This is a genomic window from Halorussus salinisoli, from assembly GCA_005239435.1.
In the GTDB taxonomy this organism is placed as follows: domain Archaea; phylum Halobacteriota; class Halobacteria; order Halobacteriales; family Haladaptataceae; genus Halorussus; species Halorussus salinisoli.
On record ML241305.1, the window covers coordinates 1 to 110,427 of the forward strand.

The 110,427-nt window shown below is 65.2% G+C and carries 120 protein-coding genes and 3 tRNA genes (1 of these 123 only partly in view); 62 read left to right on the top strand and 61 right to left on the bottom strand.

Going from position 1 to position 110,427, the window contains the following annotated elements; translation table 11 throughout:
- Positions 1-233 (top strand): AMP-binding enzyme (locus tag E2484_RS00005; RefSeq protein ID WP_449272296.1); only part of this gene is annotated, 233 nt, incomplete at its 5' end.
- A 117-nt stretch (positions 234-350) separates the two neighbouring features.
- On the opposite strand, the gene E2484_RS00010 is transcribed toward E2484_RS00005, so the two are convergent.
- Positions 351-650 carry a hypothetical protein gene (locus E2484_RS00010; protein WP_137283188.1) on the bottom strand — a complete coding sequence of 100 codons (300 nt, stop codon included), beginning with the start codon at positions 648-650 and terminating at the stop codon, positions 351-353.
- A 295-nt stretch (positions 651-945) separates the two neighbouring features.
- Here E2484_RS00010 and E2484_RS00015 point away from each other — a divergent pair, with 295 nt between their 5' ends.
- The 8 genes from E2484_RS00015 to E2484_RS00050 all read left to right on the top strand — a co-directional run bounded on the left by E2484_RS00015 (position 946) and on the right by E2484_RS00050 (position 9,377).
- A complete protein-coding gene (locus tag E2484_RS00015; protein WP_137283189.1) occupies positions 946-2,565 on the top strand; it encodes a long-chain-fatty-acid--CoA ligase in 1,620 nt (539 codons plus the stop codon).
- Between the two features lie 318 nt (positions 2,566-2,883).
- Positions 2,884-4,206, top strand: coding sequence for a substrate-binding protein (locus tag E2484_RS00020; RefSeq protein WP_321111124.1), 1,323 nt, complete (start codon positions 2,884-2,886; stop codon positions 4,204-4,206).
- 125 nt (positions 4,207-4,331) lie between these two features.
- Positions 4,332-5,285: a branched-chain amino acid ABC transporter permease gene (locus E2484_RS00025; RefSeq protein ID WP_321111126.1), complete on the top strand. Its 954-nt coding sequence runs from the start codon at positions 4,332-4,334 to the stop codon at positions 5,283-5,285.
- Positions 5,282-6,466: a branched-chain amino acid ABC transporter permease gene (locus E2484_RS00030; RefSeq protein ID WP_137283190.1), complete on the top strand. Its 1,185-nt coding sequence runs from the start codon at positions 5,282-5,284 to the stop codon at positions 6,464-6,466. Before E2484_RS00025 ends, E2484_RS00030 begins: the two co-directional genes overlap by 4 nt.
- Positions 6,466-7,224 carry an ABC transporter ATP-binding protein gene (locus tag E2484_RS00035; RefSeq protein WP_137283191.1) on the top strand — a complete coding sequence of 253 codons (759 nt, stop codon included), beginning with the start codon at positions 6,466-6,468 and terminating at the stop codon, positions 7,222-7,224. The genes E2484_RS00030 and E2484_RS00035 overlap by 1 nt, the downstream gene beginning before the upstream one ends.
- Positions 7,225-7,261: 37 nt before the next feature.
- Entirely contained in the window at positions 7,262-8,014 is a 753-nt protein-coding gene (locus E2484_RS00040) for an ABC transporter ATP-binding protein (RefSeq protein WP_137284020.1), read from the top strand.
- On the top strand, positions 7,980-8,702 hold the full coding sequence (locus E2484_RS00045) for a thioredoxin (RefSeq protein WP_137283192.1): 723 nt from the start codon (positions 7,980-7,982) through the stop codon (positions 8,700-8,702). The genes E2484_RS00040 and E2484_RS00045 overlap by 35 nt, the downstream gene beginning before the upstream one ends.
- 144 nt (positions 8,703-8,846) lie before the next feature.
- Positions 8,847-9,377 (top strand): SRPBCC family protein, encoded by a 531-nt coding sequence (locus E2484_RS00050; RefSeq protein ID WP_137283193.1) that lies wholly within the window; start codon positions 8,847-8,849, stop codon positions 9,375-9,377.
- Between the two features lie 67 nt (positions 9,378-9,444).
- On the opposite strand, the gene E2484_RS00055 is transcribed toward E2484_RS00050, so the two are convergent.
- Positions 9,445-10,005 carry a plastocyanin/azurin family copper-binding protein gene (locus tag E2484_RS00055; RefSeq protein WP_137283194.1) on the bottom strand — a complete coding sequence of 187 codons (561 nt, stop codon included), beginning with the start codon at positions 10,003-10,005 and terminating at the stop codon, positions 9,445-9,447.
- Between the two features lie 283 nt (positions 10,006-10,288).
- Entirely contained in the window at positions 10,289-11,329 is a 1,041-nt protein-coding gene (locus E2484_RS00060) for a M42 family metallopeptidase (protein WP_137283195.1), read from the bottom strand.
- Between the two features lie 458 nt (positions 11,330-11,787).
- Between E2484_RS00060 and E2484_RS00065 the strand changes: the two genes are divergently transcribed.
- Positions 11,788-12,783 carry a glycosyltransferase family 2 protein gene (locus E2484_RS00065; protein WP_137283196.1) on the top strand — a complete coding sequence of 332 codons (996 nt, stop codon included), beginning with the start codon at positions 11,788-11,790 and terminating at the stop codon, positions 12,781-12,783.
- Between the two features lie 23 nt (positions 12,784-12,806).
- On the opposite strand, the gene E2484_RS00070 is transcribed toward E2484_RS00065, so the two are convergent.
- Both E2484_RS00070 and E2484_RS00075 read right to left on the bottom strand, forming a co-directional pair.
- Positions 12,807-13,901, bottom strand: a complete 1,095-nt coding sequence (locus E2484_RS00070; RefSeq protein ID WP_137283197.1) for a DUF354 domain-containing protein — start codon at positions 13,899-13,901, stop codon at positions 12,807-12,809.
- Between the two features lie 210 nt (positions 13,902-14,111).
- The gene (locus E2484_RS00075) at positions 14,112-15,611 is read right to left on the bottom strand and encodes a hypothetical protein (protein ID WP_137283198.1); all 1,500 of its coding nucleotides are present in this window, start codon (positions 15,609-15,611) and stop codon (positions 14,112-14,114) included.
- A gap of 416 nt (positions 15,612-16,027) precedes the next feature.
- Here E2484_RS00075 and E2484_RS00080 point away from each other — a divergent pair, with 416 nt between their 5' ends.
- A complete protein-coding gene (locus tag E2484_RS00080) occupies positions 16,028-16,291 on the top strand; it encodes an MTH865 family protein (RefSeq protein WP_137283199.1) in 264 nt (87 codons plus the stop codon).
- Here the strand turns inward: E2484_RS00080 and E2484_RS00085 are convergent, their stop codons facing one another.
- Positions 16,292-16,510, bottom strand: coding sequence for a hypothetical protein (locus tag E2484_RS00085; RefSeq protein WP_137283200.1), 219 nt, complete (start codon positions 16,508-16,510; stop codon positions 16,292-16,294).
- A gap of 186 nt (positions 16,511-16,696) precedes the next feature.
- On the opposite strand from E2484_RS00085, the gene E2484_RS00090 reads away from it, so the two are divergent.
- The 5 genes from E2484_RS00090 (at position 16,697) to ctaD (ending at position 21,706) form a co-directional block, all read left to right on the top strand.
- Positions 16,697-18,076 carry a hypothetical protein gene (locus tag E2484_RS00090; RefSeq protein WP_137283201.1) on the top strand — a complete coding sequence of 460 codons (1,380 nt, stop codon included), beginning with the start codon at positions 16,697-16,699 and terminating at the stop codon, positions 18,074-18,076.
- Positions 18,077-18,080: 4 nt separating this feature from the next.
- A complete protein-coding gene (locus tag E2484_RS00095; RefSeq protein WP_137283202.1) occupies positions 18,081-18,392 on the top strand; it encodes a C2H2-type zinc finger protein in 312 nt (103 codons plus the stop codon).
- 373 nt (positions 18,393-18,765) lie between these two features.
- Positions 18,766-19,125: a DUF7541 family protein gene (locus E2484_RS00100; protein WP_137283203.1), complete on the top strand. Its 360-nt coding sequence runs from the start codon at positions 18,766-18,768 to the stop codon at positions 19,123-19,125.
- Positions 19,126-19,545: 420 nt separating this feature from the next.
- The gene (locus E2484_RS00105) at positions 19,546-19,773 is read left to right on the top strand and encodes a DUF6684 family protein (protein ID WP_137283204.1); all 228 of its coding nucleotides are present in this window, start codon (positions 19,546-19,548) and stop codon (positions 19,771-19,773) included.
- 211 nt (positions 19,774-19,984) lie between these two features.
- Positions 19,985-21,706: a cytochrome c oxidase subunit I gene (gene ctaD, locus E2484_RS00110; protein ID WP_137284021.1), complete on the top strand. Its 1,722-nt coding sequence runs from the start codon at positions 19,985-19,987 to the stop codon at positions 21,704-21,706.
- Positions 21,707-21,753: 47 nt separating this feature from the next.
- Here the strand turns inward: ctaD and E2484_RS00115 are convergent, their stop codons facing one another.
- Positions 21,754-22,650 (bottom strand): SDR family oxidoreductase, encoded by an 897-nt coding sequence (locus E2484_RS00115; protein ID WP_137283205.1) that lies wholly within the window; start codon positions 22,648-22,650, stop codon positions 21,754-21,756.
- A 105-nt stretch (positions 22,651-22,755) separates the two neighbouring features.
- On the opposite strand from E2484_RS00115, the gene E2484_RS00120 reads away from it, so the two are divergent.
- Positions 22,756-23,067: a DUF7520 family protein gene (locus E2484_RS00120; protein WP_321111150.1), complete on the top strand. Its 312-nt coding sequence runs from the start codon at positions 22,756-22,758 to the stop codon at positions 23,065-23,067.
- A gap of 306 nt (positions 23,068-23,373) precedes the next feature.
- A complete protein-coding gene (locus E2484_RS00125) occupies positions 23,374-23,772 on the top strand; it encodes a universal stress protein (RefSeq protein WP_137283206.1) in 399 nt (132 codons plus the stop codon).
- Between the two features lie 178 nt (positions 23,773-23,950).
- On the opposite strand, the gene E2484_RS00130 is transcribed toward E2484_RS00125, so the two are convergent.
- The gene (locus E2484_RS00130) at positions 23,951-24,298 is read right to left on the bottom strand and encodes a hypothetical protein (RefSeq protein ID WP_137283207.1); all 348 of its coding nucleotides are present in this window, start codon (positions 24,296-24,298) and stop codon (positions 23,951-23,953) included.
- A gap of 36 nt (positions 24,299-24,334) precedes the next feature.
- Complete coding sequence (locus tag E2484_RS00135) at positions 24,335-24,556, bottom strand: hypothetical protein (RefSeq protein ID WP_137283208.1); 222 nt, start codon at positions 24,554-24,556, stop codon at positions 24,335-24,337.
- A gap of 113 nt (positions 24,557-24,669) precedes the next feature.
- On the opposite strand from E2484_RS00135, the gene E2484_RS00140 reads away from it, so the two are divergent.
- The gene (locus E2484_RS00140) at positions 24,670-25,110 is read left to right on the top strand and encodes an SHOCT domain-containing protein (protein ID WP_137283209.1); all 441 of its coding nucleotides are present in this window, start codon (positions 24,670-24,672) and stop codon (positions 25,108-25,110) included.
- Between the two features lie 95 nt (positions 25,111-25,205).
- On the top strand, positions 25,206-25,580 hold the full coding sequence (locus tag E2484_RS00145) for a hypothetical protein (protein ID WP_137283210.1): 375 nt from the start codon (positions 25,206-25,208) through the stop codon (positions 25,578-25,580).
- 52 nt (positions 25,581-25,632) lie between these two features.
- On the opposite strand, the gene E2484_RS00150 is transcribed toward E2484_RS00145, so the two are convergent.
- Positions 25,633-26,808 (bottom strand): NAD(P)/FAD-dependent oxidoreductase, encoded by a 1,176-nt coding sequence (locus E2484_RS00150; protein ID WP_137283211.1) that lies wholly within the window; start codon positions 26,806-26,808, stop codon positions 25,633-25,635.
- Positions 26,809-26,847: 39 nt separating this feature from the next.
- Entirely contained in the window at positions 26,848-27,828 is a 981-nt protein-coding gene (gene mvaD, locus E2484_RS00155; protein ID WP_137283212.1) for a phosphomevalonate decarboxylase MvaD, read from the bottom strand.
- 595 nt (positions 27,829-28,423) lie between these two features.
- Here mvaD and nth point away from each other — a divergent pair.
- Entirely contained in the window at positions 28,424-29,113 is a 690-nt protein-coding gene (gene nth, locus E2484_RS00160; RefSeq protein ID WP_137283213.1) for an endonuclease III, read from the top strand.
- A gap of 40 nt (positions 29,114-29,153) precedes the next feature.
- Here the strand turns inward: nth and E2484_RS00165 are convergent, their stop codons facing one another.
- Positions 29,154-29,642, bottom strand: coding sequence for a DUF7321 family protein (locus E2484_RS00165; RefSeq protein ID WP_137283214.1), 489 nt, complete (start codon positions 29,640-29,642; stop codon positions 29,154-29,156).
- Positions 29,643-29,756: 114 nt separating this feature from the next.
- Between E2484_RS00165 and E2484_RS00170 the strand changes: the two genes are divergently transcribed.
- The 8 genes from E2484_RS00170 to E2484_RS00205 all read left to right on the top strand — a co-directional run bounded on the left by E2484_RS00170 (position 29,757) and on the right by E2484_RS00205 (position 34,826).
- Positions 29,757-30,674, top strand: coding sequence for a DUF7319 domain-containing protein (locus E2484_RS00170; RefSeq protein ID WP_321111161.1), 918 nt, complete (start codon positions 29,757-29,759; stop codon positions 30,672-30,674).
- A gap of 85 nt (positions 30,675-30,759) precedes the next feature.
- Positions 30,760-31,416, top strand: coding sequence for a plastocyanin/azurin family copper-binding protein (locus E2484_RS00175; RefSeq protein ID WP_137283215.1), 657 nt, complete (start codon positions 30,760-30,762; stop codon positions 31,414-31,416).
- A gap of 2 nt (positions 31,417-31,418) precedes the next feature.
- The gene (locus E2484_RS00180; RefSeq protein ID WP_137283216.1) at positions 31,419-31,805 is read left to right on the top strand and encodes a DUF7318 family protein; all 387 of its coding nucleotides are present in this window, start codon (positions 31,419-31,421) and stop codon (positions 31,803-31,805) included.
- A 2-nt stretch (positions 31,806-31,807) separates the two neighbouring features.
- The gene (locus tag E2484_RS00185; RefSeq protein ID WP_137283217.1) at positions 31,808-32,659 is read left to right on the top strand and encodes a ubiquinol-cytochrome c reductase iron-sulfur subunit; all 852 of its coding nucleotides are present in this window, start codon (positions 31,808-31,810) and stop codon (positions 32,657-32,659) included.
- Position 32,660: 1 nt separating this feature from the next.
- Positions 32,661-33,464 (top strand): cytochrome b, encoded by an 804-nt coding sequence (locus tag E2484_RS00190; protein WP_137283218.1) that lies wholly within the window; start codon positions 32,661-32,663, stop codon positions 33,462-33,464.
- 2 nt (positions 33,465-33,466) lie between these two features.
- The gene (locus tag E2484_RS00195; protein ID WP_137283219.1) at positions 33,467-34,246 is read left to right on the top strand and encodes a cytochrome b family protein; all 780 of its coding nucleotides are present in this window, start codon (positions 33,467-33,469) and stop codon (positions 34,244-34,246) included.
- 18 nt (positions 34,247-34,264) lie between these two features.
- Complete coding sequence (locus tag E2484_RS00200; protein ID WP_137283220.1) at positions 34,265-34,579, top strand: DUF7315 family membrane protein; 315 nt, start codon at positions 34,265-34,267, stop codon at positions 34,577-34,579.
- Entirely contained in the window at positions 34,572-34,826 is a 255-nt protein-coding gene (locus E2484_RS00205) for a DUF7314 family protein (RefSeq protein ID WP_137283221.1), read from the top strand. The genes E2484_RS00200 and E2484_RS00205 overlap by 8 nt, the downstream gene beginning before the upstream one ends.
- Before the next feature lie 25 nt (positions 34,827-34,851).
- Here the strand turns inward: E2484_RS00205 and E2484_RS00210 are convergent, their stop codons facing one another.
- From E2484_RS00210 to E2484_RS00225, 4 genes are all read right to left on the bottom strand, one after another.
- Positions 34,852-35,172: a hypothetical protein gene (locus E2484_RS00210; RefSeq protein WP_137283222.1), complete on the bottom strand. Its 321-nt coding sequence runs from the start codon at positions 35,170-35,172 to the stop codon at positions 34,852-34,854.
- A gap of 171 nt (positions 35,173-35,343) precedes the next feature.
- Positions 35,344-35,784 (bottom strand): DUF7313 family protein, encoded by a 441-nt coding sequence (locus E2484_RS00215; protein ID WP_137283223.1) that lies wholly within the window; start codon positions 35,782-35,784, stop codon positions 35,344-35,346.
- Positions 35,785-35,887: 103 nt separating this feature from the next.
- Complete coding sequence (locus tag E2484_RS00220) at positions 35,888-36,715, bottom strand: NAD(+)/NADH kinase (protein ID WP_137283224.1); 828 nt, start codon at positions 36,713-36,715, stop codon at positions 35,888-35,890.
- Positions 36,716-37,378: 663 nt separating this feature from the next.
- Positions 37,379-38,689 carry a M28 family peptidase gene (locus E2484_RS00225; protein WP_137283225.1) on the bottom strand — a complete coding sequence of 437 codons (1,311 nt, stop codon included), beginning with the start codon at positions 38,687-38,689 and terminating at the stop codon, positions 37,379-37,381.
- Between the two features lie 200 nt (positions 38,690-38,889).
- Here E2484_RS00225 and pdhA point away from each other — a divergent pair, with 200 nt between their 5' ends.
- The 4 genes from pdhA (at position 38,890) to E2484_RS00245 (ending at position 43,054) form a co-directional block, all read left to right on the top strand.
- Entirely contained in the window at positions 38,890-39,969 is a 1,080-nt protein-coding gene (pdhA, locus tag E2484_RS00230; protein ID WP_394347893.1) for a pyruvate dehydrogenase (acetyl-transferring) E1 component subunit alpha, read from the top strand.
- Between the two features lie 85 nt (positions 39,970-40,054).
- Complete coding sequence (locus E2484_RS00235) at positions 40,055-40,906, top strand: cytochrome c oxidase subunit 3 (RefSeq protein ID WP_137283227.1); 852 nt, start codon at positions 40,055-40,057, stop codon at positions 40,904-40,906.
- 122 nt (positions 40,907-41,028) lie between these two features.
- The gene (locus E2484_RS00240; RefSeq protein ID WP_137283228.1) at positions 41,029-42,408 is read left to right on the top strand and encodes a S8 family serine peptidase; all 1,380 of its coding nucleotides are present in this window, start codon (positions 41,029-41,031) and stop codon (positions 42,406-42,408) included.
- Between the two features lie 34 nt (positions 42,409-42,442).
- Positions 42,443-43,054, top strand: a complete 612-nt coding sequence (locus E2484_RS00245; protein ID WP_137283229.1) for an ArsR/SmtB family transcription factor — start codon at positions 42,443-42,445, stop codon at positions 43,052-43,054.
- Between the two features lie 9 nt (positions 43,055-43,063).
- Here the strand turns inward: E2484_RS00245 and E2484_RS00250 are convergent, their stop codons facing one another.
- Complete coding sequence (locus E2484_RS00250; protein ID WP_137283230.1) at positions 43,064-44,857, bottom strand: BGTF surface domain-containing protein; 1,794 nt, start codon at positions 44,855-44,857, stop codon at positions 43,064-43,066.
- Positions 44,858-45,065: 208 nt separating this feature from the next.
- Positions 45,066-45,779, bottom strand: coding sequence for a cytochrome c oxidase subunit II (gene coxB / locus E2484_RS00255; protein WP_137283231.1), 714 nt, complete (start codon positions 45,777-45,779; stop codon positions 45,066-45,068).
- A gap of 169 nt (positions 45,780-45,948) precedes the next feature.
- Here coxB and cyoE point away from each other — a divergent pair, with 169 nt between their 5' ends.
- The 3 genes from cyoE (at position 45,949) to E2484_RS00270 (ending at position 48,809) form a co-directional block, all read left to right on the top strand.
- Positions 45,949-47,322: a heme o synthase gene (gene cyoE / locus E2484_RS00260; RefSeq protein ID WP_137284023.1), complete on the top strand. Its 1,374-nt coding sequence runs from the start codon at positions 45,949-45,951 to the stop codon at positions 47,320-47,322.
- Positions 47,323-47,342: 20 nt separating this feature from the next.
- Positions 47,343-48,053, top strand: coding sequence for a DUF7546 family protein (locus tag E2484_RS00265; protein ID WP_137283232.1), 711 nt, complete (start codon positions 47,343-47,345; stop codon positions 48,051-48,053).
- 261 nt (positions 48,054-48,314) lie between these two features.
- The gene (locus E2484_RS00270; RefSeq protein ID WP_321111183.1) at positions 48,315-48,809 is read left to right on the top strand and encodes an SHOCT domain-containing protein; all 495 of its coding nucleotides are present in this window, start codon (positions 48,315-48,317) and stop codon (positions 48,807-48,809) included.
- A 62-nt stretch (positions 48,810-48,871) separates the two neighbouring features.
- Here the strand turns inward: E2484_RS00270 and E2484_RS00275 are convergent, their stop codons facing one another.
- Positions 48,872-49,162 carry a hypothetical protein gene (locus E2484_RS00275; protein WP_137283234.1) on the bottom strand — a complete coding sequence of 97 codons (291 nt, stop codon included), beginning with the start codon at positions 49,160-49,162 and terminating at the stop codon, positions 48,872-48,874.
- Positions 49,163-49,246: 84 nt separating this feature from the next.
- On the opposite strand from E2484_RS00275, the gene E2484_RS00280 reads away from it, so the two are divergent.
- From E2484_RS00280 to E2484_RS00295, 4 genes are all read left to right on the top strand, one after another.
- Positions 49,247-50,203, top strand: a complete 957-nt coding sequence (locus tag E2484_RS00280; RefSeq protein ID WP_137283235.1) for an ABC transporter ATP-binding protein — start codon at positions 49,247-49,249, stop codon at positions 50,201-50,203.
- Positions 50,200-51,000, top strand: a complete 801-nt coding sequence (locus E2484_RS00285) for an ABC transporter permease (RefSeq protein WP_137283236.1) — start codon at positions 50,200-50,202, stop codon at positions 50,998-51,000. The genes E2484_RS00280 and E2484_RS00285 overlap by 4 nt, the downstream gene beginning before the upstream one ends.
- A gap of 256 nt (positions 51,001-51,256) precedes the next feature.
- Positions 51,257-51,877 carry a DUF420 domain-containing protein gene (locus tag E2484_RS00290; protein WP_137283237.1) on the top strand — a complete coding sequence of 207 codons (621 nt, stop codon included), beginning with the start codon at positions 51,257-51,259 and terminating at the stop codon, positions 51,875-51,877.
- A complete protein-coding gene (locus E2484_RS00295; protein WP_137283238.1) occupies positions 51,874-52,749 on the top strand; it encodes a fructosamine kinase family protein in 876 nt (291 codons plus the stop codon). The genes E2484_RS00290 and E2484_RS00295 overlap by 4 nt, the downstream gene beginning before the upstream one ends.
- Before the next feature lie 55 nt (positions 52,750-52,804).
- On the opposite strand, the gene E2484_RS00300 is transcribed toward E2484_RS00295, so the two are convergent.
- On the bottom strand, positions 52,805-53,368 hold the full coding sequence (locus tag E2484_RS00300; RefSeq protein ID WP_137283239.1) for a RodZ family helix-turn-helix domain-containing protein: 564 nt from the start codon (positions 53,366-53,368) through the stop codon (positions 52,805-52,807).
- 662 nt (positions 53,369-54,030) lie between these two features.
- Between E2484_RS00300 and E2484_RS00305 the strand changes: the two genes are divergently transcribed.
- Both E2484_RS00305 and meaB read left to right on the top strand, forming a co-directional pair.
- On the top strand, positions 54,031-54,447 hold the full coding sequence (locus E2484_RS00305; RefSeq protein ID WP_137283240.1) for a cobalamin B12-binding domain-containing protein: 417 nt from the start codon (positions 54,031-54,033) through the stop codon (positions 54,445-54,447).
- Positions 54,444-55,520 (top strand): methylmalonyl Co-A mutase-associated GTPase MeaB, encoded by a 1,077-nt coding sequence (gene meaB / locus E2484_RS00310; protein WP_137283241.1) that lies wholly within the window; start codon positions 54,444-54,446, stop codon positions 55,518-55,520. The genes E2484_RS00305 and meaB overlap by 4 nt, the downstream gene beginning before the upstream one ends.
- A 90-nt stretch (positions 55,521-55,610) precedes the next feature.
- Here meaB and rpsB read toward each other — a convergent pair whose 3' ends face one another.
- The 15 genes from rpsB to lrpA1 all read right to left on the bottom strand — a co-directional run bounded on the left by rpsB (position 55,611) and on the right by lrpA1 (position 62,878).
- Positions 55,611-56,405, bottom strand: coding sequence for a 30S ribosomal protein S2 (rpsB, locus tag E2484_RS00315; protein WP_137283242.1), 795 nt, complete (start codon positions 56,403-56,405; stop codon positions 55,611-55,613).
- A complete protein-coding gene (gene eno / locus E2484_RS00320) occupies positions 56,402-57,613 on the bottom strand; it encodes a phosphopyruvate hydratase (protein WP_137283243.1) in 1,212 nt (403 codons plus the stop codon). Before eno ends, rpsB begins: the two co-directional genes overlap by 4 nt.
- On the bottom strand, positions 57,610-57,789 hold the full coding sequence (locus tag E2484_RS00325; RefSeq protein WP_135826734.1) for a DNA-directed RNA polymerase subunit K: 180 nt from the start codon (positions 57,787-57,789) through the stop codon (positions 57,610-57,612). Before E2484_RS00325 ends, eno begins: the two co-directional genes overlap by 4 nt.
- A complete protein-coding gene (locus tag E2484_RS00330) occupies positions 57,789-57,989 on the bottom strand; it encodes a DNA-directed RNA polymerase subunit N (RefSeq protein ID WP_137283244.1) in 201 nt (66 codons plus the stop codon). The genes E2484_RS00325 and E2484_RS00330 overlap by 1 nt, the downstream gene beginning before the upstream one ends.
- Before the next feature lie 47 nt (positions 57,990-58,036).
- Positions 58,037-58,435 carry a 30S ribosomal protein S9 gene (locus tag E2484_RS00335; protein ID WP_137283245.1) on the bottom strand — a complete coding sequence of 133 codons (399 nt, stop codon included), beginning with the start codon at positions 58,433-58,435 and terminating at the stop codon, positions 58,037-58,039.
- Entirely contained in the window at positions 58,429-58,866 is a 438-nt protein-coding gene (locus E2484_RS00340; protein WP_137283246.1) for a 50S ribosomal protein L13, read from the bottom strand. The genes E2484_RS00335 and E2484_RS00340 overlap by 7 nt, the downstream gene beginning before the upstream one ends.
- Positions 58,863-59,216 (bottom strand): 50S ribosomal protein L18e, encoded by a 354-nt coding sequence (locus E2484_RS00345; protein ID WP_137283247.1) that lies wholly within the window; start codon positions 59,214-59,216, stop codon positions 58,863-58,865. The genes E2484_RS00340 and E2484_RS00345 overlap by 4 nt, the downstream gene beginning before the upstream one ends.
- Positions 59,217-59,249: 33 nt before the next feature.
- Positions 59,250-59,334, bottom strand: a tRNA-Leu gene (locus E2484_RS00350).
- A 152-nt stretch (positions 59,335-59,486) separates the two neighbouring features.
- Positions 59,487-60,233, bottom strand: coding sequence for a DNA-directed RNA polymerase subunit D (locus E2484_RS00355; RefSeq protein WP_137283248.1), 747 nt, complete (start codon positions 60,231-60,233; stop codon positions 59,487-59,489).
- A 3-nt stretch (positions 60,234-60,236) separates the two neighbouring features.
- The gene (locus E2484_RS00360) at positions 60,237-60,629 is read right to left on the bottom strand and encodes a 30S ribosomal protein S11 (RefSeq protein WP_135826728.1); all 393 of its coding nucleotides are present in this window, start codon (positions 60,627-60,629) and stop codon (positions 60,237-60,239) included.
- Positions 60,626-61,150 carry a 30S ribosomal protein S4 gene (locus tag E2484_RS00365; RefSeq protein ID WP_137283249.1) on the bottom strand — a complete coding sequence of 175 codons (525 nt, stop codon included), beginning with the start codon at positions 61,148-61,150 and terminating at the stop codon, positions 60,626-60,628. Before E2484_RS00365 ends, E2484_RS00360 begins: the two co-directional genes overlap by 4 nt.
- The gene (locus E2484_RS00370) at positions 61,150-61,665 is read right to left on the bottom strand and encodes a 30S ribosomal protein S13 (RefSeq protein ID WP_137283250.1); all 516 of its coding nucleotides are present in this window, start codon (positions 61,663-61,665) and stop codon (positions 61,150-61,152) included. The genes E2484_RS00365 and E2484_RS00370 overlap by 1 nt, the downstream gene beginning before the upstream one ends.
- 18 nt (positions 61,666-61,683) lie before the next feature.
- A tRNA-Ser gene (locus E2484_RS00375) sits at positions 61,684-61,768 on the bottom strand.
- Between the two features lie 178 nt (positions 61,769-61,946).
- Positions 61,947-62,255 (bottom strand): hypothetical protein, encoded by a 309-nt coding sequence (locus E2484_RS00380; RefSeq protein ID WP_137283251.1) that lies wholly within the window; start codon positions 62,253-62,255, stop codon positions 61,947-61,949.
- A 194-nt stretch (positions 62,256-62,449) separates the two neighbouring features.
- Positions 62,450-62,878 (bottom strand): HTH-type transcriptional regulator LrpA1, encoded by a 429-nt coding sequence (lrpA1, locus tag E2484_RS00385; protein ID WP_137283252.1) that lies wholly within the window; start codon positions 62,876-62,878, stop codon positions 62,450-62,452.
- A 210-nt stretch (positions 62,879-63,088) separates the two neighbouring features.
- Between lrpA1 and E2484_RS00390 the strand changes: the two genes are divergently transcribed.
- A complete protein-coding gene (locus tag E2484_RS00390; protein ID WP_137283253.1) occupies positions 63,089-63,328 on the top strand; it encodes a hypothetical protein in 240 nt (79 codons plus the stop codon).
- 56 nt (positions 63,329-63,384) lie between these two features.
- Here the strand turns inward: E2484_RS00390 and E2484_RS00395 are convergent, their stop codons facing one another.
- Positions 63,385-64,320: a thiamine pyrophosphate-dependent enzyme gene (locus tag E2484_RS00395; protein ID WP_137283254.1), complete on the bottom strand. Its 936-nt coding sequence runs from the start codon at positions 64,318-64,320 to the stop codon at positions 63,385-63,387.
- Positions 64,321-64,322: 2 nt separating this feature from the next.
- Positions 64,323-66,221, bottom strand: a complete 1,899-nt coding sequence (locus tag E2484_RS00400) for a 2-oxoacid:acceptor oxidoreductase subunit alpha (protein WP_137283255.1) — start codon at positions 66,219-66,221, stop codon at positions 64,323-64,325.
- A 173-nt stretch (positions 66,222-66,394) separates the two neighbouring features.
- Between E2484_RS00400 and E2484_RS00405 the strand changes: the two genes are divergently transcribed.
- Positions 66,395-67,189: a hypothetical protein gene (locus E2484_RS00405; RefSeq protein WP_137283256.1), complete on the top strand. Its 795-nt coding sequence runs from the start codon at positions 66,395-66,397 to the stop codon at positions 67,187-67,189.
- Positions 67,190-67,352: 163 nt separating this feature from the next.
- Here E2484_RS00405 and E2484_RS00410 read toward each other — a convergent pair whose 3' ends face one another.
- On the bottom strand, positions 67,353-67,565 hold the full coding sequence (locus E2484_RS00410; RefSeq protein ID WP_137283257.1) for a hypothetical protein: 213 nt from the start codon (positions 67,563-67,565) through the stop codon (positions 67,353-67,355).
- A gap of 3 nt (positions 67,566-67,568) precedes the next feature.
- A complete protein-coding gene (locus E2484_RS00415; protein WP_137283258.1) occupies positions 67,569-68,603 on the bottom strand; it encodes an Mrp/NBP35 family ATP-binding protein in 1,035 nt (344 codons plus the stop codon).
- Positions 68,604-68,756: 153 nt separating this feature from the next.
- Here E2484_RS00415 and E2484_RS00420 point away from each other — a divergent pair, with 153 nt between their 5' ends.
- Entirely contained in the window at positions 68,757-69,005 is a 249-nt protein-coding gene (locus E2484_RS00420; RefSeq protein ID WP_137283259.1) for a TRAM domain-containing protein, read from the top strand.
- A gap of 76 nt (positions 69,006-69,081) precedes the next feature.
- Positions 69,082-70,071, top strand: coding sequence for a GTP 3',8-cyclase MoaA (moaA, locus tag E2484_RS00425; protein WP_137283260.1), 990 nt, complete (start codon positions 69,082-69,084; stop codon positions 70,069-70,071).
- A 301-nt stretch (positions 70,072-70,372) separates the two neighbouring features.
- On the opposite strand, the gene E2484_RS00430 is transcribed toward moaA, so the two are convergent.
- Positions 70,373-71,530 (bottom strand): pyridoxal phosphate-dependent aminotransferase, encoded by a 1,158-nt coding sequence (locus tag E2484_RS00430; protein ID WP_137283261.1) that lies wholly within the window; start codon positions 71,528-71,530, stop codon positions 70,373-70,375.
- 203 nt (positions 71,531-71,733) lie between these two features.
- Here E2484_RS00430 and E2484_RS00435 point away from each other — a divergent pair, with 203 nt between their 5' ends.
- The 6 genes from E2484_RS00435 to E2484_RS00460 all read left to right on the top strand — a co-directional run bounded on the left by E2484_RS00435 (position 71,734) and on the right by E2484_RS00460 (position 76,855).
- A complete protein-coding gene (locus tag E2484_RS00435) occupies positions 71,734-72,990 on the top strand; it encodes a substrate-binding domain-containing protein (RefSeq protein ID WP_321111222.1) in 1,257 nt (418 codons plus the stop codon).
- 36 nt (positions 72,991-73,026) lie between these two features.
- Positions 73,027-73,953 (top strand): carbohydrate ABC transporter permease, encoded by a 927-nt coding sequence (locus E2484_RS00440; protein ID WP_137283263.1) that lies wholly within the window; start codon positions 73,027-73,029, stop codon positions 73,951-73,953.
- On the top strand, positions 73,950-74,870 hold the full coding sequence (locus tag E2484_RS00445) for a carbohydrate ABC transporter permease (RefSeq protein WP_137283264.1): 921 nt from the start codon (positions 73,950-73,952) through the stop codon (positions 74,868-74,870). The genes E2484_RS00440 and E2484_RS00445 overlap by 4 nt, the downstream gene beginning before the upstream one ends.
- A gap of 33 nt (positions 74,871-74,903) precedes the next feature.
- Positions 74,904-76,031 (top strand): ABC transporter ATP-binding protein, encoded by a 1,128-nt coding sequence (locus tag E2484_RS00450; protein WP_137283265.1) that lies wholly within the window; start codon positions 74,904-74,906, stop codon positions 76,029-76,031.
- A complete protein-coding gene (locus E2484_RS00455; RefSeq protein WP_137283266.1) occupies positions 76,028-76,219 on the top strand; it encodes a hypothetical protein in 192 nt (63 codons plus the stop codon). Before E2484_RS00450 ends, E2484_RS00455 begins: the two co-directional genes overlap by 4 nt.
- 96 nt (positions 76,220-76,315) lie before the next feature.
- A complete protein-coding gene (locus tag E2484_RS00460; RefSeq protein WP_137283267.1) occupies positions 76,316-76,855 on the top strand; it encodes an SRPBCC family protein in 540 nt (179 codons plus the stop codon).
- Here E2484_RS00460 and E2484_RS00465 read toward each other — a convergent pair.
- Entirely contained in the window at positions 76,826-78,067 is a 1,242-nt protein-coding gene (locus E2484_RS00465; RefSeq protein WP_137283268.1) for a tripartite tricarboxylate transporter permease, read from the bottom strand. The genes E2484_RS00460 and E2484_RS00465 overlap by 30 nt on opposite strands.
- 210 nt (positions 78,068-78,277) lie before the next feature.
- Between E2484_RS00465 and E2484_RS00470 the strand changes: the two genes are divergently transcribed.
- On the top strand, positions 78,278-78,955 hold the full coding sequence (locus E2484_RS00470; RefSeq protein ID WP_170977191.1) for a PepSY domain-containing protein: 678 nt from the start codon (positions 78,278-78,280) through the stop codon (positions 78,953-78,955).
- A gap of 169 nt (positions 78,956-79,124) precedes the next feature.
- Here the strand turns inward: E2484_RS00470 and rpl12p are convergent, their stop codons facing one another.
- Genes rpl12p through E2484_RS00485 form a run of 3 tightly spaced genes read right to left on the bottom strand, consistent with a single transcriptional unit; the run spans position 79,125 to position 81,177 of the window.
- Positions 79,125-79,469, bottom strand: coding sequence for a 50S ribosomal protein P1 (gene rpl12p, locus E2484_RS00475; RefSeq protein ID WP_137283270.1), 345 nt, complete (start codon positions 79,467-79,469; stop codon positions 79,125-79,127).
- Positions 79,470-79,493: 24 nt separating this feature from the next.
- Positions 79,494-80,537 carry a 50S ribosomal protein L10 gene (locus E2484_RS00480; protein ID WP_137283271.1) on the bottom strand — a complete coding sequence of 348 codons (1,044 nt, stop codon included), beginning with the start codon at positions 80,535-80,537 and terminating at the stop codon, positions 79,494-79,496.
- 1 nt (position 80,538) lies between these two features.
- Positions 80,539-81,177 carry a 50S ribosomal protein L1 gene (locus E2484_RS00485; RefSeq protein WP_137283272.1) on the bottom strand — a complete coding sequence of 213 codons (639 nt, stop codon included), beginning with the start codon at positions 81,175-81,177 and terminating at the stop codon, positions 80,539-80,541.
- A gap of 251 nt (positions 81,178-81,428) precedes the next feature.
- Between E2484_RS00485 and E2484_RS00490 the strand changes: the two genes are divergently transcribed.
- Positions 81,429-82,160, top strand: a complete 732-nt coding sequence (locus tag E2484_RS00490) for a hypothetical protein (RefSeq protein WP_137283273.1) — start codon at positions 81,429-81,431, stop codon at positions 82,158-82,160.
- A gap of 69 nt (positions 82,161-82,229) precedes the next feature.
- Positions 82,230-86,210: a PAS domain S-box protein gene (locus tag E2484_RS00495; RefSeq protein WP_137283274.1), complete on the top strand. Its 3,981-nt coding sequence runs from the start codon at positions 82,230-82,232 to the stop codon at positions 86,208-86,210.
- A gap of 12 nt (positions 86,211-86,222) precedes the next feature.
- On the opposite strand, the gene E2484_RS00500 is transcribed toward E2484_RS00495, so the two are convergent.
- Positions 86,223-87,314: a pyridoxal-phosphate-dependent aminotransferase family protein gene (locus E2484_RS00500; protein ID WP_137283275.1), complete on the bottom strand. Its 1,092-nt coding sequence runs from the start codon at positions 87,312-87,314 to the stop codon at positions 86,223-86,225.
- A 394-nt stretch (positions 87,315-87,708) separates the two neighbouring features.
- Here E2484_RS00500 and E2484_RS00505 point away from each other — a divergent pair, with 394 nt between their 5' ends.
- Complete coding sequence (locus tag E2484_RS00505; protein WP_137283276.1) at positions 87,709-90,309, top strand: methyl-accepting chemotaxis protein; 2,601 nt, start codon at positions 87,709-87,711, stop codon at positions 90,307-90,309.
- Between the two features lie 14 nt (positions 90,310-90,323).
- Here the strand turns inward: E2484_RS00505 and E2484_RS00510 are convergent, their stop codons facing one another.
- The 12 genes from E2484_RS00510 to E2484_RS00565 are packed head-to-tail and all read right to left on the bottom strand — an operon-like array spanning position 90,324 to position 102,981.
- The gene (locus tag E2484_RS00510) at positions 90,324-91,013 is read right to left on the bottom strand and encodes a molybdenum cofactor guanylyltransferase (protein ID WP_137283277.1); all 690 of its coding nucleotides are present in this window, start codon (positions 91,011-91,013) and stop codon (positions 90,324-90,326) included.
- A 5-nt stretch (positions 91,014-91,018) separates the two neighbouring features.
- Complete coding sequence (locus tag E2484_RS00515; protein WP_137283278.1) at positions 91,019-92,266, bottom strand: P-loop NTPase; 1,248 nt, start codon at positions 92,264-92,266, stop codon at positions 91,019-91,021.
- 17 nt (positions 92,267-92,283) lie between these two features.
- On the bottom strand, positions 92,284-93,246 hold the full coding sequence (locus E2484_RS00520; protein WP_321111242.1) for a HEAT repeat domain-containing protein: 963 nt from the start codon (positions 93,244-93,246) through the stop codon (positions 92,284-92,286).
- On the bottom strand, positions 93,243-94,148 hold the full coding sequence (locus E2484_RS00525; protein WP_137283279.1) for a phosphate ABC transporter permease: 906 nt from the start codon (positions 94,146-94,148) through the stop codon (positions 93,243-93,245). The genes E2484_RS00520 and E2484_RS00525 overlap by 4 nt, the downstream gene beginning before the upstream one ends.
- Entirely contained in the window at positions 94,145-94,852 is a 708-nt protein-coding gene (locus E2484_RS00530; RefSeq protein ID WP_137283280.1) for a molecular chaperone TorD family protein, read from the bottom strand. The genes E2484_RS00525 and E2484_RS00530 overlap by 4 nt, the downstream gene beginning before the upstream one ends.
- The gene (locus E2484_RS00535) at positions 94,852-95,703 is read right to left on the bottom strand and encodes an ethylbenzene dehydrogenase-related protein (protein WP_137283281.1); all 852 of its coding nucleotides are present in this window, start codon (positions 95,701-95,703) and stop codon (positions 94,852-94,854) included. Before E2484_RS00535 ends, E2484_RS00530 begins: the two co-directional genes overlap by 1 nt.
- Complete coding sequence (gene narH / locus E2484_RS00540; RefSeq protein WP_137283282.1) at positions 95,703-96,833, bottom strand: nitrate reductase subunit beta; 1,131 nt, start codon at positions 96,831-96,833, stop codon at positions 95,703-95,705. The genes E2484_RS00535 and narH overlap by 1 nt, the downstream gene beginning before the upstream one ends.
- A complete protein-coding gene (locus E2484_RS00545; protein WP_137283283.1) occupies positions 96,830-99,886 on the bottom strand; it encodes a nitrate reductase subunit alpha in 3,057 nt (1,018 codons plus the stop codon). Before E2484_RS00545 ends, narH begins: the two co-directional genes overlap by 4 nt.
- The gene (locus E2484_RS00550; protein WP_137283284.1) at positions 99,879-100,070 is read right to left on the bottom strand and encodes a hypothetical protein; all 192 of its coding nucleotides are present in this window, start codon (positions 100,068-100,070) and stop codon (positions 99,879-99,881) included. The genes E2484_RS00545 and E2484_RS00550 overlap by 8 nt, the downstream gene beginning before the upstream one ends.
- A complete protein-coding gene (locus E2484_RS00555; protein WP_137283285.1) occupies positions 100,063-101,535 on the bottom strand; it encodes a cytochrome b in 1,473 nt (490 codons plus the stop codon). Before E2484_RS00555 ends, E2484_RS00550 begins: the two co-directional genes overlap by 8 nt.
- A 6-nt stretch (positions 101,536-101,541) precedes the next feature.
- A complete protein-coding gene (locus E2484_RS00560) occupies positions 101,542-102,336 on the bottom strand; it encodes a QcrA and Rieske domain-containing protein (RefSeq protein ID WP_321111257.1) in 795 nt (264 codons plus the stop codon).
- 3 nt (positions 102,337-102,339) lie between these two features.
- Positions 102,340-102,981: a hypothetical protein gene (locus tag E2484_RS00565; protein ID WP_137283286.1), complete on the bottom strand. Its 642-nt coding sequence runs from the start codon at positions 102,979-102,981 to the stop codon at positions 102,340-102,342.
- Positions 102,982-103,181: 200 nt separating this feature from the next.
- Here E2484_RS00565 and E2484_RS00570 point away from each other — a divergent pair, with 200 nt between their 5' ends.
- Positions 103,182-103,817 (top strand): helix-turn-helix domain-containing protein, encoded by a 636-nt coding sequence (locus E2484_RS00570; protein ID WP_137283287.1) that lies wholly within the window; start codon positions 103,182-103,184, stop codon positions 103,815-103,817.
- Positions 103,818-103,838: 21 nt separating this feature from the next.
- Complete coding sequence (locus tag E2484_RS00575) at positions 103,839-104,036, top strand: DUF7560 family zinc ribbon protein (RefSeq protein ID WP_137283288.1); 198 nt, start codon at positions 103,839-103,841, stop codon at positions 104,034-104,036.
- Between the two features lie 146 nt (positions 104,037-104,182).
- Here the strand turns inward: E2484_RS00575 and E2484_RS00580 are convergent, their stop codons facing one another.
- Complete coding sequence (locus tag E2484_RS00580) at positions 104,183-105,277, bottom strand: phosphotransferase family protein (protein WP_137283289.1); 1,095 nt, start codon at positions 105,275-105,277, stop codon at positions 104,183-104,185.
- Positions 105,278-105,359: 82 nt separating this feature from the next.
- On the opposite strand from E2484_RS00580, the gene E2484_RS00585 reads away from it, so the two are divergent.
- Positions 105,360-105,926 (top strand): SDR family oxidoreductase, encoded by a 567-nt coding sequence (locus E2484_RS00585; protein ID WP_137283290.1) that lies wholly within the window; start codon positions 105,360-105,362, stop codon positions 105,924-105,926.
- Between the two features lie 26 nt (positions 105,927-105,952).
- On the opposite strand, the gene E2484_RS00590 is transcribed toward E2484_RS00585, so the two are convergent.
- The 3 genes from E2484_RS00590 to E2484_RS00595 form a co-directional block, all read right to left on the bottom strand.
- Positions 105,953-106,027, bottom strand: a tRNA-Arg gene (locus tag E2484_RS00590).
- A 73-nt stretch (positions 106,028-106,100) separates the two neighbouring features.
- Positions 106,101-106,274 (bottom strand): hypothetical protein, encoded by a 174-nt coding sequence (locus tag E2484_RS24630; RefSeq protein ID WP_170977192.1) that lies wholly within the window; start codon positions 106,272-106,274, stop codon positions 106,101-106,103.
- A 146-nt stretch (positions 106,275-106,420) separates the two neighbouring features.
- Positions 106,421-107,737, bottom strand: a complete 1,317-nt coding sequence (locus tag E2484_RS00595) for a geranylgeranylglyceryl/heptaprenylglyceryl phosphate synthase (protein WP_137283291.1) — start codon at positions 107,735-107,737, stop codon at positions 106,421-106,423.
- Positions 107,738-107,850: 113 nt separating this feature from the next.
- Between E2484_RS00595 and E2484_RS00600 the strand changes: the two genes are divergently transcribed.
- The 3 genes from E2484_RS00600 to E2484_RS00610 form a co-directional block, all read left to right on the top strand.
- Positions 107,851-108,966 carry a hypothetical protein gene (locus tag E2484_RS00600; RefSeq protein ID WP_137283292.1) on the top strand — a complete coding sequence of 372 codons (1,116 nt, stop codon included), beginning with the start codon at positions 107,851-107,853 and terminating at the stop codon, positions 108,964-108,966.
- A 145-nt stretch (positions 108,967-109,111) separates the two neighbouring features.
- Positions 109,112-109,768, top strand: coding sequence for an RAD55 family ATPase (locus E2484_RS00605; RefSeq protein ID WP_137283293.1), 657 nt, complete (start codon positions 109,112-109,114; stop codon positions 109,766-109,768).
- A 121-nt stretch (positions 109,769-109,889) separates the two neighbouring features.
- Positions 109,890-110,427 carry the beginning of an OFA family MFS transporter gene (locus E2484_RS00610; protein WP_137283294.1) on the top strand. The gene runs 779 nt beyond the window's last position, so the window shows 538 of its 1,317 coding nt (coding positions 1-538); its start codon is at positions 109,890-109,892; its stop codon lies off the right edge, out of view.

Here is a 110,427-nt window from a genome sequence, read left to right on the forward strand (position 1 = left end):
AGGAAGACGACCAGATGCGCGACCGCATCGTCGAAGGCGTCGAAGACGCCATCGGCCCCATCGCCCGACCCGAGGCGGTCGTCTTCACCCCCGAGCTCCCGAAGACCCGCTCGGGCAAAATCATGCGCCGTCTGCTGGAAGACATCGCCAACGGCGACGAACTGGGCAATACCTCCACGCTCAGGAACCCCGACGTGGTCGAGGACATCCAGCGGAAAGTCAGTGGGGACTGACGACGTTCGGACGCCTCGGTGAAACGGACACCCGGGCTTTCTAACCGGTCTTCCCGGCTACGGTTCGCTCGTCGCCGTCCGGTTCGTCGGGAAGCGAACGAGCAGGAGAATCCGGTTTCAAGCACCGAGCCAGTCGTTCGTGGAGACCGATTCGCCCGCGTCTCGGCAGATTTCCGCGCCCTTCTTCCGGACTCTCCGACTCGACGGGAGTTTCTTCTCGTCTCGAATCGTGGTCTCTATCCACGTCGCCAGTCGCTCGCTCGCGGCCTGGCCCGCGACTTCGCGGACCGACTCGATGGACTTCTCGTAGGCGCGTCGCTGGGACCGACCTTCCCGTTTGACCTCGTACTGCTCCCGGGTTTCGAGAGCGTCCTCGACGGCGCGGTCGATGTCTCGCATCGATTGCTTGATGCTCACGATAGGGGTGACGACGTTTGTAGAGGTATAGTTGGTGGGCGTTCTCTCGGTAGCATCTGAGAACGTACGAGACGGTGATTGTGCTGTAACGGGAGGAGTCTGTAATGGGGAAGTAACTGGAGAAGTCTGTAACGAGAGAGGAGTTACGAGGAGGTTAACGACCTCGCGCGGTTAGTGCGACCCGGACTGGTCACGCCGGGAGATATCCAGCTAGACGAAGCCTACCACCTCGCCGTCTGTCGAATTACTTACCGCCACCGCAATTTATATCGTGAAAGTTGATGAATATCTCCGCATGCACAAACCTCTGCTCGTGACCGACTTTCTCGACAGAGCGCGCTCGCACTACGGCGACCAAGAGGCCGTGGTGGCGACGACCGGCGAGCGATACACCTACGACGAGTTGGGCGACCGGGCCGACCGACTCTCGGCCGCGCTGGCCGACCGCGGCATCGAGAAGGGCGACCGCGTGGCAGTGCTGGACCCGAACACCCACTACCACCTCGAATCGGCGTACGGCATCATGCAGTTGGGTGCGGTCCACACGCCGCTGAACTACCGACTCACGCCCGGCGACTACGAGTACATCCTGAACGACGCCGGGGTGGACGCCGTGGTCGCCGACTACGCCTACGCCGATAAAATCGAGGCCGTGCGCGACGAGGTCCAGACCGAGGTGTTCATCTCCAACGACGCGGGCGAGACCGACGGCGACTGGGAGGAGTTCGAGGAGGTAATCGCCGACGCCGACCCCGACGAGTACGAGCGCCCGGAGATGTCCGAGGACGAAATCATCACCATCAACTACACCTCCGGAACCACGGGCGACCCGAAGGGCGTGATGCGAACCCACCGGACCGAGACCCTCCACGCCTACGTCCTCTCGGTCCACCACGAACTCTACGACGACGACGTCTACCTCTGGACCCTGCCGATGTTCCACGTCAACGGGTGGGGCCACATATACGCGATTACCGGCATCGGCGCGAAACACGTCTGCACGCGCGGCGTCGATGCGGCCGACATCGTGGAGAAGGTCACGACCGAGGACGTATCCTTCCTCTGTGGCGCACCCACCGTCCTCAACATGCTCATCGACTACTACGAGGAACACGACCACCCCGAGATGTCCGGCGACAACGACGTTCGGGTCACGACCGCGGGGTCTGCCCCGCCCGAGGCGACGATTCGGACCGTCGAAGACGAGTTCGGCTGGTATCTCAAGCACCTCTACGGCCTGACCGAGACCGGCCCGCTCGTCACTATCTCGGACGCCCGTCGCCTGATGGACCCCGAGGACGACAGTCGCTTCAAGCTCAAGAAGCGCCAGGGGATGGGCGTCCTCGGCACGGAGGTCGCAGTCGTGGACGACGACGGCGAGGACGTGCCCCGCGACGACTCGACCATCGGCGAAATCGTCGTCCGGGGCAACCAGGTCATGGACGGTTACTGGGAGAAACCGGAGGCGACCGACGAGGCGTTCAACGAGAGGCGCGAGGGATGGTTCCACACCGGAGACCTCGCGGTCGTAGACGAACACGGCATGGTGTCGATTCAGGACCGCAAGAAGGACATCATCGTCTCCGGCGGCGAGAACATCTCCAGCATCGAACTCGAAGACACGCTCTTCGACCACGAGGCGGTCTCGGACGTGGCGGTCGTCCCGGCCCCGAGCGACCAGTGGGGCGAGACGCCCAAGGCGTTCGTGGTCCCGGAGTCGGGCGACCCCGACGAACCCGGCGTGACCAAAGAGGAGGTCGAGTCGTTCACGAAGGAGCGTCTGGCCTCGTACAAGGCGGTCCACCGGGTGGAGTTCGTGGCTGAACTCCCCTCGACCGCCACGGGCAAGATTCAGAAGTACGAACTTCGCGCCCGCGAGTGGGACGACGAAGACCGGATGGTCGGACAGGGGTAGCCCGAGGCCGAGATTTCCGGGCGGTTTCCCGCGTTCTCGGGCAGTTTCCCGCGCTCGGGCGACTCCTCTCGTTCTCGGGACTGTCGTTCCACGAGTGGTCTGCGAACTACGCCGTGGGTCCGAGAGGTTGTAGTTCTGAACTAGACGACCCGGGCCGATACGATAATTATTGACAATATTACATTTTTCACCACCCGTCGTATATTACGGTGATACCCCGCTAACACTTCGCTACTCTCGGAATAGAGCGATATTTTACAATTACGGTACTGGAATCATCCCGTATAATTATTAATGAGGTTATCGTCCCGTGATAGCATGGCGCAGAGAGAAAAAACGGACGTGTCGCGGCGCGACGTCGTGAAGATGGCCGGAGCGACCGGTCTGTCCGGACTGGGGGTCGCCGGGAGCGCGAGTGCACAGGAGTATCCACCCATCGGGAACTTCCCGGTTCAGGGGAATCCGACCTTCGGATTCACGGTCCCGCAGTCCGGACCGTACTCCTCGGAAGGACAGGACGAACTTCGGGCGTATCAGTTGGCAGTCGACCACCTCAACAACGGGGGCGGTTGGGTGGACAACTGGTCGGACCTCACGGGCAACGGAGTCCTCGGCAATCAGGTCGAGTCCGTCTCGGGTGACACCGCGACCGACGCCGACACGGCCCGCCAGACGGCCCGCCGGATGATTCAACGCGACCAAGCCATCATGCTGTCCGGTGGTTCGTCGAGCGCGGTCGCCATCGCGATTCAGGAGCTTTGTCAGCGTGAGAAGGTGCAGTACATGTGCTGTCTGACCCACTCGAACGATACCACGGGCAAGTCCTGCGTCCGGTACTCGTTCCGGGAGATGTTCAACGCCTACATGACCGCGCAGGCGCTCGTCCCGCCGGTCATCGAAGAGTACGGCGAGAACAACAGTTTCTACCAGTTGTACGCCGACTACACGTGGGGCCAGACCGTCCAGTCGTCGATGAGCCAGTTCTTCGGCGAAGCGGGGTGGAACGAACTCGACAGCGTCGCCACGCCACTCGGGACGAAGGACTTCTCGTCGTACCTCCAGCAGGTCCCGCGCGACGAGGCCGACGTGCTGTTCCTGGACCACTACGGCCTCGACGGGTCGAACTCGCTGACTCAGGCCAAGGAGATGGGACTGGACCAGGACATGGAGATAATCGTCCCGCTGTACAACCGGCCGATGGCGCAGGCCGCGGGCGGGGCCATCGAGGGGGTGTACGGCACCGTCGCGTGGGACTCCCAAATCGACAATCCGCCGTCGAACCAGTTCACGCAGGTGTTCCAGAACCAGTACGACCGCATCCCGTCCGGGGTCGCCCAACTGGCGTACGCCCAGACGCTCCAGTACGCCGCCGCAGTCGAGCGAGCGGGCACCTTCTACCCGCCGGAGGTCATCAGGCAACTAGAAGGCCGACAGTACGACAACATCGGGATGGGCCAAGAGACGATGCGGGCCTGCGACCATCAGGCCCAGCGCGCGGTCCCGGTCGTGAAGGGACTGGCCGAAAGCGACCAGCAACAGGGTCAGTTCTACGAGATTGTCAACGTCACGTCGAGGGACCAACTCGGCTACGGGTGCGACGAGGGACCAGCCGCGGAGTGCGAACTCGGACCGTACGAGTAGTTCGGTTCGACCCCCAGTCGGGGGTTCGAAAGGAGGGAACCAACCGTTATGCTTGCGAGAGAATATCAAACAGATGTGGTGGGGAATCGTAGTCGGAGGGTCGAACGGGAAATAGAGGTGATAGCGTGACGCTCGTCGGCGAACCGCTGTTCGTCCAAGCGGTCGTGGAGACGTTCCTGAACGGTCTCCAGCAGGGCGCGATTTACGTGTTAGTCGCCATCGGGCTATCCATCATTCTCGGAACGTTGAAGTTCGTCAACTTCGCTCACGGCGCGCTCTATCTGATAGGAACGTACACCGGACTGCTGATTACGCTCGAAATCAACGTCACCGACGGCAAACTGGCCGACTGGGGCTACACGCCCATCGGACTCGAATGGGGCTTTCTGGCCGCGCTGGTCATCGTCCCGGTACTGGTGTTCGTCGTCGGGTTGCTGATGGAGCGATTCGTCGCCCGGCCGTTCTACGACCGGCCCGACACCGACCAGATACTGCTCACGTTCGGACTCGCAATCGTGATTCAGGAGGTGTTCAAAATCCTGTTCGGGGGCCAGAGCTACAACTTCGCGCGGCCCGGGTGGGCCAGCGGACAGGTGAACCTCCCCATCGTGGGGACGTTCCCCGAGTGGCGACTGTACATCATCGGGATTACGGCCGCAGTCGTCGTGCTGGTCTACGGTCTCATCGAGTACACCGACTTCGGGTTGGTGGTGCGCGCGGGGACGCGGGACGCCGAGATGGTCGAACTGCTGGGTATCAAGCTCTCGCGGCCCTACCTGATGGTGTTCGGCGTCGGCGCGGCGCTCGCGGGCGTCGCGGGCGTGGTCGGCGGGCCGCTGTACGCGGTCAATCCCAACATCGGCACCGAGATACTGGTCCCCTCCTTCCTCGTCGTCGTCATCGGCGGGGTCGGTTCCATCACGGGCGCGGTCCTCGGCGGGATTCTCATCGGCGAGACGCTGGCGGTTATGGTGGCCATCGCGCCGCAGTGGTCGCAGGTCGGCATCTACGTGCTGGCCGCGGTCGTCCTGCTCGCGCGACCGCAGGGTCTGCTCGGGGCCGAGGAGGTGGCACCGTGAGCGACGAACCCACCGAGACGGCCGACGCGACCGAGGACGCCGGGACCGTCGTCGAGCGAGCGGAGCGCCAGTTCCCCTCGTGGGAGCGCGTCCGGGAGAGCGAGTGGTTCGTCGTCGCGGCGACCACGCTCGCAGTCGCGGTCTTCCCGTGGCTGTTCGCTCGCGCGCCGGTCGTCAGCGGCGTGCTACAGGGGTATCAGGACCTCGCCACCCTCATCCTCATCTGGGGCATTTTCGCCATGGGGTTCAACCTCCTGCTGGGGTACACCGGCCTGCTGTCGTTCGGTCACGCCGCCTTCTGGGGCGGCGCGGCCTACGCCGCGGGGGTGTTCAGCGCGCAGGTGTCGTCGAGTCCGATTCTCGTCATCCTCGCGGGCACGACGTTCGCGGCGCTGTCGGCGTGGATACTCGGGTTCGTCTCGCTCCGGCGCGGCGGCATCTACTTTGCCATCCTGACGCTGGCGTTCGGCCAGATGGCCTACTACATGGCGCTGTCGCCGCTGGCGGGGATTACCGGCGGCGAGAATGGCTTCACGGGGGTCGAAATCGGAAAGCTGTTCGGGGTCTTCCAGCTTCGGTATCCGGTCCCGGGGCTGAGTTGGCTGGTCGGGACGTGGAAGTACGTGCTGGTCGGCGCGATAGCGGTCCTCTGCGTGACGGCCGCCAACCGCATCCTCCACTCGCCGTACGGGATGGTGTTCCGGGCGATTCGGGAGAACGACCAGCGCGCCGAGTTCGTCGGCCTGAACGTCTGGCGCTACAAACTCATGGCGTTCGTCATCTCGGGGACGTTCGCGGGAATAGCGGGGAGCCTGTTCACCATCTACAGCGCCTACGTCCCCCTGTCGTCGTTCTACTGGACCACCAGTGGCGAGGTGGTCATCATGGCGGTACTCGGCGGCGTCGGGTCGCTGTTCGGCCCGATACTCGGCGCGGGGGTGTACCTCTACGTCGAGAACATCGTCAGCGGCGTCCAGCAGTTGACCGTCCCGTTCACGGGTCCCTCGGAGTACGTCACGCTGGTCCAGGAGCCGATCGTCCTGCTCGACGGGTTCGGGGCGTACTGGCACCTCATCCTCGGACTGGTGTTCGTCGCGGTCGTCGTCCTGTTCCCGCGGGGCATCTGGGGACTGTTCGAGGACGTGGCGAGTGCTCTCGGACGACTTGGAGGTGGTCGCTGATGGCGCTGCTCGAAACCCGGAGTCTCACCAAGTCGTTCGGCGGTCTAGTGGCGGTAGACGACGTGGATCTCGAAATAGAGGAAGGCGAGTCCATCTCGATCATCGGACCGAACGGCGCGGGCAAGTCCACGCTCATCAACCTCGTCACCCGGATGCTCGACGCGACCGAGGGCGACATCTCGTTCAAGGGCGAGTCGATTCTGCGCGACGACCCCCACGAGGTGGTCCAGAAGGGCGTGAGCCGGTCGTTCCAGACGGCTTCCATCTTCCCGGAACTCTCGGTCGAGGAGAACGCCCAAATCGCGTCGCTGGCGGCCGAACACGGCTCGTTCCGGTTCAACTTCCTCCGGCACCGGAACAACTACGGCGAGGTCGACCGGTTGGCCCGCCGGACGCTGGACGCCGTGGGCCTGCTCGGCCAGCGCGACGTGGTCGCCGAAGACCTGCCGTACGGCGACAAGCGCCGACTCGAACTCGGCATCGCGCTGGCGAGCGAACCCGACCTGCTGTTGATGGACGAACCGACCGCGGGGATGTCGCCCGAGGAGACCGCCGACACGGTCGAACTCATCGAGCAGGTCAAGGAGGAACTCGACCTGACCGTCCTGCTGGTCGAGCACGACATGGAGGTCGTGTTCAACGTCGCCGACCGCATCGTGGTGTTGAATCGCGGGAGCGTCATCGCCGAGGGGTCGCCCGAGGAAGTCCAGGGCGACCCCGACGTGCAGGAGGCGTATCTCGGAGGTGTCGAGGCGTGAGACGAGCGTCGCGGACGGCGACGTGGGGGCGGTCGAGATGAGTCTGCTGGAACTGACCGACGTGGACGCCTTCTACGGCGAGAGCCACATCCTCCGGGACGTGGACCTGACCGTCGAGGAGGGAGAAATCTGTGCTCTGTTGGGTCGGAACGGCGCGGGCAAGACCACGACGCTCCGGTCGATTTCGGGCGCGCGCCCGCCGGAGGTCCGCGAAGGCCGCATCTCGTTCAAGGGCGAGGACATCACCGCGATGGCTCCCGAGGACGTCTCGGCGCGGGGTCTCTCGCTGGTGCCCGAAGAGCGGCGCATCTTTCCGAACCTCACGGTCGAGGAGAACCTCCACCTCGCCGAAGTCTCGGAGAACCGGTCGAACACTGTCGGGCGGTCGCTCGGACAGGTGCAGGTCGAACACGTCGGGATGACGACCGAGGAGGTGTACGACGAGTTCCCGCGCTTGCGCGAGCGCAAGACCCAGCAGGCCGGGACGCTCTCGGGCGGCGAACAGCAGATGCTCGCCATCGCCCGGGCGCTGAAGCAGAACACCGACCTGCTCCTGCTGGACGAACCCTACGAGGGGTTGGCACCCCAGATAATCGCCGACGTGGAGGACGCCATCGAGCGCATCAGCGACTCGGGCACCACGATTCTGCTGGTCGAGCAGAACGCCGTCGCCGCGATGGGCGTCGCCGACCGGTGTTACGTCGTCGACCAAGGGAGCATCGTCTTCGAAGGAACCGCGGCGGAACTACGCGAAGATGACGAAACGAGAGACCGATACCTCGGCGTCTGAGGAAGCGAGAGGGAATCGAGCGGCGACGACCAGCGACTCGGAGGCGCTCTTCGACGCGCTGGTCGAGGAGAGAGTTCTGGCGGTCGGCGACGCCGGCGTCCGAACCACCGACGAGTTCGACGACACCCACGCCATCTACCACGATTCGTACGTCGGGGTGGACGACTCGGAGTTCCACGAGGCGGTCGCGGCGACCTTCGGCCTGCCCGATGCGGACGCCGCGGCCGACCTCGTCGCCGAACGCGGCGTCTCGCGCGCCGAGTTCGTCTGCTATCTGGCGGTCCAATCGCACGTAGAGCGCGAATTCCCGGCAGAGGACCTCGCTGCGATGACCGTGATGGTGTTCGAGACCGTCCCGGACTCGCCGGTCCCGCCCGAAATCGCGGACGTGACCGACGACCCCCAGTCGTTCCTCGCGGGCCGGGACCGCGCGGTGGTCTCGGTCTGGAAGCGATTCTGCGACCCCTGCGAGGCGACGAAGGCCGACCTGCCGACGATCCTCGACGCGACGCCCGACGACGCCGCGATTGCGGGCATCGACGGCGAGGTCGCGGTCGCATTCTGTGAGACCCACGCGGTGGAGTCCGCGCCGGGGTTCGTCGTCGTGGACGGCCCGGACCGGAGGACGGTCTGCGAGAGCGACGCCGACGCGGTGGCCGAGACCCTGCGAGCGGTCTACGCAGACTGACCGCCCGTCGGCCGGGCCGCGACTTCGGTAGGCCACGACCGCGAGCGGGCGGAGGCTTTCGAGGACGAAGTCGCGTCTCCGCTGTTACGGTGCGTAGCGCGTCCGCCGGAAGTTTTACGCCGCGTTCGTCCCAAACTCGCCAGCGTGGACAGCGTCGAACTCAGCACCGTCGTCTACGTGCCGCCGGAGGAAGCCTACGACTTCCTCGTCGACTTCCCGGGGTACGCCGACTACTCGAAACACCTCGACCAGGTGACGCGACACGGCGAGGGCGGTCCCGGGACGGAGTACGACATCCACCTCCAGTGGTGGAAGCTGAACTACGTCGTCCGGTCGGAGGTAACCGATTTCGAACCGCACGAGCGCATCGGATGGCGCATCGTCAAAGACCTTCACGCGCACGGGGAGTGGTTGGTCGAACCCGCGCCCGAGGAGGCCCCGCCGGACCGCGAGAGCGCCTCGCGGGTCCGACTGGTCGTCGAGTTCGACGCGGACTCGGCGGACTCCGACGTGCTCGACCTGCCGCGACTCGTCTCGCTCGACTGGGTAATCGGCAAGGTGCGACCGCTCGTGCTGAAGGAGGCCGAGCGCGTCGTCGCGCGCATCGTGGAGGACCTGGAGGGCGAGCACCGGGAGGTCGAGCTCACGCTCCACGAGTCGCCCGACAGCGTGTAGCCGAGCGTTCGCCGCGATGGAGCAATCGCTCGGCAGTGAGGAGGAAAAAAGCGAAACTGCGACCGTTCTACTCGGCCTGTCCGTAGTCGCCGCCGTACTTTATGAAGAAGTAGGCCAGACCGAGCGTGAACACCAGCGCGGCCGTCGTGGCGATGCTGAGCGTCTTCGCGCTACTCGGGATAGCCGGACCGCTACTCCCCGACGAGGCACCGCCCTCTTGGACGGTGATGGTACCGACCATGCCAGCGGTCTTGTGGGGCTGGCAGAAGTACTCGTAGGTGCCGGTGGTCTCGAACGTGTGGCTGTACTCGTGGCCGGTGTCGTACGTCTTGCTCTCGCCGCCCTCGGTTCCTTCCCAGTTCGCACCGTCTGGTTGGCTCTCGGGGACGACGTTGTGGTTGTCCGACTCCCAGACGAAGTTGACCGTCGTTCCCGGGGCGATGGTCAGCTCGGCGGGCTCGAACACGAGGCTCCCGCCCGGACCGACTATTACTTCCTCGCTTCCGCCGCCACCGCCGCCTTCTTCCTGCGCGACGGCGGTTCCGGCCGCGCCCGCGGCCGCCGCGGTCCCCGTGGCGGCCCGCATGAATCCACGCCGCGTGACCGACTCGCTTCCTTCCGTACTCATACCCGGGGCTAGCGGTGGTGGGTACTCTATACTTTCGATACGACCCCACATCTTTTCGACGTCAGACGCCCGGAGGGCGCTCGCTCGCTCGCGGTAGAATCGCGGGTTCGTCAGCGTGGTGGTGTGCCAACGGTGGCTCTCCAGGTCGCTCCTGCTCAGTCGCTCACCGCCAGAGAAATGATATCAATAACGAAAGAAGGAATTTTGATTCCTAAATATATATGGACATTGCTGCGGCCGGCGTCTCCGGAGCGTCGCCCCGCTCGGACGACCGGTCTCGAACCTACAGACTGTAGTCGTGGTCGCCCGTCTCGGTCTCGAGGAAGGCCGTCAGGAGGTCGATAGCCGCCTCCACGTCGGCGTGGTGGACGCTCTCGGTGACGGTGTGGAGGTACCGAGTCGGGACCGAGATGGCTCCGACCGGCTTCGCGCCGTGGGTGTTCTGGAAGCCGGCGGTGTCGGTCGCCCCCGAGGGAAGCACCTCCATCTGGTGGTCGATGGCGCGGTCCTCGGCGACCGAGCGCATCCGGCGGTGGACCTTCGGGGTCGTGACCACGCTGGAGTCTTTGAGCTTTATCGCCGCGCCGTCGCCGAGTTCGGTCACGTACTCGCTCTCCTTTCCGACCGCGGGGATGTCGTTGGCGACCGTCACGTCGAGCGCCACCGCGAGGTCCGGGTCGAGGTCCACGCCGAGTGCGGGCGCCCCGCGGACGCCGAGTTCCTCCTGGACCGTCGCGCAGAAGTGGACGGTCACGTCCGGGTCCGTGACTCGCTTCGCGGCTTCCAGCATGGCGAACAGACACACCCGGTCGTCCAGCGCCTTCCCGGTCACGTTGTCGCCGACCCGGACCGTCGTCTGTTCCATGCTCACGAGGTCGCCGACCGAGACGCGCTCCTCGACCTCCTCGGCCGGGAGTCCGAGGTCGATGGTCACGTCGTCGATGGAGAACTCCTCGTCGTCGTCCTGGACGTGGGTCGGAATCGACCCGATGACGCCGATCAGATCCTCCGCCTCGGTGTGGACGGTCACGCGCTGGGCCCGGAGTACGTCGGGGTCCCACCCGCCGAGGGTATCGACTTCGAGGAAGCCGTCGTCGGTGACGTGTTTTATCATAAATCCAATTTCGTCAATGTGTGCCGCGACCGCGACCTCGTAGTCGCTCGCTCCCTCAACCGTCCCCACGACGTTCCCCATCGCGTCGGTGTGGACCGCGTCCGTCACGCCCTCTAACTCCCGCCGAACGAGGTCCCGCACTCGGTCCTCGTACCCCGGTACGCCACTGGTCTCGGTGAGTTCCCGCAGCAGGTCGAAGTCGAAGTTCATGACGAATACTGACGGCTCACTCGGCTTAAATCCCGTCTTTCCGGGGTTTCGGTCGGAAAGTGTGGCTACCGCGTGGGACACCGAGTTGCTACGAATCGGTGAAGTCGGAGACGTGAACGACGGAAACGGAGTGGTTCTGGTTTCGAGAGCCCCGTCCGGTCGCTGCGAACCCCTGAAAGAGACGTCGTAACAAACGGTTAGAAAGCCCCGCCTGCTCGTGGTCCAGTTTCGAGTGAGACTGGAGTTTCCCCGGCGTTTGCGGTGATTACCTGCTCGATTGGGCGCGTGTACCGAACCGACGGCCGACCCTGTTTCGAGTCGCTCGACGGCGGCGATTCGGCAGACGGCGTATAACAAAGGCCGACCTGTTGAAATTATATCGTGGACCTACGCGACCGTGCGATTCGGTTCCCGTCGCACGTCGATACAGCCAGCAACTCCCAGCGAGACACCGAACAATGTACAACGGAAACACAGTCGGCGTCGTCGTACCGGCGTACAACGAACAGGGCCTCGTCGGCGAGGTCATCGACTCCATCCCCGACTTCGTGGATCGGATTTACGTCGTGGACGACCGGTCTACCGACGAAACGTGGCAGGAGATACGGCGACACGCCGAGCAGGCCAACCGGGTCGTGGGCGAGCCCGAGACCGCGCCGAAACTCGCTGACGGCGGGTTCGACCCCTCTCGGCGAGTCGTTCCGATTCGCCACGAGACCAATCGCGGCGTCGGCGGTGCGATCAAGACCGGCTACCGACGGGCCTACGACGACGGCATGGACGTGACCGCCGTGATAGCGGGCGACGGCCAGATGGACCCCGACCAGCTCGACCGACTCCTCGACCCTATCGTGGAGCGGAAGGCCGACTACGCCAAGGGCACCCGCCTCCTCGATTCCGAGTTCCGCGAGGAGATGCCCGCCTTTCGCCTGTTCGGCAATCGACTGCTCTCGGGACTGACGAAGGTCGCCAGCGGCTACTGGCACACCACCGACCCGCAGAACGGCTACACCGCTATCTCCCACCGGGCGCTCGACGAACTCGACGTCGAGAGCCTCTACGACGATTACGGGTTCGCCAACGAACTCCTCGTGAGGCTGAACTGTCACGGGATGGCGGTCGCCGACGTGGCGATTCCGGCCATCTACGGCGACGAGGAGAGTACCATCGAGTACCGTAGCTTCGTCCCGAAACTGTCGTGGCTCCTGCTGATCAACTTCCTCCATCGACAGCGAACCCAACTCACCGAGTCCGGCAGTTGGACGGCCGCACTCGGGTACGCGCTCGGCGCAATCGGACTCGTCGCGGCCGTCGTCGCCGGACTGGTCGCCGGGTCGGGCCTGCTCGCGGTCCTCGTCGTCGGAAGCCTCCTGTCGCTCGGACTCGCCATGTACAGCGACAAGTCGAACAACGAGGCGCTGGAGCTACGAGTGGCCGGTGGGGACGACGCGTAGACGGAAAAATCTCGTTTTCGGAGTCAGACCGACGCGCCCGTCGGCATCCGCTCGTGGGTGCGCTTGGTGGGTAGCGACCTGAGACTGGTCGGGTCGGTCGCCACCTGCACCACGAGGTCGGTGAGGTTCACTTTGTCCTCCAGGAACGTCTCGCGCTTGCGCGCCCACTCGCTGGCGACGCCCGGATCCGCGAGCAGGTCGGTCGCCGTCTCCGTCACCGAGTCGAGCTCGCGGAGGTTGTAGATGAGACCCTCGCGTTCGAGTTCGGCGAAGTTGCCCATGTCGTCGTCGCCGACGAAGGAGTTCGAGCGAATCGCTGGCGTGCCCAACAGCGCGGCCTCCGTGACCATGGTCTGGGTGTCGGCGACCAGCAGGGAGGCTTCGGCCAGCGCGTCGTGGATGAGTGCGGGGTGGAGGTCGAAGGGCCGAGCGGGCGTCTCCGAGAAGTCCATGTCGCCGCCCTCGTCGGAGACGAAGACCGTCGCCTGCTCGGACAGTTCCGCTACGAGTCGGCGACGTTTCTCGGGCGTGAACCCGTCCTGCCCTACGTCGTGGTGCGAGCCGAAGGCGTTGAGTCGGACGATGACGTACTCCTCGTCCGGGCCGACCCCCAACTCGTCGCGGATGTCGGTCTGGGGTTCGTACTCGTCGGGATGGAGGTACGCGCACTCTTTGAATCCGCGGAAGACGTGGTGGTTCTCGCCGAGGTCCTTGTCGAAGGTGTGCGGCGTGAGGTAGGCGTCGGCGAAGGGCCGCGAGATGGCGTGGTCGACGTGGGTGTTCTCGGAGTCGGTGATGAGTACGACCGGCGCGTCCGTGGCGGCCCCCGCGTGGGCGGCATACGCGCCGACTCCGAATATCTTGTCGGGGTCGTACGCTCGAACGTTCCGGAGGATGGTGACGTAGTGGCTCGGGAGTCGTCGGGCCAGCGAGTACTTGTTGGTCGCCAGTTGGCCGTAGACGACGTGGGGCAGGTCGTAGTAGTCGAGCAGGTCGAGAGTGCATCCGTAGTCGCGGGCCAGCACCAGCACCTCGTGGCCGCGCTCCTGCAACTCCGAGACGGCGTTGCGATAGAGGTGGACGTGGGCCGGGGTGTTCGTGAAGAACAGGTAGTTCATGTCTCGGCCATACATCGGCCCAGTGAGAGTATTGTTCTACGGCGCGTTCCGTCGCTTCAGCCTCCGACAACTGACTTCTCGGGGGGAAGTACGTCCGGTTTGACGCAGTAGTAATCGCGTCCTGTCGAGATTCGAGCGAACGACCGTTCGCCTCGGTCGAGAAGAAGACGTTTGCCGTCGAGAAGGAGTGTTACTGGTAGCGAGGCGGAGTCAGGACCCGTCTTCGACTCTGACGGTCGCGGGGCCGTCGAGCCTGAAGGCCGTGATTTCGCCGGAGAACCGGAAGCCGTCCTTCCCGCCGATGACTCGCCCGGAAATCTGGCCGTCCGAGATGGTGTCGTGGGCGTTGACCGACCCGAGCGCCGCGCTCTTGCGGGCCGACCCGCTGACCTCGAACGTGTAGGTGCTGGCGGCCCGAGGCGCGTCGCTCCCGTCGATGACCAGTTTGTTCGGGAGCGAGAGGTCCGAGACGCTGACCTCCTCGCCGCCGTACCGAATCGTCCACTTGCTCTCGTCGAGGTCCATCGAAACGACGTCGCCGTCCACGAGGAAGGAGTCACCGTAACCGTTGCCCGCGACGCCGGTGACCGTCACCGTGCCGTCGCCGTTGTCGGTGATGCTGTCGTTGCCTTCGGCCGCCACGTCGCCAGCGGACGTGCGCTTCTTGGCGCTTCCCTCGACGGTGAACTCGTAGGAGATGCTCGACGTGTTCGACCCGGCGACCAGTTCGAGGACCGTTCCCTCGGCCTCCGAGTCGTCGGGTTCACTGGTCGTGGAGTCGGAATCGGAGCCACCGCTGGCGCTGGAGGTTCCGCTGGCGGCCTCTTCGGCCGTCATGGGGACGCCCGCCGGAACTCTGCTCGTGTCGGCGTTCGAGCCCCAGCGGGTGTTCTTCGAGATGATTTCGGGGTCGCCCGCCCTGCTGTCCTGCTCGCGCTTCGCTGGCGAACTGCCGATGTCGGAGTCGCGGACCTCGACCGGTCCCCACCACGCCCAGACGCCGCGACTGTTGACGGAGCCGGGACTCGAACAACCGACGCCGCACGGCCGGGCGGTTCCGCCCTTGACCACGCAGTTCTCGACGTGGGAGGTCCGGCCGTCGAGCGAGCCGACCCGGATGTTGGAGATGTTGTTGCTGTCGAAGTAGCTGTCGTAGACGTTGACGACGCCGCCGTGGCCCTGGGCGCCGGGGCCGGTGCCGTACAGTCCGTTGTCGATGAAGTGGGCGATGTGGACGTTCCGGAAGTTCAGCGTTCCGTAGTGAGCGTTAGCGTTGACCCAGATACCACCCTTGCCGGTCTTCGCGGTCTGGCCGTCGCCCATGTAGAGGTTCTCGACCGTGGCGGTGCCGCCCTTCGAGACCGCGGGCGTGAACAGGTAGTGTCCGCCGGGGTGGTTCCCCTTGAAGGCGACGTTCCGGACCGTCCAGCCGTCGCCGCTCGCGTATATCTTCGCCGACGCGCCGTCGGCGGTCATGTCGATGAGGAGGTTCTCCAGCGTCTCGCCGCTTCCGACGCTGAAGGTTCGGGTCTCGCCTGCCGAAACCGTGACCGTTCGATACTCTGCCGCGTTCGCCACGTCGCTCGCACTCGTCAGCGTTCCGGCGCCGAGCGCGGCGGCGACGCCGCCTCCGGCGACTCCCAAGAAGGACCGCCGGTCTACTGTTGCTTCTCGCTGTTCGCGTTCGCGTGCTGTCTTGTCGCGTGCCATGCCAATTTCAAGGCTGAGTTGCTATATTACAAGCTTTGTGGTTTCGCTTCAATGCTCGAATAGTCATTTATGTGCTGATTGACCGCCCCTCGCTGAGGCCGACTCGCGGAACTGTCGGACGAACGTCTGGAACGTCGTTTTCGACATCTACAGGCCGCCTACACCACGTCCAGGAGGTGATTAACGAGGCAATTACGACGGTAATCGAAGCTTGCGATCGAGGCCACAACTCGAACGTATCGCTGGCAGAGGACGACCGTTTTCGGGTCACTCGTCGGAGTTCACTCGACGGGGAGCGAACTACACTTCGGACGCTCCCCGTCGCGTCGAACGTCGGCGCTGACGAGTGGAAAACGGTCAACGAGTTCCCTGTTGTTCCGGAACGCTTTTGCCCGGAACGACACACATCAATGGATATGGCAGACGAAGAAACCGAAGCCGAACTCCGCGAACAGTTCACCGAGGCGTTCGAAGGTGCCGACTTCCCCGTCAGTAATCCGATGGACCTCGTGCCCGCGCTCCCGGACGGACCGGGGACGCGCTTCGAGGCGGGCGACGTTAGCTTCACCGCGATGGAGTTGTCTACGAAGCTCTCGGGCGTTCAGGACTTCCCCTACGACGACGTAGAGACCCTCGTCGACGACCTCATCGAAGGCCTGCACGAGAAGGATATGCTGTAGCTACTCGTCTTCTTCACCTTCCTCGTCCTCGGGAAGCGCGACCAACAGCACTTCCCACACGTCGTGTTGGTGGTTGAACTCGCTGTCTAGCACCCGGTCGTTCTCGCCGATGGGAATCGGCTGTTGCGGGTGGGACACTTCGAGCCACGTCACGGTCGGCTCGGTGATGTCCATCTCGGCGATGTCGTCCGGTCGCGCGGTTCCGGCCTGTTCTCCCATCTCGCGCTCCCCCGGACCTGTCGGTGTGCCTTGACGTTCCACGGTAATCTCCCCGTCGCTCGTACCACAGCGTTCTATAAAACCCTGCTGGCGCGGCCGAGGAGCGGGTTCGATTACCCGACGGGACTGTAGAGACCCCGTGAGAACTCCGGAAGCGACAAGTTCCGACCGGCCCAAGAGCCGACGATGAAACGGCCGACCGTCCGGACGCTCGCGCTCGGTGGATTCGCACTACTGGCCGGGACGCTGTTCGCCGGGACTGCGCTCGCACACGGCGGCGGCCTGCGCGCGGCGGCCGGGAGCCTCTCGGTGCCGACGTGGCTGTTCCTGCTCACCGGCGGCGGCGTCGTCGGCGCGTCGTTCCTGCTGGCTAGCTTCGTCACGGACCGGGCGTTCATCCGCGCGGTCCACGGCTGGCGACGAGTCGCCAGCACCCGACTCGACGGAGTCGTGGCGCTGACGCGGGTCCTCTCGGTCGCGGCCCTGCTCGGCGTCGTCTACGTCGGTCTCGTCGGCCCGCAGGAGATGTTCCGGAACGCCGCCATCCTCCTCGTCTGGGTCGGCTGGTGGGCCGGTTACGTCGCCACGGTCTACCTCGTGGGCAACAGTTGGCCCGCGCTGAACCCGTGGCGGGCGGTCTCCGAGTGGCTTCCGTCGCTCGACCGCGACTACCCCGACCGACTGGGCGCGTGGCCGAGCGTCGTCGGTCTGCTCGCGCTGGTCTGGCTGGAGGTCGTCAGTCCGCTGGCCGACGACCCGCGACTGCTGGCGTGGGTCGTGGTCGGCTACTCGATCGTCACGCTGGCCGGCGCGCTCGCCTTCGGCCCGGACCGCTGGTTCGGAAGCGTCGACCCCGTGGCGCGACTGTTCCGGTACTACGGTCGGGTCGCACCGATTCAGCGGAGCGAGGACGGCGGCCTCGAACTCCGAGCGCCCGGCATGGCGCTGACCGACGCCCGACTCGCCGACGGTCGGGACGAGGTGGCCTTCGTGGTTGCGATTCTCTGGGTCACGACGTACGACGGATTCGTCGGAACGCCACTCTGGACCGACCTCGCGCGCGGCGCGGTCGGCGCGGGCGTGCCCCCGGTCGTCCTCTATCCGGCCGGACTGCTCGCTGGCTACGGCCTCTTTCTGGGAGTCTACTGGCTCGCGGCCCGGTACTCCCGGAAGACCGCCGAGACGTACCTGACACCGGACGCCATCGCCCGCCGGTTCGCGCCCTCGCTGTTGCCCATCGCCGCCGGCTACCACCTCGCGCACTTCATCGGCCTGTTCGTGTCGCTGTCGCCCGCGCTCGTCGCCGCGCTGTCGAACCCGCTGAACCCGCCGATAAACCCCTCGGTGGTCGTCCTGCCGAGTTGGTTCGGGATGCTCGCCGTGGCGTTCGTCCTGCTCGGGCACCTGCTGGCGGTCTGGGTCGCGCACGCGAGCGCGTACGAGGTGTTCCCGGGTCGCTTGCAGGCGGTCCGGAGCCAGTACCCCTTCGTCGTCGTGATGGTGCTGTACACCATGACGAGCCTCTGGATAGTGTCCGCACCGAGTGCCGAACCCCCGTTCGTCTGACCCCATGACCCGAGAAGCCACCACCTACGAGACCGACGTGCCGCCGGGCGAATCGCCCGCCGAGTGCCAGTTCTGCGGTCGTCCGCTGGAGAGCGATGAGTTGCTCGTTCTCCACGAGGGACTCGACCACTGGGAGCGCCTCGGCGACGACCGGCGCGAGGCGTTCCGCGAGACGTACGAGCGCGAGAACGACGACCTACGAACGTTCAGGTTGAAGATGCTGGGTCTGCTGGTGGTGGTGTACTTCGTCTTCCTGTTCATCTACTCGTGGCAGTCCACCGACCCCTACAGCGTGATTTCGGTGGGCTTCGTCTGAGTACCCGCGACGGAGACGCGCCGCCCGACCTCCACGTTACTGACGGTTCCCGAACTGCCGCGTTTCTCGAATCGTCACAGACCACGGGATGCGCCGCGTCTGCGCTCGGGGAACACGGGACGCGGTGGCGGTACGGTGCTGTGCGGTGGCGGTCTTCCTCGATTCGAGCAGTAGTTAGCGCCGAGAAGCCGTTCCAACATCCTGCCGTCGAGACTCTTCGGGTCGGCGGTAGTCTCCTCGGCGTCGCCAGTAGCCGGTTCCGAGAAGCCGCCCTCACTTACCTTTCGCCCGACCGAAGACGTTCGGACGACGCCTTAAGACGCCACAATCCCGTAGCGGTGCCCTTTAGTCTCGCCCCTCCCGAGTGGGAGGTATGGACGAACAACCCGGACTGAGTGACGAATACCGCAAAGCGAGCCCGTGGCCGCTGTTCGTCGCGTTCGGACTCGCCATCTTCGAGGTCGGCATCGTGTGGCCACTCTTCCCCGTCGCCGTCGGCGGTCTCCTGCTGTTCGTCGGGAGCGTCGTCGGCATCCTCCGCGAGTCGGGCTACATCGCCGACCCGTGGAAGGGACTGGTCGCCGCGTCGGTCGTCTGTCTCGCGGCGGGCGGCGTCATCGCGTACTTCACCACCGGGTCGGTCCACCTCCGCGGGGTCGCCATCCTCGTCGGCGGCGTCATCTTCCTCTTCGGCGGCGTGTTCGGCTCGTTCTGGCAACCGAAGGGCGTCTGACCTCGGATATCGTTTCTCTTGGAATTGTATACGTTTCTCAGATACGTTCGTAGTTGTGTCTGGCGTGGTCGTGGAGTTCGTTGCCCGCTCTGAACTGGTGCCGTCGGAGTAGTGAACGACGGAAGCGGAGTGAGTCTGGTTTCGAAATCCTCCGCCCGGTCGCCGCCGGAAGAGGGTCCTGCTCGCTTTGCAGGCATGCGACTTCCGAGGTCACTCTCGCCTTGCTCGCGGTTACACCGCTCGCATCGCGGCGCGGTGCGCCGCGCACCGCTCGCGGTGGAGTGGTCGGCCGGAGCGTCCTCGATGGACTGGTGGGTCTTCCCTCGCGCGCCCGAATCGCACCTACAGGCGCGGAGCGTGACGTTCGGACGTCGGCGCGAATCGGCAACCTATTTGGGTCCCCCGTGGCTACCGTCGTACATGGCAACCCCCATCTTCGATCGGGAGACGTGGCTCGACATTTCGGTCAACATCATCCCGCTTTGCATCATCGGCTTCTTCGTCGCGCTGTTCGTGGTCGCATCGCCGTGGGCGATCGAGGGGCTGACCTCCGCCGTCGGATTCGGCCTGCTAATCGTCCCGTTCGTCCTGCTGGCGTACCTGACCTACTTCGCGGCCCGCCTCATCGAGGACGCCGAGTCGGAGTGAATCGGCCGATTTCCTTCTCGTTCGTCCCGCCGAACGCCGGTCAACTGTCGCATACGAGGCAGTGGTTCGTCCGGAACACGCCGCGGAAATCTTTGTGAATCGTTCACACGAAATCCCGTGACGACGCGGGGGCGTATCCTAACCTTTCTTTACCTTGTAGTCCTGACCAAGGCGTATGGTAGAAGCCGGGCAAATCGCACTCACCGTCGTCATGGGGGTGCTCCTCTTCGGAGTCGCCGCGTTCCTCTCCCGTCTCGAGGACTGGCGCTCCTACACACCCCTCTCGACCGGCGGCGGATACGTCGGCGAACAGACCGGGCAGGCACACAGCGAGAAGCCTGCCGGAATCGTGCGTTGGCTGACGACCGTGGACCACAAGGACATCGGCATTCTCTACGGTCTCTACGGTCTCATCGCGTTCTCGTGGGGCGGCATCGCCGTCCTCCTGATGCGGGCCGAACTGGCCGCGCCCGCGGAGGACTTCATCGGGGCGAACTTCTACAACGCCCTGTTGACCACCCACGGCATCACGATGCTGTTCCTGTTCGGGACGCCCATCATCGCGGCGTTCGGGAACTACTTCGTGCCGCTGCTCATCGGCGCGGACGACATGGCGTTCCCCCGTATCAACGCCATCGCGTTCTGGTTGCTTCCGCCCGCGGCCGTCCTCATCTGGGCCGGCTTCCCGCTGGCGTCGCTGACCAACAGCATCGACCCGGCTCAGACCTCGTGGACGATGTACACCCCGCTCTCCGTGGAGCAGACGAATCCGGGCGTGGACCTGATGTTGCTCGGCCTCCACTTATCGGGAGTCTCGGCGACGATGGGTGCCATCAACTTCATCGCCACCATCTTCACCGAACGCGGTGAGGACGTGGGTTGGGAGAACCTCGACATCTTCTCGTGGACGATGATCACCCAGTCGGGACTCATCCTGTTCTCGTTCCCGCTGCTCGGGAGCGCGCTCGTGATGCTCCTGATGGACCGCAACTTCGCCACGACGTTCTTCGCCACGGAAGGCGGCGGTCCCATCCTCTGGCAACACCTGTTCTGGTTCTTCGGTCATCCCGAAGTGTACATCCTCGTGTTGCCCCCGATGGGTCTCGTCAGCCTCATCCTGCCGCGGTTCTCGGGCCGGAAGCTGTTCGGCTTCAAGTTCGTGGTCTATTCGACGCTGGCAATCGGGGTCCTCTCGTTCGGCGTCTGGGCCCACCACATGTTCGCCACGGGCATCGACCCCCGCATCCGGGCGTCGTTCATGGCCGTCTCCTTAGCGATCGCGGTACCGAGCGCGGTCAAGACGTTCAACTGGATCACGACCATGTGGAACGGCAGACTTCGACTGACCGCGCCGATGCTGTTCTGTATCGGGTTCGTCCAGAACTTCATCATCGGCGGCGTCACCGGCGTCTTCCTCGCCTCGATTCCGGTGGACCTCGTGCTTCACGACACCTACTACGTGGTCGGCCACTTCCACTTCATCGTGATGGGCGCGATTGCAGTCGCCGGGTTCGCGGGCATCTACTACTGGTTCCCGATGTACACCGGCCGGATGTACCAGCGCACCCTCGCCAAGTGGCACTTCTGGCTCACGATGATCGGGAGCAACGTGACGTTCATCGCTATGCTCCTGCTGGGCTACGGCGGGATGCCCCGGCGCTACGCCACCTACCTCCCGCAGTTCACCGACATGCACCTCGTCGCCACGGTCGGCGCGTTCATCATGGCCTTCGGTCAGCTCATCTTCGTCTACAACCTGCTGGTCTCGTGGCTCGAAGGCCCCCGCGTCGAGAGCGGCGACCCGTGGGACCTCGAAGACGACGGCATGAAGACCAAGGAGTGGGCGTGGTTCGAGCGCAAGCGCGAGACTGCTCTCACCGACGGTGGCGAGGAGGTCACTACCGACGGCGGTGAGGAAGTCGCAGACGAATAGAAACGAACGACACCGCTTTTCAGTTCTTTCTCGGCGAGTAGCGACGGCTATCGCCGGAACTCGTCGGCGTAGTCGGCGACGTACTCCCGGAGCGTTCGGGGGTCGCGGTCGAGGACGCGCGACACGTCGTCGGTCACGCGGTCGGCGAGTCCGAGGCGTGCGGTGGTGTAGATTCCGACCATCACCGCGACGTACCCCCAGTCGAACCCGCGGCGGTGCATCCGCCACGCGAACTCGGGGACCGAGGGGTCTGCGTACTCGATTCCGCGGTCCAACACCGCACTGAAGACGGCGGCGACCTGTCGGTAGTCGAGCGCGACCGGACCGGTCAGGTCGTAGGCGCGATTCCGGCGGCCTGACCCGCGGTCGGCGTCGGTCAGGACGACGGCGGCCACCTCGCCGACGTCGCGGGCGTCCACGAAACTCGTCGCGCCGTCGCCCGCCGGGACGAATATCTCGTCGCGCGACGCGACCTCCTCGGCGTGGACCTCGTGGAGGTTCTGCATGAAAAAGGAGGCCCGCAGGAAGGTGGCGGCTACGTCGGTCGATTCGAGGTGTCGCTCGACCCGGCGATGCGGGAGCAGTGGGTTCTTCTCCGCGCCGAGGACCGAGAGGTACGTGACCTGCTCGACGCCGGTCCTGGCCGCGGCGTCCACGAAGGGCGTGAGGTGGCGCTTCACGTCGGACACGGCGGGCGGGCGCATCAGAAACAGTCGGTCCACGTCGGCGAGCGCCTGCCCCCACGTCTCGGGTCGCTCGAAGTCGAATTCGACGAGTTCGACGGTCCGGGCGAACTCGTCGGCCGCGCCGGCGGGGTCGCGTACGGCCGCGCGGACCTGCGCGTCCCGGTCGGCGAGCGCGCTCACGACGTGCGACCCCACGGTACCGGTCGCACCCGTGACGAGGACCGCGCCGGACGTGGCGCTCGGCGCGTCGGTCGTCACGTTACCGCTAGCACGATGCCCATCGCGAACATGAGAACGGCGATGCCCCCGAGGAGATAGGCCAGCATGTCTTTCTCGGACATACCGGAGGTAGGGGCCGTGTGGATGAAAAGGCTAATCCTTCCGCCGCCCCGACTCCGGGACGTGAGCGAGACGTTCGGCGGACGGTCGTTCGTGGTCGGGTTCTACGCCCTCATCGTCGCCATCACCGGCGTGGTCGGCGCGGTGCTAGGCGTGGCCGGTCCCGACGACCTCACCGCGGTCAAACTTCTCGGACTGGTCGAACTTCAGCCGACGCCGCTCGGTCTCGCAGTCTACGGCATGGTCACGGTGGGCCTGGCGCTCGGCGTCCCACTGGTGCTGGTCGTCCTCGTCTCGAAGAAGGCCGACGCCGAACGCCCCGGCGAGAACACCTGAACGCTGGTCCCCGCACCCTTCGGTTTCTGACGCGCGGATTCGACCGATTCTCTGGACGGAAGTCGGACCGGCCACGCTGGACAGCAGTTCGACAAACGACGCCGGGTGGACTGATAGCGGTCGTGCGCTCCAACACTCGTTCCGGCGGCGTTCAGATGAGCGCGACCAGTTTCCAGTTGGGCCCAGTGAATCGACCGCCGGTCTTGGTGGGCTTTCGAGGACGTAACCCTCGTTCCGCCTGCGTCTCTGAACACTACCCCCGTTCCAAGGCCAACATCTAAGGCGGCGTTCCCCGTCGTTGTGAATATGTACCACGTCGTTATCGCCGTCGACGAAGAGTCCGAGCGCGCGCGCAGACAGGCCCGTGCAGTCGCCGACCTGCCTCGCTCGGCCGACGAGGTCCGAGCGACCCTGCTCCACGTCTTCACGGACAACCCCGGCGGCGCGTCGGCGACGCAGGTCGGATCGGTCCGCCGCGCCGAGGAGATACTCGAAAACGCGGGCGTCGAAGTCGATATCGCGGAGCGGAGCGGCGAACCCGCCGCGACGGTCCTCGACTTCGCCGAGAACGAGGCCGCCGACTGCATCTGCGTCGGCGGCCGGAGTCGCTCGCCCGCCGGAAAAGCCATCTTCGGGAGCGTCTCCCAGTCGATTATCCTCCAATCCGACCGGCCGGTTATCGTGTCGGGGTCGACCGAGAAGTGAACGTCGCTACTGACGGAGCGGCTCTGGTTTCGAAAGCTCTTCGCTCGCTACGAATCGCTACGAACACCACGGAAGTTACAGTGGCCAACGGGTAGACGGAAGTCACGGTAAACGGCGGACAGAAAGTCCCCACCGCTAGTGGTCTGTCACGCCGAGCGCGCTCGGCGACCCTCCGCCGTCACGTCTCCTCGATGGTGTCGAGGACGCGCTGTGAGAGGTCCACGTCCGAGAGTTCGCCGCGGTCGTGGGCGACCAGCCACTCCCCGTCCGCCCGCCACGTTCCGAGGCGGTTACCGTCGATGTCGGAGACGGTGCCTGCCACGTCGGTCGGGTCCCAGCCGTCGTCGCAGAGCGCCAGCAGGCGATTCAGAACGCGCCCGACCTCGCGGTGGGGAATCCCGTCGCCCGGCGTGGCCGTCTCGTAGTCGATTCGGAGCGTCCCGTCGTCGGTTTCGAGGTCGGTGACGTAGACGCCGTGGCTCATCAGTCGCTGTTCGAGTCGTTCGCGGAGGTCCTCGTCGTCCATACTCGGTGGTACAGCGCGAAGCGGGTAAACGCCTCGCTACCAGAAGTCGTGGGAGTCCCGCGGCGCGACGCAGGCGCACGTCTCGGTCGGGTCGAGTACGTCGTCGACCGGCATCGCCTCGCCACATTCCGTACAGACGATGCTCGTAGTCTCGGTGTCCCGGTAGTGACGCAGCGCGTGAGTGCCGATAACCGCTCCGGCGGCGATGCCAACAGCCCCTGCGAGCGCCTTGTCGATCAGCGCGGTCTCGCGTGCCATGCGCTCCCGAGGTTGGCCCACAAACTTAAACCCATTGACGCCGGAAATACAACAGAATCTGTCGTGTCGGAAAAGTTGCAACCTTTTTGTCACCGTCGCCGGTAGCCAGTCGCATGGCCGACCCACTCGACGACGACGAGAACGCACTGGTGAAACTCGCCTCGCTTCTCGTTCTCGGCGTCGGACTCGCCGGACTCTTTCTGGGCTACGACCGGTTCTGGCTCGTGTTCGCACTCGGATTCGCGGTACTCGTCCCGATGGTGAAGGTCGTGACCGAGACGTTCGGCGTCGGCCCGACCTCGAACGAGAGTGACCACCGACAGCGGAATCGGACCGCCGACGAACCCGAATCGACGCAGGACGCCCTCGACACGCTTCGGGACCGATACGCTCGCGGCGACCTCTCCGAGTCGGAGTTCGAGCGGAAGGTCGAAGCCCTGCTCGACACCGAGACGCCCGAGAGCGCGCGCAGGCGCATCGAGCGCGAGAGCGACTCGACAGACGCCCGCGACCTCGCGGACGGGAGCTTCGAAACCGACGAGAGCGCCAGGTGATTCTCTCCCGGTCGACGCGACCGATGGCCGACCAGCGACCGAGCGCCGACCGCCAGACGCCACATATAAATTCCAGTCGGAGCAAACAGAGGAACATGGTAGGGTTCCTGAACTTCGTCATCGGTTTCGTCGTGAGCCTCCTCATCGGGGCGTTCGGCATCTACGTCGGCGCGCGGGTCATCGCCGACCGGAACGACTACGAGTACGCGATACTCACCGCGCTGGTCGGTGCGCTCGTCTGGTGGCTGGTCGCCGGACTGTTCAGCATCATCCCGTTCGTCGGGGGCCTCATCGGGTCGGTTTTGGGCCTGCTGGCGTGGGTGTACGTCATCAACGCACGTTACCCCGGCGGTTGGGGCAGCGCCATCGGAATCGGACTGGTCGCCTACGTCACGGTCTGGGTCGTGCTGGTCCTGCTCAATTCGGTCGGCCTCATTGCGACCGGTGCGCTCGGCATTCCCGGTCTCTAACTACTGTCCGTACTCCACCTATCGCTCGTAATCGAACTGCAACTCGTACTCTCTATCGCTCGTAGCCCAGTTCCTCGCTCACGAGGTCTGCGGCGTTTCGTATCGCACCGACCGACGAGAGGTATCCGGCCCCGACGGTCGCCTTCAAGGCTTTCGCGGCCGTGCCGGTGAGGACCGTCGGACCGATCTGGGCGACGGCACCGTCGCCGACCGACACAAGCCACCCCGGCGAGTCGAACGCGAAGGGTTCGAGTCGCGGTTCGAAGATGTCGTCGCCTTCGCGGTCGTACGCCACGAGGTTGGCGACGTTCTCGGCGACCGCGCGGGCCTCCCTGACTGCGGCCTGCGCGCTGGCCGGGACCGGTTCCCCGTCGGCGTCCACCACGCGCGCCGCGTCACCGACGACGAAGGTGCCGTCGCCGAGGCGAAGGGTGTTCTTCACCTCGGGTCGCTCGCCGTCGAGTGCGGCGGGTCCGCGGATGCCGCCGGTCCAGACGAACTGGTCGTAGTCGAGTCGCCCGTCGGATCCGAGTTCGATAGAGTCGGCGTCGGCCGAGGCGACTGCGGTGCCCGTCCGAATCTCCACGTCGCGGGCTTCGAGTTGGTCGCGGACCGCCGTCTGAAAGTTCTCGGGGAACGACGGCGCGACGCTGTCGAGTTGTTCGAGCAGGGTGATAGTGACGTTCTCCCGGGCGTCCTCTTCCCGAGCGAACGCCGCGAGTTCGCCCGCGACCTGCACCCCCGACAGGCCCGCGCCGCCGACCACGACTCGACTGGTTCCGTCGCTCTCGGAGTTCCCTCCGCCGTCGGCGTCGAGTGCGTCGAGGAAGTCCGCCCGGATGCGCTCGGCGTGACCCAGCGTCTTGAGCGGCGTGGCGTGTTCCTCGACGCCCGGCAGGTCGTAGAACGCGGTTTCGGCCCCGAGACAGACCGCGCCGTAGTCGTAGTCGATGGTCCCGCCGGAGGCCAGCGAGACGACGCCCGCGTCGGGGTCCACGTCGGCGACTTCGGCCTGCCGGAGTTCCGCGCGGTCCAGCACGGTTTCGAGGTCCACCACGATCTCGTCGGCCAGCGACGGTCGGCGAATGGCCCGGTGGAGTTCGTGCTGGACGAGGTGCTGGCCGGTCCGTTCGACCACCAGGATCTCCACGTCGTCGGGGACGGTGCGCTCTAACTTTCGGGCGAGGGTCAGTCCGGCGTAGCCCGCGCCGAGGACAGCGATTCGCATTCGGTCGGAGCTTAGGAGCGAGACGGCTTGAAAGTGGGGTTAAAACAGCGCTTCGCTCTCGTCCAGAATCTCGGCCGGGCCGCCGACCTCCCAGACCATCGTCTCGACGCCGCAGTCGGCGACGACTTCCTCGACGCGCTCGACGTGTTCGTCGGTCGTGTTGACGTAGACGCTCGCGCCCGTGTCGGTCGAGAAGTAGACCGGAACGCCCTCGTCTCGGAGTTCGCGCACGGCGTTGAAGATGGCTATGGTGTCGGGCTTCCAGTAGACCCACCCGGACGGGCCGGTCATCGTGGTCGCCGCCAGCGACAGCGAGTCGTGTTCGGCGGTCTCGAAGACGCGGTGGAAGTCACCTTCGCGCAGGGCGTCGCGCATCTCGGCGAGTTGGTCGTGGATGTGTGCGAGTCGCGCCTCGAACATGTGGCTGTCGGCGGCCTCGCGGTGGGCGTGTTCGGTCTCCTTGTAGGCGGGCACGAGACCCGCGACGATTCGGAGGTCGTCTTCGAGCGGCGAGTCGAGTCGCTCGGAGCGACAGTCCTCGTCGTTGAGTCCGGTGTGGAGGTCGGAGAATCCGCCGGTCACGGCGCGGGCGGCCGACGACGACCCGCGGCGCGCGATGGTCGAAATCTCCGGCCGAGAGAGACCGAGGTCCGCCGCTTCGGCGAGCGCCATCGCCGCGGCGGCGAATCCGGACGAGGAGGAGCCGAGTCCGACGTTCGAGGGGAAGGAGTTCCGACTCTCCAGTCGGACGGGGTACTGGGCGTGGTCGGCGTCGGCGAGTTCCCGCACGCGCGAGACGACGTTCGCCACGCGGTCGGCCTCGTGGTCGGCCAGTTCCTCGCCGCCGACGACGAAGGTGTCCGAGTCGAGGTCGGGGTCGAACTCGACGGTGGTCTTGGTGTGGCTCGGCGCGGTACAGAGGCTGATGCTGTCGTGGTAGGGGAGTCGCAACTGTTCGTCGCGCATCCCGTGATACTTGACTAAGCCTTGGATGGGGTGAGCCTTCGCGGTCGCCTTCATGCTTTGACGGGGGTGGTTCTGGTGGTTAAAACTCTCGGTACTCAGATAGTGGCGTCCGACGAGCGAGAGGCAAACATACGTAATTATTTAGCAATCGTACGTATTTTCTAGAGCATCCGATAGAGTTATTCGGTCGAGCAGAAAGCTAGCTTCGGGTTCGAGCCAATCATCGCGCGCCTCGGCCCTCCCCGATCTCCTCACTCCCCGCTTCGCGGGGTCGTTCGTCCCTCGCGCACGTTACTCGCGCGCGCCACAGTAGATTGATAATCTTCGCTCAATCGTTCCCTCACCTCGGCGCGCGCGGTCGCGCCCTCGTGGCGCGACCACTCGGGCGAGGTATTCAGGAGCGGAGTGACTGAAGGCTCGTCAGAGTGTACCTCTAACGGTGGACGACTGAGCGAAGCGAAGGAGGTCGGGGAGGTGTGAGGCCGTCGCGGGCGGTGACTCCTCTGTGACGGGAGTAAGTAGCTCCAACGACTAACCCGGAGGATTCCCGCGCAAGGGCAACAGATTCGTCGGTGTCGTCGAGTCGACTTCACGGCGTTCCCCGGAGAGTAGCGAACCATTCAAACCCAGGCCACACCACGAAACGGACATGGGAGAGCCACTCGACACCCGCGAAGCCCAGGCCGAGGAGGTCATCGACAGACTCTACGACGAGTATCCCGACTCGACCATCTCGCTCGACTTCTCGAACCGCCTCGAACTCCTCATCGCCGTGATGCTCTCGGCCCAGTGTACCGACGAGCGCGTGAATGAGGAGACCGAACACCTGTTCGAGAAGTACGAGACCGTCGAGGACTACGCCGAGGCCGACGAGGACGAACTCTCGGAGGACATCGGCTCTATCACCTACCACAACAGCAAGGCCGACTACATCAAATCCTCGGCCCGGACCATGCTGGAGGAACACGACGGCGAGGTTCCCGACACGATGGACGAGTTGACCGAACTCAAGGGCGTCGGGCGCAAGACCGCCAACGTCGTCCTCCAGCACGGCCACGACGTGGTGGAAGGCATCGTCGTGGACACGCACGTCCAGCGACTCTCGCGCCGCCTCGGTATCACCGAAGACGAGCGCCCGGAGGCCATCGAGGAGGACCTGATGGGCATCGTCCCCGAGGAACACTGGCAGCAGTACACTCACCTCTGCATCAGCCACGGACGGGCGACCTGCACCGCGCGGAACCCCGACTGTTCGAACTGCGTGCTGGAGGACGTCTGTCCGTCCTCGAAACTCGACCATGACGTGGACCTCGCCAGCGGTGAGGCGTGGGACGCGTAGATAGAACCCCGTGGAGCGGTAGCGACGAAGCCGAAATCCGTCAGTGTAGCAGGTAGTCCATGACGAACCGAACCATCCCGAGAATCCACGCGAGTATCCAGAAGAGGACGTAGCCCGCGACGCCGATGCGGAGGCGACCTCGCCACGCGCCCATGTTCTCGTGGAGTTCACCGATGTCTACCTCGCGTTCTGTCGCGTCGCGTTCGTACAGGTCGTGTTGGTGTTTGACCTGAAAGATGCGGACGATGCCCGTCAACGCGACCACGAGCATGGCGTACGCCTGCAACCCCAGAAATGCGTGGAGAGCCGCGAACCCACCGAGTTGGTTCAGGAAGCGCGGGGCCATCCACGTCACCATTGGTATCGTGGTCAACAGTAGCCCCACCGTGATGAACTTGAGGTGGTGTATCAGCACGTCCCAGGTCACCACGTCCTGGTCGAGGATGTACCACGCGCCGTAGAGGTAGAAGGGGAAACTGGCAGTGACGACGAGGGCGACCACGGTCGCAACCAGCGTCTTGCTCGCCATGCGCGGCGGTTAGGAACGAGGGTGGTTAAGGGGTGCGGAAGCGGTCGCGCCTGATTTCGCGCCCGCGAAGTAACGTCGGGGCGCTTATGCGGCTTCAGGTCTGAGTTTCGGACGATGACCGACGCCTCGGACGATCCGGCGGGCGAACGACCCGCGGACGCCGCAGAGCCGCGGGACGGGGACGCGCCCGAGAGACGCGACGACGCCCCCGCCGACGAGGACCGCGAGGAACAGGCGACCTCCCGTGACGAGGAGGACGCCGAACTCACCCCCGAGGAGATCGAGGAGAAGTACGACTTCGAGGACTTCGGCCCGCGCGACATGGCCGAGATGAGCTACGAGGAGTGGGAGGTCGCGTTCGACCACGACTCGTGGATCACCGGCGAACCACTCCTCGACAGGGTGGAGGCCGACCTCAAGAGCCGCGTCGCCGACCGCGACGTGTTCGCCGTCGTAGAGCGCATCGAACAGGACGGTGAACCGCAACTGCTCGCGTACTCCGACGAGGGGTACGCCGTGGTCTACCCGGACGGGACCGTCGAGGGGAGCGGCACCGTCCTCCGGGACGTGAAACCCTCGGTCGCGCTGGCGTCGATGGAGAGCTACGAGGTGCCGGACGTGCCCGAGGGCAACGTACTCCCCGACCCCGCCGAGGTACCCGAGGGCTCGGGTAAACTCGGCAATCAACTGATGCAGGTCGTCGCCGCCGTCCACGTCCTCGCGGGAGTCGCGCTGTTCGCCGCGTGGATCGCGACGGGACTTCCCCTCGTGGCGGCAGTGGCCGCGTTCGGGTTCTTCTTCTTCGGCGTGTTCGTCTTCTTGCTGGTGGCCAACGCCCGGCTCTCCGATCGGTTCCGTGCCGAGGAGTACCGCAACCGCCTCCGGGCGGTCGGCTTGGAGGACGACGAGCGGCCCGAGTTCCTCCCGAACGGGGACGAAGCGCCCGAGTCGGGCGATTCGCTCCCCGACGAGCGGCCGAACGACGACGCGACCGAGACCGAAGTGTCGTCGGCCTCCGACAGTGGTAACTAGGGACATACTCGGCGCGTCGGCCGCCGAAACCCCGCTACGGCGGCATCGGTGGCTTTAAGCAATTCCTGTCCTGACTTTCATCTGTATGAAGAGGCGGGACTTTCTGATGGCAGCCACCGGTGTTGCTGGCGGCGCTGGGGCGGGCGTAACGGCCGCCTCGGCACAGGAGACGACTACCACGTCGTCCGGCAATACCACTGCCTCCGAAAACGAGACCACGACCGCCGCCAACGGGACGACGAGCGGAGACGCGTCCGGCGGTGGCGGTCCGACAGAAGAGGTAGTAGTCGGTCCAGGCGGGAGCCTCGTGTTCGAGCCCGCCGAGCTGACTATCGCACCCGGAACGACGGTCAACTTCGTCTGGGAGTCGGACAACCACAACGTCGTCCCCGAGAGCCAACCAGACGGTGCGAACTGGGAAGGAACCGAGGGCGGCGAGAGCAAGACGTACGACACCGGCCACGAGTACAGCCACACGTTCGAGACCACCGGCACCTACGAGTACTTCTGCCAGCCCCACAAGACCGCTGGCATGGTCGGTACCATCACCGTCCAAGAGGGCGGCGGTGGCGGCGGAGGCGGTGGCGGTGAAGCGGAAGCCGACCCCGAACACATGGGCGTGCCGTTCCAGGCCCACTTCGTCGGGCTCGCCACCCTCCTGATGATGGCCGTCTCGCTCATTTACACGTTCTTCCTCCTGAAGTACGGCGAATCACCGCACGCGAGTGGGAGTAATCGATAACCATGTCATCCACAGGTTCAACGTACGGCGACATTCACCGCTACGAACCGGCCAGAGAGAGTACGGCCGCGGCCATCGCCATCGTCCTCCTGACGGTGGTCGAGGTCGTGTTCGTCGGTCTGTTCACCTACGGACTGGTGAGCGGTTGGGGGTACAGCGAAATCGGTAACATGTACCTCGGGTTCATCCTCGCGGTCATCTTCATCGACCTCGCGTTCATCCTCTTGTTGTACCGCAAGGAGTTCCTCCCCGACGTGATGATCGTCAAGAAGCGTCGTCGCAAGTGGGAAGACCTCTACATCCGCGAAGAACAGCAGTACGGAACTGAGTCGCTCGGTAACGCGTGGGACCAGTTCAAGCAGGCCGTCTATCCCTACTACAAACGATAACCATGCCAGAAGAAGACGACAAGTATCCGAAAAGCACAGGTCGTCGCCGCTTCGTGAAGGGCGTCGTCGGAAGCGCCTCGCTCGCCGGGGTCGGCACCGCCGCCGCGGCGGGAATCAACTCCGCCACCGCGCCCACGGGCGCGGGCGGTGGTATCACGCAGTTCATGGCGATGGAGAACACCTCCGGTCCCGCTCCGCGCGGAATGCCCCAGATTCCGGTCGAAATCGACTCGGAAGGCTACCTCAAAGGAATTTGGCCCGAAGTGAAGACGGTTACACAGCAGGGCCGCGAGGTCAAAATCGCCGAGATGGAACTCGGTGGGGTCACCTACTCCGCCGAGTGGTTCCAGTACTGCGGCGTCCAGACCTATCCCGGCGTCAAACCCGACGCCGACCAGGACAACTTCTTCCGCTACAGTGGCAACTCGAAGTTCGAGTGGCAGAACGAAGAGGTCAGCGAAGGCGACAAAATCCACGTCGACGACTTCAGCGACTACGAGACGTGGGGCAACGGCATCGGCCAGAGCGGCCTCGGCAAACCCGCCCAGGGGTCGTGGCGCTCGCAGGACGTGCCCCCGAGCGGAACGATGCCAGTTCAGGTCATCCGTAGCAAGCGCGTCGAACAGATGGCCAAGCGCGACGACTGGATCGAGGCCAGTACCGAAGAAGGATTTATCGCAAACCTGAACAAGTGCACGCACTTTTGTTGCGTGCCGACGTTCAAAGGACTACCCGGGTCGAGGGTCGCCAACGCACAGGACAAGATCTACTGTCAGTGCCACCAGTCGGTGTACGACCCGTTCAACGTCGTGAAGAAATCGTTCGTGGCACTCCCGCGACCGGAGGGCGAGTAACATGAGTATCGAACGCAAGGACGAACACGACCACGGCGAGTGGATGCGGACGAAGGAACTCACGCCGGTCGAGACGACGTTCCTGACGGCGCTCATCTGGATGGACAAGCGATTCCGCATCGTCGACTACCTCGAGATACTCGAGACCCTCTACTACAGGGTCAACATGCAGATGCCGAAGAGCCACACCGAGCAATACAGCTTGGACAACAAGTTCTGGTACTGGTATCCGCTGTACGCGCTCGGGAGTTTCTCGACGATAGCGTACGTCGTCGCCGCACTGAGTGGGGCCTTACTCGGGTTCTACTACGCGCCAGCGACGGTTTCGGCGTCGGGAGACGCCTCCGCGGCGTACAACCAGTTGGCGTTCATCATGACCGACCTGAACTTCGGCTTCATGCTCCGGTCCATCCACCGATGGTCGGCGCAGGTGATGGTCGCCGCGGTGTTCCTCCACATGCTCCGAGTGTACTTCACCGGCGCGTACAAGGAACCGCGCGAACTGAACTGGATAATCGGCATCATCCTCATCAGCCTCACGATGGTGTTCGGGTACACGGGGTACCTGCTTCCGTGGGACCAGCTAGCGTTCTGGGCCGGACAGATCGGGGTCGAGATGAGCCTCTCGATCCCGCTCGCGGGCGAGTGGGTCGCCCAACTGCTGTTCGGTGGCTTCAGTCTGGGACAGGCGACGCTACAACGGATGTACATCCTGCACGTGTTCCTGCTCCCGTTCGTGGTGACGACGCTCATCGCGGTCCACATCGGTATCGTGTGGATTCAGGGTATCGCTGAACCTCACTAACTATGACAGACGAACAAGCAAAAACCGACGGCAGCGGCGAGGCACAGACAGACGGTGGCGGCACCGGTATCGTCCCGCCGGACGACGAGACTCCGACGTGGAGCGAGCGCAAGGAGCGTACTCAGGGTCTCTCCCGGCTGACTTACGAGTACTTCGAGCGTGCGCGTCGAGAAGACCAGGACCTCCGACAGGAGTCCAGTTACGTCGAGCGTGACGTGCTGGCGTTCCCGGTGTGGCCCCACGAGATGATTCGGAACCTCTCGCTGACGAGTTTCTTCGTCGGGATGATAATCTTCCTCTCGGCGACGCTCCCGCCGCACCTCGGGCCGCCCGCCGACCCGAGTTCGACCCCGGCGGTCATCCTGCCCGACTGGTATCTCTACTGGTCGTTCGGCCTTCTGAAGCTCGGCCCGCTCAACCCCGAACTGGCGATTCTGGGCGGCGACAAGCTGATGGCCGACCGGACGTACGGCGTGGTCGCCAACATCGTCGTGGTCGGGTTCATCGCAATCGTGCCGTTCCTCAACAAGGGGAGCGCGCGGCGTCCCGTCGAACAGCCCTTCTGGGCCGCGGTCGGCATGGCGGGCTTCGTGTTCGCGTGGACCATCAGCGCGCTGTCGGTCAAGAACCTCGCTCCCATCGACTCGCACCTGCTGTTCGACCTGACGTTCCTGGTGCCTATCATAGCAGGAACCATCACGTACGCGGTGCTGAAGTCGATGCGGGAGGGGTACATGTTCGACCTCAACCGGCGGTACTACCGGCTTCGACCGCCGAAGTAACGCCGTAGCGATTTTTCCATGGATTCCAGTTCAGACGACACCGAGGGGGAGTCTCGCGCGCGCGAAGTCGAGGTACCGCTCCGACTCTACAAGGTCGTGACGGTGTTCTCGACCATGTTCGCCGTGACGTTCGTCGTGGGCGGGTTCATCGCCCTCGACGCCGCGACCCAGCGCGCACAGCTCTCGCTCGCGGAGATGGACCTGCCGGTAGCCATCCTCGGTGTGGCGATGATCGCCGCTGGTGCGCTCGTCTACGCGTTCTCCACTCGGTTCCGCGCCGAAGGAATGGGAAAACCTAAAGACGGCTCCGACGAACCATCAAACAATGGCTGACGAATTCGCAAAGGGGCTCGGTATCCTGACGGGCGGTGGCCTCATTTGGATGGTGCTATCGGGTTGGTTCACCACGCCGGGGTTCGAGGACACGCAACTCCTCGGCGAGATTCCCGGTAACTTGGACACGTACGGACAGGCCGCCATCATGCTCCGCGAAGTGATGTTCTGGTTCGTCGTCCTCGGCGTCCTGACGTTCTGGGTCGTCATCCCGGCGATCGACCAGCTGCGAGAAGCGTCGTCGTAGAAGACCGGTCCCGTCTTTCTCGTTTCTACGCCCGACTTCGAGCGACGGCTACGGTTCGCTCGGGGTTCGTTCTCGCCCACGAACCGTCGGGCTTCTCTCGCAACTCGGGCGCAGTCGGCGTCTCGAAATCGGGGTTCGTCGGGTGGCGTGTGCTGGTGTCGCGCCGTCGCGTCGTCGTCGCGCCGTCGGCACGGTCGCTCGGCGGGTGCGGTTCGTCCTCCAGCGTCTCTATCTCGCTTCGCTCGGTGAGGCTGAGAAGATGGGGGTTGCCTCCCCTGCGCTCTCGTAGTCGTGCCACCGCACGGGGTTCGGAGAACGAGGTGGTTCGGTAGATGGCCGCTTCCATCGTCGAATCCGTGAAAGGGCGTCGAGTCCGGTATCTCGTCGGCACGGCCAGTCGAACGTCGAACCGTATCGCAGTGCCGTGAGGTTCGAGGTGGACGACACTACCCGGTCAGAAGACGCGAGTAACGACTCCGTGCGAATCGAGAAAGCGACGAGAAGACCTACGACCGAATCAGACGATGGCGTTCCAGATGGGTTCGACGAGGAAGAAGAGGCTGAGATAGCCCGCGTAGAGGAACACGACGACGGAGGCGGTCATCGCACCCTTGGGACTCGAAAGCTTCTCGTCACTACGGAGTTCGACTTCCTTGGCCTCGAACTCGAAGAAGTCCGTGATGAACAGTCCGAGGACGAGCGTCGAGAGCACTATGCCCGCGTGATGGTGGAGAGTCAGGAGGTAGAACGACCCGAGGACCAGGACGACGTTCGACAACTCGTGAAGCCAGTTGCGACTCAGTTCTTCGTCGTGGTCGTCGCTCCGTGCCTGTTTGCGGTAGTCCCGATACGCCCACCAGCGCGTGCCCATGTTGACCAGCACGAGGGCGAACACCACGTACTCGATGACGTCCGCGAAGAGCGCGTCGACCGGTCCGAGCAGTGACAGCGGTTCCATACACGATAATCGGAAAGGCGACGTATTAAACCTTGATTTCTGCGTCCGTCGATAGCGTCTCGTACCGCCTTCCCTCGTCGGCCTGACCTACCGACGCGCTCGGCTATCGCTCGAAGAACGGGCGACTCTCCGGCACGCGGACCAGTTCCAGTACGTCGTCTTCGACCACTTCGACGTGAGTGTCCGTCGAAACGGTGCAGACGTTCCGGTCGTCGAGCAGAAGCGACACCTCGCCCTCGTCGCGTTCGACCGTCAGCGCGACCGACCGGTCGACCGACAGCACCCAGTGGTCGACGTTCACCGCGAACGACGCGACCGGGACGACGCTCACGACGCCCGTCCCCGGTTCGAGGAGCGGTCCGCCCGCGTTCCGGCCGTACCCGTGGCTTCCGGTCGGCGTGGAGACGACCACGCCGTCGGCGCGGAACTGGGCGACCTGCTCGCCGCGCGACTCGACGGCGTACTCGGAGATGCGAGCGGGTTCGGAGGTGACGAGCGTCACGTCCGCCAGCGCCCGGCCGACGTGCTCGCCGTCGACCGTGACCGCGAGGACCGCCCGCGAGTCAGTCTCGAACTCCCGCGCGAGCAGGGCGTCGAGTGCGCTCGACACCGACTCCGGTTGGGCGTCGGCGGAGTCCGAGTCGGTCTCGACGGACGACTCGGCGTCGGTATCGGTCGCCGTTTCGTCGGTCAGCGTGGCGTCGGACGACGCGACGCCGCCGTAGCCCGGTCCGGCGTCTACCGGGAGAACCGGCGCGTCGACGCCCTCGCGCACGAGCGCGAGCAGGGCCGACTCGCCCACCGCGACGACCGATTCGGGGTCGGCCGCGACGACGTCGCTCGCCGGACCGCGAGTGACGCCGGTCTCGGCCGCGACTGCGTCGCGAATCCGTTCGGTGAGCGTGCCCTCGCCCACGATTCCGAGCGTCATTCGCCTCCGACCCCCTCGACGTTCGCGCTACCCATCGGCTTGCCCTTGGGCCGCCATCCGTGAAAAGGGTACGGAGTCACGCGACTGGTCGCGGTCGCGGGGGTCCGTTCGCTAACGGTCGTCGGAGCATCGGGGGGAGAGGACGTTCGAAAAGTTGCTGTCTACTCGCTACGCACCGGAGAAATCGTCGGAACCGTGTCGTCCACGAAAGCCCCCGCCCGCTCGCGGTCGCTTCATCCACCCGACAGTGGACTGGTCGGCCGGTCGTCACAAGATGGACGACGGTCGCGGATGCGGCCGACGAGGGGAGGCGTGAGTCCGTCGCGGTTGCGGTGCGGTGTCGTGCGGTGCGGGGCGGTACTGTGTAGTGCGGTGTTGTGTGGTGCGGGGCGGTGTTGTGTGATGCGGGGCAGCACTGTGTGGTGCGGCGACTCCGTGGTTCGAGGAGTAGCTAGCTTCTCCGACCTTCCGTCTGCCCGTGGTGTAACGTCCGTGCGGGATAGCTATTTCTATGTCTAAAAAGTATCTACAGATTCTAAGACAATTTATTTATTTCTAAAGTAAAGATATAATCGCTTGCGACCCGCCGCTGGCCGAAAGTCGAGCGGCTCACGACCGACGGTCCTCTGACTCGAGAAAGTGTCCGGAGTCCGCGACCCGACCCTACTCGTCGTAGGGCCAGTCGCCGATGATCTTCATGCCCTCTGCTTGGTCCTCGTCCTCCAGCGCCGCGGCGATTTCCGACGATTCCTTGTGCGCGACCTCGAACTCGTCGCTGGCGAGTCGGACCGTCAGTTCCGTCAGCAGGATGGCCTGCTCTCGGAGGTCCCGAACTTCGAGTTTGTCGAGCGTGTCGGCGTAGGTGTGGCCCCACCCGCGGCCCTCGTCGCCGGTCTCGCTCATGACGTGGTAGCCGGGCACGCCCCACTTGACGTACGGCCAGTGGTCGCTGTGAGGGCCCTGCTCGGGAATCGCCTTCACCGGGTGGCCGAGGTCGTCGCCGACCGCTTGGGCCGCGGATTCGAGCGCGTCGAAGCCGTGGGTGTGGAACGAGAGCGTGCGTCCGCGGACCACGCCGTCGTTGTTCACGATGGCTTTGATGGAGTCGAAATCGCGCTGGTCCGCGTCGTAACCCGACCCCACGAGACCGACCTCCTCGGCGCCGTAGGCGAGGAAGTGGACCCTCGCGTCGAGTTCGTCCTCGCGGGCCGCGAGTGCGCGGGCCATCTCCACGACCATCGCGGTGCCAGCGCCGTTGTCCATCGCGCCCTCCGCGATGTCGTGGGCGTCGATGTGGCTGGTCACGAGGACTTCCTCGTCCGTGTCCGGTCCTAGCTCGGCGTGGACGTTCTGACTCGTGGCGTCGTAGCTGTCGGCCTCGACCGCGACTTCGACCTCCTCGCCGTCCCAGCGCCGCGAGAGGCGCGCGCCGACTTCCTTCGAGACGCCGACCGCGGGCACGTCGCCGATAGGGTCCTCGTCGGTGCCGACGCTTCCCGTCGGCGGGAGACACCCCTCGACGTGGTTCCGGAAGACGAACGCGGCCGCGCCGCCCTCGACGGCGTAGTAGTACTTCTCGCGGCGATGGATGAACCGGTCGTAGTAGTCGGGAACGTTCGAGGCGACCATCACGACCTTCCCCTCGAAATCGGTCTCCTCGAAGTCCTCGGGCAGTCCGTAGCCGAGGTCGACGAGTTCGCCCGTCGCGGTCGCGTCGGGACTTCGCGGGAGCGCGATTGACGACTGAACCGTGTCGTCCGCCCGAATTTTGCTGTCGCCGCGCGTCCAACCCTGAATGCCGAACTCCTCGATTCGAGCGTCGCGCGCGCCAGCGCGTTCAAGCGCGTCGCGGGTCAGTTCCGCGGCCTCGCGCTCGCCGTCGCTTCCGGCCATTCGGTCGCCGACGTCCACGAGCGATTCCAGATGGTTCCACCCGGTATTGCTGGTGAACGTCTCGCCTATCCACTGTGTCATACGACCGCATGAATCCGGGGAGGGCGTAAGTTTTTCGAATCGAAACGTCCGACGATCTTTCACTCGACGGGGGGTTCTCGGGGTGTCTCGTAGACGAATCGAAATCCAGCTTTTAAACGTGGTGGCCAATTTTCGACATTTAGACGCTCCAACAATACTTTATAACGCTGGCTCACGTTCTTCCGATAGAGAGTCGGTGATTGACGACAATGGCAATACAGGCACCTGACGTCACCCGCGTCGTCGCTCCGGACGGTACCGTTGACGAACGAACCGACCCCGACCTGCCGGCGTCGGCGGTGACCGATCTGTATCGACAGCAGGTACTCGCCAGGACGTTCGACGAGAAGGCGGTCAAACTCCACCGCCAGGGTCGCATCGGCACGTACGCGCCGCTCCAAGGCCAGGAGGCCGCACAGGTCGGGGCGGCCTACGCCCTCTCGGAGTCGGACTACTGCTTCCCGACGTACCGCGACCACGCGATGTATCTCACGCGCGGTCTCGACCTCGAAGACGTACTTGTCTACCTGCTCGGCGAGGGCAACTACGTGGACCGCGAGGACCCCGAGGGGCTTCGGACCTTCCCGCCGACCATCCCCATCGCCACCCAACTCCCCCACGCGGTCGGGACGAGCATGGCGGCCGACTATCGCGGTGACGACTGCGCCACCCTCGTCAGTTTCGGCGACGGCGCGACCAGCGAGGGCGACTTCCACGAGGGCATGAACTTCGCCGGCGTGTTCGAGACGCCGACCGTCTTCTTCTGCCAGAACAACCAGTGGGCCATCTCGGTCCCCCGCGAGCGCCAGACCGCCTCCGCCACCATCGCCCAGAAGGCCCAAGCCTACGGATTCGAGGGCGTCCGCGTGGACGGCAACGACGTGTTGGCGGTCTACGGTGCGGTCGAGGACGCCCTCGAAGCCGCGAAGAACGGCGAGGGGCCGCGCCTCATCGAGGCCGTCACCTACCGCCAGGGCGCACATACGACCACCGACGACCCCTCGAAGTACCGCGACGACGAGGAAGTAGCGGAGTGGCGCAAGAAGGACCCGGTAGAGCGAACCCGGGAGTATCTGGAAGACGCACACGACTGGACCGACGAAGACGACAGCGAGCTCCGGTCGTGGGCGGACGACCGCGTGGCCGAGGCCGTCGTAAACGTCGAGGACCGCACCGGTCTCGACGTGGACGACATCTTCGAACACGTCTACGCCCAGACGCCCGACTTCCTCCGGCGACAGCGCAGGCAGGTCGTCGACGAACCGCAGGTCGAGCGATAGTTTCGCGACGCGACCCCCGGTCAGCCGAACCGCTTCGCGGACGCGTTCAGGTGCCTTTTTACTATTCGACCCGCAACCATCTCGTATGACAGTAGCGGACGATTCAACAGAAGAGCACGGCCATCACCTGCCGGCCGTCGAGGACTGGCCTCGCGGGTTCGGTGAGGCGAGCTGGTGGCCCTTCATCACCGCACTCGGTGGTGCGGGCATCTACGTCGGGGCCGCCTTGTTCCTCCTCGCACAGGGACAGCAACCGATAATCGACCCCATCTTCGGACCCGTGGTGTTCGTCGGGGCCGTCGGTCTGTTCCTCGCGGGCCTGTACGGATGGGTCTACCACGCCTTCGTCAAGGCGTTCTGGTCGAGCGACGGTCACGGCGGCGGCGCGCTCCGATGGGGCATGATACTGTTCCTCGGTTCCGAACTCGCCACGTTCAGTGCCGGGTTCGTCTACTACTTCTTCATTCGCGTGGGCACGTGGTCCACCGAAGGATTCCCCAAACTGCTCGGGTCGCTGGTCCTCGTCAACACCGCCCTGCTGGTGCTGTCGAGTATCACGCTCCACTGGGGCCACGTCGAACTCCGCAAGGGTAATCGGAAGAACTTCCTCGTCGGACTGGCGGCGACGCTCCTGCTGGGCATCGTCTTCATCGGCGGGCAGGTGCTGGAGTACTACGAGTTCATCCAGCACGAGGGCTTCGACCTCACGTCGGGCATCTTCGCCAGCGCGTTCTACGGTCTCACCGGCCTCCACGGACTCCACGTCTCGATGGGCGCGGTCCTCATCGGTATCGTGTTCGTCCGGGCGCTCTACGGGCAGTACACCGCCGAGCGACACGTCTCGGTGACGACGGTTTCGATGTACTGGCACTTCGTGGACGCGGTCTGGATATTCCTCGTCGTCGTGCTGTACGCCGGCGCGGAAATCACGGTCTGAACCGATTCTTTCCCGTTCGTTTTCTTCGCCCGCGAGATTCGATTCGACACCCGACGGTCACTCCGAGCGGATTCGAGTTCCCACACAGTTTTGTCGGTAGACTGTGATTTCGTGCGATAGGTATGACGACTCCCGCTCGGTCTCGCGGCGACGACGCTCGGCGACAGGTCGTCGTCATCGCAGTCGCAGTCGCGGTCCTCGTCGCCGGCATCGGAGTAGCCGCCACGTCGGTCCCGACCGGAACCGACGACGTATCGTCGTCTGCCCCGCTCGACGCCACCGACGGGCTCGACCGGTTGCACGACGCGGGCGTCACCGGCCAGAACGTCAGCGTGGGCGTCGTCGGCGTGACGGGGTTCGATCCCGACAGCGACGACCTGGACGGCCGGGTCGCGGACTCGCGGTCGTTCGCGGCGGGCGAGACGATTCGCAACGGCGGCCGGAACGACCACGGCACCGCCGCGGCGTCGCTGGTCGCCCAGACCGCCCCGGGCGCCGACCTCCATCTCGCGTCGTTCGACACCGCCGACGGCTTCCGCGACGCGGTGGCGTGGTTGGTTCGCAACGACGTGGACGTTATCGTCGCGCCGGTCTCGTTCTACGGCAAGGCCGGAGACGGTTCGTCGGCGGTGGCGCGAGTCGCCAGCCTCGCCGCAGACCACGGCGTCGCGTTCGTCGCGCCGGTCGGTAATCTCGGACAGGGTCACTGGCAGGGCCGGTTCGCGCCGACCGACCGCGGAGTCCACGGGTTCGACGGCGGGACGCGAAACCACCTCCTGGGCGATTCGCGGAGGCTCACGCTCTGGCTCTCGTGGGAGGAGTGTGAGTCGCCCTGCGAGTTCTCGATGGAACTGTATCGGTCGGACGGCCCTCGGTCGGGCGAAACCGACGGGACCGACTCCCGACTCGTCGCCCGGTCCCGGCCCTACCCGAGCGACGACACGCCGAACGAGCGAATCGTCGCCAGAATCGACCCGCAAGCGACCTACTACTTCGTGATTCGAGGGTCTCGGAACGCGACGGCGACTCCCATCGAAGCGTCCTCGCCGACCCACCGCTTCCAGTTCCGAGAGCGCGCCGGGAGCGTCGTCGCACCCGCGACCGCCCGGGACGCGCTCGCAGTCGGCGCGTACGACTCCCAACGCGACCGAGTGGAACCGTTCAGTTCTGCCGGACCGCTCGACGACGGTCGGCCGGGTGTGGACGTGGTCGCGCCCGACCGACTCCGCGCAGCGGGCGAACCCGGCGGTCTCGTCGGGTCGTCGGCCGCCGCGCCGTACGCCGCTGGCGTCGTCGCGCTCGTCCTCGACGCCAATCCGGACCTCGAACCGGGAGACGCCGAGACGGTCCTCGAACGAACCGCCCGCGACGTCGGTCGTCCGGGAGCCGACCTCGTCGTCGGCGACGGTCTGGTCGCGCCTCGGCGGGCGGTCGAGCGTGCGCGAAACATCACGCCGAATCGGGCTCAAAGCCGGGTTTTAGCTATGGACAGCTATTACTAACCGGTCTTCGAAGCCCCGACCACTTCGACTACGTATGGCGAGCCTCGTTGACCAACTCCGAGACCGGACCGGAACGGCGGACGAACAACCCCGCATTCTGGAGATGACCGAGGGCGACGCCGACGAGGTGCTGGACGCGCTGGCTCCCGAGACCCGACGGCGTACCCTCCGGGCGTTGTTCGAGCGACCGGCCACCACGTCCGAACTCGCCGACCGCCTCGACACCTCGGTCCAGAACGTCCACCACCACCTCTCGAAGTTAGAGGAGACGGGACTGGTCGAACCCGTCGACACGGTCTACTCCGAGAAAGGCAACGAGATGACGGTCTACGGGCCAGCAAGCGACCCACTCGTCTTCGTCGGCGACGACGACCGCGTGTCGGGAATCCGGCGTTCGCTGTTGAACGTAGTCGGCGGTCTCGGGCTACTGGCCGCCGCGAGCCTCCTCGTCCAGTGGGCCGGAGAGCGGCTCGTCCGCGCCCGACTCCCGGCCGACGACATCGGGCCCGCGAGCCACGCGCCCGCGGACCCGGCGTCCCCGGAGACGCTCGCGTGGCTGGTCTTCGGGGTGCTGGAACCGGGACTTCTCTTCTTCCTCGGCTGTCTCGTCGCGGCGGGAGTCGCCGCGCTGGTCGCCGAGCGATAACCGTTCACCTCACCGGCCGACCTCGAACACGCCGACGAGAAGCGCGACGCCGACGATTGCGAGGAGACTGGCGAGACCCAACGCGCCGACTGCCGACAGCGGCGGGCCGGAGCCGTCCGCCGGGTCGTCGGTGACTGCGAGCGTGGGCGTCGTTCCGGCCTCGGTGACGATGAGACCACCCGCGTCGAGAAGCCGGTACCGCTTCGGGCTTCCGTCGAGGTCGGCTCCGAGTTCGACCTCCGGCCCGACGTAGGCCAAGACGTCGTACTCCGCCGCCGAGAGCGACCCGCGTTCGGCGGTCACTGTCACTCCGTCGGCGGGGTCGGCCGCGGTCAGCGTCGGCGTCTCGCCCCCGGACTGGGCGGCGGTCGTGTCGAACAGCAGGACGACTCGTTCGTCACCGTCCCCGTCTCGGACGGTCGCCGACAGGGTGTAGTTGTGGTCGAACTCGCCTATCGTGACCGTGGCGGTCTTGGCCTCGTCGGTCCGGAGTTCGATTCGGGCCGTCTCGCCCAGTCGCGTCTCGACCGAGTGTGCGTCCGGAGGGTCCCGGTCCGCCGAGTCCGACCGATAGACGGCCTCGCCGAACGACGCGTTCCGGAGACCGAAGTCCGAGACGCCCGTCTCGTCGCCGGACCCGTCCGACGCATCGCGGACCAAGAGCGCGCCGCGGTCCTCGGACGGCAGGCCCGTCGGCCGGTCGCCTTGATACTGGACGAGCGGGTACTCGCCTTCGTCGAGGACGTTCCGCCCGGAGGAAGGGCCGGACTCGTCTCGAACCGAAACGCTGTCGTCGGCGTCGGCGACGGTTACTGGCTTCTCGCCGGTGCCGACGGCACCCGTATCGAACAGAACCGTGACGTTTCCGTCGCCGTCGCCGTCTTCGACCGTGACGTCGAGGCCGTAGGTCATGTGCGGCCCCCCGACGGAGAGCCTCGCGGTCTGGCCCTCACCGAAGGTCAGGGGAATGCGGGCGACCTCGCCCGGCGTGGTCTCGTAGAGGCTCAGGTCGTCTACGCCGCGCCAATCTCGGTCGTTGCTGGACGACCCGTCGTCCGAGGAGCGAGGCGACCCGCAGTCCACGGAACACGCGACGACGGTTCCCTTCGTGGTTGCGAGGTCCACGTCGTCTCGGTCGACGGTCGCCCGGAACTCGGTCCCCGGCGGGAGGTCCCAGAGGTCGAACACCGCGCGGAACCGCCCCTCGGAGTCGACCGTGACCGTACTCGACTTGTAGAATTTCGGCTCTCCCTCGGACTCTAGACGGACCCCGAGTTCCGTTCCGGCGGGGAGTTCGGTTCGGCCGGTGACCGCTCGGCCCGGTCCGGACTGGAGGGCGAGACGGTCGCCCGCGAAGGTGAACGCCGTTTCTGTCGCGGCGTCGTCGGTGGACTGGCCTTCGCAGGCGTCGGTACACTCCACGACGGTCCCCTCGGTCGCCGTCAGGTCGGTTCCGTCCCGATGGACCGTCACCGTGAACTCGGTACCGGGCGGAACGTCCGAGAGGTCCACCACCGTCCGGAACGTCCCGTTCTGGTCCACCACGGTCTCGTCGGTCATCAGGAACGGTTTGCCCGACTCGGACTCGACCCGGACGCTGAGTTTCGTTCCGGCCTGCAAGTTGGTCCGGCCGCGAATCGCCTGACCGGGACCGGACTGGAGGGTGAGCCGGTCGCCGTCGGCGATCCGCGTCCCCTCGTCGGCGGCGACGTCGCTGGCGGTGAGGAGGACGCCGCCGACGGCGACTGCCGACGTTACGAGAGCGAGTGCGAGCGCGACGGCCAGCAGTCTCGCTCGCGTCATCGACGCTCCTCCGCCGTCTTCGGCGTGAGACCGAGGAGGGTCGGTCGGGAACGATACGTTCGGGATAGCGGAGACGGGCGACATCTCATACCACTCACAACTCCGTTCGGCCGACAAATAACCCCAGCGTAAGCTAAAATCCAGCGTTTAATCACCGAGAAAACGAGTTCCGAGTCGGGACGGTGCGAGTCGAAACGGGCGGGACCGGTCAGGCCGAACTGTTACCCTGCTGCTCGTCGAGCCAGTCCTGGTACTCCTGCTGGGAGACGACTTCGACCTCACCGAGCATCTTAGAGTGGCCGACGCCACAGTATTCGGCACAGTAGAGCTGATAGGTGCCTTCCTCGGTTAGCTTCGTCTTGATGGTGTTGTGCGATCCGGGAATGGCGTCCTGTTTCAGGCCGAGTTCCGGAACGTGGAAGGCGTGCAACCAGTCGGTCGAGGTTATGTTGAGATAGACGTTCTGTCCCTTCGGCAGGACGAGCGTGCCGGTCGACGAGACGTTCTCGCCCTGGTAGTTGTAGTTCCAGAGGTACTTCTGGCCGACGACTTCGACCTCGACGGCGTCCTCGCTCGGTTCGAGTTCACCCTGGGCGTTCGAGACGTACTCGTTGGCCATCACGCCGTAGGAGGCGTATCCGACGACCAGCAGGACTAGCGCGGTGGCGATAGTCCACGAGATTTCGAGACGACGGTTCTCCTTGGTGGGTTGAGGGTCGTCGTTCTTCCGGTACTTCCACACGGTGTAGATGAGGATACCCTCGACCAACACCGTGATGGGAATCGCCATGTAGAGAAGTTGCGTGTTCAGCGACTGAATCAACTCCTCCGTGGTGGACTCGTACGCCAGCGCCGGGTCGGCGAACAGAGCGAGCGCCGCGATCCCCAGTAGCGTTGCGAACGCTGTCCGCTTTGAACTCATGCTGGTCACGAATTAGGACGAGACTCATAAATACCTACTGACTTTCCTGTTCGGTCGGCGGGTTCGGTGGCTCGCGGCCCGGTCGATTCGGTTCTTCTAAATACGGCGAGTTCACACAATCGACTAGGAGATTCGCGTGACCGAACACACGTCTCGGCGGTTCGTCTCTATGCTCGCTGGCACGGCTATCGGCGTCTACCTGCTGGTGGTCGTCGGTGCGACGACGGCGTTGACCGACGCCGCGGCCGCCTGTCCGACGTGGCCCGCGTGTAACGGTCGCTGGCTCGTCCCGCTCGACGACCCGAAACTGGCAGTCGCGTGGGGCCACCGCGTCGCCGCACTCGGCGTCGCACTCGCACTGATAGGGACGACCGTTCTGGCGTGGTGGACCGACACCTCTCGTCGGGTCCGCGCCGCGCTCACCGCCTCGGCGGTCCTCTACCCGGCGCAGGTCGGCCTCGGCGCGTTCGCGGCGACCACCGCCACGCCCGCCCTGCTGTCGGCAGTTCACCTCGTCGTCGGGATGGCTATCTTCGGCGGAATCGTCGTCGCGCTCGCGTGGACGCTCGAACCCGAGACGTTCGACGAACCCACCGGCGTCGAGGACCCCGAGGAGGTTCCCGACGCCCACGACCCGGCCCCGTCGCCGACCGACGGCCGACCCCGCGGGCCGGTGGCTCGTGCGAAGCGAGTCGGGTTCGCCTACTTCCGACTGATGAAGCCCCGACTGATGTGGCTGCTCTGTCTGGTCGCGTCGGCGGGGATGGCGCTCGCGGCCGGTCCCGCCCTGCGGGTCGAGACGGTGGTCGCCACCCTCACCGGCGGCGTCCTCTCCATCGGCGCGTCGGGCACGTTCAATCACGTTCTCGAACGCGACATCGACAAGAAGATGAATCGGACTGCAGACCGGCCGGCCGCGACCGACCAGATACCGGTTCGGAACGCGGTGGCCTTCGGCGTCCTGCTGGCCGCGCTCTCGCTGGTCGCGTTCCTGACGGTGAACGTGCTGGCGGCCGCGCTCGGGATGTTCGCCATCCTGTTCTACAGCGTCATCTACACCCTTCTGCTCAAACCCAACACCGTCCAGAACACGGTCATCGGCGGATTCGCCGGGGCGCTCCCGGCGCTCATCGGCGGGGCCGCGGTCACGGGCGAAATCGGCCTGCCCGCACTCGTGCTGGGTGGAATCATCTTCCTGTGGACGCCGGCCCACTTCTACAACCTCGCGCTGGCGTACAAGGACGACTACGCCCGCGGAGGCTTCCCGATGATGCCCGTGGTCCGCGGCGAGGCCGTGACCCGCAAGCACATCCTGCTCTACCTCGGGGCGACCCTGCTCTCGGCGGTCCTGCTCTCGGCGGTCACGACGCTCGGGTGGGTCTACGCCGGAACCAGCGTCGCGTTCGGCGGTCTCTTCCTCTGGGCCGTCGTCCGACTCCACCGCGAGCGCACCGAGCAGGCGGCCTTCCGGTCGTTCCACGCCTCGAACGCGTATCTCGGCGCGCTGTTGCTCGCAGTCGTCGCCGACGCACTGGTGTTCTGACCGACCCGCGATTCCCGACCATGACCCGAACACTCGACTTCGACGTGGACCGACTTCGCCCGAGTCGTGACGCCCTGCTGTGGGCGGGGCTTCTCGTCAACACCGAACTCGTCTTCACCTTCGCGTACCTGCTGCTCGCGGACGTGACCGTGACCGAGTGGCGCTACCTCGTCTTCCCGTTCGTCTGGATAAACGTGAGCGCGTGGGCGCTGATTCGGACGAATCCGAAACCCGGGTCCGACCGCGCACGCTACGTCGGCGCGGCGATCGCGGTCGGCTACTTCGTCCTGCTGGCGTCCGTCGGCGGACTCCTCAAGCCGGGGCTGATCTTCCACAGCCACGCTGGCGGGTCCGCGGGCGCGCACGCCCACCCGTCCGGCCTCCGGGTCGCGTGGCTCCCGCCGGGATGGGGACCGGCACTGCTGTACTCGGGCGGACTGGTGCAAGCGACGCTGATGCCGTACAAACTGGCTGGCTACCTTACCCTCGCGTACCTCGTCTACGACACGGTTCTCGAAACCGCGGGGTCGGCGGTGTCGGGTCTGCTCGGACTGGTCTCGTGCGTGAGTTGCACCTGGCCCGTCATCGCCACGCTGGCGGCCGGACTCGCGGGGAGCGGAACCGCGGTGGCGGCCGCGGCCAGCGAGTGGTCCTACACCCTCGGCACCGTCGCGTTCGTCGTGACCGTCGCGCTGCTGCGCTGGCGGCCGTCCCTCGGCGGGCGGTTCTGACCGTCCGTACTCGATTCCAATCATCCGTACTCGATTTCGACCGCAGTCGGGTCGCTGCTCGCCCGACGCGTTATTTTCCGTGATAATACGGAGTAGGTATAACTGGTCCCACGCCGGACGTTCGTCTGACAACTCATGCCAACCCCCGGCGACGAGTCCCGGCGCTACGCGTCGACGCTCGCCGACCGCGCCGACCACGAGTCGGTGACTACGGAGTGACTGGCGGGGACGGCCGACGCGCTCTCGGACCTCCAGACCGCCGTGGTCACGCACCTCGCGGACGGCGAGGAACCCAAGTTCTGCTTCGAGTCCCACGAGAAGGGCGTCGGTCTCGGTAACCCCGAGGCCACCGTCGAACCCGCGCGGGGCGGCGTCTACCTCTTCACCGACCGTCGGGTGTACCTCCAGTTGGGGGTCGACGAGGACGACAAGTCGCTGAGCGTCCCCTACGCGGACGTTTCGGACGTTCGCCACCACGAAGGACGGGGGTGCCACCGCATCGACCTCGCGGTCTCCGACGCGGTGTACTTCCTCTGGATTTCGGCGACGTTCGACAGCGACGACGTGGTTCGCGCCGCCGAGTACGTGACCTACCGGCAAACGGCCGAACGGCCCGACACCGACGGCGGAGGACGGTCGTCGGGCGGTCCCCAGAGCCTCCAGGAGCGACTCGAACGCCTCGGAGACGCCAAGTCGCGGGGGCTGATCGACGAGGAGGAGTTTCAACGCCGGAAGGAGCCGCTACTGGGGAAGTGAGTGGATGGCGAATCGTCGCCACCTCACTTGCCTCGGTTCGGCCGGTCGGAAACGAGTCCGGACTAGCTGGAATCGGAACCCACGTCGAATTCGCGAGTTTCCAGTGCGTACTCGCTCGAATCGGTGAATTCGGTCGCGTACTCCAGTAACCAGTTCCACTTTCCGAGAACGCTCCGTTCCTTCGGCGCGTCGGCCATGCGCTCGGCGACGAACGACGGACTCCACTCGACGCCTTCGGACTCGCGGAGGCGAACCGCGGCGTCGGCGACGCGTTCGGCGTCTCGTTCGGAGCCGAACTCGGCCGCGACTTTGGTCTCGACGTCTCCTCGGAAGTGGTCGGTCGCGTCGGCCATACCGTTCCTACCCGACCGCTTACACAAATACCTGCTGGCGTCCGAACCGAACTCCTTACCAGCGAACCGCCACAATCCCGGCACATGAACGACGTACTCGTCGCCGAGAACCTCAGGAAGTCCTACGGCGACACCGCGGCGCTCGCGGGCGTCTCGCTGTCGGTCGGCGAGGGCGAGGTGTTCGCGCTCATCGGACCGAACGGCGCGGGCAAGACCACGCTGGTCCGGGCGTTGACGGGGACGACCGACCCCGACTCGGGGTCGGTGTCGGTGTTCGGGACCGCCCCGGAGACCGCCGACCCACAGCGTCTCGGTCTCCTCCCACAATCGTTCGACCCGCCAGAGCGCCTGACCGCCCGCGAACTGGTCGAGTACTACGCCGGACTGTACGACCACTCCCGGGACCCCGCGGCGGTCCTCGCGGAGGTCGGGATGGCCGACGCCGACGAGACGTGGTACGAGAACCTCTCGGGCGGCCAGAAACGCCGTGCCTGCGTCGGGACCGCGCTGGTCAACGACCCCGACGTGCTGTTTCTCGACGAACCGACCACGGGCATCGACCCGGCCGGTCGGCGGGCGCTCTGGAGTCTCATCGAGGACCTCGCCGACCGCGGGACGACCGTCTTCCTGACGACCCACTACATGGAGGAGGCCGAGCGCCTCGCCGACCGGGTGGGCCTGCTCGCCGACGGGGAACTCGCGGCGGTCGGGTCGCCGTCGGACCTCGTGGCCGACCACGGCGGCCGGACGCGAGTCGTGGTCGAGACCGAGGCCAGCGTCGAGTCGGTGAGCGACCTCGGCTTCGAGGTCGAGGCGACCGACGAGGGACTGGTCGTCGCCGGCGTCCGACCCGAGGACATCGGCGAGGTCGTCGCGGCGCTGAACGACCGCGGCGTCGCCTACGAGGCGCTGACGTGGAAGCGACCGGACCTCGAAGACGCCTTCCTCCAACTGACCGGCCGGTCGGTCGCTGGCAGGGAAGGCGTCTCGGTGGGGGCCGAAACCGACGGCGAGACCGCGCTCGCGGGAGGTGAACCATGACGGCCACGGGTCGGGTCCGCGCGGAGGCGAGCGCGGCGTGGCGGTCGTTCGTCCGGCGTCAGACCGCGGTGTTCTTCACGTTCTTCTTCCCGGTCATCCTCATCCTCATCTTCGCGGTGCTAGTCCAGACCAATCCCGCGGGCGGCGGCCTGTTCGCCCAACCGCCGGGCTACTACCTGCCGGGGTATCTCGCGGTCGTGGTCATGTTCACGCCGCTGTCGCGGGTCGGGTCGGAGGTCGCGCGCCACCGCGAGGGCAACCGCTTCGAGAAACTGGCGACCACGCCGCTCTCGCGCGCCGAGTGGTTACTCGCGCACACGCTGGTCAACGTCGCCATCATCGGCATCGCTGGCCTGCTCATCCTCGGGTTGATGGCGCTGGTGACGGGCACGGCGACCCTCGCGCTCGGCCCGGCGACTCTCGCGCTCGTCGCCGTCTTCGTCGCCTTCGCGGTCGCGCTGTTCTGCGGTCTCGGCGCGGTCCTCGGCGGACTGGCCGACTCTCAGGACGGCGTCATCGCCGCGAGCAACACCATCGCGCTTCCCCTGCTCTTCCTCTCGGACACGTTCATTACGCCCGGCCTGCTTCCGGCGTGGTTCCGGCCCGCGATGGGTCTCTCGCCGCTGACCTACTTCGCTCGCGGGGTCCGGAAGCTGACCTACCGCCCGCCCGAGACCGGAACGCTCCTGCTAATCGACACGCCGCTTGGCGGATGGGAGTCCAACCTCGCGGTACTGGCGGTCCTCACGCTTGTCTTCTTCGCGGCCGGGGCGTACGCCATTCCCCGGACGGACTGAGGCGGACTGAGACCGCGCCCATGCCGCGCGAGGTCGTCGGCGCGGAGCGCCGACTGCTCGTCAGGGCGTACCTCTGACGGTGGCTGAGGACCGCAGGCCTGTGGCCGAGGACTGCAAGCGGTTGGGAAGGTTCGAGGCTGTAGCTAGCTTCCGTCACCTTCGAACAGTCAAGCAGTAGTCAGTTCAGTTCCTCACACAGCGTACCACCGATAGACGGACAGCAACACACTTGAGTCGATAGTCCAAACGACAGCACATGGCTACCTCGAACGCGAAGCGGCGGGTCAAGGACAACCCGCGGGCCGCGACTGCGGTCCTCTCGATACTCGGATACGTCCTCGTCCTCGGGACGTTCGCGGGACTGCTTCCCATCTACCCGGAACTCACCCGAAGCACAGTGGACCTGCTGAGTCACGCCATCGCGGTGGTCAACACCGTCGCTCTGACCGCGCTGCTGGCCGGGTGGCGGTGGATTCGGCGCGGCGAGGTCCGGAAGCACCGCGCCGCGATGCTGACCGCGTTCGCGCTCATCCTCGGCTTTCTCGCGCTCTACCTCGTGAAGGTCGGCGGCGGCGGCGAGAAGTCCATCGCGGTGACGGGAGCGGTCTACTACGCCTACCTCGTGATGCTGGCGATTCACATCCTGCTGTCGGTCGTCGCGGTCCCAGTCGTCCTCTACGCCGTCGTTCTCGGACTGACTCACACCCCGACCGAACTCCGCGACACGGCCCACGCGCGGGTCGGGCGCTGGGCGGCGGGTGCGTGGGCGCTCAGCCTCGCACTCGGCATCGTGACCTACCTGATGTTGAACCACGTCTACGGCGTCGAGGAGTACATGGCCGCGCTCGCTCCGTTCGCAGTCGTCCGGCGGCGATGAACGACCGAGAGACCGAGTCGTCGATTCGAGAGCGAGTCGGCGACTCGCTCGGCGTCGGCGTCGAGGCCATCGCCGAACTCGACGGCGGCGAGGTCGGGCGCGTCCACCGGGTGGCGCTCGCCGACGGCCGGACCGTGGCGGCCAAGACCGGCGACACGCCGCTCGACGTGGAGGCGTTCATGCTGTCGTTTCTGGCCGACCGCGGTCTGCCGGTCCCCGACCTGTACCACCGGAGCGACGACCTGCTAGTGATGGAGTACGTCGAAGGAGACGCCGAGTTCACCCCGGCCGTCGAGCGCGACGCCGCCCACCACCTCGCGGAACTTCACGGGGAGCGGCCACGGGAATCCAATCCGTCGTTCGGGTTCCCGCGGGACACCCTGACGGGACCGTACCGCCAGCCCAACCCGTGGACCGAGTCGTGGGTGGCGTTCGTCCGGGACCGGCGTCTCGGCCACTTCGCAGGGATGGCCCGCGAGGCGGGCGTTCTCTCGTCGGGGCTCGCCGACCGCATCGACGCGCTCGCGCGGAATCTCGACTCGTGGCTCCCCGACTCGCCGCCCGCCTCGCTAATCCACGGCGACGTGTGGGCGAACAACCTCGTCGTGGGCGAGGGCCGCGTTCGGGCGTTCCTCGACCCCGCGTGCTACTTCGGCCACGCGGAGGTCGAACTCGCCTACGTCGATTTCGCGGGGTCGTTCGGCGACGCCTTCTTCGAGGGTTACGACGACGAGCGCGGCATCGACGCCGGATTCTTCGACGGTCGGCGCGACGTGTACCAGTTGATACCGCTGCTCGAACACCTGCTCTACTTCGAGGACGAGAGCTACGCCGCGGAAATCGAGCGCCGACTGGTCGAAATCGGCTACTGACGACGCTACAGCGGAACGCGCGTCGCAGTGCCCGACGCGTTCTCTACGTCGCGTCTTACCGACAGACGACGGTGCCGGTCGTCCCGGCCTCGCCGCGTCGCACCACCGCTCGGTCGGTCACGCGGTAGGTGACGCGGTACGGTCGGTGGACGTGAGTCACGGTGGCGTTCTCACCGCCGCGCCGGTCGTATTCGAGTTCGCCGCGGAGGACGACCCGGTAACCGTCCGCGGTCGATTCGACGTCCCCGCTGACTCGGACGTGATGGTTGTAGTAGGAGTGATCCTCGACGCGGGCGGATTGGTAGCGCGACTCGACGGTCTCGGCGACCTGCCGGGCGGTCTCGGCCGTGAGAGTCGTCGGTTTCCGGACGGTCAGGTTCGCCTCGGCGTCGAGCGAGCAGGGTCGGGTGGTCGCGGTGGACGATTCGGTGTCGTCGGCCGTCGGCGCAGTCTCGGTGGCAGTGTCACTCGTCGGTGCGCTGGTCGTGGGTACGTCGGTCGAAGGGTCGGCGGTCGGCGCGGATGGCGCGAAGCCACCGCCGAGACACCCCGAGACGACGAGGAGGACGGCCAGCGAGAGCGCCGCGAGCGGGAGGTCGGTGGACGGGCGCGAAGGCACGGTTGGTCGTCTTCCGGACTCCGATAAATGTCTTCTGTCTGAGCACTCGAGAGGTGCCTTTTAGCAACAAATACGATTGATAGAGTATTGTGTATCGATGTTACAGAACTGCATGTAATTCTATTGGAGGTGGAGTGGTGAGAGGGAAGTGGAAGCCGAACGCTACTCCCCCTCGACCGAGACCACCGCCGCTTCGCGTCCTCAAAGCACCGCAATCGCACAGCACTGGAAACGGAGGGGATACATCGAAGTTGGCGACTTCTCGAGCCAATCGTTACCGCAACCGAACGGTACAGCATCGCCCGCACCGCGACCGCGGACCTCACACCCCTCTTGCGCTTCTCAGTCGCTACGCTCCCTGCGATGTTCATCCCTCACCCGCATGGGCGCGGCCCAAGCCGCGAGGCACTGGAGGACGAACGACGTCCTCCGAGCCTTCAGTCGCTTCGCTCCTGAAGACACCGGAAGACAACCCGCATCCTCCGAGCAATCGCGCCGACGGCGCGATGACGCTCGCGAGCGCGGGCTTTCGAGGACGACCCTCCGTCTCCCGTCTCCGACGCTCACGAACGCCACCGAGTCAACCACGTTTGCACGAACCAAAACGAACTTTCAGCAGGGTTTCCGTAACTGTCAAAGTCAGACGGGAAGAACAGTGGGGTATGAGCGCAGATCAGGAACAGCAGTCGATCCGCTGTCTCGTCGCCAAGGTCGGACTCGACGGACACGACCGGGGCGCGCACGTCATCGCCCGGGCGTTCCGGGACGCCGGGTTCGAGGTCATCTACTCGGGCCTGCACAACGCGCCCGACGAAATCGTGCAGGCCGCGGTCCAGGAGGACGTGAACGTCCTCGGCATCTCCATCCTCTCGGGGGCGCACAACACGCTCGTCCCGAAGGTCATCGACGGTCTGAAAGAGTACGACGCCTTCGACGACACTCTCATCCTCGTCGGCGGGGTGGTGCCCGACGACGACAAGGCGGAACTCAAGGAGATGGGCGTCGCCGAGGTGTTCGGTCCCGGCACGCCGATGGAGGAGACCATCGAGTTCGTCCGCGAGAACGCTCCCGAGCGATGAGCGCGGAGCAGCAAAACGAGGACCTGGTCGAGGACCTACTGGCTGGCAAGCATCGGGCCCTCGCTCGCGTCATCACCAAGATAGAGAACCGCGCGACGGGCTACCGTGACCTCGTCTCACGCCTCCACCAGCACACCGGCCACGCCGAAGTCATCGGCATCACGGGAAGCCCGGGCGCGGGTAAGTCGACGCTCGTGGACAAGATGGCCAACTACTACCGCGAGCAGGGCGAGACCGTCGGCGTCATCGCGGTCGACCCCTCCTCGCCGTTCACGGGCGGCGCGGTACTGGGCGACCGCATCCGGATGGCGAGCAACGTCGGCGACATGGACGTGTTCTTCCGGTCGATGTCGGCCCGCGGCACGCTCGGCGGCCTCTCGACCGCGACCACCGACGCCGTGAAAGCCCTCGACGCCTTCGGCAAGGACAAGATCATCATCGAGACGGTCGGCGCGGGCCAGAACGAGATCGACATCGTGAAATCCGCCGACACGGTGGCCGTGCTGGTCCCGCCGGGGAGCGGCGACGACGTCCAGATGCTCAAGGCGGGCATCCTCGAAATCGGCGACGTGTTCGTCGTCAACAAGGCCGACCTCAAGGGCGCGGACCGAACGGTCCAAGAACTCCGCGAGATGATCCACATGCAGGCGGACAACACCGCGAACCTCGCTACCGGCCACCACGGTGCGGGCGCGGTCGAGAGCGACGACGAAGGCGGAGACGAGGACGTCGAAGGCGGAGACGAGGACGACGAAGACTGGGAACCCACTATCGTCGAGACCGTCGCCAAGGACGGCGAGGGCGTCGAACGACTGGTCGAGACGCTCGCCGAGCATCGCGGCTATCTGGAAGCGTCCGGTCTCCTCGAAGAGAAGGTCCGGATGCGCTACGCCGAAGAGATTCGAAATCTGCTCCGCGACGACGTGGGCGGACTGCTCGAAGGAGAACTCGAGCGCCACGGCGGCATGGACGAACTGGTCGAACGCGTCGGCCGGCGCGAGACTGACCCCTACTCGGTCGCCGACGAGATCCTCGAACCCATCGAGGACTGTCTGGACGAACTCCGAGAGTAACCCGCGGTCGCTCTTTTCGCTGTCGCCGTCGCTACCTGCTACCGCACTCGAAGCCGAAACGGTGCAAAACAGAAACCGAAAACGTACCGTCTAAATCTCGCTCTCGAAGTCGTCGAGCGAGTAGGTCGGCTCGGCACCGCGGCGGTCGAGCGTCTCGTTGGCCAGCAGCCAGTAGACGACCGACAGCGCCTTGCGGCCCTTGTTGTTCGTCGGGACCACGAGGTCCACGTTACTGGTGTTGTTGTTGGAGTCGCACATCGCGATGACCGGGATTCCCACCGTGATGGCTTCGGTGACGGCCTGAGCGTCGCCGATGGGGTCGGTGACGACCAGCACGTCGGGTTCGATGTAGCCCTCGTACTTGGGGTTGGTGAGCGTACCGGGGATGAACCGGCCGGTCCGGGCGCGCGCGCCGACCGCTTCCGCGAACTTCTCGGCGGGGAAGCGACCGTACTGGCGCGAACTCGTGACCAGAATCTGCTCCGGGTTGTAGTTGGCGAGGAAGTCCGCAGCGGTCCGAATCCGCTGGTCGGTCTTGGACACGTCGAGGACGTAGAGTCCGTCGGTCCGGACGCGGTGGATGAACCGCTCCATGTCCTGGGTCTTCTGCTGGGTACCGATGTGGACGCCAGCGCCGAGGTAGTCCTCGACGGGGATGAGGAGGTCGGCCTCCTCCTGGTTCTCCATCACGTCTTCGTCGAGGTTCGGTCCCTCGTCTTCGACGTCCTCGGTTGCTTCTTCGTCGTCGGCCTGCGCCGCCACGTCCTCGTCGGGCTGCTCGGACGGCTCTGCGCCGCCAGCGCCCTCGGGTTCGGTGTCGATTTCGGATTCCGCGGCGTCGAGGCCTTCTCCTTCGTCTACCTGTTCGGGGTCGTTCTCGCTCATAATCTCGAAACGTTCTGCTCGATGCGAATGAGTTCGTTCAGCTTGGCAGTTCGCTCGCCGCCGACCGCGCCCGTCTTGATGAACGGGGCGGCGGTCGCCACGGCGAGGTGTGCGATGGTCGTGTCCTCGGTCTCTCCACTTCGGTGGGAGATGACCGGCTGGTAGCCGTTCTCGACCGCGAGTTCCACGGCGTCGACGGCGTCCGAGAGGGTGCCGATCTGATTGGGCTTGACGAGGATGCTGTTGCCGGCACCCTGTTCGATGCCCGTCTCCAGCCGCTCGACGTTCGTGACGAACAGGTCGTCACCGCAGACGAGCGTCCGGTCGCCGACCTTCCGGGTCAACTCGGCGAATCCCTCGTAGTCGTCTTCGTCCAGCGGGTCCTCGACGTACGCGAGGTCGTACTCGTCTACGAGGTCGGCGATGTACTCGATCTGCTCGTCGGTGTCGCGGGTCGTCTCGCGGTAGACGTACTCGCCGTCGTCGGCGTCGTACATCTCCGCGGCGGCCACGTCGAGTCCGAACTTGATGTCGAAGCCGAACTCGTCGGCGACCGTCTCGGTGGCCTCGTCGACGATTTCGAACGCTTGCTCGTCGTCGATAGACGGGGCCCACGCGCCTTCGTCGCCCTTTCCGGCGGCGATGTCGCGCTCGTCGAGGAGGTCGTGGACCTCCCCGTGGACCGCGGCGTTGGCGAACACCGCGTCCTGGACGTTCGGCGCGTCGATGGGGACGGCGAGGAACTCCTGAATCGCGGTGGCGTCGGCGGCGTGTTCGCCGCCGCCGACGACGTTACCGAGCGGCGTCGGGAACTCCTCGCCGCGGAACGCACCGCCGAGGTGCTGATACAGCGGCGCACCGGTCACGTCGGCCGCCGCCTTCGAGGCGGCCATGCTGATAGCGACCGCGCTGTTCGCGCCGATTTCCGAGAAGTCGTCGGTGCCGTCGGCGGCCCGCAGGGTGCGGTCGACGTCGCGCTGGTCGCCGACGAAGACCTTCCCTTCGAGTCGCGGGACGGCGTGTTCCCGGGCCGAGGCGATGGCCTCGCTCGGGTCGAGTTCTATCGCTTCGTACTCGCCGGTCGAGGCACCGCTCGGTGCGGCCGCGCGGCCGAAGCCACCGCTCTCGGTGACGACGTCGGCCTCGACCGTCCGATTTCCACGGGAGTCGAGAATCTGCCGGAGCCGAACCTCGCTGACGAGCGTCATTTCTCACCTCGACGTACCGTGAACGGCAGGACGCCAGCGTCGTACTCGTCGGCCGCGATGAGTATCGGCTCAGTCTGGTCGGTGTCGGTCAGTACGGGCGCTCCGTACGACACCTGCAGGGCGCGTGCCCCGATGATGCGAGCTTTCTCGTAGCGGGAGTAGCGTTGCTGAGCCATTACTGGTAGGGTGCGACGATGTCCACGAGGTCCTTGTGCGCGACGAGCATCCGGCGACAGCACTGTCGTTCGACGCCGAGTTCGTCGAGGACCTTCTCGGGGTCCTCGTCGCCCTCCTTCGTCGCCGACCGTGCTTTGAACTCTTCCCAGTACTCCCCGACGACCTTGCCGCACGTGAAACAGCGGACTGGTACCATCATGCGTTATCGTGCCTCCGTTCGGAACCGCGGGTTTCCTGTCATAGTAATTAGCGGTAGGACTTTTGGTAGCGCGCTCGTGCGCCGGGTCCGCCCCACTTCTTGGGTTCGGAGCGCCGCGAGTCGTTGACCAGCAGCGACCGGTCGAACTCGATGAACGCGTCCCGAAGTTCGGCGTCGTTCGTGTACTGGACCAGTCCGCGAGCGATGGCGGTGCGGACCGCGTCGGCCTGTCCACTGATGCCGCCGCCCTGGACGTCGACCTCCACGTCCACGGCGTCGCGGCTCTCGTCGCCGGCGATGCGGAACGGTTCCAGCATCTTCAGGCGAGCCATCTCCGGTTCGACCAGCTCGACGGGCTGGGAGTTGATTCGCACACGGCCTTCGCCGTCCGTGACGGTGGCGCGGGCGATGGCCGTCTTCTTCTTGCCGCTCGTGTTCGTTACCATGTGACGTTAGCACCCAGATTTGCACTGATTTCGCCCAGTTGGACGAAGCGGATGTTCGATAGTCGGTCCAGCGACGTGCCGTCGAGGACTTCGCCGTCCTCGTCGAAAGGGTTGCCGACGTAGACCCGAACGTTCTCGAACGCCTCGCGGCCCTTGTCCTCCTTGTAGGGGACCATGCCGCGAATCGTGCGCTTGAAGATCATGTCGGGCCGCTTGGGGTAGTACGGACCGCTGTCCGAACCCAGTTCGGCGCGCTTCTCGTAGGTCGACATCACGTCTTCTTCGCTCCCGGTGATGACCGCGTCTTCGGCGTTGACCACCGCGACGCGCTCGCCATCGAGGGCGCGCTGTGCGACCTGGCTCGCCACGCGACCGAGGATACAGTCACGGGCATCGACCACTACGTCTGCGTCGAATTCTGCGAGACTCATCGGATCACCCGCACGTTCGAGCCGTCGGGGTTCTGTTCGATTGCCTGTTCGAGTTCGAGAATCTCACCGTCGGCCTGCTGGATCTTGGTCTCCGCGCTGGACGAGAAGTCCACGGCGGCGACTGTAACCGTCTTCTGCAGGACTCCGCTTCCGAGAACCTTGCCGGGCACGATGACGGTCTCGTCTTCCTCGGCGTATCGCTCGATGCGACCGAGGTTGACTTCCGCGTGCGTGCTCCGGGGCTTCTCGAGGCGGTCCGCGACAGTACTCCACACGTCGGCGTCCGAATCGCGGGACACCGACTTCAGGTCGGCGATGAGACTGCTAAGCCTCGGATTCGTCTTACTCATAATACTTCCTCCTGATGGGAATGAGAACTGAAGTGCAGGGAGCAGGATTTGAACCTGCGAACTCCTACGAGACAGCGCCCTGAACGCTGCGCCGTTGGCCTGACTTGGCTATCCCTGCACGTAGAACACACGTGCAGCCCGTCGCGGGCAACAGTGTGTTGTGGGTGGCCCTTCAAACCACTTTCGGTATGACTCCCGACCCCCGCGGAGTCGTGCGACTTTCGGGGGAACGCGAGCGCCGAAACGTGGTCTGAAGTGCCCTGCATGGTTCTAAAGCTGTACGGCTTCTTCGAGTTCGTCTGCGCGGTCGCCGATAGAGGCGGCCGCGGCAGTGACGAGTTCGTCGATGGACAGCGATCCGTCGGTCTCGACGTGGAACACGAACGCGTTCGGCACGTCGTGGACCTCGACCTCCTTACCGGGGAACCGGTTGGTCAGGTCGTGGTCGAACTCCTTGGTCGGGACGAGTTCGCCGTCGTCTTCGATGACGCCGCGGAGGATGTTGGTCTCCTCCTCGTCGTACTCGTCTCGGTCGCCGACGACCTCCACGCGCTGGAGGTGTCGATAGCCGACGGCCACGCCGCCCTGATGTTTGGCGTGGTCCTTCCCGGTCGAGAGGACGGCGTCGGCCTCGAGTTCGAGGCGCTGGTCGTCCTTCAGGTCGATGATGGGAACGTTGTCGTCCGCCGGCTGGACCATCCCGTCCGAACTCACGAGGTCGCCCGAGTAGGCGGTGCCCGGCCCCGACACGTCGAGGCTGAGGGTCACGGTGTCGCCTTCCTCGAATTCGCCCAGCGGCGTGCTGAGCGGGACGAGACCGAGTCGAAGGCTGATCTGCTCGTCAAACATCACCGACGAGTTCTCCACGAACCTGACGGTGTCGATAGAGAGCGTCGGCACGTCCGCGACGATGGCCCGGCGAATCCCGTTGGCGAACGCCGGGGTCACGCCTCGAACGAGGAACCGGGATTCCCGGTCCCCGCGTTCGACGAACTCGACCTCGTACTGTTCTGTCATGGGTTAGAATCCACTCTTGCCTTTGGGTGCGCGGGTACCGTCGTGCGGAATCGGGGTCACGTCCTCGATGCGACCGATCTCGAGTCCAGCGCGAGCGAGCGCACGGATGGTCGCCTGCGCGCCCGGACCGGGGTTCTGCTGGAGATTGCCACCGGGACCGCGCACGTTGACGTGAACGCCCTCGATACCTGCGGCCTTGACCTCTTCGGCGACCGTCTCGGCCATCTGCATCGCGGCGTACGGCGAGGACTCGTCGCGGTTCTGCTTGACGACCGTCCCGCCAGAGGACTTCGCGATGGTCTCCGCGCCGGTCAGGTCAGTGACCGTGATGATGGTGTTGTTGAACGATGCGTGAACGTGGGCTACGCCCCATTTTTCGTCGTCGTTTGCGCTCATTCGTTACCCTCCGCTCGTTCGGGGTGAAGTTCGTCCGCCAGCGGACTGTTCTCGTCGAACTGGACGGTGCCCTCCTCTGCGACTTCGACCTTGTACGAGGGGGCCTGCACGCGCTGTCCGTCCACTTTGACGTGTCCGTGGACGACGAACTGGCGCGCCTGGTTGGGCGTGTTCCCCAGACCGTTCCGGTAGGCGACGGTCTGGAGGCGACGCTCCAGCACGTCGGTCACGTCGAGCAGCAGCACGTCGTCCAGTTCGTCGCCGTCGTCGAGGACGCCGATTCGCTGGAGGTGGGCGACGAACTCCTCGCCCTCGGTGACTTCGGTGTCACCCTGCGCGCGCTGGGCCAAGATGTTGCGGGCCTCGCGGCGGTAGCCGCGGAGTTGCGACTGCGCTCGCCAGAGTTCTTCTTTGTTCTGGAGACCGTAGCGGTCGAGGAGACTGCTCTCCTCGGAGATCCGCTCGCCCTGGTAGGGGTGGTTCGGCGTCTCGTAGAACTTGGTATTCTGTCCGAGCGCCATTATTCTTCACCACCCTCTTCTTCGGCCTCCGCGGCCTGTTCTTCCTTGATCTCCTCGACGTTGACGCCGATGGTGCCCTCGGTACGGCCCGTCGAACGGGTCCGCTGACCGCGCACCTTCTGACCGCGCTTGTGGCGGACGCCCTTGTACGAGTCGATCATCTTCATCCGGTTGATGTCCTGCCGACGGGTCATGTTCAGGTCGTTGCCCGTCTGGTGGGTCGTCTCTCCGGAGAAGTACTCGTTGCGGTGGTTTGCGAGCCATTCAGGGACCTCGTTGGCGAAGTTCTCGACGGCCTCGACGACGGTATCGATCTCGTCGTCTTCGAGGCGTCCGAACGTCGCCGTGCGATCTACGCCGGTCTTGTCGGCGATGATTCGCGCCGCTCGGCGACCGATCCCGTTCAACTCGGTCAGGGATCGTTCGACGGACTTCGTCCCATCGAGGTCGGTCTGTCCGATGCGGACGAAGTATCGGAGGTCCTCGTCTTCCTCCTGTGGTTCTTCCGTACTCATGGTTTGGATACTGGAAAGCGTCGAGGGAGGGATTCGAACCCTCGAGGCTTGACGCCACAGAGTTAGCAACCCTGCGCCGTGGGCCAGACTAGGCTACCTCGACACGCTTGCATTCACTGTCGCCCTCTCGGACTCGGGACCCGACGCCCCTACAGGTTTGCAAGTGAACGTACCGGCGGCGGGTATATAAATACAACGAAACGCTCCACTCTCGTGGTACCGTCTCACCCTTCCGAAGTCCCCGAGTTTGGATCCCCCTCCGACTACTCGGTTCCCCAATTTCAGTCGTCTTCGTCGCCACCCACCTCGACTTCTCGGACCTCCCCGAGTTCTTCCCACCCCTCTACGTCGTCGGCAGCGTTGGTGTAGCGAACCGTCAACTCGGTCCACCCGTCGTCGTACTTCGCCGAGAGTTCGTACCGCTCGGTGCTTCCGCCCTCGGGCCGGACTTCGACCCGGAGCGACTCCTCGGGCACGTAGTCGATGGGGCTTGCAGGCCCCTCGAAGGTGGTCCCGTCCGAGAGAGTGACCTCTACGTGGTCGTTCTGTTCTGCATCTCCGAGACGCTCGATCAGTTCGGTCTGACTCACAGGTCGGCCTTCACCGGAGTCCGGGTTAAGCGTGCGGGCCAGTCCGATTCGGTCGCCACCGTTCGCTCCTCGACTCGGTCGGCTGTCGTCGGGAGCGTAGTCTAACCTTTCGGCCCGAGTAACTAGTCCTTCACTGACCTGACCCCCTCGTCTAACGACCGGAGACCGTAGCCAACCCCGGGCACCCCGAGCCGCTACTTCAGTCGCTCCTGGAGGAACGACGGGTGGGCCGCAGTCACGCCGTCGATATCCAGAATCTTCTCGCTGATGACCTCGCCCACGGCGTCGCCGTCCGCGGCGCGGACTTCGGCCATGAGCATGTGGTCGCCCGACGACGAGTAGAGGGTCTCGACCTCGTCCAGTTGCTTGAGGTCGCGGGTCGCTTCGACGTATTGCTCGCTGGCCACGTCGACACCGACCAGCGCGATAGACTTGCTAGAGAGCTTCTTCGGGTCAATTTCGGCAGTATACCCCACGATGACCCCCTCGTCTTCTAACTTTTCGATGTACTTACGGACCGTGGGCTTCGAGACGTTCGCCCGTTCGGCAATCTCGGCGTAGGACGCCTGGGCGTCCTCCTCTAGAACTGATAGAATTCTATCTTCTGTTGACTGGGCACTCATTGACAGAGTATTTCGGATACGGGAAAAAATACCTTGCGAATAGGAAAAGAGTCTAAATGCCGACCGAATCCGGTTTCGCGCCGTTCGGCCGGGCATAACCAGACCGAGAAACGAGGGAACGACTCGTTACGCTCGCCGAACGAACGGAACCCGTCGAACGATGCGGGACGGCCGCTGGTCTTTTCGGATTCCTACGGTCTACGCGGTGGCATGGTACGACGTTCGCGCCGACGATTCCTACAGATTTCGCTCGCCGGAGTCACCACCGTTCTCGCCGGGTGTGGAATACCCGGCGGGGATGAAGAAGGCGGAGGTGAAGAGGGCGGAGGCGAAGAAGGCGGAGGCGAAGAAGGCGGAGGCGAAGAGGGTGGAGAAGAGGGCGGCGGTGAGGAAGAGGAAGACAGCAGGGCCGCGCCCACGGGCCCCAGCAGGCAGGGGTCCGACGAGTAACGCCGTAGCTGTCGGACGGAAAATAGAAAGAAAACGACGGGGTTGACGAACTCGGTTTACTTGTGGCGGTCGAGCAGGTCGTAGCTACGCTCCCACTCGTAGTCCTCGTCGAAGTACCGCTCGGCCAGCGGTTCCTCGGGCATGTCGCCCGTGGCCTGCTTTTCCTGCTGGTAGGACGGCCGGTCTTCGTCGTGGTAGAAGCGACCCGTGAGAACTTCGCCCTCGTAGAGGGCGTTCTCGGCCTTCTGCATCATCTCCGACGCTTCGCTGCGGTCGGTGATGTCGAAGTCGTAGTCGTCGCTGTCCTGCACGTCGATGTACGGGACGTACTGCTTGGCGTCCTTGTTCCACGTCGGGCACTGAGTCAGGAAGTCCACGTGGGCGAAGCCGTCGTGTTCCATCGCCTCCGTGAGGATCTCCTTGGCCTGGTTCGGGTTGACCGCCGCGGTCCGGGCGATGTAGGACGCACCGGAGGTCAGTGCCAGCGACAGCGGTCGGATGGGCTGTTTGGCGCTCCCGTGGGGCTGGGTCTTCGACTTGTGACCCTTCGGACTGGTCGGGGAAGTCTGACCCTTCGTCAGCCCGAAGATTTCGTTGTCGAAGACGATGTAGGTCATGTCGTGGTTCTCGCGGGCGGTGTGCATGAAGTGGTTCCCACCGATGCCGTAGCCGTCTCCGTCACCGCCCGCCGCGATGACTTCGAGGTCGGGGTTGGCCATCTTCGCCGCACGAGCGACCGGCAGAGAACGGCCGTGGATGGAGTGGAAGCCGTAGCTCCGGAAGTAGCTCGATAGCTTCCCCGAACAGCCGATACCCGTCACTAGCAGGGTCTCCTCGGGGTTGCGCCCGACTTCGGGCATGGCCTGTTTCAGCGCCTTCAGGACGCCGAAGTCGCCACAGCCCGGACACCACGTCGCCTGGGGTTCGATTTCGGGGGTGAACTCGTCTCTGTCTATCTCGCGTTCTTCACCGATTGCGTTGAATGCACTCATGATTAATCACCCGTTGCAGATTCGATGCGGACGTTGTACTGGCTCAGGTCGGCGTCCCCGCCGATGCGACTCTCGAAGCCGGAGACGACCTCCGCCGGCTCGAAGGGGTTGCCGTCGTACTTGAGCAAACTGTACAGTTTCTCGCCGAAGCGACCGAGCTGCCCTTGGATGTGACGGCGGAACTGCGCCGACGCGTTCATCTCCACGACGAGCGACTCGTCCACGCTCTCCAGGAATGCCGTCACCTCGTCCTTCGGGAACGGCATGATGTCGCTGACGTTCATCGCCTTGACCGAGTGGCCGTCGTCGTTCAACTGGTCGACGGCCTCCTCGATGACGCCTTTGGTCGAACCGAAGCTGAGGATGCCGTACTCGGCGTCTTCCGGACCGTAGACGGGCTGGTGGTCGGCGTTCTCGTCGAGTTCCTCCCGGATCGAGTCGAGTTTCGACATCCGGCGGTTCATCTGGAGCACGCGGTTGTTCGGGTCCTCGCTGATGTGCCCGACTTCGTTGTGCTCGTTACCGGAGGCGAGGAAGTTTCCGCCCTTCTGGCCGGGAATAGAGCGCGGGCTGACGCCGCCGCGCTCTCCCTCGTCGTCGTACATGTACCGCTTGAATCGACCGGCTTCCTGCACGGCCTCTTCGAGGTCCTTCTCGGTCACGACGCTCCCGATGTCCGGGTTCGGCTCCTCGTCGAAGTGGACCTCGGGAACCGTCTGGTGGCCACCAGACAGCTTCTGATCGTAGAGGACGATGGCCGGAATCTGGTACTCGTAGGCGATTTCGAAGGCCTTGCGGGTCTGCTCGTAACACTCCGCGGGGTCGCCCGGCGCGAACACCACGCGGTTCGAGTCGCCTTGACTCGTGTACAAGACGTGTTCGAGGTCGCCCTGTTCGGGCTTGGTCGGCATCCCGGTCGAGGGACCGGCGCGCATCGCCTCTACGAGGACGATGGGCGTCTCGGTAATCTCGGCCAGTCCGAGCGGTTCGGACATCAGCGCGAACCCGCCACCGGACGACCCGGACATCGCCTTCGCGCCAGCGTGGCTCGCACCGATTGCCAGCGACGCTGCGGCGATTTCGTCCTCGACCTGCTCGGAGATGCCGCCCATGTCCGGCAGATGCTGGGTCATGATAGTGTACACGTCGGTCCACGGGGTCATCGGATACCCCGAGATGAACCGACAGCCCTCGTCCAAGGCACCGTAGGCGATGCCGTGGGACCCGGAGACGAGAACCTGCTCCTCGTCCTGCGTCCCACTCGGGGCTCGCAGGTCGTGGGTGTGTTCGTAGTCCTCGTTGACCGACTCGTAGGCCTCTTCGAGGATCTGGAGGTTCGCCTCCAGCACGTCGCCGCTCATCGCGTCCTCCATCAGGCCCTCGATGTGTTCGAGGTCCATGTCGAGGAGCGCCGCGGTCGCACCGACGCCTGCGGTGTTACGCATGACCTCCCGGCCGTGTTCCTTGGCGAGTCCTCGCAGGTCGAGGTCGTAGACGTGCCAGTCGTTCTCCTCGGCACGCTCGTCGAAGTTCTCGATTTCGCTAGCGTCTAGCAGGCCGGAGTCGTAGACGATGACGCCGCCCTCCCGAAGCTCGTCTAAGTTCTCCGACAACGGCTTTATCTCCTCGTTGCCGTAGTAGGCCTCTTCCTGCGGGTTCCGGGCGAAACTGTCGCCCAGCGCCAGCAGGAAGTTGTAGTTGTCTCCCCGCGACTTTACCGGTTCGTCTTTCGCTCGGATCTCCACGTACGTGTGGCCGCCGCGGATACGCGACGGGTAGTGTCGGTGCGTGAATACGTTCAGGCCCGAGCGCATCAGCGCCTTGGCGAAGTTCTGGCTCGTCGAGTCGATTCCGTCGCCGGAACCGCCTGCGATTCGCCAGATGAGTTCGTCATCCGTCATATTTGTAGCTCACGGCCGTTAGGCCCAGTGTCTGAAGATAGACCGGGGAATCAGTAAAGCCTTTGCTATTGATTAGCAAGCATCTTTCGTGAGGGTTTGGCGGTAAGGGCAAGTTTCTCCGAATGATTTTTTGAAGAGATTTATTATCGGCGGTTTCTTATACGTTCTTAATAATGACTCAGCAAATGGAAAATCTCAGCCAAGAGAGTGGTGGCTCTGCACTTCTTGGGTCTGAAGCTGTTTTATTTACAGTTATATCTTTGACAGTCTGGGGTTTTTCAATACCATCTTCGTACTATCTGGTATTCCAACTGTCATCCGTATTTCTTGCCATTCTATTGCTAATACGTACTACTGCTTACTTAGCTCCAAATTCTCGCGAAACGACGGTGGTGAACTGGACAACCCGGTGGAGTATTTTCTTGTTTGGAATTTGTCTTTTTTACCAGTTCATACTCCTTTCTAGCTGGTTGAAAGACTTTTTTACCTTACCAACCAACCCGATATTTATAATCGCGATCATGAGTCTTGTTCTTCATTTGGCAATCGCATTATTTGACGAATCTCTACTAAGAGAATACCTGGGTAGGTGGAGAGAAGTGTTTAAGAACCAGACAGAAAATAGCTATCTCCGGCCTCTATTTCTATGGGTGTCTGATGTTTCTGAGGATGTAAAAGAGGGAAAAGTAAGTAGGAAACAACAGATAACTTCTCTCTTCTTGCTTTTTCCAATACTACTAATAATTTTACTCTTTCACAGTCCTCTTATTTTATTATCACTTCCTATTTATGAGTCTGTCATAGTTGCATCTAGTGCTTTGCTCGCTATCCGATTTATAATTGATACTTCTCGGTACCTCTATTGGACTTACGGCTATGTAGATGATTATAGTGAGGTGACGGGCCTTACATCATCAACAGCACTCGGCTTTCTCCTAATGCTGTTGCTATTAGGCTCTGTACTCTGAACAAGTGGTTATCCGACAAAACTAGTACCAAAACGACAGCTACGCCCCGGATCCCGGGACGAAACTCAGCGGCGGGCACGAATTCGCTGGAATCCCAATCGCGCATCTCTGCGCCGGGATTCTGCTTGGACTGTTCGGGTTCCGCAAGTTCCGCTGAAAGTTTCTACGACTCCTTGGTCCGGATTATCTCCCGCATGTTGACGTAGATGTCGCGCGGCGAGGTCTCCTCGTCGGGGTCGTAGAGGTCGCTGATGCGGTAGAGAATCGCGGCGACCATCTTGCTCTCGGAGGACTCCCCGCGAATATCTTCGGCGATCTCTCGAAGCGTCTTGGCGCGCTCCACGTCGGGTCCGTATGAGCCTTGGTCGTGCGACATGGTTCAGCGTTGCTGGCGGCGCTTGATAACACCGACGTTGTTGGCGACGTTCTCGGTCAGCACGCGGAACGCGTCGCCCGTGTCGCTGTCCTCGTCGAGGACGATCGGCTTCCCCTCGTCGCCGCCGGTCCGGACCGACGGGTCGATGGGGATGGACCCGAGGAACGGCATCTCGTTCGCCTCGGCGAATCGCGCACCGCCGCCGCGGCCGAAGATGTCGTGTTCGCCGCCGCAGTCGGGGCACACGAACGTGGCCATGTTCTCGGCGATACCGAGGACAGGGGTGTCGTGCTTGCCGAACATCCGAAGTCCCTTTCGGGCGTCGTCGATGGCGACCTCTTGGGGCGTCGTGACGATGACCGCGCCCGTGACCGGCACGCTCTGAAGGAGCGTGAGTTGGGCGTCGCCGGTTCCCGGCGGGAGGTCCACGACCATGTAGTCGAGATGGCCCCACTCGACGTCTTCCCACAGTTGGGTGAGGACCTTGTGGACCATCGGACCGCGCCAGATGACGGGGTCGTCCTCGCCGACGAGGAAAGCCATGCTCATGAGTTTCACGCCGAACTGTTCGGGCGGGATCATCGTCTCGTCCTCGGTGGCCTTCGGTACCTCCTCGGCGTCCACCATCCGGGGGACGTTCGGGCCGTACACGTCGGCGTCGAACAGGCCGACGCGCGCACCCATCTGCGAGAGGCCCGCCGCGATGTTGACTGCGACGGTGGACTTGCCGACGCCGCCCTTGCCGGAGGCGACGGCGATGATGTTCTTGACGTTCGGGAGGACTTGCTCGTCGGCCGACACGGAGTCGTCCACGCGGGCCGAGAGCTCGGCTTCGATGCCGTGGTCGGAGAGCACTTCTCGAACGCGATTGGCTATCTGGGTCTCGTGCGGCGAGTAGGGCGCGCCGAGCGCGAGCGAGACGTTAGCGGTGTCGCCCTCGACCGACACGTCGTTGACGAGGTTCAGCGAGACGATGTCGTCGCCGAGGTCGGGGTCCTCGACCTCGCGGAGCAGATCACGTACCTCTGATTCGTCCATATCGATAGTACGGTCGGACGAGTCGATAAGCCTTGTCAACTATGAGTCGGTTCGGCCGCGTTCGTCCTCTCGGTCGGCTTCGTCCCTTCGGTTGCGTCCATCCTCCCGGTCACGCACCGATTACTTAACCGACAGTAGGTCGTGGACGGCGCCATGGCAGACCGCGAGACTGCCCCGATCGAATCCGGAGAGCGATACTCAGTCGAAATCGAGGACCTCGGTAGCGAAGGCGACGGTATCGCCCGCATCGAATCGTTCGTCGTGTTCGTACCGGACACGGAACTCGGCGAACGCGTGGACATCGAAATCGAGGAGGTCGGTGGGAGCCACGCCACGGCGTCGGTCGTGGACGAGGAAGAAGACGAGCAACGCTCCGACGAGAGGCGCGACTCCGGCGAATAACGTAACCAAATTCAGTTACGCAAAGCGGGGTTTCGACGGCGAATTTAAGGACGCGCATGTGAAACCTCCAGAAGTGATGTTGGAGGACGATTTCGGACGCGAGGTCTCTGGCGTTCGGGTCTCGCTCACCGACCGATGTAACTTCGACTGCGTCTACTGCCACAACGAGGGTTTGGGCGACACGCGCGGTCCGATGGACCCCCAAGACGACGAGATGACCGCCGACGAAGTCGTCCGCTTTCTGGAGGTCGCCCGAGAGTTCGACGTGGAGAAGGTCAAGTTCACGGGCGGTGAGCCGATGCTCCGGCAGGACCTGGAGGAGATTATCCGGCGAACGCCCGACGAGATGGAGGTGTCGCTCACGACCAACGGGACCTTCCTGCCCGGCCGGGCCCCCGACCTCGTGGAGGCCGGACTGGAGCGGGTGAACGTCTCGCAGGACGCGCTCGACCCCGAGGCGTTCGCGGAGGTCACTCAGAGCGGAGCCTACGACAAGGTCATCGAGGGAGTCCACGCAGCCGTGGACGCCGGACTCACCCCCGTCAAACTGAACATGGTCGTGTTCGAGCACACGGCCGGCTACGTCGAGGAGATGGTCGAACACGTCGCCGAGAACGTCGGGCTTCAACTCCAACTCATCCAGTACATGCCCGAGTTGACCGGCAAACCCGAGTGGAACATCGACATCCAGCGCGTCCACGACTGGCTCGCCGACATCGCAGACGAGGTGGAGACTCGCGAGATGCACGACAGACGGCGGTACTGGGTGGGCGGAACCGCGTCGGACGAGTCCAGCGGAATGGTCGAAATCGTGGACCCGGTCGAGAATCCGCGGTTCTGCGCGAACTGCCACCGCGTGCGCGTCACGCACGAAGGATACCTGAAAGGGTGTCTGAATCGCAACGACGACCTCCGGTCGATGGGCGAGATGACCAGAGACGAGATTCGAGAGACGTTCCGCGAGACCGTTGCGAACCGCGTGCCCTACTACGGCGAGTACATGGTGCAGGGCGACGACGGCGAGTGGGAAATCAACGACGAGTACGTCGGCAACGTCGAAGCCTGACCCTCCTACGGGTACCGAGAACCGGACACTCCCGCACTCCGACCACGGGCCTCGTACTCCCTCGGCGGTCGTACCTGCGGTCGCCGAACAGTCGGCCGCACCGGAAGGACGCACCGCACCTGCCGAATCTTCTTCGTTTCGCTCGTCGGGAGCGTACTCCCGACGACCACGCCGTTCCCGACGACTGCGCCGCTCCCGACGACCCCGTCAACACGCGGGAGGGAAACGATAATAATCTCTTGAGAAATATCTGAGAGCGTCTGAGAAATAAGAACCTGTCCGAACCCGCCTGCGAATCGTCTCAGTCCGCCGCCGAAATCTCGACGCTCTCCAGCGCGCGCTGGATGCGCTCGGAGGCCTCGGTCAGTCGCTCGGCGCTGTTGGCGTAGGACACCCGGAGACACTCCTCTGCGTTCGACCCGAAGTCCGGACCGGGCGTCATCGCCACGCCCGCCTCTTCGAGGAAGAAGTCCGCGGCGTCGAAGGCGTCACCCGGAAGGTCGCTCACGTCCACGAGCAGGTAGTACGCACCGCCGGGCGTGTACCCCATGCTCAGGCCCCAGTCCTCGACTTCGCTCACGAGGAAGTCCCGGCGCTCGCGGTACGTGTCCCGTACCTCCGCGAGGAAGTCGTCGCCGGATTCGAGCGCCGCGGTGCCGCCCGACTGGACGAAGTTGGGCGCACAGATGAGCGTGTTCTGGGCGATGCGGTTGACGTGGCCGACGTACTCCGGCGGCGCGACCATCCACCCGAGTCGCCACCCCGTCATCGAGAACCGCTTCGAGAAGCCGTCTATCACGAAGGCGTCGTCGGTGTACTCCAGCACGGTGTGGTCGTCGCCCTCGTAGGTCAGGCCGTGGTACACCTCGTCGGAGATCACCGTCGCGTCGGCCTCGTCGGCCAGCGCCACGAGTTCTCGGAGCGTCGAACCCTCCAGCACCGCACCGGTCGGGTTCGCGGGCGAGTTGAGTAACAGCGCCTCCGTATTCCGGTTCACCGTGCGCGCGAACTCGCTCACGCGCGGACGGAATCCCTCGTCGGCCGACAGACCCACCGTCGAAATCCGGCCGCCGGTCTGACGGACGAAGTTGGGGTAGCAGGCGTAGTAGGGGTCGGTCAGCACCACCTCGTCGCCGGGGTCAACCAGCGCCGAGAACGCCAGCAAGAGCGCGGGCGACGACCCGGAAGTCACGACGATGCGCTCGGGGGCCACGTCCACACCGTACCGCCGGTCGTAGTAGTCGGCGATCGCGCGTCGAAGTTCGGGTTTCCCCTTCGAGGAGGTGTACCCCGTCTCGCCCGCCCGGAGCGCTGCGACTGCCGCGTCGGTGACTGCCGCTGGCGTCTCGAAGTCGGGTTCGCCCACTTCGAGGTGTACAACGTCGTCCATGCGATTGGCCCGTTCCAGCACGTCCATCGCGGCGAACGGGGTCGTCCGGGTCGCGCGCTCCGAAACCATGTGCAGTGGAGAACGGTACTACGCATATAAAGCTTCGATGTGACAGTCAGTATTTGCCGGCCGTCGAATTGTAAGTCATTAATTAAAATTATAATAATGTCGTGGGTCTGGACGACCGATAATATTACGTGTTCCCTGTTAACTTTGACCAAGAGAGTTAAAAACGAGGGGATTGTAGCGGGGTGTGGGATTTGGGGGAATCCATGAAACAGACACGAAGACGGTTCTTGAAAGCGACTGGAGCAACGGGTGTTGCCGGTGTACTGGGGAGCGGCTCCGCACTGGCTCAGAACAATTCGATCACCTTCTTCAACGCCGGGAGTCTGGAGTTCGACCCCGGAACCGAGGAGAACATCAGCCGTTTCGAGGACGAGACGGGAATCACGGTCAACGTCAACGAGGTGCCGTGGCAGAACCTCAAGACCACGCTCATCACGCAGTGGCGCAACCAGAGCAGTGAGGCCGACGCGTTCAACGGGCCGACGTGGTGGCTGGGAGACTTCGTCGCCGCCGACTGGGTCGAACCACTCGACCTCGGCGACGACCACATGGGCAAGTTCCCAGATAGCCTCCGGAACCTCGTCACGTTCGACGGCCAGACGTACATGGCCCCGCAAATTGGCAAGTGGGGGGCGTACGTGTACGACGCGCAGTACCTGAGCGATCAGGGGGTCGACTCGCCGCCGAGTACGTGGGACGAGGTCATCGAAGTCGGCGAGCAGTTGAGCAGCGACGACAAGTCCGGGTTCGGCTTCACGTGGGCGAACAAGGACGTATTCACGTTCAAACAGTTCCTCTACCAGGCCGGCGGCCAACTGTTCAACGAAAACAACGAACCGCAGTTCACCAGCGACGCCGCCGTCAGCGTCTTCCAGGACTTGATCAATCCGCTCAGAGAGCGCGGAGTCATCCCGCAGGGACTCCAGAGCATGGGCGAGGGCGGCGTCGGCGACGCGTTCATCGGCGGACAGTTCGCGACGGTGGAGTCGTGGACTCCGCTCGGAGCGCGAGCACTGGGCGAGGACGGCTGGGGGGCCGAACGACTCGGCGTCGCCCGCCCGCCGGAGGGTTCCGAGTCCGACGCGACCTTCCAGGACACGAACGGGGTCAGCGTCTCGGCGTTCTCACAGAACAAGGAGGCCGCAAAGCAGTTCGCGAGGTTCATGAGCACCACCGAGTCGTGCAAGACGGACATGCTCGTGGAGGGCAACCCCGCGGCGGTCCCCGAAGTGTACGAGGACTCCGAGATTCGCGAGAAGTATCCCAGCAAGTGGCTCGACGTGAACAAGTACAACCTGCAGAACGCGAAGAGCGAGATCTATCGCGCGCAACCGCAGGTCGACGACATGCTGTCGAACCAGATTACGCCGGCGCTCCTCGGGGAGAAAGAGCCCCAGGAGGCGCTCCAGCAGGCTCAAGAGGAGGTCACGTCGCTCTACGAGAACCTCGGCATCCTGTAACAGCCGAGAACTTCCCTTTCGAGGTGATTTCGACCCGTGCCAGCGTCAACGAAACGGTTCAGGCGGTTGTTAGATAGGTTGTTCGTCCCGCTCACGCTCGGGCCGACATTGCTCTGGATAGCCGCTATCATCGTCTATCCGACGCTCCAACTGTTCTGGTCGAGTCTGTTCTTCGCCGACCCCATCACGGGCCAACGGCGGTTCGTCGGCCTCCAGAACTTCGAGCAGTTGCTGTTCGGCGACGGACTGCTCGGGACGTTCAGTCCCGACTTCGTCAACTTCACCTGGAACACCATCGTCTACGTGGGGTTCAGCGTGACTATCTCGTTCCTGCTGGGACTCGGCATCGCCCTCCTGCTGAGCAAGGACCTGAAGGGACGCGGGTGGCTGCGGACCGCGGTCATCGTGCCGTGGATTCTGCCGTACGTGATGAGCGGGTTGATGTGGCGCTGGATGTTCCAGACCCAGTACGGTGCCGTCAACGCCATCCTGACACGTCTCGGTCTCATCGCCGACCGCATCGCGTTCCTGTCGGACGGAACGCTGGCGATGATGGCGCTCATCGTCGCGGACGTGTGGGTGTTCACGCCGTTCATCATCATCATCCTGCTCGCGGGCCTCCAGAACGTGCCCGAACAGCTCTACGACGCGGCGGAGGTCGACGGTGCGAGTCGGTGGTCGCGCTTCTGGAACGTCACGTATCCGTTTCTGAAACCCTCGATTCTGGTCGCGCTGACCATCCGCATCATCTTCGACATCCGCGCGCTCGACCTCGTCTGGGTCATGACCCAGGGCGGCCCCGGCAAGGAGACCGAGGTCTGGGCCTCCTGGCTGTATCGAACGGCGATGGTGTTCAACAATCCCGGTGAAGGCGCGGCGCTCGGCGTCGTTCTGCTCGCGACGACGTTCGCTATCGTCGCGGTCCTCTACAGCGTCTTCGGAGGGTCGCCGTACGAAACATGAGTACGAAAACATCCTATCTGGACCGACTGCAGGACAGTTTCGGGCTCGACACCGACAACGAGTGGCCGAGCGTGGTTCGGGAGCGTCTGGTCGCCTACGGCCTGCTCGGTCTCTACGTGTTTGTCGTGTGGTTCCCCATCTACTACATCTTCATCACGAGCCTGAAACCGTCCTCGGCGGTGGTGAACCTTCCAGTGACGTTCCTGCCGGCCGAACCGACGATATCGAACTACGTGGAGATCTTCGCCAACCGACCGTTCGAGCTGTACACCTTCAACAGCCTCGTGGTGGCGAGCGTCACGACCGTCATCGTCGTCTCGCTCGGCACCGTCTCGGGGTACACGTTCAGTCGGTACGACTTCCTCGGGAACAAGGCGCTGCTCCTCTCCATCGTCGGGGCGCGGATGATTCCGCCCATCGCGCTCATCGTCCCGTTCTTCCAGATCATGTCGAACCCGCCGCTAATCGGCGGCCTGACCGGGAGTCTCTACGACACCAAAATCGCGCTGATCTTGACGTACACGTTCTTCAACCTGCCGTTCGCGGTGTGGATAATGAAGAACTACTTCGACGGGGTCCCCCGGAGTCTGGACGAGCAGGCCCAAGTGGACGGCTGTTCGACGTGGGAGGGGTTCGTGAAAATCATCCTCCCCGTCGCGAAGCCCGGCATCGCCGCGACGGCGATTCTGGCGTTCATCTTCTCGTGGAACGAGTTCGTCTTCGCGCTCGTGCTCACGTCGTCCGAGCAGGCCCAGACGCTCCCCATCGCCGTCTCGCTGTTCGTCGCCGACGACTTCGTGGACTGGGCGCATCTGGCCGCGGGCGGGATGATTGCGGCCCTGCCGGGAATCATGTTCGGCCTGTTCTTCCAGCGGTACATCGTCAGCGGACTGACCCAAGGAGCTGTCAAAGAATGAGCGAACACGGATACGAACCGAGAGGTGACGCCCATGGCTGAAGTACTACTCGATCAACTGGTCAAGGAGTTCGAAGACGTACGGGCGGTAGACGACGTGACGCTCGACATTCCCGACGAGAGCTTCACGGTCCTCGTCGGACCGTCGGGGTGTGGAAAGACCACCACGCTGCGACTCGTCGCGGGACTCGAACGCGCGACCGACGGCACCATCGAGATCGGCGGGGAGGTCGTCAACGACAGGCGTGCGTACGAGCGAGACATCGCGATGGTGTTCCAGAACTACGCGCTCTACCCCCACAAGACGGTCGAAGAGAACATGCGATTCGGTCTCGAACAGCAGGGGACCGACGAGGAGGTCATCGAGGAACGCGTGGCAGAGGCGGCGCAGCTCCTCCAGATCGGTGAGTTGCTCGACCGGAAACCGTCGGAACTCTCTGGCGGCCAGCAACAGCGAGTCGCGCTCGGTCGGGCCATCGTCAGGGACCCCGACGTGTTCCTGATGGACGAACCCCTCTCGAACCTCGACGCGAAGCTCCGGGTCCAGATGCGGGCCGAACTCAACAAACTCCACGACGAACTCGACACCACCACGGTCTACGTCACCCACGACCAGATAGAGGCGATGACGCTGGCCGACCAGATAGCGGTGATGGACGCCGGCAAGATTCAGCAGGTCGGCGAACCCACCTTCGTCTACGCCAACCCGCGGAACACGTTCGTCGCGGACTTCCTCGGCAGTCCCTCGATGAACTTCCTCGAAGGCGACCTCCGACAGGGCGACGCCGGACTCGTCATCGACTACGGGACCTTCGAACACGAGATTCCCGACGCCCACCGGTCCACGGTCCAGAGCCACGTCGGGGAGTCGCTCTTACTCGGCGTCCGGCCCGAGAACATTTCGGTCGCCCAGCGAGGCTACCCCGCGACGGTCGAAGTGGTCGAGCCACAGGGCGAGAAGACCGTCCTCGAACTCACGGTCGGCGACGACCGCTCGCTGAACGCCTCGGTCGAACCGGACGTGGACGTGAGCGTCGGCGAGGAGATTCGGGTGGCGTTCGACCGGTCGAAACTCCACTACTTCGACCCCGCGACCGGCGAGTCGCTGACCTTCTCCGAACCCGAGTCCGACGCGGCCGACCCGGTGGCGACGGAGCGATGACGTCGAGTTCGAGACGCGGCGGACTCGGACGGCGACTTCGCTCGGCAGCGTCGCCACTGCTCGTCCTCGCCGTCGCGCTCGCCACCGTCGCACTCGTCGGCTACCTCCGTGGGGCGTACGCCACCGCCATCGCGGTCGGGGTCGGTGCGATACTGACCAGCGCGTTCGTCCTTCTGACCCGCGAGTGACCGGCGACGTTGGTCTCGCGCGCTCCGGCGACCGAAGCGACTCAGCGGTCCTCCCGACCGCAAGGATTGGGTTGCTAGAGCCCCAACGTCCGACAGATGGCTATCTACCAGCGGGAGGTCCGCGTCGGTGCGCCGCTCGACGAGGTGTGGGCGTTCCACTCTCGAATCGACGGTCTGGAGGCGCTCACGCCGGACTGGATGAACCTCCGGGTCGAGGGCGTCCGCGGGCCGGACGGGAGCGCGCGCGACGACGGGGTGCTGGAGACCGGAACGACGGTTCGGATGTCGATGCGGCCGTTCGGCGTCGGTCCCCGCCAGCGGTGGACCTCGCGCATCACCCGTCGAGACGAGGGCGACGGCACGGCGGTCTTCGAGGACGTGATGGAGGACGGTCCGTTTCCCGAGTGGCACCACAGCCACTCCTTCTACGCCGTCGCCGACGACGAGACCCTCGTCCGGGACCGGGTGGAGTACGAACTCCCGGTCGTCGGCGACCTACTCGGTCCGCTCGGGTGGATAGGGTTCGAGCCGATGTTTCGGAACCGTCATCGTCGGACCAAGCGGATTCTGGAAGGAGACGGAGCGCGCTCGAAGTCGGGCGACCGCTCACGCACCGACCATCAGCGGTCCGAGTAACACCCCCATCAGGTGGTCGCGCCGGGCACCGAACTGGGCAGGGACGAGACCGACGAGCGTCGCAACCGCGAAGACCGCGACGCCGACCCATCCCACGAACAGCCAACTCACCCCGGCCAGCAGGACGAGAACGCTCGTGGAGAGTCGGAACTGATCGAGCGTCCCGACCGCACGGAGGTATCGGTCGCCGACTCCGAGGACGAGCAGAAAGCCCGCGATGCCAGCGACTCCGGCGGTGGCGAGCAGGAGCGGGAGGTCCACGGGCGCGTTCGCCTCTCGGAGCGCGACCATAACGCCGGTCCGCGGCGTGCCGAGCGCGGCGAGTGCGAAGAGCGCGAAAATCGTATTCGCGGTGTTGACGCCGCTGGTCGCCACCACGAAACCGCGGGCCTCGGTCGAATCGGGGACGAGCGCGAGCGCCAGCACCGCCGCGACGGCGGCCGAGACGCCGGGCAGGTAGCCGACGACCGCGCCGGCCACGCTCCCGGCCAGCGCCGTGACGGTGACGCTTCGCCGGGAGACTGCCACGGTAGCGTCGTCCTGCTCCGGGACGCCCGACCCCGACAGCGCCTCCAGCAGGACCGGCGCGCCGAACAGGCCCGCGAACAACGGCGTGAGCATCCCGCCAGCGTCGAGCGGCGCGGCGGGAGCGAGGTCGAGGGTCGCGTAGCCGAGGGTCGCGCTCCCGGCGAAGGCCGCTACGCCGCCCGAGACCGCACGGAGCGACCGCTCCGTGAGCAGGAGGACGGCGACCACGACGCCGAGGACGACCGGGAGGTGGGCGCGCACGACCGGGTAGGCGACCGTCATCCCGCGCGTGACGGGAACCGCCAGCGGGACCGCGAACGCGACGGCCAACCCGCTCCCGAGCGCCGAGAGTCGGACCGCCTCCCGGCCTCGTCCGGCGATGACGAGTCGATGACCCGGCAGGGCGGTGGCGGCCATCGCGGCGTCGGGTACGCCGAGAGCGAGGGCGGGCACAGCGTCGAGGAACGAGTGGACCACCCCGGCCGCGAGCATCGCCGCGCCGACGAACCGCGGCGGGCCGGGCACCGCGGGCGCGACCGACGCAAGCAGGAGCGCGAGATTGTTGACGTGGAGGCCGGGCGTGAGTCCGCTCAGGGTTCCGAGCGCAATTCCGCCGAGGACGAACGCCAGCGCCGTGGCTGACGCGACAGGACCGAACGCGAGTCGGACGCCCAGCGCCTCCATCGGGGCACTTTCGTCCCGTCCTCGGATTTAAACGTTCGTGCGGGGACCGACGGACATCAGCTACCGGTTTCCGGAATCGAATCGGCCGAAAAGAGGCGGAAAAACGTCTCACTCGGCCACAATGGCTTTTGACATTTCCGTACTGATGGGTGATTGAGGATGGGAATCATGGATCGACAAAAAACACTCGCGGTAGTACTCGGAGGAGTGATGCTATTCAGTGTCGTCGGCGGTGGGGCCTTCAGCGTCGCGGCAACGACTGCCAGCGATGCACCCGCGGATTACGCCGACCGGACAGGTCTGCAGGACGGTGAGGACAACGAGACGGAACAACAGAGCGAGCGGATTCCGATAACCGAAGCGATGGCGGCAGCGCAAAACGAGACTGAAGATCCGAACGGGACCGTCGTCGGAGCCGAACTGGGGCGGTCTGGTGGCCTCCTCGACGTCGGTGACGACGAAAACGTGTACACCGTCGACGTGCTGCTGGCCAACGGAACGCACATCGCAGTAGCCGTCAACGCCACGAACGGGTCGGTCGTAAATAGGGAAGAAGAGAGCACGGGGTTCCTCGAAGGCATCTTCGGAGAAGATGACGTGCCGGACAGACCGATCAACCTGAGCGCGCTGTACAATGCCACCGAAGCGGTCGAACTCGCACAGAACGCGACGGACGCGAACGGGACGGTCACGTCGGTCAGTCTCAGCGAGCAAAACGAGGACATGCTCGTCTACGAGGTCCAGATAGAGCAAGCCGAGGGTGACGAAGTTACCGTCGTCGTCGACGCCATGAGAGACGGAGAGGGCGTTATCGAAGGTGGAGATGGAGGCGACAACGGCGGAGCAGGTGACGGCGGTGATGGTGACGGAGACGGTGGCAGCGAGTGACTGCTCGCAGTAGCAAGCATAGTCGGAACTCGCCTCCGTTCGTAGATACTCTCGCAACTTATGGTAGGACAGGGAACTGTTTGCCCAGTTCCGGGAACGAAATCGAGCGTCACAGCCGTTGCTGGCCGGTTAGTACGCGAAAGAAAAATCGAGTTCTGGAGCGTCGAGTTTAACCGAAGAGTTCGCCGAGGCCCTCGCCGCTGGCCTCTTCGTCCTCGTCGTCGTCGTCTTCGTCGGCGGCCTCTTCCTCTTCGGCGGCCTCCTCCTCTTCGGCGGCCTCTTCCTCGGCACCGCCCTCTGCGGCAGCGCCGCCTGCGGCGGCACCGCCGGCGGGCACGGCCGCGGCCTGCTCGACGGCGTCGTCGATGTCGACGTCCTCCAGCGCGGCGACGAGCGCCTTGACGCGGGATTCCTCGACGTCGACGCCGGCAGCGTCGAGCACGTTGGTGAGGTTGTCTTCGTTGATCTCTTCGCCCGATTCGTTCAGGATGAGTGCAGCGTAAACGTATTCCATGGGTAGTAGTTTTGGGGGAGTTGGTTATCCGAACATCGCGCCGAGTGCGTCGCCGCTCTCGTCGTCGTCATCGTCGTCTTCGTCGGCTTCGGCTTCGTCCTCGGCGTCGGCGTCGGATTCGGTGTCTTCGTCGGTCGATTCGTCTTCGGAGGCGGCACCTTCGGCGGGAGCCTCTACGTCGGAAAGCTCCTCGGGGAGGGCCTCCTCGTCGTCGATCTGTGCAGCGAGCGCGCGAAGCTGTCCGTCGGCCTTGCTCACGAGGTCCGGCACGACGTCCGGGCTCTCGATTTCGGCTTGCAGGCCGAGGCTCTTGGCCTCGCCTTCGGCCTTCTGGACGAGCGTCGGCGTGGTCTGGGCGGTCGGGTAGACCGCGTTGACCGAGAGGTTGCGGGCGCGGGCCGCGGCGGCCTCGACGTCCGCGCGGTACTCGTCGATGTCGATGGCCAGTTCGTCGGCCTCGAAGAGTACGCCGTCGGAGTAGACGCCCTGAAGGTCCAGTCCCACTTCCTTCGGCTCCATGCCGAGTTCCGCGAGGACGTTGGCCACGTCTTCGTCGACTTCCTCGCCTTCCTCGGCGACGACGCTGTCCTCGGTGACGTGGATGGACCCTTCCATGATGCGGGCCGCGGCACCGATGCTCTGGAGTTCGCCCACGAACGGGCCGGGGTCGACTCCAGTGTCACCCTCGGGGATGACGATGTCGTTAGGTGCGACTTCGCCCGCGCCGATGGGGGCCGGGCTCTTCGACGCTTCGAGCTGTTGGAACAGCCCGAAGGGGTTGTCGTTCGTACCGATGAGACCGATTTCGCCGGCCACGTACTGCTTCAGCTCTTCGACGCCCTCGTCCACTTGGTCGAGGGCGCGCTCGACGAGCGTATTCCGGCTGATGCGGAGTTCGGCGCTCCCGTGAAGGTTGCGACGCATCGTCTGAAGCTGGCGCGACGGGATGCCCGCCACGTTGACGATGCCGACGCTGCTGTAGCCTTCGATGAGGTCGGCGATTTCCTCGACCTCTTCTTTCTTCCACTCCGGGATGGTCTCGGTCTTTCGTTCTGCTTCGGCTGACATCTTAGGCCACCTCCACGGCCGGTCCCATCGTCGTCTTGACGTAGACGTTGTCGATGTTGAGCGGACCTTTCTCCAGGTCGGAGTGGAGTCGGCGGAGAATCACGTCGATGTTGTCGGCGATCTCCTCCGCGCCCATGTCCTCAGCACCGACGCGAGTGTGGAAGGTGCGTCGGTCGCCGCTCCGAAGCTGGACCGTGTTTTTCATCCGGTTGACGACTTCGACGACGTCGTCGTCTGGCTGAAGCGGTTCCGGCATCTTCCCTCGCGGGCCGAGGATGGTACCGAGGTAGCGACCGATATCTTGCATCAGCGACGCCTCGGCGATGAAGAAGTCGGTCTCGTCGGCGAGGTCCTTGGCTTCGTCGTCGTCGTCGCCGAGGTCTTCGAGGTCGTCTCCATCGAAGACTTCGTCGGCAACGTCTTCGGCGCGAAGGGCGGTTTCGCCCTCCGCGAACACGACGATCTTCGTCTCCTGTCCGGTCCCGGACGGGAGAACGATACTTTCGTCTACGCGGTTCGACGGTTCGTTCAAATCTAGGTCGCGCAGGTTGATCGCGAGGTCCACCGTTTCGCGGAAGTTCCGCTCAGGTGCATCCTCGAGTGCGCGAGAGACTGCTTGCTCTATCTCCTGATCTGCCATTGTTCACCTCCGTAGTACGCAGGACGCTCCTACGGGTCAGTGAAACAGGTTACTGTCTGTCGTCGCCGTCGTCGCGGGTCGCCAACACGGCGAATCCGCGACCGAACGACAGTGGACAGTAAACGCCTGTCTCGTTCCGAACGAAAGGTCATCCGCAACTTAAACCCGTCGAAGCAATGGCGAACGCGGGACCGCGAGCCACGGAGCGAACGGCCGTAAGGTAGGTAGACCGGCGATACCCAACCATCGTCGTGGCCGAAACAGTCGTCTCCCGGGCAGTCGCCTTCGCGCTCGTCCTCGTAACCGTCCACCTGTTCGCGGGGCAACTCCGACTCCGCGCGTTTCCGCGGAGTTACTGGCTCTCGGGCGCGGGCGGGGTGTCGGTAGCGTACGTGTTCGTTCACGTCTTGCCGGAACTCCAGGAGCGCCAGCACACCTTCGAGTCCGGTGCTATCGGGTTCGTCGAGCACCACGTCTACCTCCTCGCGCTGGTCGGGTTCACGGTCTTCTACGGACTCGAACGCTTCGTCCGCCAGTCTCGGAGTCCCGAGTCGGTCGGCCGCGCGAGGACCGAGACCACCTCGGGCGTCTTCTGGCTCCACGTCGGTTCGTTCACGGCGTACAACGCACTGGTCGGCTACCTGCTCGTCCACCGCGAAGAGAGCGGACTGTCGAGTCTCACGTTGTTCGTCGTGGCGATGGCGCTCCACTTCGTGGCCAACGACCACGGTCTCCGGGAGCATCACCACGACGCCTACGACGACGTGGGCCGGTGGCTCCTCGCAGGGGGAGTCGTCACGGGAACCGCCGTCGGAGTAGCGACCACGATAACCGAGACGGCGGTGTCGGCGTTGTTCGCCTTCCTCGCGGGCGGCATAGTCCTCAACGCGGTCAAGGAAGAACTGCCCGAGGAGCGCCAGAGCAGCTTCTGGGCGTTCGGCGGCGGGGCCGCGGCCTACGCGGCAATTCTGATTTTTACGTAGCCGGTGCGCGCGCGAGGCTTCTATTTCCGTTGACGGAAGATTTTATATCTGTCGTCCACTCGAACGCACATGGACGCCGCGGACCCTCTCGCCGACACCCTCGCGGTCTTCGACCGCGGAACCTCGCCTTCGGCCCCGTACACGACGAACGAGGTCGCCGACGCTCTCGACTGCTCGCGCCGGACCGCCTACAACCGACTCGAACGACTGGTCGAGCGCGGCGACCTCGAAACCAAGAAGGTCGGCGCTCGCGGCCGGGTCTGGTGGCGACCTCCCGGCGAGTCGTCCGGAGTGACGGCGGTCGAAGGGGCCGTGACCGACAGCACCGACCAGAAGCCAACCGAGGACGAACTCCGCGAGAGCAGGTGGCGCTTCCGGTCGCTCGTGGAAGCCGTCGACGAGTACGCCATCTTCCGTCTCGACCCGGAGGGCCGAGTCGTAAGCTGGAACCAGGGGGCCGAGCGCATCAAGGGGTACGACCGCGAGGAGATAGTCGGCGACCACGTCTCTACGTTCTACACCGACGAGGACGCCGCCGCGGGCGTCCCCGAGAAGAACCTCGCCGACGCCGCCGACCGGGGAACCGTCGAGGACCAGGGTTGGCGGATCCGAGCCGACGGGTCGCGGTTCTGGGCCGACGTCACTATCACGGCTATCCACGACGCCGGAGAGCTCGTCGGGTACGCCAAAGTCACCCGCGACATGACCGAAGACCGATACGCCGAGGTCGAGCGCAAACTCCTCTACTCGACCACGCGCTCCATCGCCGCGGCCGAGACGTTCGAGGGCGGCCTGCGCGCCACCCTCCAGGAGGTCTGCGAGGCGACCGACTGGGAGTTCGGCGAGGCGTGGGTGCCCGACGGGGACGGTCCCCTCGAACGCGCCTCGGCCGACTACGTCGAACGCGAGGACCTCGAACCGTTCGCGGCGGCCTCGGAGTCGTTCACCTTCGAGCGCGGTGAGGGTCTCCCGGGTCGGGTCTGGGCGTCGGGCGAACCGGAGTGGATGCGCGACGTGACCGACTACTCGGCGGCGACCGCCCCGCGAGTCCGGCAGGCCGACCGCTTCGGCATCGAATCCGCGCTAGGGGTCCCCATCACGACCGACGAGGGCGTGGTCGCGGTTCTCGTCCTCGGTATGACCGACTCGCGTTCCGCCGACGAACGGATGGTCGAACTCCTCTCGTCGGTCTGCACGGAACTCGGCGAACTGATCGAACGCCAGCGAGCGGCCACCGCGCTGGACCGCGAGACGGAACTCACCGAGCGGATTCTGGAGGCGAGTCAGACCGGCATCTCGGTGTTCTCGGCCGACGGGAACGTCGTCAGGTCGAACCGGCGGATGGCCGACGTCGTCGGCGTGCCATTCGACGAGATGGAGCGCTACACCGCGGGGGAACGCGAGATGACGAACCGCGACGGCGAGACCGTTCGCCTGGAGGAGAAACCGGTCAGGGAGGTGTTCGAAACGGGCGAGTCCGTCGTCCGACGCGAGGTCCGGATAGAACTGCCGGACGGCGAACCTCGGTGGGTGTCGGTCACTGCCGTCCCCCTCGAAGACGACGAGGGCGAACTGGAGCGAGTCGTCGCCACCGCCAACGACGTGACCCGTCTCAAGGAACAGACCCGGCGACTCGAACGCCAGCGCGAGGACCTGCGGCGCGAACTCGACGACGTGTTCGAGCGCGTCGACGACGCCTTCTACGCGCTGGACGACGACTGGCGGTTCACCTATCTGAACGACCGAGCCGAGACGATGCTCGAATCGCTGGATATCGACCCGCTCGGTCGGCGCATCTGGGACGTGATTCCGGAGTCCGTCGAACCGACCCTCCGCGAACAGTACGAACGAGCGATGGCGACCCAGACGAAGACCGACTTCGAGATCTTCTCCGAACCGTTGGACGCGTGGCTGGAGTTCCACCTCTACCCCTCCGAGTCCGGCCTCTCAGTCTATTTCCGGGACGTCACCGAGCGCAAGGAGCGCGAGCGCGAGTTAGAACAGTACGAGCGCATCGTCGAGACGGTCGAAGACGGCGTCTACGTCGTGAACGACGACCGCGAGTTCGTGCTGGTCAACGACGCCTACGCCGAGATGGTCGGCTACGACCGCGAGGAACTCCTCGGAAGCCCGGTCTCGCTGGTGGCCGACGACGAGGGCCTCGAAACCGGCCGCGAGATAGAGCGAAAACTCGAATCCGACGGCGACGACCTGACGACTGCCGAGGCCGACCTCCGAACCGCCGACGGCGAGCGCGTCCCGACCGAGGCGACGTTCTCGCACCTCCCGGCCGACGACGGAACGCACCGCGTCGGCGTGGTTCGGGACGTGACCGAGCGCAGACAGTTCGAAGAGACGCTGAAGGCGCTTCACGACTCCTCGCGTCAACTGCTCGGTGCGGGGTCGAAGGCCGAGGTCGGCGACGTCGTGGTCGGGGCGGCGACCGACGTTCTCAACCTCTCCGGCGTCCTCGTCTACCGTTACGACGACGACGCGGGCCGACTCCGGCCCGCCGAGCAGTCGGTCGAAGCCGATGTCATGCGCGAGGACTTCCCCGAGATCCCGGCCGACGACAGCAGTATCACCGGGACCACCTTCGCCGACGGCGACCCCGCTCACTACGACGACATCTGTACGGTCCCGAACCTGAGCGTCGACCCGGCGGACACCGAGATGCGGGCGGGGTCGTTCGCGCCGATGGGCGACCACGGCATCCTCGTCGTCGGGTCCAACGAGGTGGGCGAGTTAGACCCCCGGACCCGCCAGTTGGTGGAACTGCTCGCCGCGAACGCCGAGGCGGCCTACGACAGGGTGGGACGCGAGGAGCAACTCGTGCGCCACCGCGAGCAGTTGACCGCGCTCAACAACCTGAACGCGGTCGTCCGCGACATCAACGAGGCGCTGGTCCAGCAGTCCACCCGCGAGCAGGTCGAGCAGGTCGTCTGCGACCGCCTCGCCGACTCGGACTCGTACGCGTTCGCGTGGTTCGGCGAGGTAGACCCCCGGGCCGAGACCGTGACCCTCGGCGCCGAGGCCGGGGTCGAAGGCTACCTCGACGACGTGACGATTTCGGTGGACCCGGACGACGAGACGGCCCGCGGTCCGACCGGCAGGGCCGTCGAAACGCGAGAGATCCAGGTCACGACCGACTGCCTCAACGACCCCGACTTCGCTCCCTGGCGTGAGCAGGCCAAAGAGCACGGCTTCCGGTCTTCGGCCGCGATTCCGGTCGTGTACGAGAACACGCTGTACGGGGTCCTGGGCGTGTACGCGGACCGGGTCGGCGCTTTCGAAGGCGAGGAGCGCCGGGTCGTCAGCCAACTCGGCGAAGTCGTCGGCCACGCGATAGCCAGCATCGAACGCAAGCGGGCGCTGATGAGCGACGAGGTGGTCGAACTCGAGTTCCGGATTCGGGACCTGTTCGAGACGGTGGGTCTCCCCGAGACCGAGGGGGCCATCTCGTTCGACCGGACCGTGCCGGTCGGCGACGGCGAGTTCGTGGTGTACGGCACCGCCACCGGTGACGCGATGGAGACGCTGACGGCACTGACCGACAGACTCCCCCACTGGGAGGACGTGTCGGTGATACGCGAGGAGTTCGGCACCACCACGTTCGAGGCCCGACTCTCGGAACCGCCGGTCGTCTCGGTGGTCACGTCCAACGGCGGCTACATCGACGAGGCGACTATCGAGGACGACTATCACATGACGCTCCACTTCCCACCGGCCGTCGACGTTCGGAACGTCGTGGAGCGAATCAGGGACGCCTACCCGACGGTCGAAGTCGTGACCCGCCGGCAGGTCTCCCGGTCGGGCGAGTCGCTCCGGCGACTCGACGAGGTGCTGGCGGACGAGATGACCGACCGCCAGCGCAACGCGCTGGAGGCCGCCTACTTCGCCGGGTTCTTCGAGTGGCCGCGCGCGAGCAGCGCCCAAGAGGTGGCCGACTCGCTCGACGTGGCCGACGCGACGTTCCACCAGCACGTCCGACTCGCCGAGGAAAAGCTACTGAGCGCGCTGTTCGAGGAACCCGCCAGCGGCCTCAGGTGAGCGAAACGCGAGTCAGTCGAGGACGTCGGCCAGCGCGTCCATCGTCCGCTCGACGCGCTCGTCGTCGGCGTTGTAGCCCATGTGACCGACTCGAAGCACGTCGTCGGCGAGTTCGCCGAGGCCGGTCGCCACGACGACGCCGTGGTCGGTTTCGAGTCGTCGCCGGAGGTCGGCCGCTCGGCCCTCGACCTCGAACGCGGTCACGGTCGGCGAGCAGAGCGCCTCGGCGTCGGCGAACGGTTCCAGACCGAGGTCCCGGCCGCGCTCGCGGCACTGCCGGGCGACCGCCTCGTGGCGGTCGTAGACGTTCTCGACGCCCTCGTCGAGCAGTCGGTCCAGCGACGCCTCCAGCGCGTAGAGGTTCGAGATCGCGTGGGTGTACGGCAGGTGTGGCGGGTCGTCGTCGGGCAGGTCGACGTCCCGCCACGGTTCGAGGCTGGTGTAGAAGGTGTCCTGTTCGGTCGCCTCGACCTTCGCCCACGCGCGGTCGCTGACCGAGAGCGTCGTCAGTCCCGGCGGGGAACTGAAGCACTTCTGGGACGCGCCCAGACACACGTCGATGGCGTCGGTCGGCACCTCGGTCCCGCCGAGCGACGACACGGCGTCCACAATCGTCACGACGCCCGCCTCGTCCAACAGGTTCAGAATCTCTCCCAAGTCGTTGAGGAGACCGGTCGGCGTCTCGCAGTGGACCATCGTCGCGGCGGCGAAGTCGTGGTCCTCCACGACCGCTTTCACCGCCTCCACGTCGAACCCCGAGTCGAAGGGCGCGTCGTGGACCACGGTCTCGCCGCCGTGCATCTCCACGAAGTCCGCGAACCCCTCGCCGAAGATGCCGTTGGCCAGACACAGCACTTCGTCGCCGGGTTCGACCAGCGAGGCGACGCTGGCTTCGAGTCCGAGCATCCCCTCGCCGCTCAACACGAGCACGTCGTCGTCGGTGTCGTAGACGCGCCCGACCTTCTCCAGCAACTCCTCGTAGTACGACGAGAACCGGGCTTCCACGTCGGGGTTGACGATAGGGCGACTCATCGCCTCCCGCACGTCCGGCGGGACGGCGGTCGGTCCGGGCGTCATCAGCAGTTCGTCGCGGTCTTCGACCATGTGACGGCGTTGGACGCCGACCATCTAAAGGAATCGTGTTCGAGCGAAGACGGTGTGAGGTCACGCTCGCTCGCGGTTGCACCGCTCGCATCCCGCCGCGATGCACCCCCGACGGTCTCACTCCGCTCTCCGACGACCCACCCATCTAAGAATAGTTTTCGGACATAGATATAGTAGTTAAGAATAGGAGTATATAGTTCAGCGGATAGAACAGACGAGTGTCTGATACTTCGACGATGCCGTGACACTCGTCACCGACGCGACGCGTCGGCCACCGCGGAATCACCGCCTAAACCGACGAGTACGGCGGAATATCCGCATACTCTACTGAAATTTTAAATAATCTATCGGCAATTAGATTTATACCGAGACTATCGGAAAGACCAATACATAAATGAGAGATGAAAGTAGTAGCGAGGCGACAGCCGAAAGGGAGGCGGCCGATTCCGGGGGCCGTTCGTTGTGGAGTCGATTCGTCGCGTGGGTGACGCCAGCGGCGATTCGTCGGCGGTACGCGGCGAAGTTCACGCTCTCGATTACGCTGATCATCCTCGTCGTCGGTGCGGCGGGCGCGACGACCTACGTGGACGCGAGGGACATGGCGCGCGACGAGGCGGCCGCGGAAGTCGAATCGGCGGTGACGCTACAGGCCGACTCGCTGAGTCGCTGGATACAGGGGCTGCAGACCCAGACCCGGACGCTCTCGGCGCGGACGTCGCTCGCCGAGGGCAACCGGACCGAGAAACGACAGCGGCTCAAGGCGGCGATGAATCGGTCGTCGAACGGGGCCAAGGCGATGTATCTGGTCGACACCGAGCGGGGTATCGTCGTCGCCAGCACGAAGCAGACCGTCGAAGGCTGGTCGCTCGACCGTGTGGAGATGCCGTGGTCGAACGAGTCGGTCGCCGCGTCGTTCGAGGGTGACGACGACGTGTGGACCTCCCACGCCTACGTCTCGAAGACGACGTCGTACACCGACGAGGACTCGCCGTGGTACACGGACGACCACAAGTACATGGCGGTCGCCAGCCCCGTCGCCGGTGACGACGACGCGTATCTGGTCGTCGCGGGCGGTATCGACGACCGAGTGGCGCAACTCCACCAGCCAGCGACGAACCAGACGACGTGGATAGTCGATACCGACGGCGAGACCGTGCTGGAGAGCGACGAGACGAACGTCTCTTCGGCGGGAATGCTGACCGGCGGCGACGGCGGGGTCTCCGAAATCGGCGACGACTCCGCGACCGGCGGGGACGGCGGCACGGCCTCGGAGGTCGGCCTTCGGGAGCAGGGCGACTACGTTCTGGCCTACTCGCCCATCGAAGGCACCGACTGGGTGGCCGCGACCGCGATAGAAAAGCAGGAGGCCTACGCCCTGAGTACGGCCGTCGGGCGGAACATCGGACTCCTCGTGGGCGCGAGTCTGCTCTCGCTCCTCGGTGTCGGACTCGTCCTCGGGCGGCGGACCGTCCGACCGCTGGCGGACCTGCGCGAGCGGAGTCGGCGCATGGAGCAGGGCGAACTCGACGTGGACCTCCGGACCCGGCGCGAAGACGAGTTCGGTCGGCTCTACGCGGCGTTCGCCAGCATGCGCGACGAGTTGCGCGACCAGATTCGGACGACCGAGCGACTCAACAGCCACCTCGAACGCAAGGCCGACGACTACCACGGCGTGATGGAGGCGTGCGCCGACGGCGACCTCACCCGGCGGATGGACCCCGATAGCGACAACGAGGCGATGACCGCCATCGCCGAGGCGTTCAACGAGATGATGGCCGACATCGAGACGACGATGGCCGACCTCGCGGCGTTCGCCGACGAGGTGGCCGACGCTAGCGAGGTCGTGACCGCCTCCTCGGAGGAGGTGTACTCGGCCAGCGAGCAAGTCACCGAGTCGATTCAGGAGATCTCCGACGGTGCCGACAGCCAGAACGAGCAGTTGCAGACCGTCGCGGACGAACTCAGCGGCCTGTCGGCGACGACCGAGGAGATAGCGGCCTCCTCGAACCAGGTCGCCGAGTTGGCCGCCGAGACCGCCGAGACCGGCCGCGAGGGGCAGGAGGCCGCACAGGACGCGATTCGCGGTCTGGCCGAGATAGAGGCCGAGTCCGACGAAGCGGTCGCCGAAATCCAGCGACTCGAAGACGAGGTGACCGAGGTGGACGAACTCATCGAGTTCATCCGGGAGATCGCCACCCAGACAAACATGCTCGCGCTCAACGCCAGCATCGAGGTGTCGCGGTCGAGTACCGACGGCGGGAATCCCGAGGGGTTCGCGGCGGTAGCGAACAAGATAAAGGACCTCGCCGAGGAGGCCAAAATCGCGGCCGAGGACATCGAACAGCGCCTCGACCGCATCAAGGCCCAGACCGAGCGCACGGGCGAGGAGGTCCAGTCGGCGAGCGAAAAGATTTCGGAACACACCGACTCGATAGCCCGCGCCGTGGACGCCCTCGAAGAGATCGCCGACTACGCCCAAGAGACCAACACCGGCATCCAGAACATCAGCGAGGCGACCGAAGAGCAGGCCGACGCGACCGAGGAAGTCGTCGCCATGTTCGATGAGGTGGCCCGAATCAGCGAGGAGACGACCGCGGAGGCGTCGAACGTCGCCGCGGCCGCCGAAGAGCAGACCTCCGCCCTGACCGAAGTCTCCCGGTCGGCAAACGACCTGACCGCGCAGGCCGAGGGCCTGTCGGAGGCCCTCGCCCGCTTCGAGACCGACGCCAGCGTCGATAGAACCGGCGCTATCGTCGATACGACCGACGCCACTGTCGATAGGTCGCTCGCCGACGAGACCGACCTGCCGACCGAAATCGCCGCCGACGAAGGGGTTGCGCTCCCGGCGGACACCGATTCCGGAGCGATTCTCGACGGAGAGAGTCGAGACGAAAGCGACGACGCGGGCGACGAGGACGAACCCGACGAGGCGGGCGATGGAGACGAACGCGACGACGCCGACGAACGACCCGTCGAGTCGCCGGACTCGACGTAGCGGAATCTCGTTCTCTATCGTTCGACCGTGTGCCGGACTCGTCGATGCTCTCGCTTCGTGTTGACGTTCTCGACCGAGGTTGCGAGCGACACGTCCGACGGGGCGGCCGGAATCGGGACGGTCGTCGGGGCCGACAGCGCGTCCAGAAGCGTCTGGAGGCCGTCGTCGGGCCGAAGCCGACTCCGAGCGTCGGCCACCGCGTCCCGTCGATAGAACGCGTGCAACGGTTCGCGCCCTCCGTCCGGATGCACCGGGACGAGCGCGTCCGGCGGCGAACGGGTCGTCCGGAGGCGGTTCGCGAGCCACGCTATCGCCGCCGGGCGGAGTCGCGGCATGTCGCACCCGGTCAGGAACAGCCACTCGGTGTGGACCGCGGAGAGCGACCCGTACAGCCCCGAGAGCGGTCCCCCGAACGAAGTCGCGTCGAAAGCGAATCTCGCGTCGGCGGCCGACTCCAGTCCCGCTTCGACGGTGGCGCGCTGGTCGTCGTCCTTCACCGCGACTAGCGGCGAGTCGTCCGCGACGGCGCGAACGGTTCGGACGGCGCGTTGGACGTAGGTATCGCCGTCCACGACTGCGACCGCCTTGTTCGTCTCGCCGAAGCGTCGGCTGTGACCGCCCGCGAGGACGACGCCGGTAAACGGGGGAGAGGTGGAGTCTGCGAAACGAGGGGAGTCCGCGGGACGACCGGCGTCTCCCGTCATGGCGCTCAGGGGTGAACCGCCCGGAGTACCCACTTCTCGAGGCCGCGTCGCTCGACCGTGAACTCCGGGAGTGCGTCGGTCGGTTCGCCCTCCCTGCCCGCGAGGTCGGTCAGGAACTCCCCCACGGGAGTCGGGTCGCGGTCGCTCACGAGGTAGAGCGGTTCGCCCGAGTCGAGACCCTCGAACGCTTCGCGGACTCGCTCGACTCGTTTCTGGGCTTCGAGGCCGCGGATATCCACCGGGTCGTCGGGGAGTTCGAGACGCTCGACGGCTTCCAACCGGTCCGTAACCGTCTCGGCGAGTGCGACGAACGCCTCCGGAGCAGTCTCCGGTTCCGGCCGAGTCTGCAAGTCGGGCGAGAACGGAAGCCGAGCCAACACCGGCACGTCGAGGCCCTCCGAGGGCGACTGGCCGGGGAACATGTCGTGGTCCCGGTCGCACCCCTCGCAGACGAAGTGGTCCATGTTGACGACCGTCCCGAGGACCGGGACCCCGTTCTCCTCGAACAGGCGGCGACTCCGCCGGGTGTCCTCGACGCTGGTGTGGAACGGCGTCGTGACGAAGACCACGCCGTCGATGGGGACCTCCTGAAGTGTGGTCAGTAGCACGTCGCTGGTACCGGGCGGCAGGTCGATGACGAGGGTGTCGGGGTCGTCCCACGCGGTGTCGGCGAAGAGGTCCGAGAGCGCGTCGTGAGCCATCGCGCCGCGCCACGCCAGCGGCCCGCCCTCGGTCATCAGGCCCACGCTCATGACCTCCATTCCCCCGACGGTGGCCGGAATGGGATTGTCCTCGTCGTCGGACAGGATGGGGCCGTCCACGTCCAGCAACGAGGGGACGTTCGGCCCGAATATGTCGGCGTCAAACAGTCCCACCTCGCGGTCGGCGGCGAGCGCGCAGGCCAACTGGGTAGCGACGGTGGTCTTGCCGACCCCGCCCTTCGTGGACGCCACGGCGACCACGGTGTCTATCTCCGCGATGGAGACCCGGCCGTCGGTGTCCGGCCCGGCGGGTTCGACGTGGGCGCTCTCGACGCCCGGCACGTCGTGGACCGCCGCGAGCAGGGTCCGCATCACCTCGTCGGTCGTCCGGGGGTCGAACTGGTGGAGGTCAGCCCCGACCGTGACCGCGTTGTCCTCGACTTCGATGTCGGCTATCAGTCCGGCCTCGAAGACGTTCGTTCCCGTGCGCGAGTCCTCGACCGCTCGGAGCGCGGTCTCCACGTCGTCCTGTAGTTGCGTTTCGGAGTTCATGACGTTGGTTTCGGGGTTCAGAGGTTCGGTTGTCTGTTGAGCAGGTCTTCGCCGGGGAGGAGCGTCTCGGACTCCGCCATCGCGCCGGTGAACTGCCGCCGGAAGCGGTGCGGGTCGACCGACCGGGCGCGCTTGGCGGTGACGGCCACGATGTCGCTGTCGTCGGAGAACGCCATCCCCTCCAGCGTTCGGCGGGCGCGGTCGTCGTCGATGCCGCCCAGCACGTGGGCGACCCACTCCCGGACGCGCTCGCTCGGGTCGCCAGCGAGGGGTAACACGTCGTCGAGCACGTCCTCGCCGCGGAGTTTGAACAGCGATATCACGGCGTTGCGCCGGGTCGCGTGGTGGTCGTCGTCGAGCGCCGCCTCCATCCGGTCGGCGTGGGCCTCGCGGTCGAGTCGGTCGAGGGTCACGACCGCCTCCGCGCGGACCCACGGGTCGTCGTCGTGCGAGACCTCGCGGGCGACCTCCGCGGCGCGCTCGCCGCCGAGTTTGCCGAGCGACTCGACCGCGAACTGTCGGACGTCCGCGTCGTCGTCTTCGAGCGCCACCCGCGAGAGCGCGGCAACCACCGGTTCGGAGCCGTCGGTGTCGGCGAGCGCGAGGGTGGCCCGGCGGCGCTCGGTCTTCGACCCGGCGTCGAGGTCGTCGAGCAGGTCGCGCGCCGAGGCGTCGGCCACCGGGTCGGTGTCGCTCGCGGTGAGTTCCTCGGGGTCCATCTCCCCGAGGGTCACGTCCCGGCCCACTTCGATGTCGGCGAGGCTGTCGAACGGTTCCTCGCCGAATCCCGGACTCCGCGTCGGGTCGAGTTGCGGGTCGGGCGGCCCGTCGGTCTCCTCCTCGGACCCGCAGGCGTGGCTCTCGGAACCGCCGCCGTGGTCGCTGGTGCAGTCACAGCCGTGGTCCACGGAATCCTCGTCGTGGCCGTGAGAGCAGTTACAACCGCTGTCGTCGGTACAGTTACAATCGTGGTTCGTCACGTGGAATCACCTCCGGACGCCGCGGCGAGCAGGAACGCGACTGCGACCGCCACGGAGACGCCCCGCGGGATGCTGGCCGGAACGCCAGCGACGAGGAGGAGCGTTCCACCGACCGCGGCCGAGACGCGCCGGTCCGACAGGCCGTCGGCGACCGTCGCCGTCGTTCCGCCCACTGCCAGTGCGAGCAGTACACTCGGCGGGTCGATGGCGGCCCCGGCGGCCAGCGCGACCGCACCGCTGACGAACGGAGCCTCCAATATCAGGGCGTAGGCTCCGACGGCGACGAGACCGCCGACCGCGAGTCCTCGCCGCCCGGCCCGGACCGCGAGCGGGGTCGCGGCCATCCCGAGGAGCGCGGCGGTCGTCCCGGCCGACCGGAACGCGACCGGGCGATACCCGGCGGCACCGACCAGCGAGAGCGTCAGACCGCCGACCAGTGCGCCGGCGACCGCCTCCCGCGGGCCGGGCCGCCGGTCGAATTGTCCGGCGACGACCAGCCAGCCCCCGGCGACGAGCGCGCCGACCGTCGGCACCGCGACCGCGGAGGTCACGGCCGAGAGCAGGCCGAACACGCCGACCGAGAGCAGGCCGACCCGCTCCAGTTCGCGGTCCGCGGTCACGCCGAGAGCGACCGCGGCGGTCGCCGGACCGACAAGCGCCGCGAGTCGGACGAGTTCGTACCACCCCGCCGACGCGGCGCCCGGAACGTGGAGCGGACTGTTCACGACGAGTCGCGTGGCGGCCAGCGGAACCGCACCGAGAAGGGCCGCCGCGCCCGCGAGAGCGCGGACGCGGACGTTCCGCGAACGCGAGGTGACGTCGGTAGCCACCGCAGCGACCGCTCTGGCGGCCGCGCCGACGAGCGCGCGAACCCAGGCGACCGCGGGACGCGACTGGCTCACGGCGGCCCTCCGTCGAGTCGCGCCGCCAGGTCCCGCCTGTCTGCGGCGGTGAACGCGTCGAGCAGTTCCGCGAACTGGCCGTACGCGCCCGTGTTCGGTTCGTCTCGGGTGCGCTCGACGACGCCCTCGACGAGGATGCGGAGGTGGCGGTCGAGGAAGTCGAACCGAGCGATTGCGTCGTCGTCGCCGTCGAACGCGGCCTCCCGGCGGGCGAGGTAGCCCGCGAACTCGAGTTGGAGTCGGAGGTGGTCGTGGTGTTCTCGGTCGGACTCGTCTGGCTGTAACCCGTAGTAGTCGTAGGCCCGCGCGAGGTCGAGGTTCACGTCGTTCCACGACGCGTTCGGCCGGTAGGCCGACTCGTAGAGCGGCACCGGCGGTTCGTCGGTCGAGAGCGACCCGTCGGTCCGGTCCTCGTACTCGGCGTAACCGAGGACGAACACGTCGTTGTAGCGGGCGCAAAGGGTGTCGAAGTCGTCGTCGGTGTCGAGCGACTCGACGGGGACCGACAGCGGGGTTCGCTCGACCAGCGACTCGACCTGCTCGCGGAGGTCGGCGTCAGCGAGCGCCTCGTAGAACGCCTCGTCCGGGTGTTCGAACGCCCGCGCGAGCAGGGCGTACAGGCCGCCGCGGGCGGCCGCGTCGGCGTCGAGGTCGGCCTGGCGGAGTCGCCCCGCGGCGTCGGCGTCGTCCGAGTTCGTTCCCATCAGCTTCCACCTCGCTGGACGGCCATCGCGGACACCGCCACCACGACGACGATAGCGATACCGGCGATGGTCCACAGGATGGTCTGGTACGGCGGTCCCTCCGGTTCCGGCCCGAACGGGAGATACTGCCAGTCGCTCACCGACTTCCGTCCGGCCCGCTCGGCGTTCGACCCGTTCCAGACCGCGAAGGCGACGTTCACGTTCTCGTTCACGTCGAGGTCGGTTCGTCGGTCGGCGTCGGCGGGCAACTTCCGCTCGAACACGACGTGCCACCGACCGTCCCGGTAGGTGCCGTTGGCCTCGACGCTCGCGTTCGGGAACCGAGTCGAGGTCCCGGGTCCGGCGGCGAGCAGTTCCTCGTCGCCCTGTGCGCCGTTCCACCACCACAGGTTCACCATCGCGTTCGGCCCGCCCATCGCGATTCCGGGTTCGGCGCTCGCGTTGGCCGGGAACTGGACGGCGACGGCGTCGCCGAACGAGGTGGTCCGGGGCGTCTCGTACTGCGAGGGCGTCACGTTGCCGTCCTCGGTGGCGTCGCTCCAGGTGAGCCTGACGAACAGCGTCCCCTCCGAGCGAGCGGTCTGGACGTTCATCCGTTCTATCGAGGTGTCGTTGGCGTTCGGGGCATTGCTCGGCGCGCTCGAAAGCGGTACCGTGACCGTGGCGGCGTCGTTCCAGACCGGTGCAGTCGGGTCCGACAGCGACGACGCCTGCGACTGGGACGCCGACAACACGGGAATCTCGCCCGCGGGGTCCTGCCCCACGACGAACTGCGGGACGACGGCGACCACGGCGACGAGCGCGAGCGCCACGGTGAGTTTCGTGCCGGGTCCCGTCCGGTCGAGTCTCACTACTCGAACACCTCCAGTCGATACTGCTGGGCCATGTTGTTCGTCGTGAGCAGGTCCATGAGTTCGCTCTCGCCGCCGCGCCGGACCCGGTCGCGGTGGCGCTCGATGGTGTCGAGCGCCTCGTGGACCTGCTCGCCGAACAGTTCTTCGAGGTACGGCCGCGGGATGCGCTCGACGTCGATGGACTCGCCGGTCTCCTCGTCGTGCTGAGGCGGCGCGAACGGCGGGATGTAGTAGACGTTCGGCTGAGTGTTGAACTCGGGGTGGAGTCGGAGCGCGACTTCGTACTCCTCGACCAGTTTGTATATCGGCCCGTCCTCGTCGTCGAGGTAGCCCACGAGTCGCAGTTGTGGCGGGCACTCGGTGGCGCAGGCGGGCGGGACCGCCTCGCCGTCGTTGAGGTTGAAGTTCCCCTCGCCAGTATCCCCGCCCTCGATGCGGGGGTAGCAGAAGATGCACTTCTCCGAGCGCTTGCGCATCACGTTGTAGTAGACCTTGTTGTACGGACACCCCTCCACGCAGTAGCGATATCCGCGGCATCGCTCCTGGTCCACGAGGACGATGCCGTCCTCCTCGCGCTTGTAGAGGGCCTTCCGCGGGCAGGCCTCCGCGCAGGACGGATGGGTACAGTGGTTGCAGATTCGCGGGAGGTAGAAATAATACGAGTTGGGGTACTCGCCCGCGCCCTGGTCCTCGTCCCAGTTGGGACCCCACTCCGGTTCGCTACCTTGGGGTCGAAGCGCGTCGTCGCTCCCGTCGTACATGATCTCGCTGTGGTTGAACTCCCACGCCCGGCCCCAGTCCTCCTGGGACGGGAGTTCGCCGGGGTCGCGCTCGCCGTGGGCGTCGTTCTCGGCCTGCTCGGGCGACTCGTAGCCGCCGCCCTTCTCCTCCCAGTTGCGGGGGTAGCCCTCGCCGGGTTTGGTCTCGACGTTGTTCCAGTACATCCACTCGCGGCCGCCGCTGTCGGTCCAGAGCTTCTTACAGGCGATGGTGCAGGTCTGACAGCCGATGCACTTGTTGAGGTCCATCACCATCGCCACCTGGTGGTCGATGCCGTCCGCGACGTCGATGCCGCGCTGGTCGGACTGGGTCGTGGTGGTCTCGTCTTGCTGATTCTGGGAACTCACTGAGAATCACCTCCGGGCGACTCCTCGCCCGTCGCGTCGGTCGCTTCGCCCTCCTCCGTCGCGTCGGTCGCCGCACCTCCGGTCGTCGTCTCGCGGGGTTCCGTACCGTCTTCGTCCGCCGTCCCGCTTTCGGTCGTCTCCGCACCTCCGGTCGTCGTCTCGCCGCCGTCCTGTCCCTCGACGCGTTCGACCTCGACACGAACGTCGCTGTTCACTCCCGTCGGTCCCCAGTAGTTCGGGACGAATTCGAGGTGTTCGCCGGTGTCCTCGGGGTACTGCACCAATTGGGTCGGCTTCATGTACATCCCGACGAGGGTGTTGAAGTTGCCCCGACTCGGGAACTGGAACCGTTCCCACGCGAAGTACATCCGGGCGACCCCGGGTTCGCTACTCGGGTAGATCTTCGCCTGGAGTTCGAGGTCGTCGAGGTCGTTGTAGATGCGGACGGTGTCGCCGTCTTCGATGCCGCGCTCCTCGGCGTCCTCCGGACTGAGGTAGACGAGCGGTTCGCCGCGCTGGAGTCGGAGCATGTGCTCGTTGTCGCGCCACGTCGAGTGGATGGACCACCGACCGTGTGGCGTGTTGTACCGGAGCGGGTAGTCCTCCGACGACTGGAGTTCCTCGGGTTCCTTGTGGGTCGGAAGCTGTTCGCCGAAGTCGAGGAACCAGTCGTGGTCGATGTAGTACTGCTGGCGGCCGGTGAACGTCGGCCACGGCTCTTTCTCCTGGACGTACCGCTTCCACGGGGTGTAGGCCTCGCCGTCCTCGACCGGCGAGGTCCAGTGTTCGCCCGCGTCGAGGAACCGCCGGGGTTGCTCGACGACGTCCTCGAAGGTTATCTGCTCGTCGCTGTCCTCCGGGTTCGTCTCCTCGGAGTGTTCGAGGATGAACTCGCAGGCCGCCCGGTCGTCTTCGAGCGCGCCCGGTTCGTCGGTCTCCCAGTCGCGCACGTAGTCGTCGTGGACCGAGGTGAGGTCTATCTGGCGGTCGAACTCCCGGTCGTCGACGGGGTCGACGCCCCGTTCCTGGGCCACCTCCTGCACCCGTTCGGCGATGAGACGGAATATCTCCCAGTCGGACTTCGACTCGCCGAGGGGTTCGATGGCTGGCGTGAACGGGTGGACGTACGAGTGCATGTCGGTCATCGACAGGTCGTGCTTCTCGTAGTGGCTGGCCGCCGGAAGCACGATGTCGCTGTAGAGCGCGGTCGAGTCCATCCGGAAGTTGATGTCCACGACGAGGTCGAGTTTCGGCCAGAGGACGTTCTCGATGGCGACGCCGCCCTTCGACTGGTTGAAGTAGTTGCCCCGCCAGACGAACATCGTCGACGGGTCGGGACGCGACCCGTCCTCGCGCTCGGCGGGGTAGACGGGCATCCACCCCTCGTCCACGGCGGTCTGGATGCGCTGGCGCGTGTCGGGATCGATGTTACCGAGGATGTCGCCGTGGAAGTACGTCCACAGGGTGGTCGGCACGGCGCGGGTGCCGCTCGTCGGGAACGTGAGTCGGTTCCAGCCGCGGTAAGTCCAGATCTTCTCCTGGCCGACGTAGTGGTCGAACCCGGTTCCCTGTCTCCCGATGTGGCCGGTGAGCGTCACCAGCAACTGGATGGCGCGATTGCCCAAATCGTTGTGATACCAGTCGTTGACGCCTTTGCCGTGGATTATCTTCCCCCGGTCGGACTGGGCGAACTCCCGGGCTATCTGCTGGTGGGTGTCCCGGCCGACGCCCGTGATTTCGTTGATGCGCTCGGGCGTGTAGTTCGACAGTTCGTCCCGCAGGTTCAGCCACACCGTTCGCACGTTCGCGCTTCCGCCGCCCTGCACGTCGACGCTCCGCTCGACGCCGAGTTGCGGGTCGAAGCCGAGTTCGATGCTGGCGTCGTGGTCGTGCTTGCCGTCGCGGTTCCCGAGCGACCCCGGTGCCTGCCGGAGGGTTCCCTGCTGGTCGGCCATCACGAACACCTTCTCGGCGTCGCCGTCGGTCGAGAGGTTCCGAACGTCCGCGACCCGGAGGAGCTTTCCGGTGTCCTCGCGGACGAGCAGCGGCATGTCGGTCTGTTCCTTGAGGTGCGGGACGTCGTGCAGGCCCTCGTCGACGATGGTTCGAGCCATCCCGAGCGCGAGCGCGGCGTCCGACCCCGCCTTCGGCGATAGCCACTCGTCGCAGTGGATGGCGGTCTGGGAGTAGTCGGTGAAGACGCCGACCCGCTTGGTCCCCTTGTACGCGGCTTCGAGGAAGAACTTCGCGTCCGGGATGCGGGTGACGTTGACGTTCGACCCCCACGCGATGATGTAGTCGGCGTTGTACCAGTCGGCGCTCTCGGCGTTGTCGGTCTGGGTGCCCCACGTCAGGGGTTCGCCCGGCGGCAGGTCGGAGTACCAGTCGTAGAAACTGTGGCTCACGCCGCCGATGAGGCTGATGAACCGCGTCCCCGAGGCGAACGAGACGGGACTCATCGCCGGAATCGGCGTGAACGCCGAGATGGCGTCGTAGTTGCCCCGCTCGACCTCGGTCACGACCTTCTGGGCGATCTCGTCCAGCGCCTCGTCCCACGAGATGCGCCGCCACTTGCCCTCGCCGCGCTGGCCGACCCGGCGGAGCGGGTACTTGATGCGCTGCTCGGCGTTGACGTAGTCGGTGTAGCACGCGCCCTTCTGGCAACCGCGGGGGTTCGACGACGGGAGTTCGTCGTTTATCTCGGGATAGTCGGAGGCCTGCTCCTCGCGCCAGACCTGCCCGTTCTTGACGTAGACGTTCCACGAGCAACTCCCCGTGCAGTTGACGCCGTGGGTACTCCGGGAGACCGAGTCCCAGTCCCACTTCTCGCGGTAGAAGTCCTCCCAGTCCCGGTAGGGGTAGTTGCCGATGTAGTCGTCGCCCTCGACCGCTTCGAGCCCCCGCATCTGGGTGAACTCGTCGGCGACGGTCGTCCCGCCCGCGCCGACCGCGGCCGTCACGCCGAGTCCCTTCAGAAAGCCTCGGCGACCGATGCTCCTGTCGTTCGCTTCGCGTTCGTCTTCCGCGTCGAGGTTCGGGTCGTGGTCACTCATTGGTGGTTTCGATGAAGACGGTACTCACTCCGAGAGCGGCCCCGCACGCGCCGAGCGCGAGGCCGGGCAGGGTCGCGCCGCCGACCTCCAATCCGACCGCGACGAGACCGAGACCGCCGAGTTTCGTGGCGTAGTCGAGGAGTCGATACGTCCGGGTCGGGACCGCGACGAGCGGTCTACTCACGCGAATCCCCTTCCAGAGGTTGCTCTTCACTCTCTGTATGTTCGTCTACCCCTTCTATCCCTTCGTCTTCCACATCTGTTTCGTTCCCTACGGGTCGCTCGGCCGCCGACTCGCCGCCTCCGTCAGCGGCGGGTTCGCCGCGCTCGGGCGCCCGCGTCCGGTCGTTCCCCTTGAGCACGAGGTAGGTGATAGCGCCCGCGACGGCCGGGCCGACGATGACCGCCGCGATGAGCACCGTGTTGATCAGGTCGGTCGAGATGTCCACGATGTCCGCGAGGATGTTGTTCATCCCGGCGATGGACGCTATCATGATGAATATCACCGCCGCGACTCCGACCGCAGTCTGCCACGGCCGGGCCAGCGGGTCCGCCGTGAAGTGGGTCGGTTCCTCCCGGTAGTCGATGAACGGCCACGCGAACACTATCGCAAAGACGATTCCCGGTAGGACGACGCCGCTGAGGAACTCGGTCGAGACGTGTACGTCGGTGAACGGGACGGTGAACCCCATCCACGCCGGCATCAGTTTCAGGAAGCCGAACACCCACATCAGGAACCAGTCGGGCATGATGAGCGACGGCGTCGCCGACGGGTCGTTCGGGCCGTACTGGGCGACGTTGTGGACCGGCAGGAACCCCGCCAGCAGCGAGAGGGTCGCCAGCGTCAGGAAGAACACCACGACGCTGACCGCGGCCTGGTTCGGGAACGCCGGGAGACCGACCACGTAGGTGTCGTCGCCGCGGTCGATGGTGAGTTCGCCCGCCACGTCGCCGCTTCTGGGACCTTCGGTGTGCTTCTGGCGTATCAGTATCGCCATGTGGACACCGATGAGTCCGATGATTGCGACCGGGATGACGAAGACGTGAAGGAAGTAGAAGCGGGGGACGGTCGCGCTCGACGGGTAGTCGCCGCCGAAGACGATTTTCGCTATCAGGTCGCCGAGCAGGGGGACCGAGGTGGCGATGCTGTACCCGATTCCGGTCGCGGTGCTGGCGAACTCGTCGAACGGGAGCGAGTAGCCGGTGTACGCCGCGAAGATGGCGAGCAGGGCCAGCAGACCGCCGACGACCCAGTTGGGTTCGCGCGGGTTGCGGTACGCCCCGGTGAAGAACACCCGGAGCATGTGCAGACCGATGGACGCCACGAAGAAGTGGGCTGCCCAGTGGTGGAGTCGCCGCAGGAACATCCCGTACGGCACGTCGTAGGTGATGTTGAGGACGCTCACGAACGCGGCGGGCAGGTCCTCGCCCTGATACTGGGCCACGCTCCCGTCGTAGGTCACGGTGGTCGTACTCGGTTCGAAGAAGAAGCCGAGGAACATCCCCGTCAGGACCAGCACGGCGAACGAGAACAGCGCGACTTCGCCCAGCAGGAACGAGTCCTCCGCCGGGAACGCCTTGCCGAGGAACGCGCTCCCCCGGTCGAGGTCGAAGCGCGCGTCGAACCAGTCGTAAATCGAGCGCCACATCCGGTATCACTCCTGCACCCCGACGGGGGCCTCGAAGTCACCCGTGGCGACGAGATACCCGTCGCTCGACAGCGTGATTGGGAGTTGCGGGAGCGGACGCGGCGGCGGGCCGCCGACCACCGTCGCGCCCGAGAGCGCGTCGAACTTCCCGAAGTGACACGGACAGACCAGCGTCTCGTCCTCCTGGTCGGAGACCATACACCCCGCGTGGGTGCAGACCTTCGAGTAGGCGGCGTAGCCGCCCACGGTGAATTCGAGGTCGGTCTCGCCGCCGTACTCCTCCTCGGGGAATCGGACGAGTAGCGTCGGCGCGTCGCTGATGTCGGGGTTGGTCTCCGGAAACACCGTGAGGGTCTCGCCGTTCTCCAGTCTGTTCTCCTCGATTCGCTCGCCCTCTCCGTCGACCAGCGCGGTGGCGTCCGAGTATATCGGACCGGTGTACGTCCGCTCGAACACGCGCGTCAACCCTGCGAGCGGTGCGGCCAGGCTCCCGACCGCGGCCAATCCGCCGACCGTGGCGAGTACCTTGGCGACGTCTCGGCGTTCGAGTCGGCCGTCTCCGTTCGGACGGTCGTCGGTGCCGGACGTCGCCGCTTCCGGCTCGCCGTCGGCGTTCCGGTCCGACGGGGCCGTTCGGTCGTCGTCGGGCCGGCCGCCGTCGGCGCGGGCGCACGGACAGCCCTCGGGCGGGTCGGTCAGTGGGCCGCCCGACGGGTCGGTCGATAGTTCGTCCGACGAGTCGGGCGGTGGGTCGTCGGTCGTCGGTCGTTCCGAGTCGGTCGGTTGGTTCCTGTCTGTCATCGGTTAGTGTCCCCGTTTCTCCGCGACTTTGACGTGCGGCATGAACCACGCGTAGTACGCGACGGTGAGCGCCGCGAGCGAGAGAAACAGCCCCGCCGCGTAGAGACCGAAGTACTGCGTCCGGGCCAGCGTCAGGTACTCGCCGGTGAACAGCGCCGAGAACACGATCGAGAGTATCGTCAGCGCGGCCATCACGACGATGCCTTCGTTCGACCCGGTCGCGTCGTGGTACTCGACGAGCCATCGCTCCTCCGTGCTCAGCCACGAGGGCCGACGGACGCCGCCGTCCGCCCGTTCGTCCGCCGACTCCGAGTCGCGTTCGGCGTCGCGGTCACCGGAGTAGCCGCCGTCGGAGACGACTACTTCGGCGTCGGCGTCCGACTGCCTGACGGCGCTGTTCATGAACCGGTGTGCCCCGACGAGAGCACCGTAGAGTCCGAACAGCGCGACCCACACGATGACGCCGACTTGGCTCGGCGAGAGCTTGCTCGGCGTGTCTACCGGACCGTCGAGCGGTCGCACGTCGCTGACGCTCGGGTCGATGGTTATCTCTTCGCTCGCCGGTTCTCCGTGGAGTGCGACGTACCACATCGGAAGCAAGACTAACGCGACGAGTACTCCGACGACGAGCGTCTCTCGTCTCACCGCTGGACCTCCCTCTGATTCGTTTCCATCCTTCGTATCCCCGTTTTGCCTTCAGTCCCAGCTTCGTGGAATCGAAAGGCCAGACGGGGAATCACCGTAAACGTGATTATGCGCTGTCCCTCTATATGTAGCCTCTTTAAGTAGAATATGGCAGATTAGTTAGGAACGACTTATGGAGGTCGGCGAAGTCTACGTGGAGTATGAGGGGGGAGAGCGTCTTTGCAGAGGTGAAGATTCGGGACCCGGCCGTGTGTCAGGTCGCCACCGCGTCCGAACCCACTGCGACGGTGAACCGCGTGTCGCGGACCGTGCCTGCGAACGACGAGGAGGACGTCACCGAGGAACTGGAGCTGGCGGACGCCTCGTCGGACGCCGACCCGACGGCGAACCCCGTGGACGAGGCCAACGGCGTGTTCCGCCTCCGACGCCCGGTCGGTCAGGGGTGCGCCTGCGAACTCATCGAACGACACGACTGTCCGGTTCGCAGTATCTACGCCGAGGGTGGACAGCTGTCGTTGACCTTCTACGCCAGGGACCTCCGGACGATTCGACGGGCCGTCGCCGACCTGAAAGACGTCTCGGACGGGGTCCACCTCCAGTGTCTCTATCAGACGGGCGAGAAGTCCTCGCGGAACATCGTCTACATCGACCGCGAACTGTTCACCGAACGCCAGCGCGAGGTCCTCCGGACTGCGTACGAGATGGGTTACTTCGCCCACCCGAAGGAGGCGAACGCGGGCGACGTTGCCGCCTCGCTGGGTATCGCGCGGACCACGTTCGCCGAACACCTCTCGACGGCACAGCGGAAACTTCTCGACCGCTTGCTCGGCGAGTAGTTCCGTCGACGAGAATCCTTAATGACCCTACAAAGCGAGGGCGTCGATTTAGGTCGGTCAGTCGTGTCCAAAGTCGAGATGGCCCAGAAGTATCGGTTCGCCTGCCCTACCTGCGAGGAACGCGTCATCGTGGACCGAGACGTGCGCGACAAACTCCTCACGCAGGGCTGCGTCGTCTGTTCGGCAAGCGTTTACCCGAACTGCTTCGAGCCAGTCTGAGGCGTTCAAATCTGAGGCGTTCAAATTCGAGGGGTCAAGTTCGCAAGAAGTACCTGCGGATGTGGCAGAAGGAGGTCGTCGTTTCGGTATTCACCGACCAGCGAGCTGGTAGTCGAGAATCGAGGAGTACAGTACGAGGAAGCTACCTAGAGTTGGAACTCCCCCCTGACGATACTGTCAGCGAGCATCGCCATGTAATCGACGTACGGCTCCCAGTCCGACTTCGCCCCGGCTTCTATCTGGTGCCGATGGAGGTTCTCCCAAACCGTCGCAAGCATAAATGCCGAGAACGCTCGGTAGAACCGTTCGTTCTCGAAGGAGGTTCCGGTCTCGTCCTCGTAGCGAGCGACCAGTTCCCGGCGGCTGGGACTACCGGGTTCGTTGGTGAACGGAGCAAGCCCCTGTTCGTTGGTCTCTTTCAAATCACGTATCACCTCTTCGTTCGAATACCGTGCTTCGAGTTCGGCGAGTTGCGGCGTCGGGTCGCCGTCGTCTCGCCATCGGAGTAGAAGGTATCCAAGCTCGGTCAGTGGGTCGCCGAGAAATGCCGTTTCCCAGTCGAGGACCCCGGAAATTTCGGGGCGGTCTGCCCCCGCGAAAAGGACGTTGCTCGGTCTGTAATCCCCGTGAACGAGGGTAGTATTCGAGTCCGAGGGGACGTTTTGCCGAAGCCAGTCCGCGACTTCCCAGAGGACTGGGGGCTCGTGTCCGGTCACCCTCGTCGCCTCGTCGAGTTGGTCGATAACGCGAGCGACTTGTTCCCCCACGGTTCGTCGTTCACAGACGTCCGTGAATCGTGCCACGTCTAACGAGTGGATTTCGGCGAGTGTATCTATCAGGAGAGTAGCCACGCTACCGCGTGCTGGTGCGTCTCGAAATCGCTCGGGTAGGTCGGAGCCCAGTGGCACCGTCTCACCGTCGAGATACGTCATAACCAAAAACGAGTCACCGACGACCGAATCGTCGTCACGAACCAAAACCGGCTCCGGAGCGTTTACGGCAGTATCTCGGAGTCGTTGCATCACCCTGTACTCCTGTTTCAACTCGTTGAAGGACTCGGTGTGTCTCAACTTGTTCGGCCGTCTCAGAACGTACGCTCGTCCGTCTTCCTCGGTCGAGATCGCGATGGACAGGTTGAGTCCATCGTGGACTACTTCGGTTCCGGTCACAACTACGCCCAACTCCTCTGAGAGGTACGATTCGAGTTCCGCTATGTCAATATCCGCACCATTACCGGTCATAGCCCGACGTAAACTGCTGGGTTACATAAAAGCACTCACCCATATCGAAATCGTCGTTTGAATTTCTCTCAGCAAGTCGCTTATGAACGTGACGGATAGGGTCGCGGTGGTGACCGGCGTGACATCGGGAGTCGGCGAGGCAACGGCCAAAGCACTGAGGCGAGAGGGCTGTGCCGTCGTGCTTGTAGCTCGCCGCGAAGACCGACTTGAAAGAATCGCCAACGAGATCGACGATGGTGAAACACTCGTCGTTCCGACGGACGTCACGGACGAGGACGAAGTTACGGCGACGGTCGAGGAAACGATGGAGGAGTTCGGTAGAATCGATATCCTCGTGCACAACGCTGGCGTACTCCGTCCCGACCCTGTTACCGACGCTGACAGGGCCGATTTCCGGAAGCAGGACCAGGTGAACTTGCGGGGAGTGACGAACACGACCCACGCCGCGTTGCCGGCCGTGCTCGCATCGGATGGTGGAGACGTCGTCGCTGTCTCCTCGATGAACGCACGCAGGAATGTACGCGAATCCCGACGACGCCCTGTCTCGCTTTCGACCGTCGAACGAGAGCACGTCTTACCTGCACCGCTCAAAGGACGGATAAAGGACGCACAAACGCGGATACCGACGAATTATCTCGCCGCCGTATGACAAAGGGATACCGTTCGGAAAACGAGTGGGCGCTGCAGGATTTGAACCCGCGACAGCTTGGTCCGAAGCCAAGTACTCTGTCCAGACTGAGCTAAGCGCCCTCACCCGTCTGTACTGGCCGGGTAGTTTTAAACACCGTGGTTTCGACCGGGCTTGTGCTACGGTGACGAGGAGTCAGTCGCAGACGACGCCGTCCCAGTCGATGCGGTCGATGACGCAACCGCCACAGTTCGGGCACGTCTGCCTGTCGAGTGGAAACGACTCGCCGCAGTCCTTGCACTCGTAGGTCTCCTCCGAGTCGGCGTCGGTGTCGGTGACCACGCGTGCGAGTTTGTCGGCGAGACTCATTCGTAGTGTACCACCACGTGTACATCCGTTTCTGTGAACTACGTAAAGACGTTTTCCATTCACTCGGAGGAGAACCCGGTGTAGACGGTCTGAAACCCTCCTCTTCGCATCCTCTGAGAGGGCCGCAAGCTGGCCTTTGAACCTCGTTACCGGCGGGATAGGGATAGCCCGAAGTGGTCCACCGGCACCTCGTCGGGAGTCGTCCGGGACGCAGTGCGGTCCGTCCGAGACCCGTCGGCGTCGCTCCCGTCAGCGAGGAGCGCGAGCAGGCACTGCCGGACCAGCGTGGCGTCGCTCGGTTCGAGATCGTCGGTCGCGTCGGGTCCGAGCGTGGACCGAAGGCCTACCGAGGCCGACGACTCGGTCGTCGTTTTCGCTCGCTCGTTCCCGTTCCCCTCGGCGAGTTCGCGCAGGCGGAGCCACGTCCGGACCGTCGCGGTGAGGTAGCGCAGCGCCAGCCGTTCCGGGTCGGCGACCGACGGAATCGTCGCGAGGTAGGACGCCGCGTGCGAGTCGGCGACTGCGACGCTCTCTCGGACCCACTCGCGGACCGCCGAGACCGAGGCGTCGGGGTCGAGTGCTTCGACGGCGCGCTCGCAGACGTCGGCTTCCTCGTCGGCGACGCGGTGGAAGGCGTCGCCGACCACGACGGCGTCCGCGCCAGCGTCGAGCATCGCCGCGGCGTGCTCGCGGGAGTCGAGCCCGCCGCCGTACCAGAGCCGCGACCACGACAGGTTCTCCGAGATGGCGGCGAGCGTCTCGGCGGCCTCGTCGCCGCCGTAGGTGCCCGAGTATTCGAGGTATACGAGTTCGCTTTCGAGGTGGCGCTCGGCCGCCATGGCTCGCTGTTTGGCCTCGCGGGGCGACAGCAGGTCGGACTCGGTGACGTTGGCCTCGCGGGCCGCCGCGCTGTCGGGGTTCTGGATGACGTATGCCTCGAAGACCGCCTCTGCGAGCAGCCACGAGGTGGCCACGTCCGCGAGCGCGTCGGCCGCGAAGTCGGGGAGCCACGGGAGTTCGTCGCCTACCAGGTCGGGCACCATCTCCTCCCGGATGTACTCGACGCCTTCGCCCAACTGCCCCACTAGCGACTCCGAATCGCCGTTCAGAACTTCGGGAATCGCCAGCAGGTCGGCCCGCTCGCGGGTCCGCGGCGTGACGTGACGCGGACCGCTGGGTTCGTGGAGCACCGGCACCGAGGCGGGCGCGAGCAGGTCGAACGTCTCCTCGGTGTTGCGAGCGGTCACGTCGGCCGACCCACCGACCGACACCGCGCTGGTGTGCTGGAGGTAGGCCGGATAGAGCAACGGGAGTTTCTTGGCGTCCTCGGGGTCGACCTTGGTGACGTGGGTCCAGTCGGCCGGGACCGGATTGGTGTCGACCGGCAACACGGTTCGGGCGGCCAGCGCGACCCCGCGGCCGACGCGACCGAGCAGACGCGCGATACCGTCGAGACTCGTCATACACGCCAAGACCTGGCGTCAGGTAGATAAATAGCTCGTTTCGGCGAGACGTGAAATCCAGCGGCGACGGTTCCACAACCCTGATATACCGCGGCGGGCGACTCTCCGACCACATGGGTCGCGTTCGGTCACGAATTCCGGCGACGGCACGGGCGCTGGCGAACCACCTCGCAGAGACCATGGACCCGCGGGTGGTCGCCATGGTGTTGCTCCGCAACGAGGCGGACGCCGAAATCGAGTCGATGACCGAACGCCTGTTTCTGAGCGTCGAACGGGACCTCCAGCAGGCGCGCGAAGGGGGCGAGTTAGAGCCGGTTCCCGGTGCCGAAAACGAACAGGCCCGGTTCGGATACGACACGCGCCTCGTCCTGCCCGCGATGCTGACGCTCGGACGTATCCACGTCGAGGCCGGAGACGTGCCCCTCGTGCGTATCGGCCGAGAGGTGGACCACGAGTTCGTCGCACGCGGGCGCGAAACCACCCGGAACGTCGTCCGGGCGCTGTTGGACGGAGACATGCGAGACGCCATCAACGACGACGAGTACGAGGACTTCGAGACGAACCTCCGCCCGCGCGAGCGCGTGGCCGAACTCGCACAGCAGAGCTTGCAGGAGGGCGTCGAGGCGTGGTTCGACAGCGAGGACACCCCCGACGCGGTTCGGGACTCGTACGAACACGCGGTCGAACTCTCCGAGCGCCATCAGGACGAGGACGAGGCGTTTCGGGAACTCCTCGACCGGTTCCACGACGCCGACGGGTCCGACGAGCGCGCGGCGGCCGCCGACGCCATCCGCGACCAGTACAAGTTCGCCGACGCCGAGGAGGCCGACCTCTTCGAGACCGCCACCGACCTCCCGTACTTCGCCACCCAGTACGCTCGCGTCGGTATCCTCTACGAGGACATGCTCAACATGTACGAGGCCGACCTCGGCGTGGAGTTGGGCGAGGGATTCAAGCGCGCTATCGTCTTGATGGTCGTCGGCGCGCAGATCGGACTGGACGACACCGACGACTACCCCGAGGACAGGGGGACTCAGCTCACGCCAGTGACCGCGGAGTTGAACGTCGCCGAGGACCGGGCCGCCGGAGTCGAGCGCATCCGACGTATCGTGGAGGCGTATCTCGACCGGGCCGACGATTGCGCCGACGACGACGACCATCTGACCCGCATCGCGGTCGAGTACATCCGCCAGCAGTCGCTCGACCGAATCGAGGGCCTGCGTGCGTGACTCCGGGAGCCTCCGGAGCGTAACAACCATCCGATAGTAATCAAAAAGAATATAAGCGGAACAGGATATTTTACTGCCAGACGATACCAGGGACGAGTCTGGCCGAGGCTCCGTTCCGGTCGCAACTTCACCGCGAGGAACTGACATGTACGGATTGGGTGAAGTCTGTCCGGGGGTCGAAGTCGAACCGGGAACGAATCTCCTGGTGACCGGACCGCCGATGACGGGCAAACGAACTCTCGCTCTGGAGATTCTCGCGCACGGTAGCCGTCACGGTGACGGTTCAATCGTCGTCACGACCAAAGACGGCGGCGAGGACGTGCGCGCGAACCTCCGTGAGCTACTCGGCCGCGGCGAGAGCGGTCCGCTCGGTATCGTGGACTGTGTCTCCAAGCAACAGGGGACGAGCCCCTCGGGGAGCGACGAGATCACTTACGCCTCCTCGCCCAAGGACATGACCGGCATCGGGATTCAGCTCTCGGAGTTCCTCCAGGCGTTCTACAAGGACGGCGGCGTCAAGCGCAATCGAATCCTGTTACACTCGCTCTCGACGTTGCTGATGTACTCGAATCTCCAGACGGTCTTCCGGTTCCTCCACGTCTTCACCGGTCGGGTCCAGAGCGCCGACGCGCTCGGCATCTTCGTCATCGACGCGACGGCCCACGACCGGCAGACCATGAGTACCCTCAAACAGTTGTTCGACGGCCAGATAGAGGTCCGGGAGGCCGACGGCGGCGGGTCGGAACTCCGCGTGAAGGGCGTCGGCGGCGGTACCGACTGGCGACCGTTTTCGCCGGACTGAATCTTGGGGGCCGTTCGAAGTCACTCCCAGGTTGGTCACGTGTCGTTCGCGGATCGCGCAACTCCGACGGCGAACTGCCGAAAGCACAACGCTGATTGAACCGCACCGTAACCTCCAACCAATGACAGCGTCGTCGCAGTCCGACGTCGACTACGCCGCTCGGGCGCGGGACGTGCTGGGCTTCTCGCGGTGGTGGCAGGTCGCCGCTGCCGCGGTGATGATGGGTCTCATCAGTCCGTATCAGTACGTCTGGTCGTCCATCGAGTCGCCAATCGCGCGGTCGCTGGAACTCGACCCGACCTCGCTCGGGTTCGTGTTCACGCTGTTCGTCATCTTCCAGGCCGGGTCGCAGTTCCCCGTCGGGTGGTATCGAGACCGTCACGGCCCGCGAGGGCTGACCCTGCTGGCGGGGGTGCTGGCGGGCGGCGGCTACCTCGGACTGGCCTACGCGACCGAACTCTGGCACCTCTACGTCCTCTACTCGCTCGGCGCGGTCGGCGTCGGCATCGTCTACACCGTCGCGGTCAACACCGCGCTGAAGTGGTTCCCCGACCGGCGGGGACTCACCACCGGTCTCGGGACGATGGCGTTCGCCGGGGGAAGCGCGCTCGTCGTCCCCTACGTCAGGGCGAACGCGACCGTCTCGGGCTACCCCGACG

Excerpts from the sequence above, each read along its gene's own strand:
- lrpA1 (WP_137283252.1), bottom strand. The coding sequence starts at position 62,878 with ATGAGTGCCCAGTCAACAGAAGATAGAATTCTATCAGTTCTAGAGGAG.
- E2484_RS00335 (WP_137283245.1), bottom strand. The coding sequence starts at position 58,435 with ATGGTAACGAACACGAGCGGCAAGAAGAAGACGGCCATCGCCCGCGCC.
- E2484_RS00485 (WP_137283272.1), bottom strand. The coding sequence starts at position 81,177 with ATGGCAGATCAGGAGATAGAGCAAGCAGTCTCTCGCGCACTCGAGGAT.
- E2484_RS00130 (WP_137283207.1), bottom strand. The coding sequence starts at position 24,298 with ATGGACGACGAGGACCTCCGCGAACGACTCGAACAGCGACTGATGAGC.
- E2484_RS00510 (WP_137283277.1), bottom strand. The coding sequence starts at position 91,013 with ATGACGGGAGACGCCGGTCGTCCCGCGGACTCCCCTCGTTTCGCAGAC.
- E2484_RS00400 (WP_137283255.1), bottom strand. The coding sequence starts at position 66,221 with ATGACGGATGACGAACTCATCTGGCGAATCGCAGGCGGTTCCGGCGAC.
- E2484_RS00360 (WP_135826728.1), bottom strand. The coding sequence starts at position 60,629 with ATGAGCGCAAACGACGACGAAAAATGGGGCGTAGCCCACGTTCACGCA.
- E2484_RS00065 (WP_137283196.1), top strand. The coding sequence starts at position 11,788 with ATGTACAACGGAAACACAGTCGGCGTCGTCGTACCGGCGTACAACGAA.
- E2484_RS00445 (WP_137283264.1), top strand. The coding sequence starts at position 73,950 with ATGAGTACGAAAACATCCTATCTGGACCGACTGCAGGACAGTTTCGGG.
- moaA (WP_137283260.1), top strand. The coding sequence starts at position 69,082 with ATGTTGGAGGACGATTTCGGACGCGAGGTCTCTGGCGTTCGGGTCTCG.
- E2484_RS00295 (WP_137283238.1), top strand. The coding sequence starts at position 51,874 with ATGAACGACCGAGAGACCGAGTCGTCGATTCGAGAGCGAGTCGGCGAC.
- ctaD (WP_137284021.1), top strand. The coding sequence starts at position 19,985 with ATGGGGGTGCTCCTCTTCGGAGTCGCCGCGTTCCTCTCCCGTCTCGAG.
- E2484_RS00570 (WP_137283287.1), top strand. The coding sequence starts at position 103,182 with ATGAGGGGGGAGAGCGTCTTTGCAGAGGTGAAGATTCGGGACCCGGCC.
- E2484_RS00095 (WP_137283202.1), top strand. The coding sequence starts at position 18,081 with ATGACCCGAGAAGCCACCACCTACGAGACCGACGTGCCGCCGGGCGAA.
- E2484_RS00280 (WP_137283235.1), top strand. The coding sequence starts at position 49,247 with ATGAACGACGTACTCGTCGCCGAGAACCTCAGGAAGTCCTACGGCGAC.
- E2484_RS00165 (WP_137283214.1), bottom strand. The coding sequence starts at position 29,642 with ATGGCGAGCAAGACGCTGGTTGCGACCGTGGTCGCCCTCGTCGTCACT.
- E2484_RS00080 (WP_137283199.1), top strand. The coding sequence starts at position 16,028 with ATGGCAGACGAAGAAACCGAAGCCGAACTCCGCGAACAGTTCACCGAG.
- E2484_RS00020 (WP_321111124.1), top strand. The coding sequence starts at position 2,884 with ATGGCGCAGAGAGAAAAAACGGACGTGTCGCGGCGCGACGTCGTGAAG.
- E2484_RS00495 (WP_137283274.1), top strand. The coding sequence starts at position 82,230 with ATGGACGCCGCGGACCCTCTCGCCGACACCCTCGCGGTCTTCGACCGC.
- nth (WP_137283213.1), top strand. The coding sequence starts at position 28,424 with ATGGGAGAGCCACTCGACACCCGCGAAGCCCAGGCCGAGGAGGTCATC.
- E2484_RS00405 (WP_137283256.1), top strand. The coding sequence starts at position 66,395 with ATGACTCAGCAAATGGAAAATCTCAGCCAAGAGAGTGGTGGCTCTGCA.
- E2484_RS00305 (WP_137283240.1), top strand. The coding sequence starts at position 54,031 with ATGAGCGCAGATCAGGAACAGCAGTCGATCCGCTGTCTCGTCGCCAAG.
- E2484_RS00215 (WP_137283223.1), bottom strand. The coding sequence starts at position 35,784 with ATGGAACCGCTGTCACTGCTCGGACCGGTCGACGCGCTCTTCGCGGAC.
- E2484_RS00060 (WP_137283195.1), bottom strand. The coding sequence starts at position 11,329 with ATGAACTTCGACTTCGACCTGCTGCGGGAACTCACCGAGACCAGTGGC.
- E2484_RS00325 (WP_135826734.1), bottom strand. The coding sequence starts at position 57,789 with ATGGCTCAGCAACGCTACTCCCGCTACGAGAAAGCTCGCATCATCGGG.
- E2484_RS00365 (WP_137283249.1), bottom strand. The coding sequence starts at position 61,150 with ATGGCGCTCGGACAGAATACCAAGTTCTACGAGACGCCGAACCACCCC.
- E2484_RS00420 (WP_137283259.1), top strand. The coding sequence starts at position 68,757 with ATGGCAGACCGCGAGACTGCCCCGATCGAATCCGGAGAGCGATACTCA.
- E2484_RS00015 (WP_137283189.1), top strand. The coding sequence starts at position 946 with ATGCACAAACCTCTGCTCGTGACCGACTTTCTCGACAGAGCGCGCTCG.
- E2484_RS00175 (WP_137283215.1), top strand. The coding sequence starts at position 30,760 with ATGAAGAGGCGGGACTTTCTGATGGCAGCCACCGGTGTTGCTGGCGGC.
- E2484_RS00580 (WP_137283289.1), bottom strand. The coding sequence starts at position 105,277 with ATGACCGGTAATGGTGCGGATATTGACATAGCGGAACTCGAATCGTAC.
- E2484_RS00515 (WP_137283278.1), bottom strand. The coding sequence starts at position 92,266 with ATGAACTCCGAAACGCAACTACAGGACGACGTGGAGACCGCGCTCCGA.
- E2484_RS00545 (WP_137283283.1), bottom strand. The coding sequence starts at position 99,886 with ATGAGTGACCACGACCCGAACCTCGACGCGGAAGACGAACGCGAAGCG.
- E2484_RS00605 (WP_137283293.1), top strand. The coding sequence starts at position 109,112 with ATGTACGGATTGGGTGAAGTCTGTCCGGGGGTCGAAGTCGAACCGGGA.
- rpl12p (WP_137283270.1), bottom strand. The coding sequence starts at position 79,469 with ATGGAATACGTTTACGCTGCACTCATCCTGAACGAATCGGGCGAAGAG.
- E2484_RS00595 (WP_137283291.1), bottom strand. The coding sequence starts at position 107,737 with ATGACGAGTCTCGACGGTATCGCGCGTCTGCTCGGTCGCGTCGGCCGC.
- E2484_RS00235 (WP_137283227.1), top strand. The coding sequence starts at position 40,055 with ATGACAGTAGCGGACGATTCAACAGAAGAGCACGGCCATCACCTGCCG.
- E2484_RS00355 (WP_137283248.1), bottom strand. The coding sequence starts at position 60,233 with ATGACAGAACAGTACGAGGTCGAGTTCGTCGAACGCGGGGACCGGGAA.
- E2484_RS00555 (WP_137283285.1), bottom strand. The coding sequence starts at position 101,535 with ATGTGGCGCTCGATTTACGACTGGTTCGACGCGCGCTTCGACCTCGAC.
- E2484_RS00290 (WP_137283237.1), top strand. The coding sequence starts at position 51,257 with ATGGCTACCTCGAACGCGAAGCGGCGGGTCAAGGACAACCCGCGGGCC.
- E2484_RS00200 (WP_137283220.1), top strand. The coding sequence starts at position 34,265 with ATGGATTCCAGTTCAGACGACACCGAGGGGGAGTCTCGCGCGCGCGAA.
- E2484_RS00450 (WP_137283265.1), top strand. The coding sequence starts at position 74,904 with ATGGCTGAAGTACTACTCGATCAACTGGTCAAGGAGTTCGAAGACGTA.
- meaB (WP_137283241.1), top strand. The coding sequence starts at position 54,444 with ATGAGCGCGGAGCAGCAAAACGAGGACCTGGTCGAGGACCTACTGGCT.
- E2484_RS00465 (WP_137283268.1), bottom strand. The coding sequence starts at position 78,067 with ATGGAGGCGCTGGGCGTCCGACTCGCGTTCGGTCCTGTCGCGTCAGCC.
- E2484_RS00500 (WP_137283275.1), bottom strand. The coding sequence starts at position 87,314 with ATGGTCGAAGACCGCGACGAACTGCTGATGACGCCCGGACCGACCGCC.
- E2484_RS00085 (WP_137283200.1), bottom strand. The coding sequence starts at position 16,510 with ATGGGAGAACAGGCCGGAACCGCGCGACCGGACGACATCGCCGAGATG.
- E2484_RS00225 (WP_137283225.1), bottom strand. The coding sequence starts at position 38,689 with ATGACACAGTGGATAGGCGAGACGTTCACCAGCAATACCGGGTGGAAC.
- E2484_RS00250 (WP_137283230.1), bottom strand. The coding sequence starts at position 44,857 with ATGACGCGAGCGAGACTGCTGGCCGTCGCGCTCGCACTCGCTCTCGTA.
- E2484_RS00275 (WP_137283234.1), bottom strand. The coding sequence starts at position 49,162 with ATGGCCGACGCGACCGACCACTTCCGAGGAGACGTCGAGACCAAAGTC.
- E2484_RS00460 (WP_137283267.1), top strand. The coding sequence starts at position 76,316 with ATGGCTATCTACCAGCGGGAGGTCCGCGTCGGTGCGCCGCTCGACGAG.
- E2484_RS00370 (WP_137283250.1), bottom strand. The coding sequence starts at position 61,665 with ATGAGTACGGAAGAACCACAGGAGGAAGACGAGGACCTCCGATACTTC.
- E2484_RS00180 (WP_137283216.1), top strand. The coding sequence starts at position 31,419 with ATGTCATCCACAGGTTCAACGTACGGCGACATTCACCGCTACGAACCG.
- E2484_RS00600 (WP_137283292.1), top strand. The coding sequence starts at position 107,851 with ATGGGTCGCGTTCGGTCACGAATTCCGGCGACGGCACGGGCGCTGGCG.
- E2484_RS00240 (WP_137283228.1), top strand. The coding sequence starts at position 41,029 with ATGACGACTCCCGCTCGGTCTCGCGGCGACGACGCTCGGCGACAGGTC.
- E2484_RS00120 (WP_321111150.1), top strand. The coding sequence starts at position 22,756 with ATGAAAAGGCTAATCCTTCCGCCGCCCCGACTCCGGGACGTGAGCGAG.
- E2484_RS00435 (WP_321111222.1), top strand. The coding sequence starts at position 71,734 with ATGAAACAGACACGAAGACGGTTCTTGAAAGCGACTGGAGCAACGGGT.
- E2484_RS00530 (WP_137283280.1), bottom strand. The coding sequence starts at position 94,852 with ATGGGAACGAACTCGGACGACGCCGACGCCGCGGGGCGACTCCGCCAG.
- E2484_RS00220 (WP_137283224.1), bottom strand. The coding sequence starts at position 36,715 with ATGACGCTCGGAATCGTGGGCGAGGGCACGCTCACCGAACGGATTCGC.
- E2484_RS00480 (WP_137283271.1), bottom strand. The coding sequence starts at position 80,537 with ATGTCAGCCGAAGCAGAACGAAAGACCGAGACCATCCCGGAGTGGAAG.
- E2484_RS00105 (WP_137283204.1), top strand. The coding sequence starts at position 19,546 with ATGGCAACCCCCATCTTCGATCGGGAGACGTGGCTCGACATTTCGGTC.
- mvaD (WP_137283212.1), bottom strand. The coding sequence starts at position 27,828 with ATGAAGGCGACCGCGAAGGCTCACCCCATCCAAGGCTTAGTCAAGTAT.
- E2484_RS00045 (WP_137283192.1), top strand. The coding sequence starts at position 7,980 with ATGACGAAACGAGAGACCGATACCTCGGCGTCTGAGGAAGCGAGAGGG.
- E2484_RS00560 (WP_321111257.1), bottom strand. The coding sequence starts at position 102,336 with ATGACAGACAGGAACCAACCGACCGACTCGGAACGACCGACGACCGAC.
- E2484_RS00055 (WP_137283194.1), bottom strand. The coding sequence starts at position 10,005 with ATGAGTACGGAAGGAAGCGAGTCGGTCACGCGGCGTGGATTCATGCGG.
- E2484_RS00125 (WP_137283206.1), top strand. The coding sequence starts at position 23,374 with ATGTACCACGTCGTTATCGCCGTCGACGAAGAGTCCGAGCGCGCGCGC.
- E2484_RS00340 (WP_137283246.1), bottom strand. The coding sequence starts at position 58,866 with ATGAGTCTCGCAGAATTCGACGCAGACGTAGTGGTCGATGCCCGTGAC.
- E2484_RS00330 (WP_137283244.1), bottom strand. The coding sequence starts at position 57,989 with ATGATGGTACCAGTCCGCTGTTTCACGTGCGGCAAGGTCGTCGGGGAG.
- E2484_RS00390 (WP_137283253.1), top strand. The coding sequence starts at position 63,089 with ATGGTACGACGTTCGCGCCGACGATTCCTACAGATTTCGCTCGCCGGA.
- E2484_RS00265 (WP_137283232.1), top strand. The coding sequence starts at position 47,343 with ATGACCCGAACACTCGACTTCGACGTGGACCGACTTCGCCCGAGTCGT.
- E2484_RS00140 (WP_137283209.1), top strand. The coding sequence starts at position 24,670 with ATGGCCGACCCACTCGACGACGACGAGAACGCACTGGTGAAACTCGCC.
- E2484_RS00100 (WP_137283203.1), top strand. The coding sequence starts at position 18,766 with ATGGACGAACAACCCGGACTGAGTGACGAATACCGCAAAGCGAGCCCG.
- E2484_RS00575 (WP_137283288.1), top strand. The coding sequence starts at position 103,839 with ATGACCCTACAAAGCGAGGGCGTCGATTTAGGTCGGTCAGTCGTGTCC.
- E2484_RS00415 (WP_137283258.1), bottom strand. The coding sequence starts at position 68,603 with ATGGACGAATCAGAGGTACGTGATCTGCTCCGCGAGGTCGAGGACCCC.
- E2484_RS00185 (WP_137283217.1), top strand. The coding sequence starts at position 31,808 with ATGCCAGAAGAAGACGACAAGTATCCGAAAAGCACAGGTCGTCGCCGC.
- cyoE (WP_137284023.1), top strand. The coding sequence starts at position 45,949 with ATGCTCGCTGGCACGGCTATCGGCGTCTACCTGCTGGTGGTCGTCGGT.
- eno (WP_137283243.1), bottom strand. The coding sequence starts at position 57,613 with ATGACGCTCGTCAGCGAGGTTCGGCTCCGGCAGATTCTCGACTCCCGT.
- E2484_RS00070 (WP_137283197.1), bottom strand. The coding sequence starts at position 13,901 with ATGAACTACCTGTTCTTCACGAACACCCCGGCCCACGTCCACCTCTAT.
- E2484_RS24630 (WP_170977192.1), bottom strand. The coding sequence starts at position 106,274 with ATGAGTCTCGCCGACAAACTCGCACGCGTGGTCACCGACACCGACGCC.
- E2484_RS00430 (WP_137283261.1), bottom strand. The coding sequence starts at position 71,530 with ATGGTTTCGGAGCGCGCGACCCGGACGACCCCGTTCGCCGCGATGGAC.
- E2484_RS00210 (WP_137283222.1), bottom strand. The coding sequence starts at position 35,172 with ATGGAAGCGGCCATCTACCGAACCACCTCGTTCTCCGAACCCCGTGCG.
- E2484_RS00395 (WP_137283254.1), bottom strand. The coding sequence starts at position 64,320 with ATGAGTGCATTCAACGCAATCGGTGAAGAACGCGAGATAGACAGAGAC.
- E2484_RS00285 (WP_137283236.1), top strand. The coding sequence starts at position 50,200 with ATGACGGCCACGGGTCGGGTCCGCGCGGAGGCGAGCGCGGCGTGGCGG.
- E2484_RS00410 (WP_137283257.1), bottom strand. The coding sequence starts at position 67,565 with ATGTCGCACGACCAAGGCTCATACGGACCCGACGTGGAGCGCGCCAAG.
- rpsB (WP_137283242.1), bottom strand. The coding sequence starts at position 56,405 with ATGAGCGAGAACGACCCCGAACAGGTAGACGAAGGAGAAGGCCTCGAC.
- E2484_RS00150 (WP_137283211.1), bottom strand. The coding sequence starts at position 26,808 with ATGCGAATCGCTGTCCTCGGCGCGGGCTACGCCGGACTGACCCTCGCC.
- E2484_RS00170 (WP_321111161.1), top strand. The coding sequence starts at position 29,757 with ATGACCGACGCCTCGGACGATCCGGCGGGCGAACGACCCGCGGACGCC.
- coxB (WP_137283231.1), bottom strand. The coding sequence starts at position 45,779 with ATGAGTTCAAAGCGGACAGCGTTCGCAACGCTACTGGGGATCGCGGCG.
- E2484_RS00040 (WP_137284020.1), top strand. The coding sequence starts at position 7,262 with ATGAGTCTGCTGGAACTGACCGACGTGGACGCCTTCTACGGCGAGAGC.
- E2484_RS00345 (WP_137283247.1), bottom strand. The coding sequence starts at position 59,216 with ATGAGTAAGACGAATCCGAGGCTTAGCAGTCTCATCGCCGACCTGAAG.
- E2484_RS00190 (WP_137283218.1), top strand. The coding sequence starts at position 32,661 with ATGAGTATCGAACGCAAGGACGAACACGACCACGGCGAGTGGATGCGG.
- E2484_RS00195 (WP_137283219.1), top strand. The coding sequence starts at position 33,467 with ATGACAGACGAACAAGCAAAAACCGACGGCAGCGGCGAGGCACAGACA.
- E2484_RS00205 (WP_137283221.1), top strand. The coding sequence starts at position 34,572 with ATGGCTGACGAATTCGCAAAGGGGCTCGGTATCCTGACGGGCGGTGGC.
- E2484_RS00135 (WP_137283208.1), bottom strand. The coding sequence starts at position 24,556 with ATGGCACGCGAGACCGCGCTGATCGACAAGGCGCTCGCAGGGGCTGTT.
- E2484_RS00585 (WP_137283290.1), top strand. The coding sequence starts at position 105,360 with ATGAACGTGACGGATAGGGTCGCGGTGGTGACCGGCGTGACATCGGGA.
- E2484_RS00455 (WP_137283266.1), top strand. The coding sequence starts at position 76,028 with ATGACGTCGAGTTCGAGACGCGGCGGACTCGGACGGCGACTTCGCTCG.
- E2484_RS00145 (WP_137283210.1), top strand. The coding sequence starts at position 25,206 with ATGGTAGGGTTCCTGAACTTCGTCATCGGTTTCGTCGTGAGCCTCCTC.
- E2484_RS00035 (WP_137283191.1), top strand. The coding sequence starts at position 6,466 with ATGGCGCTGCTCGAAACCCGGAGTCTCACCAAGTCGTTCGGCGGTCTA.
- E2484_RS00245 (WP_137283229.1), top strand. The coding sequence starts at position 42,443 with ATGGCGAGCCTCGTTGACCAACTCCGAGACCGGACCGGAACGGCGGAC.
- E2484_RS00505 (WP_137283276.1), top strand. The coding sequence starts at position 87,709 with ATGAGAGATGAAAGTAGTAGCGAGGCGACAGCCGAAAGGGAGGCGGCC.
- E2484_RS00090 (WP_137283201.1), top strand. The coding sequence starts at position 16,697 with ATGAAACGGCCGACCGTCCGGACGCTCGCGCTCGGTGGATTCGCACTA.
- E2484_RS00470 (WP_170977191.1), top strand. The coding sequence starts at position 78,278 with ATGCTATTCAGTGTCGTCGGCGGTGGGGCCTTCAGCGTCGCGGCAACG.
- E2484_RS00075 (WP_137283198.1), bottom strand. The coding sequence starts at position 15,611 with ATGGCACGCGACAAGACAGCACGCGAACGCGAACAGCGAGAAGCAACA.